The organism is Sphingobacterium litopenaei (assembly GCF_014692495.1).
Taxonomy (GTDB): domain Bacteria; phylum Bacteroidota; class Bacteroidia; order Sphingobacteriales; family Sphingobacteriaceae; genus Sphingobacterium; species Sphingobacterium litopenaei.
In genome coordinates this window covers 1-102,978 of the sequence record NZ_JACOIJ010000012.1, presented here as the reverse complement: position 1 = coordinate 102,978, position 102,978 = coordinate 1, and the positions used below count along the sequence as shown (strand labels likewise).

Annotated in this window: 93 protein-coding genes and 1 pseudogene; 46 read left to right on the top strand and 48 right to left on the bottom strand. The window is 36.0% G+C overall.

Annotated features, from left to right (window positions below; translation table 11 throughout):
• Positions 1 to 94 (top strand): annotated as a pseudogene (locus H8B04_RS08415) (IS200/IS605 family transposase); the annotation flags it as partial.
• 90 nt (positions 95 to 184) lie between these two features.
• On the opposite strand, the gene H8B04_RS08410 reads toward H8B04_RS08415, so the two are convergent.
• The 3 genes from H8B04_RS08410 to H8B04_RS08400 are packed head-to-tail and all read right to left on the bottom strand — an operon-like array spanning position 185 to position 3,135.
• Positions 185 to 589 (bottom strand): acyl-CoA thioesterase, encoded by a 405-nt coding sequence (locus H8B04_RS08410; protein WP_165291847.1) that lies wholly within the window; start codon positions 587 to 589, stop codon positions 185 to 187.
• Between the two features lie 32 nt (positions 590 to 621).
• Positions 622 to 2,427: a MutS-related protein gene (locus H8B04_RS08405; RefSeq protein WP_190302061.1), complete on the bottom strand. Its 1,806-nt coding sequence runs from the start codon at positions 2,425 to 2,427 to the stop codon at positions 622 to 624.
• Positions 2,428 to 2,478: 51 nt separating this feature from the next.
• On the bottom strand, positions 2,479 to 3,135 hold the full coding sequence (locus H8B04_RS08400) for a protein-L-isoaspartate(D-aspartate) O-methyltransferase (RefSeq protein ID WP_165291845.1): 657 nt from the start codon (positions 3,133 to 3,135) through the stop codon (positions 2,479 to 2,481).
• Positions 3,136 to 3,282: 147 nt separating this feature from the next.
• On the opposite strand from H8B04_RS08400, the gene blaOXA reads away from it, so the two are divergent.
• Both blaOXA and H8B04_RS08390 read left to right on the top strand, forming a co-directional pair.
• On the top strand, positions 3,283 to 4,095 hold the full coding sequence (blaOXA, locus tag H8B04_RS08395) for a class D beta-lactamase (protein WP_190302060.1): 813 nt from the start codon (positions 3,283 to 3,285) through the stop codon (positions 4,093 to 4,095).
• 18 nt (positions 4,096 to 4,113) lie between these two features.
• The gene (locus H8B04_RS08390; RefSeq protein WP_190302059.1) at positions 4,114 to 4,953 is read left to right on the top strand and encodes a DUF4886 domain-containing protein; all 840 of its coding nucleotides are present in this window, start codon (positions 4,114 to 4,116) and stop codon (positions 4,951 to 4,953) included.
• A 33-nt stretch (positions 4,954 to 4,986) separates the two neighbouring features.
• On the opposite strand, the gene priA is transcribed toward H8B04_RS08390, so the two are convergent.
• A complete protein-coding gene (priA, locus tag H8B04_RS08385; protein ID WP_190302058.1) occupies positions 4,987 to 7,464 on the bottom strand; it encodes a replication restart helicase PriA in 2,478 nt (825 codons plus the stop codon).
• 67 nt (positions 7,465 to 7,531) lie between these two features.
• Positions 7,532 to 7,921, bottom strand: coding sequence for a DUF423 domain-containing protein (locus tag H8B04_RS08380; protein ID WP_165291841.1), 390 nt, complete (start codon positions 7,919 to 7,921; stop codon positions 7,532 to 7,534).
• A gap of 134 nt (positions 7,922 to 8,055) precedes the next feature.
• On the opposite strand from H8B04_RS08380, the gene H8B04_RS08375 reads away from it, so the two are divergent.
• The 5 genes from H8B04_RS08375 (at position 8,056) to H8B04_RS08355 (ending at position 14,679) form a co-directional block, all read left to right on the top strand.
• On the top strand, positions 8,056 to 10,683 hold the full coding sequence (locus H8B04_RS08375) for a hypothetical protein (protein ID WP_190302057.1): 2,628 nt from the start codon (positions 8,056 to 8,058) through the stop codon (positions 10,681 to 10,683).
• Between the two features lie 48 nt (positions 10,684 to 10,731).
• Positions 10,732 to 11,745 (top strand): DHH family phosphoesterase, encoded by a 1,014-nt coding sequence (locus tag H8B04_RS08370; RefSeq protein WP_165291839.1) that lies wholly within the window; start codon positions 10,732 to 10,734, stop codon positions 11,743 to 11,745.
• A 15-nt stretch (positions 11,746 to 11,760) separates the two neighbouring features.
• A complete protein-coding gene (locus tag H8B04_RS08365; RefSeq protein ID WP_190302056.1) occupies positions 11,761 to 12,744 on the top strand; it encodes an FKBP-type peptidyl-prolyl cis-trans isomerase in 984 nt (327 codons plus the stop codon).
• A gap of 133 nt (positions 12,745 to 12,877) precedes the next feature.
• A complete protein-coding gene (locus H8B04_RS08360; protein WP_165291837.1) occupies positions 12,878 to 13,660 on the top strand; it encodes a TatD family hydrolase in 783 nt (260 codons plus the stop codon).
• A 2-nt stretch (positions 13,661 to 13,662) separates the two neighbouring features.
• Positions 13,663 to 14,679: an asparaginase gene (locus tag H8B04_RS08355; protein WP_165291836.1), complete on the top strand. Its 1,017-nt coding sequence runs from the start codon at positions 13,663 to 13,665 to the stop codon at positions 14,677 to 14,679.
• Positions 14,680 to 14,804: 125 nt separating this feature from the next.
• Here H8B04_RS08355 and H8B04_RS08350 read toward each other — a convergent pair whose 3' ends face one another.
• From H8B04_RS08350 to H8B04_RS08335, 4 genes are all read right to left on the bottom strand, one after another.
• Positions 14,805 to 15,377, bottom strand: coding sequence for a hypothetical protein (locus H8B04_RS08350; protein WP_190302055.1), 573 nt, complete (start codon positions 15,375 to 15,377; stop codon positions 14,805 to 14,807).
• Between the two features lie 30 nt (positions 15,378 to 15,407).
• A complete protein-coding gene (locus H8B04_RS08345; RefSeq protein WP_190302054.1) occupies positions 15,408 to 16,259 on the bottom strand; it encodes a hypothetical protein in 852 nt (283 codons plus the stop codon).
• A gap of 88 nt (positions 16,260 to 16,347) precedes the next feature.
• On the bottom strand, positions 16,348 to 18,654 hold the full coding sequence (locus H8B04_RS08340) for a glycoside hydrolase family 95 protein (RefSeq protein ID WP_190302053.1): 2,307 nt from the start codon (positions 18,652 to 18,654) through the stop codon (positions 16,348 to 16,350).
• A gap of 20 nt (positions 18,655 to 18,674) precedes the next feature.
• Entirely contained in the window at positions 18,675 to 20,546 is a 1,872-nt protein-coding gene (locus tag H8B04_RS08335; RefSeq protein WP_190302052.1) for an alpha-L-fucosidase, read from the bottom strand.
• Positions 20,547 to 20,827: 281 nt separating this feature from the next.
• Between H8B04_RS08335 and H8B04_RS08330 the strand changes: the two genes are divergently transcribed.
• The gene (locus tag H8B04_RS08330; RefSeq protein ID WP_165290592.1) at positions 20,828 to 22,000 is read left to right on the top strand and encodes a trans-sulfuration enzyme family protein; all 1,173 of its coding nucleotides are present in this window, start codon (positions 20,828 to 20,830) and stop codon (positions 21,998 to 22,000) included.
• Positions 22,001 to 22,042: 42 nt separating this feature from the next.
• On the opposite strand, the gene H8B04_RS08325 is transcribed toward H8B04_RS08330, so the two are convergent.
• A complete protein-coding gene (locus H8B04_RS08325) occupies positions 22,043 to 22,603 on the bottom strand; it encodes a hypothetical protein (protein ID WP_165290591.1) in 561 nt (186 codons plus the stop codon).
• 165 nt (positions 22,604 to 22,768) lie between these two features.
• Here H8B04_RS08325 and H8B04_RS08320 point away from each other — a divergent pair, with 165 nt between their 5' ends.
• Positions 22,769 to 23,695 carry a lysylphosphatidylglycerol synthase transmembrane domain-containing protein gene (locus tag H8B04_RS08320; RefSeq protein WP_165290590.1) on the top strand — a complete coding sequence of 309 codons (927 nt, stop codon included), beginning with the start codon at positions 22,769 to 22,771 and terminating at the stop codon, positions 23,693 to 23,695.
• Positions 23,696 to 23,701: 6 nt separating this feature from the next.
• Entirely contained in the window at positions 23,702 to 24,412 is a 711-nt protein-coding gene (locus H8B04_RS08315) for an SDR family NAD(P)-dependent oxidoreductase (protein ID WP_190302051.1), read from the top strand.
• Positions 24,413 to 24,455: 43 nt separating this feature from the next.
• On the opposite strand, the gene H8B04_RS08310 is transcribed toward H8B04_RS08315, so the two are convergent.
• The 4 genes from H8B04_RS08310 to H8B04_RS08295 are packed head-to-tail and all read right to left on the bottom strand — an operon-like array spanning position 24,456 to position 27,131.
• Complete coding sequence (locus H8B04_RS08310; RefSeq protein ID WP_190302050.1) at positions 24,456 to 25,817, bottom strand: alpha/beta hydrolase family protein; 1,362 nt, start codon at positions 25,815 to 25,817, stop codon at positions 24,456 to 24,458.
• A 2-nt stretch (positions 25,818 to 25,819) separates the two neighbouring features.
• A complete protein-coding gene (locus H8B04_RS08305; RefSeq protein ID WP_190302049.1) occupies positions 25,820 to 26,401 on the bottom strand; it encodes a hypothetical protein in 582 nt (193 codons plus the stop codon).
• Positions 26,402 to 26,407: 6 nt separating this feature from the next.
• A complete protein-coding gene (locus tag H8B04_RS08300) occupies positions 26,408 to 26,869 on the bottom strand; it encodes a hypothetical protein (protein WP_190302048.1) in 462 nt (153 codons plus the stop codon).
• Positions 26,859 to 27,131 carry a DUF2089 family protein gene (locus tag H8B04_RS08295; protein WP_190302047.1) on the bottom strand — a complete coding sequence of 91 codons (273 nt, stop codon included), beginning with the start codon at positions 27,129 to 27,131 and terminating at the stop codon, positions 26,859 to 26,861. The genes H8B04_RS08300 and H8B04_RS08295 overlap by 11 nt, the downstream gene beginning before the upstream one ends.
• A gap of 160 nt (positions 27,132 to 27,291) precedes the next feature.
• On the opposite strand from H8B04_RS08295, the gene H8B04_RS08290 reads away from it, so the two are divergent.
• The gene (locus H8B04_RS08290; RefSeq protein WP_190302046.1) at positions 27,292 to 28,029 is read left to right on the top strand and encodes a lysophospholipid acyltransferase family protein; all 738 of its coding nucleotides are present in this window, start codon (positions 27,292 to 27,294) and stop codon (positions 28,027 to 28,029) included.
• Here the strand turns inward: H8B04_RS08290 and H8B04_RS08285 are convergent.
• Both H8B04_RS08285 and H8B04_RS08280 read right to left on the bottom strand, forming a co-directional pair.
• Positions 28,026 to 29,156, bottom strand: coding sequence for a glycosyltransferase family 2 protein (locus H8B04_RS08285; protein ID WP_317170649.1), 1,131 nt, complete (start codon positions 29,154 to 29,156; stop codon positions 28,026 to 28,028). The two genes, H8B04_RS08290 and H8B04_RS08285, sit on opposite strands and share 4 nt — an antisense overlap.
• The gene (locus H8B04_RS08280; RefSeq protein WP_223815332.1) at positions 29,140 to 30,117 is read right to left on the bottom strand and encodes a lysylphosphatidylglycerol synthase domain-containing protein; all 978 of its coding nucleotides are present in this window, start codon (positions 30,115 to 30,117) and stop codon (positions 29,140 to 29,142) included. Before H8B04_RS08280 ends, H8B04_RS08285 begins: the two co-directional genes overlap by 17 nt.
• Positions 30,118 to 30,206: 89 nt before the next feature.
• Between H8B04_RS08280 and ruvC the strand changes: the two genes are divergently transcribed.
• Positions 30,207 to 30,770 (top strand): crossover junction endodeoxyribonuclease RuvC, encoded by a 564-nt coding sequence (ruvC, locus tag H8B04_RS08275; RefSeq protein ID WP_190302045.1) that lies wholly within the window; start codon positions 30,207 to 30,209, stop codon positions 30,768 to 30,770.
• Here ruvC and H8B04_RS08270 read toward each other — a convergent pair.
• Complete coding sequence (locus H8B04_RS08270; RefSeq protein WP_165290582.1) at positions 30,767 to 31,810, bottom strand: hypothetical protein; 1,044 nt, start codon at positions 31,808 to 31,810, stop codon at positions 30,767 to 30,769. The genes ruvC and H8B04_RS08270 overlap by 4 nt on opposite strands.
• Before the next feature lie 311 nt (positions 31,811 to 32,121).
• On the opposite strand from H8B04_RS08270, the gene H8B04_RS08265 reads away from it, so the two are divergent.
• From H8B04_RS08265 to H8B04_RS08245, 5 genes are all read left to right on the top strand, one after another.
• Positions 32,122 to 32,592 (top strand): Lrp/AsnC ligand binding domain-containing protein, encoded by a 471-nt coding sequence (locus H8B04_RS08265; RefSeq protein WP_165290581.1) that lies wholly within the window; start codon positions 32,122 to 32,124, stop codon positions 32,590 to 32,592.
• A 110-nt stretch (positions 32,593 to 32,702) separates the two neighbouring features.
• Positions 32,703 to 34,583, top strand: coding sequence for a DNA mismatch repair endonuclease MutL (gene mutL / locus H8B04_RS08260; protein ID WP_190302044.1), 1,881 nt, complete (start codon positions 32,703 to 32,705; stop codon positions 34,581 to 34,583).
• Between the two features lie 14 nt (positions 34,584 to 34,597).
• Entirely contained in the window at positions 34,598 to 35,311 is a 714-nt protein-coding gene (locus tag H8B04_RS08255) for a rhomboid family intramembrane serine protease (RefSeq protein ID WP_190302043.1), read from the top strand.
• Positions 35,312 to 35,618: 307 nt separating this feature from the next.
• Entirely contained in the window at positions 35,619 to 36,182 is a 564-nt protein-coding gene (locus H8B04_RS08250) for a DUF6576 domain-containing protein (protein WP_190302042.1), read from the top strand.
• On the top strand, positions 36,182 to 37,297 hold the full coding sequence (locus H8B04_RS08245; RefSeq protein WP_165290578.1) for an endonuclease/exonuclease/phosphatase family protein: 1,116 nt from the start codon (positions 36,182 to 36,184) through the stop codon (positions 37,295 to 37,297). The genes H8B04_RS08250 and H8B04_RS08245 overlap by 1 nt, the downstream gene beginning before the upstream one ends.
• On the opposite strand, the gene H8B04_RS08240 is transcribed toward H8B04_RS08245, so the two are convergent.
• Complete coding sequence (locus H8B04_RS08240; RefSeq protein WP_190302041.1) at positions 37,294 to 38,910, bottom strand: S41 family peptidase; 1,617 nt, start codon at positions 38,908 to 38,910, stop codon at positions 37,294 to 37,296. The two genes, H8B04_RS08245 and H8B04_RS08240, sit on opposite strands and share 4 nt — an antisense overlap.
• A 136-nt stretch (positions 38,911 to 39,046) precedes the next feature.
• Between H8B04_RS08240 and H8B04_RS08235 the strand changes: the two genes are divergently transcribed.
• Entirely contained in the window at positions 39,047 to 39,616 is a 570-nt protein-coding gene (locus tag H8B04_RS08235) for a hypothetical protein (protein WP_190302040.1), read from the top strand.
• Here the strand turns inward: H8B04_RS08235 and H8B04_RS08230 are convergent, their stop codons facing one another.
• Entirely contained in the window at positions 39,617 to 40,108 is a 492-nt protein-coding gene (locus H8B04_RS08230) for a hypothetical protein (protein ID WP_165290575.1), read from the bottom strand. It lies immediately after the preceding gene.
• A gap of 138 nt (positions 40,109 to 40,246) precedes the next feature.
• Here H8B04_RS08230 and fumC point away from each other — a divergent pair, with 138 nt between their 5' ends.
• The 3 genes from fumC to H8B04_RS08215 all read left to right on the top strand — a co-directional run bounded on the left by fumC (position 40,247) and on the right by H8B04_RS08215 (position 43,193).
• Positions 40,247 to 41,644 (top strand): class II fumarate hydratase, encoded by a 1,398-nt coding sequence (fumC, locus tag H8B04_RS08225; protein ID WP_190302039.1) that lies wholly within the window; start codon positions 40,247 to 40,249, stop codon positions 41,642 to 41,644.
• Positions 41,645 to 41,709: 65 nt separating this feature from the next.
• Positions 41,710 to 42,183: a fumarate hydratase gene (locus H8B04_RS08220; protein ID WP_223815331.1), complete on the top strand. Its 474-nt coding sequence runs from the start codon at positions 41,710 to 41,712 to the stop codon at positions 42,181 to 42,183.
• A gap of 59 nt (positions 42,184 to 42,242) precedes the next feature.
• Entirely contained in the window at positions 42,243 to 43,193 is a 951-nt protein-coding gene (locus H8B04_RS08215; RefSeq protein WP_165290573.1) for a hypothetical protein, read from the top strand.
• Positions 43,194 to 43,318: 125 nt separating this feature from the next.
• On the opposite strand, the gene H8B04_RS08210 is transcribed toward H8B04_RS08215, so the two are convergent.
• Entirely contained in the window at positions 43,319 to 44,425 is a 1,107-nt protein-coding gene (locus H8B04_RS08210; protein ID WP_190302038.1) for a toxic anion resistance protein, read from the bottom strand.
• Positions 44,426 to 44,428: 3 nt separating this feature from the next.
• A complete protein-coding gene (locus H8B04_RS08205) occupies positions 44,429 to 45,205 on the bottom strand; it encodes a hypothetical protein (RefSeq protein ID WP_165290572.1) in 777 nt (258 codons plus the stop codon).
• A 123-nt stretch (positions 45,206 to 45,328) separates the two neighbouring features.
• Here H8B04_RS08205 and H8B04_RS08200 point away from each other — a divergent pair, with 123 nt between their 5' ends.
• Positions 45,329 to 46,342: an acyltransferase gene (locus H8B04_RS08200; RefSeq protein WP_190302037.1), complete on the top strand. Its 1,014-nt coding sequence runs from the start codon at positions 45,329 to 45,331 to the stop codon at positions 46,340 to 46,342.
• 60 nt (positions 46,343 to 46,402) lie between these two features.
• Here H8B04_RS08200 and H8B04_RS08195 read toward each other — a convergent pair whose 3' ends face one another.
• Positions 46,403 to 46,777, bottom strand: coding sequence for a DUF3127 domain-containing protein (locus H8B04_RS08195; protein WP_165290570.1), 375 nt, complete (start codon positions 46,775 to 46,777; stop codon positions 46,403 to 46,405).
• A 69-nt stretch (positions 46,778 to 46,846) separates the two neighbouring features.
• On the opposite strand from H8B04_RS08195, the gene H8B04_RS08190 reads away from it, so the two are divergent.
• The 8 genes from H8B04_RS08190 (at position 46,847) to H8B04_RS08155 (ending at position 53,905) form a co-directional block, all read left to right on the top strand.
• Complete coding sequence (locus H8B04_RS08190; RefSeq protein ID WP_165290569.1) at positions 46,847 to 48,028, top strand: THUMP domain-containing class I SAM-dependent RNA methyltransferase; 1,182 nt, start codon at positions 46,847 to 46,849, stop codon at positions 48,026 to 48,028.
• Entirely contained in the window at positions 48,012 to 48,659 is a 648-nt protein-coding gene (locus H8B04_RS08185) for an HD domain-containing protein (RefSeq protein ID WP_165290568.1), read from the top strand. Before H8B04_RS08190 ends, H8B04_RS08185 begins: the two co-directional genes overlap by 17 nt.
• 44 nt (positions 48,660 to 48,703) lie before the next feature.
• Positions 48,704 to 49,534 (top strand): phosphodiester glycosidase family protein, encoded by an 831-nt coding sequence (locus H8B04_RS08180; RefSeq protein ID WP_165290567.1) that lies wholly within the window; start codon positions 48,704 to 48,706, stop codon positions 49,532 to 49,534.
• A gap of 14 nt (positions 49,535 to 49,548) precedes the next feature.
• On the top strand, positions 49,549 to 50,310 hold the full coding sequence (locus tag H8B04_RS08175) for a glycerophosphodiester phosphodiesterase family protein (protein WP_190302036.1): 762 nt from the start codon (positions 49,549 to 49,551) through the stop codon (positions 50,308 to 50,310).
• A gap of 2 nt (positions 50,311 to 50,312) precedes the next feature.
• A complete protein-coding gene (locus tag H8B04_RS08170; RefSeq protein WP_190302035.1) occupies positions 50,313 to 51,146 on the top strand; it encodes an endonuclease/exonuclease/phosphatase family protein in 834 nt (277 codons plus the stop codon).
• Positions 51,147 to 51,182: 36 nt separating this feature from the next.
• On the top strand, positions 51,183 to 51,953 hold the full coding sequence (locus tag H8B04_RS08165; RefSeq protein WP_190302034.1) for a DUF4197 domain-containing protein: 771 nt from the start codon (positions 51,183 to 51,185) through the stop codon (positions 51,951 to 51,953).
• Positions 51,954 to 52,061: 108 nt separating this feature from the next.
• Complete coding sequence (gene pepT, locus H8B04_RS08160) at positions 52,062 to 53,324, top strand: peptidase T (RefSeq protein ID WP_165290563.1); 1,263 nt, start codon at positions 52,062 to 52,064, stop codon at positions 53,322 to 53,324.
• A 17-nt stretch (positions 53,325 to 53,341) separates the two neighbouring features.
• Positions 53,342 to 53,905, top strand: coding sequence for a nitroreductase family protein (locus tag H8B04_RS08155; RefSeq protein WP_165290562.1), 564 nt, complete (start codon positions 53,342 to 53,344; stop codon positions 53,903 to 53,905).
• A 609-nt stretch (positions 53,906 to 54,514) separates the two neighbouring features.
• Here H8B04_RS08155 and H8B04_RS08150 read toward each other — a convergent pair.
• The 16 genes from H8B04_RS08150 to H8B04_RS08075 form a co-directional block, all read right to left on the bottom strand.
• Entirely contained in the window at positions 54,515 to 55,165 is a 651-nt protein-coding gene (locus H8B04_RS08150; protein ID WP_190302033.1) for a hypothetical protein, read from the bottom strand.
• Complete coding sequence (locus H8B04_RS08145) at positions 55,155 to 55,703, bottom strand: RNA polymerase sigma factor (protein WP_190302032.1); 549 nt, start codon at positions 55,701 to 55,703, stop codon at positions 55,155 to 55,157. The genes H8B04_RS08150 and H8B04_RS08145 overlap by 11 nt, the downstream gene beginning before the upstream one ends.
• Before the next feature lie 48 nt (positions 55,704 to 55,751).
• Positions 55,752 to 57,005 carry a YeiH family protein gene (locus tag H8B04_RS08140; RefSeq protein WP_165290558.1) on the bottom strand — a complete coding sequence of 418 codons (1,254 nt, stop codon included), beginning with the start codon at positions 57,003 to 57,005 and terminating at the stop codon, positions 55,752 to 55,754.
• A 14-nt stretch (positions 57,006 to 57,019) separates the two neighbouring features.
• Positions 57,020 to 57,940 (bottom strand): TIGR01777 family oxidoreductase, encoded by a 921-nt coding sequence (locus tag H8B04_RS08135; RefSeq protein ID WP_190302031.1) that lies wholly within the window; start codon positions 57,938 to 57,940, stop codon positions 57,020 to 57,022.
• The gene (locus H8B04_RS08130; RefSeq protein ID WP_190302030.1) at positions 57,940 to 59,373 is read right to left on the bottom strand and encodes a phytoene desaturase family protein; all 1,434 of its coding nucleotides are present in this window, start codon (positions 59,371 to 59,373) and stop codon (positions 57,940 to 57,942) included. The genes H8B04_RS08135 and H8B04_RS08130 overlap by 1 nt, the downstream gene beginning before the upstream one ends.
• An 18-nt stretch (positions 59,374 to 59,391) precedes the next feature.
• Positions 59,392 to 60,225, bottom strand: coding sequence for a hypothetical protein (locus H8B04_RS08125; protein WP_190302029.1), 834 nt, complete (start codon positions 60,223 to 60,225; stop codon positions 59,392 to 59,394).
• A 12-nt stretch (positions 60,226 to 60,237) separates the two neighbouring features.
• Positions 60,238 to 61,572 (bottom strand): RagB/SusD family nutrient uptake outer membrane protein, encoded by a 1,335-nt coding sequence (locus tag H8B04_RS08120; protein WP_190302028.1) that lies wholly within the window; start codon positions 61,570 to 61,572, stop codon positions 60,238 to 60,240.
• A 2-nt stretch (positions 61,573 to 61,574) separates the two neighbouring features.
• Entirely contained in the window at positions 61,575 to 64,601 is a 3,027-nt protein-coding gene (locus tag H8B04_RS08115) for a SusC/RagA family TonB-linked outer membrane protein (protein WP_190302027.1), read from the bottom strand.
• A gap of 255 nt (positions 64,602 to 64,856) precedes the next feature.
• On the bottom strand, positions 64,857 to 65,762 hold the full coding sequence (locus H8B04_RS08110; RefSeq protein WP_190302026.1) for a sulfite exporter TauE/SafE family protein: 906 nt from the start codon (positions 65,760 to 65,762) through the stop codon (positions 64,857 to 64,859).
• A gap of 36 nt (positions 65,763 to 65,798) precedes the next feature.
• On the bottom strand, positions 65,799 to 68,393 hold the full coding sequence (locus tag H8B04_RS08105; RefSeq protein ID WP_190302025.1) for a TonB-dependent receptor: 2,595 nt from the start codon (positions 68,391 to 68,393) through the stop codon (positions 65,799 to 65,801).
• Positions 68,394 to 68,897: 504 nt separating this feature from the next.
• A complete protein-coding gene (locus tag H8B04_RS08100) occupies positions 68,898 to 70,682 on the bottom strand; it encodes an acyl-CoA dehydrogenase family protein (RefSeq protein ID WP_190302024.1) in 1,785 nt (594 codons plus the stop codon).
• 213 nt (positions 70,683 to 70,895) lie between these two features.
• Positions 70,896 to 71,084 carry a four helix bundle protein gene (locus H8B04_RS17055; protein WP_206366797.1) on the bottom strand — a complete coding sequence of 63 codons (189 nt, stop codon included), beginning with the start codon at positions 71,082 to 71,084 and terminating at the stop codon, positions 70,896 to 70,898.
• A gap of 46 nt (positions 71,085 to 71,130) precedes the next feature.
• Positions 71,131 to 72,306, bottom strand: a complete 1,176-nt coding sequence (locus H8B04_RS08090) for an acetyl-CoA C-acyltransferase (protein WP_190302023.1) — start codon at positions 72,304 to 72,306, stop codon at positions 71,131 to 71,133.
• A gap of 68 nt (positions 72,307 to 72,374) precedes the next feature.
• A complete protein-coding gene (locus H8B04_RS08085) occupies positions 72,375 to 72,701 on the bottom strand; it encodes a four helix bundle protein (protein ID WP_190302022.1) in 327 nt (108 codons plus the stop codon).
• 37 nt (positions 72,702 to 72,738) lie between these two features.
• On the bottom strand, positions 72,739 to 75,165 hold the full coding sequence (locus H8B04_RS08080) for a 3-hydroxyacyl-CoA dehydrogenase/enoyl-CoA hydratase family protein (RefSeq protein ID WP_190302021.1): 2,427 nt from the start codon (positions 75,163 to 75,165) through the stop codon (positions 72,739 to 72,741).
• Positions 75,166 to 75,180: 15 nt separating this feature from the next.
• On the bottom strand, positions 75,181 to 75,630 hold the full coding sequence (locus tag H8B04_RS08075) for a MarR family winged helix-turn-helix transcriptional regulator (RefSeq protein WP_190302020.1): 450 nt from the start codon (positions 75,628 to 75,630) through the stop codon (positions 75,181 to 75,183).
• A 285-nt stretch (positions 75,631 to 75,915) separates the two neighbouring features.
• Here H8B04_RS08075 and H8B04_RS08070 point away from each other — a divergent pair, with 285 nt between their 5' ends.
• The gene (locus H8B04_RS08070) at positions 75,916 to 76,878 is read left to right on the top strand and encodes an isopenicillin N synthase family dioxygenase (RefSeq protein WP_165290545.1); all 963 of its coding nucleotides are present in this window, start codon (positions 75,916 to 75,918) and stop codon (positions 76,876 to 76,878) included.
• Between the two features lie 43 nt (positions 76,879 to 76,921).
• Here H8B04_RS08070 and H8B04_RS08065 read toward each other — a convergent pair whose 3' ends face one another.
• On the bottom strand, positions 76,922 to 77,278 hold the full coding sequence (locus tag H8B04_RS08065; protein ID WP_165290544.1) for an MmcQ/YjbR family DNA-binding protein: 357 nt from the start codon (positions 77,276 to 77,278) through the stop codon (positions 76,922 to 76,924).
• A gap of 5 nt (positions 77,279 to 77,283) precedes the next feature.
• Positions 77,284 to 77,850: a thioredoxin family protein gene (locus tag H8B04_RS08060; protein ID WP_165290543.1), complete on the bottom strand. Its 567-nt coding sequence runs from the start codon at positions 77,848 to 77,850 to the stop codon at positions 77,284 to 77,286.
• 132 nt (positions 77,851 to 77,982) lie between these two features.
• Here H8B04_RS08060 and H8B04_RS08055 point away from each other — a divergent pair, with 132 nt between their 5' ends.
• The 3 genes from H8B04_RS08055 (at position 77,983) to dnaK (ending at position 83,626) form a co-directional block, all read left to right on the top strand.
• A complete protein-coding gene (locus H8B04_RS08055) occupies positions 77,983 to 80,685 on the top strand; it encodes a TonB-dependent receptor (protein ID WP_190302019.1) in 2,703 nt (900 codons plus the stop codon).
• A complete protein-coding gene (locus H8B04_RS08050; protein WP_223815330.1) occupies positions 80,678 to 81,577 on the top strand; it encodes a GLPGLI family protein in 900 nt (299 codons plus the stop codon). The genes H8B04_RS08055 and H8B04_RS08050 overlap by 8 nt, the downstream gene beginning before the upstream one ends.
• Before the next feature lie 144 nt (positions 81,578 to 81,721).
• Positions 81,722 to 83,626, top strand: coding sequence for a molecular chaperone DnaK (dnaK, locus tag H8B04_RS08045; protein ID WP_165290541.1), 1,905 nt, complete (start codon positions 81,722 to 81,724; stop codon positions 83,624 to 83,626).
• Between the two features lie 79 nt (positions 83,627 to 83,705).
• Here dnaK and H8B04_RS08040 read toward each other — a convergent pair whose 3' ends face one another.
• The 4 genes from H8B04_RS08040 to H8B04_RS08025 form a co-directional block, all read right to left on the bottom strand.
• Positions 83,706 to 83,921, bottom strand: coding sequence for a hypothetical protein (locus H8B04_RS08040; protein ID WP_165290540.1), 216 nt, complete (start codon positions 83,919 to 83,921; stop codon positions 83,706 to 83,708).
• 113 nt (positions 83,922 to 84,034) lie between these two features.
• Positions 84,035 to 84,721 carry a TIGR02117 family protein gene (locus tag H8B04_RS08035; protein WP_190302018.1) on the bottom strand — a complete coding sequence of 229 codons (687 nt, stop codon included), beginning with the start codon at positions 84,719 to 84,721 and terminating at the stop codon, positions 84,035 to 84,037.
• A gap of 75 nt (positions 84,722 to 84,796) precedes the next feature.
• Entirely contained in the window at positions 84,797 to 85,708 is a 912-nt protein-coding gene (locus tag H8B04_RS08030; protein ID WP_190302017.1) for a nucleotidyltransferase family protein, read from the bottom strand.
• A 36-nt stretch (positions 85,709 to 85,744) separates the two neighbouring features.
• Positions 85,745 to 87,292 carry a helicase HerA-like domain-containing protein gene (locus H8B04_RS08025; protein ID WP_165290537.1) on the bottom strand — a complete coding sequence of 516 codons (1,548 nt, stop codon included), beginning with the start codon at positions 87,290 to 87,292 and terminating at the stop codon, positions 85,745 to 85,747.
• Positions 87,293 to 87,484: 192 nt separating this feature from the next.
• Between H8B04_RS08025 and H8B04_RS08020 the strand changes: the two genes are divergently transcribed.
• From H8B04_RS08020 to H8B04_RS08010, 3 genes are all read left to right on the top strand, one after another.
• Positions 87,485 to 87,844 carry a hypothetical protein gene (locus tag H8B04_RS08020; protein ID WP_190302016.1) on the top strand — a complete coding sequence of 120 codons (360 nt, stop codon included), beginning with the start codon at positions 87,485 to 87,487 and terminating at the stop codon, positions 87,842 to 87,844.
• A 125-nt stretch (positions 87,845 to 87,969) separates the two neighbouring features.
• Positions 87,970 to 89,538: a SulP family inorganic anion transporter gene (locus H8B04_RS08015; protein ID WP_165290535.1), complete on the top strand. Its 1,569-nt coding sequence runs from the start codon at positions 87,970 to 87,972 to the stop codon at positions 89,536 to 89,538.
• 76 nt (positions 89,539 to 89,614) lie between these two features.
• Entirely contained in the window at positions 89,615 to 90,262 is a 648-nt protein-coding gene (locus H8B04_RS08010) for a carbonic anhydrase (RefSeq protein ID WP_165290534.1), read from the top strand.
• Between the two features lie 77 nt (positions 90,263 to 90,339).
• Here H8B04_RS08010 and H8B04_RS08005 read toward each other — a convergent pair whose 3' ends face one another.
• Both H8B04_RS08005 and H8B04_RS08000 read right to left on the bottom strand, forming a co-directional pair.
• Positions 90,340 to 92,622 carry a M56 family metallopeptidase gene (locus H8B04_RS08005; RefSeq protein ID WP_190302015.1) on the bottom strand — a complete coding sequence of 761 codons (2,283 nt, stop codon included), beginning with the start codon at positions 92,620 to 92,622 and terminating at the stop codon, positions 90,340 to 90,342.
• 4 nt (positions 92,623 to 92,626) lie between these two features.
• Positions 92,627 to 92,998: a BlaI/MecI/CopY family transcriptional regulator gene (locus tag H8B04_RS08000; RefSeq protein ID WP_190302014.1), complete on the bottom strand. Its 372-nt coding sequence runs from the start codon at positions 92,996 to 92,998 to the stop codon at positions 92,627 to 92,629.
• A gap of 217 nt (positions 92,999 to 93,215) precedes the next feature.
• Here H8B04_RS08000 and H8B04_RS07995 point away from each other — a divergent pair, with 217 nt between their 5' ends.
• Positions 93,216 to 94,502: a citrate synthase gene (locus H8B04_RS07995; RefSeq protein WP_190302013.1), complete on the top strand. Its 1,287-nt coding sequence runs from the start codon at positions 93,216 to 93,218 to the stop codon at positions 94,500 to 94,502.
• 77 nt (positions 94,503 to 94,579) lie between these two features.
• On the opposite strand, the gene H8B04_RS07990 is transcribed toward H8B04_RS07995, so the two are convergent.
• Positions 94,580 to 95,008 (bottom strand): RNA-binding S4 domain-containing protein, encoded by a 429-nt coding sequence (locus H8B04_RS07990; protein ID WP_223815329.1) that lies wholly within the window; start codon positions 95,006 to 95,008, stop codon positions 94,580 to 94,582.
• 87 nt (positions 95,009 to 95,095) lie between these two features.
• On the opposite strand from H8B04_RS07990, the gene H8B04_RS07985 reads away from it, so the two are divergent.
• The 5 genes from H8B04_RS07985 to brnQ all read left to right on the top strand — a co-directional run bounded on the left by H8B04_RS07985 (position 95,096) and on the right by brnQ (position 99,213).
• A complete protein-coding gene (locus H8B04_RS07985) occupies positions 95,096 to 95,917 on the top strand; it encodes a 2,3,4,5-tetrahydropyridine-2,6-dicarboxylate N-succinyltransferase (protein WP_165290530.1) in 822 nt (273 codons plus the stop codon).
• Between the two features lie 16 nt (positions 95,918 to 95,933).
• A complete protein-coding gene (locus tag H8B04_RS07980) occupies positions 95,934 to 96,515 on the top strand; it encodes an L-threonylcarbamoyladenylate synthase (RefSeq protein ID WP_190302012.1) in 582 nt (193 codons plus the stop codon).
• Between the two features lie 7 nt (positions 96,516 to 96,522).
• Entirely contained in the window at positions 96,523 to 97,002 is a 480-nt protein-coding gene (locus H8B04_RS07975; RefSeq protein ID WP_190302011.1) for a DUF4920 domain-containing protein, read from the top strand.
• A gap of 66 nt (positions 97,003 to 97,068) precedes the next feature.
• Positions 97,069 to 97,908: a dihydropteroate synthase gene (folP, locus tag H8B04_RS07970; RefSeq protein ID WP_190302010.1), complete on the top strand. Its 840-nt coding sequence runs from the start codon at positions 97,069 to 97,071 to the stop codon at positions 97,906 to 97,908.
• A gap of 9 nt (positions 97,909 to 97,917) precedes the next feature.
• Positions 97,918 to 99,213, top strand: a complete 1,296-nt coding sequence (brnQ, locus tag H8B04_RS07965) for a branched-chain amino acid transport system II carrier protein (protein WP_190302009.1) — start codon at positions 97,918 to 97,920, stop codon at positions 99,211 to 99,213.
• Positions 99,214 to 99,319: 106 nt separating this feature from the next.
• On the opposite strand, the gene metG is transcribed toward brnQ, so the two are convergent.
• A complete protein-coding gene (gene metG, locus H8B04_RS07960) occupies positions 99,320 to 101,389 on the bottom strand; it encodes a methionine--tRNA ligase (protein WP_165290525.1) in 2,070 nt (689 codons plus the stop codon).
• Between the two features lie 148 nt (positions 101,390 to 101,537).
• Here metG and H8B04_RS07955 point away from each other — a divergent pair, with 148 nt between their 5' ends.
• Together H8B04_RS07955 and H8B04_RS07950 are read left to right on the top strand one after the other, a co-directional pair.
• Positions 101,538 to 102,437: a S66 peptidase family protein gene (locus H8B04_RS07955; protein ID WP_165290524.1), complete on the top strand. Its 900-nt coding sequence runs from the start codon at positions 101,538 to 101,540 to the stop codon at positions 102,435 to 102,437.
• 107 nt (positions 102,438 to 102,544) lie between these two features.
• Positions 102,545 to 102,871 (top strand): DoxX family protein, encoded by a 327-nt coding sequence (locus tag H8B04_RS07950; protein ID WP_190302008.1) that lies wholly within the window; start codon positions 102,545 to 102,547, stop codon positions 102,869 to 102,871.
• Positions 102,872 to 102,978: the final 107 nt, after the last annotated feature.

Here is a 102,978-nt window from a genome sequence, read left to right as displayed (position 1 = left end):
AGAACATACTTTCTGCTCTGATGGTTATTTTGTTTGTTCAATAGGTGAAGCATCTCCTGATACTATTCGTGAGTATATTCTCAATCAGGGTTAGTCGCTTACATCCCACAGGCTAAAGACCTGTGGGGTTTACGCTCCGTTTTATAAAAATAAGGCGGTCAATAATTATTTGACCGCCTTATTTTTATGCTGTAACATCTAATCCTTCTAACACTGGAATAGGTTTCTTCTCATCATCGAGTGCAACAAAAGTAAACATCCCTTGAATAGCAAGTTCTCTTCCATCCTCATACATGTGCTCTAAGTAGATCTCAACTTTAACTTTTAAACTTGTACGTCCTACACTTTCTACTCTTGCAATAGCCTCTATAATACTTCCTGAAGGAATCGCTTTTTCAAAATTAATTTTATCTGAAGACACGGTAACTAAACGTTTACGACAAAAACGTGTAGCTGCCATAAACGAAACCTCATCCATAATCGCCATAGCTTTCCCCCCAAATAAGGTGTCGTGGTGATTCGTCAAAAACGGGAATACAGTAGTACATACTCGCGTCTCTGCCTGATCTATTCTTTCTTCTAAAGTCATTTTTTATTTTTATTTGCACAAAAGTACAATTTCTAAACTTTTTGCACGTCCACGCCTATACCTTTAAGCAAAAGAGAGGCATTAAAAATCGTACATTTTCCATTTTTCAACTTATAATCAAATAACATTTCACCATCGTGAACCTGAATATCAAAATGGAAATTTTTCAATTTTCCCACATATTCTTCTTCTAAAGAAGCCAATTGCAAGTCATGCGTAGCGACAATACCTTTTCCATCAATCGCTAAGATTTTACGGATTATAGCTTTAGAACCTAAATATTTATCCACAGAATTTGTACCTCTCAACATTTCATCTATTAATACATATGTATCTGGATCGGGAGCCAATTTCTCTAAGATAAATTTCATACGATCTAGTTCTGCCTTAAATGTTGATGTACTTTCATTTAAACTATCCTTAATACGCATGTAACTCACCAAGCTATAAATTGGCAATGAAAATTGCGCTGCACAAACCACTGCTCCGGCATAAGCCAAAACGGCATTGATACCTATTGTACGCAAAAACGTACTTTTACCCGCCATATTTGATCCTGTAATTAAAGCCAACTGGTGATCTCGTGCATCATATGTATTAGCAATTGCTACTTCATGACTAATTAAAGGATGATTGATTGCTGTGGCTTGGATTCTATCTGTCTGAGGATTATCCAAAATTGTAGGCGTCGCCCAAGTAGCATTATTACTTTTTAAAATTGCTAAACTAATTAAAGCTTCAAACTCAGCGATAATATCGAAAGCCTTAAGCACGTTACCTTCATAGTTTTTCTTCCAATCTACTATGGCTAAGACTTGTTTGAAATCCCAAAGCAAGAGCATATTCAGAATGGAACCTATCAAAATATTATTGCGCGCATCCAACTTATCTACCAAACTACCCAAATGTTTAAAAGCTGTGGATAAATTCTCTTGTTTATCGGTCTTCAGTTCTGATTGTAGCCTTTGATTTAAAGAAGCTGCAAATTGCTCCTCTTCTACCATCTTTACCGCATCCGAATAAGCGATCAACGTCACTCCAATTTTGTCGATGCGACTGGAGAAATAAGAAACTTTACCTCCTAATGCTATTGACCACATCAAATGAACAATTGCCAGGAGTAGCATATAATTCCACAGTGGTATTACGAATAACGATATGAATACTCCTAATAGAAATAGAAAAGGAGCTATTTTCACATAAATACGCATAAATGAAGAACCAAACTGTAAAGCCTGGTCTTCCATATAACGCGTTAAGAAGGTTTTGATATTAACTTTTTGTCCGAGATTAAACAACAATTTGGTTTGCAAAAGCTGTGTCCATTCTTTTTTTGATGAAAGTTCAGCACTAGCTTCTTGTCTTTCCAAAATAGCTTTTTTTGAAGAAGGCCTTAAAAACCAGGAGGCCAGCAAAGACAGACCATCATTCGTTGCCGTCCGATTTACTAAAGCAAATAAGGATTTTGGACCAAAAATATCTAGATCCGAACTGTAAGCATGTTTTCCATCTTCATATTCCGCTCCATCTACATACATATTTTCTGCACCTGCCTCTATGTGCACTTCATTCTCATTCACCTGAAGAAAAGCTTTCTTCTCATCACGCACTTTTTCCAACTTACTTTGACGCAACACCAAATACGCAAAGCCTAAAACTATCGCAAAAACTGCCAGCAATAAAATCCAAATATTATTGAGCTGAAATATCTGGAATAAGGCAGTAGCACCAATCAAAATTAGTGCTAAGCGCATAAGACTATTGCGGTTGATACTTTTCTCTAGAACGATAAGTTCTTGTTTCGTCTGTTGAATATTTTGTTCGTAGAATGCCTTCATTAGGGCTAAATATAGGCAAAAGCCACAGAAGAATTCAAATGCAGAGAGAATTTACCAGGCTTTGTCACCTACCAAAGGAACAAAGCGGAATGTATCCAATTCAATGCGTTCGAAATCATTTTCTCCAATACGCAGTATGGTCACCATCTTCTGCGACTTTTCATCCCCCACAGGAATGACTAATAAACCACCAAGCTTCAGTTGCTTCAGCATGATTTCGGGCACAAAAGGAGCTCCTGCAGTCACGATGATTTTATCATATGGGGCATGTTCCGGAATGCCCTTAGAGCCATCCCCTAAGAAAAAATTAGGTTTGTATCCCATATAAGGCAAAACTTGAATCGTACGCTGGTACAAATTTTCTTGACGTTCGATGGTATAAACTTCAGCCCCCAACTCCATTAAAATACAAGTTTGATAACCTGACCCTGTACCAATTTCAAGAACTTTATCACCCTTTTTTACATGTAATAATTCAGATTGATAAGCCACAGTATAAGGCTGTGAAATCGTCTGGCCATCTCCTATGGGAAAGGCTATGTCTTTGTACGCTTGATTCCAAAATGTCTCGTCAAAAAAGAAGTGACGAGGTACTTTTGCGATAGCTTCGAGTACACGTTTATCTTGTATACCTCTACTTTCTAGATGCTTCACCAGCTTATTCCTTGCGCCCTTCTCTCTATAATTATCTATGAATTTATATGCCATCGTCCTTCAAAAATACCATTGTTTAACCATATTATTAAAGAATAAATACAATTAATTCGAAGCCAATAGGTTTAGATTTTTGATTCATATTTTTTGGGTTTCTAGCTTTTAATAGGTAATTTCATAAATTTATAAAATCTTATGATCATGCGCTATTTTCTACCATTAGTTTTGTTACTTTTTTTCGGATGTGATTTCCAAGCAAACAATATCAAACGCAGTGATGAGTTTAAAGGCGAAATAGAAAAATTCTTAGCAGAACAAGATCTAAAAGGAACAATTTTGGTTTTTGATGCTAAAAATAAAACATACTATTCCAATAATTTTCAATTAGCAGAAAAAGGATATTTACCTGCCAGCACTTTCAAAATCGTAAATTCTATTATTGCTTTAGAAACCAATGTTCTGAAGGATGAAAACGATTCTATGCGCTGGGATGGACAAAAAAGAGCTTTTGAAACATGGGAAAAAAACATGACTGTTCGGGAAGCTTTCCATGCCTCTTGTTTACCCTGCTATCAAGAAGTGGCACGACATATCGGAGTGAAACGCATGAAATCTTATCTAAACAAATTGCATTACAGCAATATGGATGTGAATGAAAGCACCATTGATAATTTTTGGATTGAAGGTAAATCTCGCATTACCCCTTTTGAACAAATCGAATTTCTGCAGCGACTTTACACTAAGAAACTTCCTATTCTGAATTCTACATATGACAAAATGATTCGCATTTTCGAAAAAGAAAATACCGAAACTTACAAATACTTTGCTAAAACAGGTTGGTCACAAGACAATGACCACAACAACGGTTGGTTTGTAGGCATCGTAGACAAAAAACCTTCCATATACTATTTTGCGCTTAATGTAGAACCTGAGGATCAAAAAAACACGAGGAAATTTGCCGCAGGAAGAGAAATAGTCACCAATGAAGTCTTAAAACTCTTACAGATCTTATAAACAGCATACATTTACACTATGAAAAAAATTCTTTCCCTTTTATTTGCTCTTGCCTTTTTAACATTTGACAGTTCGGCTCAAGAAAAAGTTCTTAAAATCTTGGCTATTGGAAATAGTTTTTCCGAAGATGGTATAGAAAATTATCTACATGATTTAGCAAAAGCCGATGGACAACAAATTATCATTGGCAATATGTATATTGGCGGTGCTTCCATAGAGTTGCATGTAAAAAATTCTAGACAAGACAAGGCTTCTTATTCCTATCGAAAGGTAGGTCTAGACGGCAAAAAGGTAACAACAAAAGATGTGAGTATTTCCCAAGCTATCGCAGACGAAAATTGGGATTATATTAGTCTGCAGCAAGCAAGTCCTTATTCTGGACAATATGATGTTATAATGAAAGACTTGCCAGAACTTATAACTTATGTAAAATCCTTGAAAAAGCTACATACAAAGTTATTGTATCACCAAACTTGGGCTTATCAACACGATTCTAAGCATGCAGGTTTTGCAAACTACGACAACAGTCAATCCAAAATGTATTCAGGAATTGTAGACGCATCCAAGAAAATTAACAAAATAAAGGATTTTGTGATGGTAATTCCTGCAGGTACAGCTATTCAAAATGCGCGTACTTCTTCTCAAGGCGACACCTACACACGTGACGGTTACCATTTAGAATTAAATTATGGTCGCTTCACTGCTGCTTGTACTTGGTACGAAAAGTTATTTGGAAAAGATGTACGTAAAAACAGCTATAAACCAGAAAAAGTTACGGATCTACAAGCTCAAATTGCTAAACAAGCAGCACACAAAGCCGTAAAGAAACCTTTTAAAATTTCAAAAGTTAACTTATAACAGAAAGAGCGAGTTTAAACTCGCTCTTTCTGTTTAATAGGGGTCTACATCAATTACCGTTCGTACTTTAGCATTATGCTTATCCAATTCAAAATGTAATAGAGCTGTACGAATAAGTTCTTTAACTTTATTGATGCTGATATTTGTGCGTTCAATTTTAAGTGTGATCGTCTGAATATAATGATTCCTGACTCGAGACACTAAAGGAGGCTCTGGGCCTAAGATTCTATTTCCTAACGAAGCACGTAATAGATTCGCGAGTTTTTGTGCTGAATCTAAAGTCTGCTGCTGATTTGGATGCTTTACATCTATTTTAATAATCCGATAGAAGGGCGGATATGAAAAGTTTTTTCGCTCGGTCACTTCCTGCATAAACATACCGCTATAATCGTGATGGACGACCTGCTCGATAACACGATGATTCGGAGTATAGGTTTGGATTATAACTTTACCTTGGTCTTGACGACGACCAGCTCGACCTGCTACTTGAGAGAATAAAGAAAATGCTCTTTCGTACGCACGGAATTCAGGGAAATTGATAATTGTATCTGCATTTAATATCCCAATCAAACTCACCCGACCAAAATCCAATCCTTTAGCAACCATCTGCGTACCGATAAGCACATCGTATTCATGGTCATCAAAAGCTGAAATTATTCGGTCAAATCCATATTTTCCTTTTGTCGAATCCAAATCCAATCGTCCAATACGCAAGTCAGGCATCAAGATTTCCAGCTCCTCTTCTACCCTCTCCGTACCAAAACCTTTGCTTTCCATATGCGGCATTCCACAAGCGGGGCAGACATTCACCGTGTTCTCCGAATGTCCGCAATAGTGACAATGCAAAAGATTGGAAGACTTGTGATAGGTCAAACTCACATCACAATTGACACATTTGGCCACATAACCGCATGTACTGCACTGCACAAAAGGGGTGTGTCCACGTCGATTTTGAAATAAGATAACCTGTTCTTTTTTGGCAACAGCCTCTTCAATTCCTTTCAACAAGCTGGCACTGAAATACGAGTGCATTTCTTGTTTTCGGGTAGCTTCCGAAATATTGACAATTTCTATTACTGGTAATTGGGCTTCCCCAAAGCGTTGCAACAATTCCACTAGACCATATTTATTGGCTTTGGCATTGTAATAACTTTCCACCGAAGGTGTAGCAGACCCCAACAATACTTTGGCATGATGTAAATGCGCTAAGTAAATAGCTGTATCGCGCGCATGATAACGCGGAGCTGGGTCATATTGCTTATATGAATTTTCATGTTCTTCGTCAACAATAATTAATCTCAAATCCCGAAATGGCAAAAACACCGAGGAACGTGCGCCTACTACTATCTTAAATTCATTTTTAATGACCTTATGCCACACTTCTGCACGCTCATTGTCATTAAATTTGGAGTGATATACACCCAAATCATTTCCAAAATGCAATTTTAGTCTTTCAGTAATTTGTGTGGTTAAAGCAATCTCTGGTAATAAATACAAGGCATTCTTGCCCGAAGCCAATGCCTGCTCTATCATTCGTATATAAATCTGTGTTTTGCCCGAAGCTGTTACTCCATGCAACAAAACCACATCTTTTTGTTCAAAGTGCTTATTGATATCGTCAAAAGCTTTTTGCTGAATTTCACTAAAAGTAAATTCTTTTGTCAGCAGTACATCCATACCTTGAAAACGGCTTACTACTTTTTCTTTGACCTCAAAGACTCCCTTATCAATTAAAGAAGTAATAGCTCCTGTTCCGCATCCTGTTGATTCCATTAAATCCTGACGGGAAATATCCCCCTGCTTTTTGGTCAATTGTAAAAATCCCAAAACAGCATCCTGTTGCTTTGGCGCTCTATTTAAGCTATCCAATAAGATTCTTTTGCCTTCATCATCATTATAAATTGATGCTAAACGCAAAAAAGCTTTGGTTTTCGGTTTATAACGTTCTTTGATTTCTTCCGAAATTTGGATAAATCCTTTTTCAAACAAAGATTTCAATAAGGGGAAAACGGATTTCTGACCCAGAATCTTAGATACGTCACCAACAGATAATTCGCCAGCAACATCCAGCGCATCTAAGACTAAAAATGCTTTATCCGAAAGTTCAGAACGGTCTAATTCTTCATTATCTACTGCAATAATCTTCGTTTCAGAAGCCATTTTCAACGCAGCGGGCAATGCTGCTTGCATCACTTCGCCCAAATGACACATATAATAATCCGCTATCCAATCCCACAACTTCAATTGTCCCTCATCTACAATAGCATAGTCATCCACCACATCCAAAATATATTTAGCTTCATATTTCTCAGGCGGTTCTGTTGATATATGTTTGACAATAGCAGAATACACTTTATTTCGCCCAAATTGCACAATAACACGTATTCCTATTCCTATTTTATCATTCAATTCAAAAGGAACACGATAAGTATACGTTTTGGCAATAGCCAACGGCAAGATGACTTCTACAAAATAAGTTTTTCGTTCTGCAAATAAATCTGGACTCGACATATGCACAAATGTAACGAAAAAGCCCCTGATAGCATTTATCAGAGGCTTAATATTTTAGTTCATAATATTATGCTCTATTCTTCAAAGCTGCAATAAATAATCCTACCCATCCAATAATGAAGCATAAGCCTCCTAATGGTGTAATAGGGCCAAGAATGGAGATTTTTGTAATACCTAACAGTTCTCGTACACTTAACAGATAAAGTGATCCTGAAAACAACAAAATCCCTATCGTAAAAAAGATAAAGGAAACACGAATAGACTGACTTTTGGCACGAGAAAAAGTCGATAAAAACAATAAAGCAAAAGTATGGTAAAAATGATATTGATTCGCAGTTTTCCACGTATCAATATGGTATTCGCTAATTTTACCTTCTAAACCGTGTGCACCAAAAGCTCCTAAAATCACAGCTATTACTCCAAAAAATGAGGCTGTTAGAATGATTTGTTTATTCATTAATAGCTATACAAAAAAATATTTTCAGTTAATACAGGCATAAATGTACAAAAAATACAGACTAAAACACCACAGAAATAATGTTTTTGTCTCTTTCGTTTCTTTTCAAAATTGGAAATAATTAGGTTTGTAAAATGAGGAATACGATTATTGTTACGGTGCTGTTATTTATTGGGGTGATCGCTGCTTCCATCTATTATTTTCGTGATATTAATAAAGAACAACATAACACGCTAAAACCTTTAAAATATTTACCAGAGAACACTTTTTTAATTGCTTCTATCAAAAATGACGAAGTAACGGATAATATTTTCAAAGACTTTGATTTGTTCGATGCTCTTATTGGCAAAAAAGAAATAGAACTGATAAAAAAATACAAAAACCAGATTCTTCGCCATGAAGCATTGTACGAATTTATCGAAAATCAGGATGTGTTTATTTCTTTTCACCCAGAAGCAGATTCCTTAAACACATTATTTATAATTCCAACCTCAACAAATATTGAAGAAAGTGATTTCACTTCACTCCTAAATGAATATAGTAAAACATACAAAATTGCTTCAATAGATACTTTAGGTCATAAGATCATATCATTTAGTTTTGGCAATCCAGATACTACATTGTACACCACGTACTATGAGCATTTAATTTTTGCTTCGTATTCAAAAAGCACCTTACTTTCTATTTTGGATAAAAGCAAACCTAAATTATCCGAAAATCAGATTGATTACTTTATCAAAAATAATTCGCGTAATACCCCTTTAAGTGTTTATTTTCCCCATCAGCAATATCCAAATGTTATTAAGCATTTCCAACAGAGACAAAAAGGAATTTTTGCGGATCAATTTGCTGGATTAGAGGGCCAATCCGCTTGGAATATTAATTTTAAGCAAGATGCTTTAATGCTTACGGGCGAAAGTGAAGTGGATAAATCTAGAGGGAACTATATAGCCTTGTTCCGTAATCAGTCTAAAAAAACACAGCGATTATACAATTACTTCCCCGCCAATACAGCGGTATTCATGGAATATAGCATCAGCAATTACCCTAAGTTTTCGACAGATCTTCACGAATATTTCGAAGCGCGTGAGGAAACAAAAAAAATTCAAACGGCATTAGAATCTTTACAAGATAGTAGTTCTTCACTAAGTAAATTGCCATCAGTTTTGCAGCACGATTTTGCTTTAGTTGAGCAAACTAATCAAACACATATTGCTTTTATAGCTGTAAGTGACACTGCGGCTTGGATAGAAGTGGCGAATAGATTATTGGAAGACTCGAATGATAATATTTACCGTTTTAGAAACGCGAACATTCCTTACGCGTTATATGGTGAAGCTTTCAAAAACATGTCACGTCCTTATGTAGCACGTGTAGATGATGTTTTGGTGCTATCTAATTCCAGCAATGAATTACGTCAATATTTAAGTGATTTTCGTCGAAAAGACTTGTTGACAGGAACTTTAGGTTTCAAAAATTTCGAAAAATTACAAGGAAATGAAGCGAATGTTACGCTCTTTGTGCACAATAAAAATGCTTTTTCAAAAATTTTATATTCGTTACCTAGACATTATCAAGCAAATTTTAGAGATAAGGAAAACTACGGGTTCAAAGACTTTTATTCTTGGTCATTACAGTTATCGGGTAATGCAGGAAGCTTTTCGTCTCAAATCTATGCTTTGTACAAAAGCAAAAATGCGCTAGGAAGCACAGCAGAATGGACTTACCAGCTAAATGATAAAGCTATCACTGCACCTTATGTTTTCGAACAATCGGATACCAGTCAAATGATCTTGATTCAGGAATTAGATCATACGCTTCACGCGATACATCCTTCAGGCAATAAATTGTGGTCTGCCGTTATATCTGGACGAATAGTCGGTGAAATGCAACAATTAACAGACCGCAGCATTATATTTGTAACGGACAAAAATAGATTGTATCGTATCGATACTTTTGGAAAAACATTAAAGGGATTTTCTACTGGAATCGCAGAGGAACCCATAGCAGCCCCGCTCTTGGCCAAAGTACAAAACAAATATGTGCTGCTGGTACCTACACGTAATAGGATTCTTGCATATAGCCAAGAAGGAAATCGTGTAGATGATTGGAACAACCCAGATATACAAGGAAATATTTTAGGAGGTATCCAAAATGTAGGCTCAGATTTTGTAATCGCTACTTCTTACGGGCGCATTTATCTATTGAATAATAATGGATCCTTAAAGAAAGAAATTGACCTACCTGGGGATATAGAATTTAAAACGCCTATTGGAGTGATAGATTTAGGTAATAATTCGTTTGAATTTCTTGCTTATGACAATAAATCTATTCTTTATAGAATTGGATTAGATAAAATACAATCAGAAGTAAAAATAGAACGCCACGAAGAGAAGTATTATGGCGCATTTGCAAACATAAATAGCTCTTCAGTTCCAGAATTTATTTTGATTTCCGATAACAAAATTAGTGGCTATGAGCATAGCTCATTCAAACCTCTTTTCGAATATCATTTCACGAAAAGTATTGATGATAAGCCTCAGTTTTTCAAAAATGCTAAATCAAATGATCATCTAATAGGTGTTGCCTCCAAAGCAACCAATCTGCTGTATCTTTTTGGTGACAATGGCACAATAGTCGAAGGTTTTCCTGTTGAAGGACAACCTCTTTTCTACTATGGAAAGATAAATTACAACAGTGAAACGTATCTTTTGTGCATGCGCAGAGACAAAAAATTGTATGCTTTCAAGCATCAAAAATAATTTGAGGTAGACACTAATTATTTGTACGTTTGTATTCTTAATAAAAATATGTTACAAGGAGAAGATAATTTACAATTACTAACCAAACCTAGACGAATTGCCATTACTACTCACCACAAACCAGATGGTGATGCATTAGGGTCTTCATTAGGCTTATACCATTGGCTTAAACAGAATAATCATGATGTATCTGTGGTGGTATCCTCAGATTTTCCAACATTTTTGGACTGGATGCCTGGTCGTCAAGAGGTAATTGCTTATCCTGAAAAACCAGAACTTGCTAAACAGTTAATCGAAGAAGCAGAAATTATCTTCTGTCTAGATTATAGTGCTTTATCGCGCACCAATATTTTAGAACCAGTGATTGCGAATGCAAAGGGTCAAAAATGGATGGTAGACCATCATTTAGATCCTGAAGAGTTCGCGCAATTAACGTACTGGGATTCTAATGCAGCTGCAACGGCACAACTGATTTATACTTTCATTGCGGAGGTTTGTCAGGGGTCCGCTCAGATTGATGCTGATATTGCGACCTGTCTTTATGCAGGTATTATGACAGATACAGGCTCTTTTCGTTTTAGATCGACAACTTCGGCTGTACACCATATTATTGCAAGTTTAATTGATGCTGGTGCACGCAATTGGGAAATTCACGAACATATTTACAACAGTTCCACAGAGCGTAGACTTAAATTTTTAGGCTACTGTCTTTTAAATTGTTTAGAAGTTATTCCTGAATACAACACAGCGCTATTTGCGATTTCAAAAGAAGATTTAGCACAGTTTGAAATTACAACAGGGGATACTGAAGGGTTAGTAAATTATGCCCTTTCAATCAAAGGAATTCGTCTTGCTGCATTATTTGTTGACAGAACCGAATTAATTAAACTATCTTTGCGTTCGATCGGTGAAGTACCTTGTAATGAGATATGTAAAAAATATTTTAATGGAGGAGGTCACTTAAATGCATCTGGAGGAAGTTCTTCGGATGAATTAGCATCTGTTGTGAATAAATTTAAATCAATTTTACCTGAATATTCAGAATTATTAATAAGTAAATAAGTATTAATCAATAAAATGAAAAAATCAATATTTTTATTAGCTGCTGCAGTAGGATTATTCGCTACTTCATGTCAGAATTTTAAGAAAGCGGAAGGCGGTCTTGAATACAAAATCGTAAAAGACGAAGGTGCTGTTAAAGCTACAGATGGTGACCACTTATTTGTGGACATGATCGTGACTTCAGACAGAAATGACTCTTTGATTCAAAGCACATACGATATCGGTTTACCTCAATACGTAAACGTAGTTCCTGACACTATTGCTGGAAACTACAAAGGTAGCTATTCTTCTATGTTCAAATATTTAGGTGAAGGTGATAGCGCTGTATTCCGTCTAAACTTAGATACTATGGCTGCTAAATCTGGCCAACCAAAACTTCCAATTGGTGACAAATTCTTAACTTTTACTATCAAAGTTAGAAAACACTTCAAAAAAGCAGAATTACCTGATTCAATCGCTCACGTAGAATTAGATAAATATTACAGAGAGTTGATCGCTAACTTAGAAAAAGCTGAAGCTGGTAAAATCGAAAGCTATGTAAAAGACAACAAATTAGAGCCTAAGAAAACAGCTTCTGATTTACAATATGTAATTAAAGAAGAAGGTAAAGGTGCTAAGCCAGCAATCGGTGATACTGTAAAAGTTAACTACGTAGGTAAATTGACTCACGGTAAAGTATTCGATACTTCAATCAAAGAAGAAGCAGACAAAGCGAAACTTCCAGTTAACCCAATGCGCACATTTGAACCTATCAAATTTAAATTAGGTGTGGATCCAGTTATCCCTGCTTGGGTTGAAGGTCTTCAATTATTAAGCAAAGGCGGTAAAGCAACATTAATTATTCCTTCAAAATTAGCGTACGGTTCGAATGGTCAGCCTCAAGGTGGTATCCCTCCTTATGCGCCACTTATTTTCGATGTAGAATTAGTTGACATTATCAAAGGAACAGCACCAAAAACAGATTCTACAGCTACACCTGCTCCTGCTCCAACAAGATAATAAAATGCAATATATCTCTTGATATATTATCATAATTAAAATAAAAACACGGTTTTGTTATCAAAATCGTGTTTTTTCTTTTGTAAGCAATTCTTTTTTAACATTTTATTACTTTTACAGCATTATTTTAGCCATGACAATTCCAAATACTATTCTTACAGACACCCATACACATATCTATTATCATATAGGAACAGATAAAATGGAGGAGCAAATCGAAAGATGTATTGCAAACAATATTCATCGATTATTTCTTCCTAATGTAGAATCTGAATCGATTCCCCAAGTGATGGCCACTGTTAATGCATATCCTAATATGTGTTTTCCCATGTTAGGCCTACACCCTTGCAGTGTAAAAGAAAATTATAAAGAAGAGTTACAAAAAATAGAACAGGCTATTGCTAATACTAAGATTTACGCAATTGGTGAGATTGGTATAGATCTCTACTGGGACAAAAGCACATTAGCATGGCAACAAGATGCTTTTCGCACGCAAATCAATTGGGCAAAATCTTTAGGTTTACCCATTGACATCCACTGTCGTGAAGCTTTCGATGAGATATTCGAAATCTTGGAAGAAATGAACGACGAGAAGCTTTATGGTATTTTTCATTGCTTTACAGGAACTTTGGAGCAAGCTCATCGTGCAATCAACCTCGGATTTAAGTTAGGAATTGGTGGTGTAGTTACTTTCAAAAAAGCAGGTTTAGACCTTGTAGTCAAGGAATTGAACCTACAAGATATCGTATTGGAAACCGATGCACCCTATCTTGCACCAACTCCTTACAGAGGCAAAGAAAATGAAAGTTCTTACTTAATTCATGTAGCCCAAAAGGTAGCAGATTTACAAGAAACAAGCATTGAAGAAATTGCTAAAATTACTACTCAAAATTCTATAGACATATTTGGCATCTAGTCATGAATATATTTATCATATATACAGGAGGTACTATTGGAATGGTTCAAGATGAATCTGGCACCTTCGTACCTTTTGATTTCGAACTCATCAAGCGTAATCTTCCAGATCTAAGCCGTTTGGATTACCATCTGACGATTCATTCTTTTAATCCGATTATAGACTCATCCAATATGACGCCTGAAATTTGGGTTGAAATGGCACAGATTATTAAAGACAACTATGATAATTATGATGGCTTTGTAATTCTTCACGGATCAGACACGATGGCTTTTTCAGCTTCTATTTTGAGTTTCTTATTAGAAGGACTACAAAAACCAGTCATTTTTTCTGGTTCACAGTTACCTATTGGCGAAATACGTACGGATGCGCGTGAAAATATGATGACTGCTTTAGAAATTGCTAGTGCAAAGCACAATGGCAAATCTATCGTGCAAGAAGTTTGTATTCTATTTGACAATAAACTTTTCCGTGGTAACCGTTCTTTTAAGTACAATTCTGCCAAATTTGAAGCATTCCGTTCGCCAAATTATCCTGTATTAGCTGAAGCTGGAATTCATTTGAAATACAATTTCGATGCTTTGATGAATAATTCGGATAAAGAATTTATTTGCCACAATCACGTAGATAATAAAGTGGCTGTTCTCAAATTATTTCCAGGTATCAGTCCTGCAACTATTAAGTCTATTTTAGATTCGGATGTAAGGTCCATTGTTATGGAAACGTTTGGTTCAGGCAATACAACTACGGATAAATGGTTTTTAGATTTATTAGCTGATGCAATTAAATCAGGAAAAAATATCCTTAACATATCACAATGTAAAGTAGGTTCAGTTGAATTAGGCAGATACGAAACCAGTCAAGGATTGAAAAGCATAGGTGTTTTGAATGGTTATGATATGACCTTCGAGGCAGCAGTTACCAAGCTCATGTATTTACAAGGAGAACTAGCAGATCAAGATGCTGTGGCTTATTGGATTGAAAAAGATATTCGTGGAGAATTAACAGTAAACGACTAAAAAGATATAGCCACACTAAATAATGTGGCTATTTTAAACCAAATATATATACAGCAACTACATTCTTTCAGTAAGGGAGCATACGTAATACATAAAACTCCTCATTGGTTAATCATATATACAGACTAAAAACTAACCTCATTTTCACCGTCCCAATTTTCATTTTTAGTGATTTGAAAAGCAACATTATTTGGCGCGCCCTCCAATAAATTTCCTCTAAAATCCAATTGGATGTTATTTTTAAGAGAACTACTCAATTCAAATGATTGTAACACTCCTGCATCACCTATAACATTTAAAATGTAGTTAACTGGTTTATTTTCATTTAGCAGTCCCATAAATTGATTGAATATAACCTGTTTATTCGATTGAAAATCATCTTCTATTTCAATCGCGGACTGATCCAGAATTGGATTTAATAAGCCAGTTGCAAAAGGACTATAAAAGAAGGGTTCATGTAATTGGTTAAGAACAATTTTCTTTACAGCTGATAAATCCTGGTCTGTAAACTCAACTTTAACTTGACTGTACAAACGTTGTAGCACAATATTGACCGACATATTACCCGAGACTTCTAAAGTACCCTTATAGCCAAATATTTCTGCATCCTTATTTGAGAATGGATTAGATATATAAATATCTGATGCTTTTCCAATATCCGGAGCAATTATTAAATCATCATTCGAACTATTTATCACAAAAAACACATCATATTCGCCTTCAGGTAGTTATAGTTGCAAATCAAGATTTGTAAGATCATCGTTAACTCCTTGAAATCCCTGTCCATTCTCCTTATTATATAAATAATAATATAACTTATTAATCGTGAATTCATCTGTAGATGTTGGAGAAATGCCTACTAAATGAAGATTATCAATGCGTAGTGTTCCCGATTTACTACTGTAAGCACTACCCCCATCTCGAATGCCCTCTTTAGGGTTGATTCGTATCCACAATTCTGTTCCCTGTATTTCTAGGTCTTCTAAAAGGTAGGTAAATGAATTTTTGCCATTTCCGGCTAGGTTGCCAAATTGATTTTGCATAGCAAGAATATGGTACGTATCCCCTTCGTCAAAGCTATAATACAAATCAAAGTCCTTTGGCCCCATAGCAGAACCAGTCATATCAAAACCGAGTCTACTGAGTGAAAGCACATCTTTTATAGGAAATTTTAAGAGTATTTCGCTCGGTCCTACAAAATTAGCTGCTCTTCCTGCCGTATATCCTTCAAACGCAAATCCAGCTCCATAGTTGATTTCCTTACCATTATTATAAGTAATTGAGGGATTTGCAGATTTAGAATACTTGACATCGGGCACCAAAGTTTCGTTATTGAAACTCCAGAAATAAATAAACCCTTCGCTATAATTTTCGGGGACTGAATTTGCTGCGCGAAATTGATTTTTCAACGAAGCAGTCTTCAAAAAACTCGTTGAGCTTTTGAAATTCGTAAATGTAAAGTTTACAGGATAGACTAATTCATTTTCCTCATCAACGTAAATATCCTTTTTACATGAAATAGCTAAAATAAAGATGAAAATAAATGAAAGTCTACACCCCAATTGAAATAGACTTTTCATAAAAATGGTTATTTAAAATGTTATGAAATAAATAGTTAGTAATTATAACTAAATACATATAATTAATTTAAAATAACAAAATTTAATTTTATAGAATTTTATTTTCATTAACACCATTAACCCGAACCTGAATTTTCTGACCTTTAGGACCTTTCACCGCATACTTGATGATTGTATTATCCTCCCATCTAATATCTACGGTCATATTACCTCTTACACGAAGTCCTTTTACTTCTCCTTTTTTCCAGGCAGCGGGAAGAGCAGGCAAAAGATGAATGAATCCTTCATGACTCTGCACCAACATCTCAGCAATACCCGCTGACCCACCAAAATTGCCATCAATTTGAAAGGGTGGATGTGCACAGAATAAGTTAGGATAGGTTCCAGCTGATATTTTACCTTGATCATTAATCGCAGGTTTTAATAGCTGACGTAAGATTTCTAAGGCATGGTCTCCATCATGAAGACGTGCCCAAAACAATATTTTCCAAGCTCGTGACCAACCAGTTCCACCATCGCCACGTACTTCCAACGTTCTTCTGGCAGCGGAAGCCCATTCTGGGGTAGTTATTGGTGATATAAAAGGTGCTGGATATAATCCATATAAATGAGACACATGGCGATGTTGTGGTTCAATTTCTTCATAGTCTTCCAACCATTCCATTACCCTTCCATCTTTGCTCACTACAACCGCTGGTGGCAGCAAATTCAGATCATTCTTTAATGCCGAAGCAAACTGATCCTTTTTCTGAAGAATAGAATCAGCAGAAATTACCGAAATATATAATTCTCGTACAATCTGATTGTCAATTGTGGGACCCATGACTACAGATGCAACTTTTCCATTTGGTAATCTAAATCCATTTTCAGGAGATACAGAAGGTGATGTCACCCAATATTTTGTTTTTGGATCCTGAACCAAAGTATTTTTATAGAATAACGCAGCATCTTTAAGAATTGGATACACTTCATTCAAATAAGCTTTATCTTTTGTGAACAAATAATGCTCCCACAGATGATTACACAACCAACCTGAAGCCGTACTCGCTCCCCATGATGCATGTTCTCCCGGAGCGCTATAGCCCCATACATTTGTCATCATATATACTACCCATCCTGGTGCATTATAATAAGCCTTTGCAGTCTTTTCTCCTTCTTTGGCCACTCTTTTAATAAGATTTATGAAAGGCTTATGATATTCAGACAAATTATTTACTTCTACTCCCCAATGATTCATTTGCGCATTTACATTAAGGTGGTAATCTCCATTCCACGGTGTTTGGATTTGATGCGCCCATAACCCCTGTAAATTCGGAGGTAATGCTTTATCCGAATCTCGAGCTGTACTCGAAATAGTCAAATAACGACCAAACTGATAATACAATACCGCTAAATTATTATCCTTTGCAGGATTTTGAAAAAAATTAGCCAATCTTTTATCTGTTGGAAGGTGGCTTTGAACAGTATCATTTTCTATATTCAATTTTACGCGATCAAAAACTTCCTTATACTTACGAAGGTGTTGTTTCTTCAAGGTGGCGTAATCTAATTTTTCAGATAATTGATTTTCCACATATTGTGTAGGATGGTGTTCATAATAATCTGTAGATGCTGTATAGTAAATTACTATTTCTTGTGCTCCTTTCACAATAATTTGATTATCGTAATTCGTTATCTTTCCGTCTTTATTTACCACTAAGAATTTCGTAGCGTATCGAAGTCCTTCCCCTCCGTAGCCATTAGGAAGATTACCTTCAACTAAAATGGTATTGCCTTTTACTGTATGCGTCTTTACATTTTCATCTCTGTAAAAATGTAAGGCTATATCAATAGCGAATTTTTTATTCGAAGAAAATCTCATTGCTCCGATATTTTTATCTTGTGAAACAAAATACTCTCTGAAATAAGAAGTATCTTGGTTAGAATAATGAGAACTAGCTATACCTGTTTCCAAATCCAATTCCCTACGGTATTGAGTGTAAGTTGCATTATTTAGAAAATGGATATTCAAATAGCCTAAATTTTGAAAACAGCCGTAAGGTACTTTAGCTCCATTGCCATGTCCGGATCCCGCACCTACACAAACAAAATTTTGATTAACTAATTTCTCCGCCTCATCATTCTTTCCTTGAAATAATAATTCTTGAATGCTGCTAACTTTTTTATAGGCATTATAATTATTGGGATCCTGAGGACTTCCTGACCACATGGAAATTTCATTCAAAACAATATTTTCTTCTTGAACGCCTCCATTAGGCATCATACCTATCCAGCCATTTCCTAATGGAAGAGTTTCCTCCCAGATTTTAGCGGGTTTGTCATACCACAATTTAAGATCTTGTGCGTAAGAGGTTAAACAGCATACGCACATCAAAATAGTAAGGATGTTTTTCATAGTTTATTTAGTAGGTTCGGCTATTTATATACGTTAAAATCCCCAAAGGTAAATCCTGTTGACATATCTTTCGCAACGAATTTTAAATATTTACTAGATATAATCTTATCGAATTCAATTATTTGCTCAATAGGATTCGATAAAACATTCGCAAATTCACCCTCCTGGACTTTTGTCCAATTCACTTTATCTTGACTTTCAAAAATATCATACTTTAGCACTATTCCTTCTTTTATTCCATCTTGTCTTGGAAAATATCCCAATGCTACTATAGGCTCTGTAAGCTCTACAATAAGGTCTGCTGATTTAACTGTTGTGTAGGCAGAGGTAGAATTAACTGCCAAATTAGAATTCAAAATTTTGTGTGTTGCCCTTATCAACGTTTGACTAGAGATCACATTAGAATCAAAAGCAAATGGCTCATCATATTCCTTAAACAAGGCAAAATCACTCAAAGTCGGGGCTACTGGCGCATACAATTTGACCTTCAATTTAGTTGCTTTTATTGCTGTTCCTAATTTAATTAAGCGGTTAGCACCTATGCTCGTCGCTGAAGCAATCTTTTCCCAGTTTCCATCGTTCCACTTTTCTACTACAACCGAATCTAAACGCTGTCCTAGTTTAATATTTTCTCGAATACGAATTAAATCAAACTCCTTTTCCCCATTTAAAGTAATTATAATTTCAGGATTCAGCACCTTATCCTTTGGTGCATAATAACTGTATCTATCATCATCAAAAATATTCTTCAATGCAAACTCAGCACTTTTCCCGCGTAAATGTTTAGTTGTAGCTTTAGCGTCTTTAGCTAGATTATGCGCAAATGTTTTTTGAAGTTTTTCTCCAAAATATTTCAGCGATTTTACATCGTTAGGGTGTAAAATTCCTTCTGGCATAGGTGCCAATCCTAAATTCATATTTGCTCCACGCCCTACCGATTTGAGATAAATATCAAAAAGTTGATTAGGGGTTTTCACCTTAGTATCTTGATTTTTATGGTAAAACCAGCCTGGTCTTTGAGGCACATCACATTCTGCAGGTATCCAATACTTACCATTTCGATCTCCAGTAGGCAAATTAGATGCATCGGTACTCGCCCCTGGCATCGGCTTCACACCTTCAATAGTACCTTTCGGTGTGATAGTTGCCCATGAGGTTTCGGCTGCATGTCCGTGTTCATTTCCCACCCAACGCATATCTGGTCCTACATCCGAAAATATAGAAGCCATAGGCTGTAGTTTTCTAATGATGGGCCAAGTCTTTTCTTCCCACTCATAATATGTTGCGGAATTAATAGTACGTTTTTCATTACTTCCTCCATAATATCCATCTCCCCCATTCGCGCCATCATGCCAAGAAGTAAATAGCTCCCCATAATTGCTCATGAGTTCAGTGAGCTGCTCGCGATAAGCATCCGTATAAGCGGGAGTGCCATAGCGCAAATCATTGCGATCCCAGGCGGAAAGATAAGTACCGAAAGCCATTCCATTTTTATGTGATGCTTCCATAAATTCCTTCACCATATCTCCTTTACCTTCTTTCCAAGGAGATTGACTAATATTATAAGTATTCGTTTTAGTTGGCCATAAGCAAAAACCATCATGATGCTTAGCCACGCTAATTAACCCTTTAAACCCTGCTGAAGCTGCTGCCTTTGCTATCTGATTAGCATCAAATTGTGAAGGATTAAAAATTTTAGGATCTGCATCTCCAAATCCCCATTCTTTATCCTGAAAAGTAGTTGGAGTATAGTGAATCAGACAGTATGTTTCCATTTCATGCCATTTTAATTGGCGCTCAGAAGGTAAAACGCCATAAGGTTTTGGAGCTTCTTGGGCGTGCAAACTACATACAACCAAAGTATTCGCTATTAAAAAGGATATCGTCTTCATGGGTTTATAATGTTATCAATGATTATTTAGGCTATCATCATAAAATATTAAGCCAAATTAAAGCTTTAGGACTAAACAATTCTAAACTAACTTATCACAAAAGTAAACTATTTTACCTGCAATAACTTATAAACACCTCATAAGAGATAACATAATAAAAAACAAAACAGTATATCCTTAGCAATCCTAAAACGAATTAGATGAATCTTTTATAAAATTTTAAAAAATCACGACTTGATTAATAGATATTCAAACAACAATTCCTTAACTTTACCGCCATTATGAAAAAAGATCAATCCAGAATAATACGTGAGCAAGCCCCACGTTCAGCTACTCGAGAGCATTCTGTACCATTATATTTAACTTCAAGTTTCATTTTTGAAAGTGCAGAACAAGGTCGTGCGATATTCGCCGAAGAAGAAGAAGGAATGGTATATTCTCGCTACGCGAATCCTAACACGACAGAATTTATCAACCGTGTATGCACATTGGAAAATGCAGAAGCGGGATTAGCATTCTCCTCTGGTATGGCTGCTGTATTTGCATCTTTTGCTGCATTTATTGAATCTGGTGATCATATCGTTTCTAGCCGTGCGATTTTCGGTTCTACCCATCAGTTGTTGACACAACAATTCCCTAAATGGGGCGTTTCATTCACGTATGTGAATTCTGCCAATATTGAGGAGTGGGAACAAGCGATTCAGCCGAATACTAAAATTGTATTCTTAGAATCACCTTCAAATCCAGGTTTAGAACTTTACGATTTGGAAAAATTGGGCGCTTTGAAACAAAAATATCCTAACGTAATCTTCTCCATTGACAACTGTTTTGCTACACCATATCTGCAAAAACCTTTGCAATACGGATTTGATTTATCGATTCATTCAGCTACGAAATATATGGATGGTCAAGGTCGTGTGTTAGGTGGTATTATCGTGGGTTCTCAGGAATTGATCAACAAATTAATGTTCTTTATTCGTCATACTGGTCCATCTATGTCTCCTTTCAATGCTTGGATTTTGTCCAAAAGTTTAGAGACATTAGGTTTACGTATGGATAGACATTGTTCGAATGCGTTAGCTTTAGCTCAAACTTTGGAACATCATGATGAAATCGCTGACGTAAAATATCCTTTCTTGGCTTCACATCCACAATATGAGTTGGCTAAAAAGCAAATGAAAGCAGGTGGTGGAATCGTAACTTTTGAAGTAAAAGGAGGAAAAGATCGTGCGTTTCGGTTTATAGATGAATTAGAAATGATTCGTTATACTTCGAACTTGGGGGATTCTAGAACTATTGCCACACATCCAGCTACTACTACCCATGCTAAACTTACAGAAGATGAAAGAAATAGCCTTGGCATTAAACCCGGAACTATTCGTTTATCTGTAGGCTTAGAAGATCAAGAAGATATTATCAATGATATCTTGCAAGCTTTGAAAAAAACTAAATAGCATAAAAAAACTCCGATGAATATCGGAGTTTTTTTATGTACCTTAATTTGCTTGTCTTGTAAAGTTAAAAATCAAATAACCAGTACCATTATCTAAATCTACCGGCATTTTCATTGTCAATGTTTGACCATCTGCAAATGAAAGACCTAATCTATATCCTGTAGTTACATTCGAAGCTTTATCTCCTGCATACAATTTCTTAAATTGGAATTCAGGGTTTGAACCATTTTTTGGATCAAAAATAGACCAAATAATCGTACGAACCGCTCCGTTTGCACATAATGTCCCCGATGCATTGAACGAAATACTACCTCTATAATTCCCTGTTGGAAGATTCCAAACACTACCGATGAAACAATCTACTGGAGCTTCGTCAAAAATATTTTTAATCGTATAAGACTGAGGAATATCTTGACGTGTTACGGAATTTAACACCCAAGTACCTTTCACACCGTTACGCCATTGGGAAGCTGAAGGACCTGAAGCAGTTGTGGAACTAGTTGAACCTGTGCTATAACCACCGTCTTTGCGTTGAGCACCGCAACTAGATAATAAAGCTATCACTACAAAAAGTGACATCAAAGAAAGAATATGTTTACGCATAACTATTGTTGTTTATTTCTAAGTAAGAGTTAGTAACACAAAGATATATTAATCTTTGATACATAACTGGCGATATAAACCAAAAATCATACCATAAGTAATTTTATTATTGCACAGAATCAATCTGCAGGAGAATGTTTACTTTTGCAAAATACATTATAATAAATGAAGAAAAACAAAGCTCTTGAGATTACCAAAAACATCTTCAAAGTCATTGTCACATTTGGAGCTTTGTATTGGGTTACCCGCAAGATTGATTTTGTAGAATTAAAAAATGCTTTAATCGACTGCAATTGGGGATTTTTATTTTTAGCATTTTGTAGCTATGCCATTTCTCAATTAATAGCTTCCTCCCGTTTAAATTCTTTTTTCAAAGCCATTAAACTTTTTTTGACCGAACGTTATAATTTTAGATTGTACCAATTGGGTCTACTTTACAATTTCTTCCTTCCGGGAGGTATTGGAGGCGATGGCTATAAAGTTTATTTTTTGAAAAAAGAACATCATGTCAAAGGAAGAAAAGTGCTTAGTGCAGTCTTTTTTGACCGACTAAGTGGACTTTGGGCATTGGCAGTTATCATATGTGCCTTAGTTATTTTCATGCCGAGATTGGCTATACCCAATTACCTTACTATTTCTGCAGCAATAATTGGTACAGCTAGCTATTACTTTATTCTGCACACTTTTTTCAAAGATTTTGCGAAGAAATTCATTTCTACTCACATCAAAGCTATAGGCGTACAAAGTTTTCAAGTTATCGCTGCTATTTTAATATTGTATTCTTTGAATTTTCAATACAAATTCTCTCCTTACCTACTAATATTCCTTGTATCATCTTTAGTTTCCATAGTACCATCTATTGGAGGAGGAGTCGGTTTACGAGAATTAGTAATGTTGTATGGCGCAACTTATCTGCAAATTAACGAGCATACGGCAGTCTTATTAAGTCTATTTTTCTACATTATATCTTTATTAATGGCTACATCAGGAATCTATTATATATTTAGACCTGAAAGATTAGGAGCAAAAAAATTACCCTCCGTTGCCGAGGTGGAAGAAGAAATTATTACGGAAAAAATCGAAGAAAACTAAATTATCATGGCAAATATTATTATCACAGGAGCGAGTAGCGGTATTGGATTTGAAACAGTGTTGGATTTGACCGCAAATAAAGAAAATAATGTAATTGCATTAGCGAGATCTGCCGATAAATTAAGAAGACTACATGAAATCGCTTCTGATTTAAATTTTGATGGAGGCAAACTGTACCCTGCGCAATTTGACATCGTGTATGATAATTATCCCGATTCTTTAGTGCCTTTTATCAAATCAAAATTTGACCAGGTAGATATTTTGATTAACAATGCAGGAGCTATAGTTAACAAACCTTTCTTAGATACTTCTGCGGAAGAATTTGCTCACATGCTACAAAGTAATGTCCTGGGACATGTTAAAATGATTAAACATGTGGCACCTCTAATGACTGAAGGGGGACATATTGTTAATATTAGTAGTATGGGAGGTTTTCAAGGTTCTGTAAAATTTGCAGGACTAAGTGCTTATTCTGCAAGTAAAGGTGCATTAGCTGTATTGACAGAATGCTTGGCTGAAGAATTTAAAGACCGCAACATAAAAGTAAACTGCCTTGCTTTAGGCTCTTCACAAACGGAAATGTTTGAAGCAGCCTTTCCTGGATTAGAAGCTGGAACATTAGCATTTGAAATGGGACGCTATGTCGCTGAATTTGCTCAAAACGGAAGTAAATTTTATAACGGAAAGATATTACCAGTGTCGAACATGACGCCTTAAAAAAAAAGAAGCTTAATCAATTTTGATTAGGCTTCTTTTTCTTTTACAGCCCTTTTATCCAGGATGCAATATCTTTTAAAACCTGCTCATTTATAGTTTCCTCTAATTGCCCATATTCTACAACTCTTCCACTTTTAGCCTTCTGAAATAAATGATTCATACCATCATATTCTTTAAGAACAGTTTTTGAATTCCTCGGTAAATGGTCATGATATCCCCTCAAATTTAAAGTAGAAGGCACTTGCACGTCTAATGTTCCAAACGCACCGAAAACAGGTATATAAATTTTCTTAATAAAATCTGTTGGATCTATCCGAACAAAATATCTATAGGCTGGTGTAAGCATCATCAACATTTCCTTACGGATCGCCTCATTCTGTGATGACTCCTCCATGATATTCATATTCTTTTTCAATTGTGAAAATGCTTCATCGGTATTCAGTTCACTTTTTACTACGTCAAAATTCTTCTTATTAATTTCTTTAGCCATTGCCAATTGAAATTCGGACATACCTTCTGCTTTGCCCACACTGTACAATTGCTCAATCATCAAATCTCGAATCGGAACTGTTGGAGCTGCCAAAGTCACTATAAAAGAAACATTTGGAATGCCTTGTCCTGCCAAAAGATTTGCCACCAACCCGCCTTCGCTATGCCCAAGTATGCCAATTTTATTGATGTCAACATTTTTCTGTTTCTTCAAAAATTCCAATGCCGAAATAGCATCTTTACTGAAATCATCAATCGTACTCGCTTCAAATGATCCCCCACTTTTTCCTGCTCCGCGATCATCGTATCGTAAAACGATTATCCCATTCCGCGTTAAATAATCTGCCAATACTTTGAAAGGTTTATGTCCAAACATGGTTTCATCACGATCCTGTTGTCCAGATCCTGTCAATAGAATTACCGCAGGATATTTACCTTGTTCTTTCGGAAATGTAAGCGTACCTGCTAATTGAATGTTAGCATATTTATTGGGAAAGACAACATCTATTGTATCATATGAATAGGGAGGCTTGGGTGTTTGATAGGGAAGAACTTTTTTGGTCAGTACGTCCTTCGCTGTACGCGCTAATATCACAGGAATTTTCATTCCGCTTTGGTAGAATTGACCTTGTAATTTATCTTGACTTGCAATAAGTAAACTCAATTTTATCCCTTGCGAATTGTTTAAGAAGACAGAATCCCCTTCTACGTGGATTTGAAAAGGAATACCAAAAGCTCCTTGATCTGGACTATCCGCCTTGGCTGTCCATTGCCCATTTTCATGTGCTATATGCACTACAAAAGTTAATTTTTGGACGCCAAAATCCAGATTCCCCGACCAACTTCCCATTAATTCCTGCGAAAAACCCATACAGGATTGAAACAACAAAACCAACAATAAACCTATGTATTTCATATTTAAATAAAAGGATTAAGAAATTGTATAAGTGTGTTCCAAATGGATACCAAAACGATAATTACAAACACGTCTACCTTACTTTTACTATTCATTGCAATTATCATTCCGACTATCAAAAGATAAAAGAAATAGACAATAAGTGACAATGTCAGAATCCCAAAAATTCCTATGGTGAACATATGCAACTTCGAAAGTTTTGGAGCAGCAAATCCTTTATCTAATATTTCCAATTCTATAGCGATAAGTGCATTTTGAACAACAGGTAGAGCCGTCAAGAAAAGTAAGACATAAATGGCCATATGCGCAATTAACACCACATTAAACACGTCAATAAATCGTGTTTTATTGTACCGAAGGCGACCAAATACAAATAATACTAGCGAATTGGAAACCAAAATAAGTGTTAAATTAAAAATTGCAATATACCAGGTTTGGTGGTAATTATTGATAACCTTCAACGAACCAAAAATCAGAAGATTGGAGTAACTCGAAATCAAGGCTGCTATAAAACCAAAACCAACACCTAGCCAAAAAAGCTTTTTCTCCGAATAGATTTCAAAAGGATTTATAAACTTATGCATTAGCTCTTATTTTTTAAGATCTTTTATGACCTGTTTAACAACTTCTGGATTCTGCGTACCCACCATTATACGAGCACCATTTCTCAAAATTAACTGTAAACCGTATTTACCTTTGGTATTGTAAGCCTTCCCTTTTGAACTTACGCGATAACCCCATCCTCCGTAATCTGCAATGGAATATTCGGTCACAAAGACATCACTTATCTGTTCCCATTCCCAAGTTTTCTTTCTAACAAAAGGAAAGAAACGTATCGTGATTCCATGATCATCGATCGTCGTACGCAACCGCACCATCAACATAAGCAATAACACGGTTCCCACAATACCTAGCGCAATAAAAGTAGAAGAATCCCAATTCTTTTCGCCTGAAAAAATGGGCTCAAACTGCATATACAACAAGACTCCAAACAACACCCCTAACCACCAGGTCCAAAAGCTCTGTTTTTCTGAATATATGTTATTTTTCATCTTGTAAATTTTTAAATTTTTCTATCAAATCATCCAGCTTATTTCGTACTGTGGGATAACTTTTACCCATCTTGTTTGCCATTTCTTTTAAACTTCCCGAACTCAACAAAAATTCTAAAATAAACTCTTGTTCTTCCCCGCTCAACTGCATAAACAAAGGCATACTATACTTACCCAACACTTCAGTTTCACAGGTCTCACACCATAATTTTGAAACTTTCAACTTTTCCTCACAACTGGGACAGCGAATTGGTAATTTCATTTTCAAACTATTTAATTACATAAAAATAATTAAAATTTTAACATTATTAAAGCAATACTTAACAATGTTAAAAGAATTCTTCTAAAATAATAACCCTATAAACATTTTTCGACACTCAAAAGCTTATGCTTATATTTGCTAAATTTTATTTTTACAGGAAATGAGAAAGATTCTAGGTTGTATACTTACTCCAATATTTTATATAGGATTTGCTGTATGTTTGTTGATATTTCACCCTATTCAATGGTTATCCTTAAAATTAGGAGGCTATTCAGCACATAAGAAAAGTGTAGATATTCTCAACTTCTTTTTAACACACTGCAATTACCTTTTATTCAACTCTGTCACTTTCATTGACAACAAAAAACTACCCCTTAATACGCCTATTATCTTTGTTGCTAATCATCAAAGCACATATGATATTCCCGCAATGATTTATTTCCTACGTCGTTTTCATGGAAAATTCATCTCTAAAGTTGAACTAGCTACAGCTGGTATTCCAAGTATTTCTTTTAACTTGAAACATGGCGGAGCCGCAAATATTGACCGTAAAGATCCAAAGCAGTCTATAGCTGAAATATTGAAACTGGCAAATAACATGAAGCAAAAAAACTGGTCTGCTTTTATCTTCCCAGAAGGAACTCGTACGCGTAACGGTAAAATGAAAACCTTTAATGTGGGTGGAATTGCGACTTTAATGAAGAAAAATCCAACAGCGTTAATCGTTCCTGTTGCGATCACTGGTTCTTATGAAATGGTGCAATATGGAATGTTTCCTTTAAGACCATTTACCCCGTTGAAATGGGAAGTATTAGATCCTATCCAAACCGAAGGATTAACAATAGAAGAAATTGTGAAGCTAGCTGAAGAAACGATTAGAAATAAGGTAGAAGATTAATTAACCTGTCTACCTTTCCAATCATATTTTCCAATATTACCTGCAATCCCGATATACACCATATAGAAAGTATGTATTACCGTTAAGAAAGGTAAGTATTTCAATAATTCCAATCGCTTGGCAAATGATAAAACAGGCAATAAGAATATAAATTCAATAATCAATTTTAATGCAAAGGCTGTCAAAAGCCACCAATTTAGGCTAGGCAACAACACCACAAAACCTATAAGCGAACATATCAGAGCTAAATTGAACAGCCAAATACAAACACCCAAAAAGATTACTTTTTTGTCCTTGTATTTGGTACTTTTTGAAGCCCAACGTTTGCGTTGACTTATAAATGACGCTAAATCAGGTTTGGCATCGGTATACACAATCGCATCACGGGATTTACAAAAACCTATTTTGTCGGCATATTTTTCAGCTACCTTGTGTAAGAAAAGTTCATCATCACCAGAAGCCAAATTATCAATTCCTTTGAAACCACCCATCTCAAAAAAAACATCTCTACGATAGGCCAAGTTTGCGCCATTACAAGTCGTCGGATTGCCATTTCCAATTCCGGCAGCCCCCAACCCTATCAGATATAGAAATTCTAATGTTTGCAGCTCTTCAAATCTTGATTTTTCTTCAGAATAAGCTACTGGAGATGACACCAAATAACTATCATGCTTATCAAAATAAGCCATAATCGTCCGAATCCAATCTGGTCCCATTCGACAATCCGCATCTGTAGTTACAATAATCTCACCAGAAGCCATTTCTATCGCTTTAGTAATTGCGTATTTTTTGTACGAATTAAGTTTATCTCCCACCTGTAGCTGCAACAACTTAACACCACGATCCGCATAAGTTCTAACGATGTCAGCCGTTTTATCTGTGGAATGATCATCTACAATAATTAATTCCAACTGTGCAGCAGGATAATTTTGCTGAAGAACAGCCTCAATTGTACGCGCGATATTATCTTCTTCGTTACGCGCAGCAATAAGAATGGAAACATGTTTAGAAGAAGTTTGTGGTGATGAAAATAAAGGAATTGCTCCCCACCCTTTACGCAAATAAACAAGAATAAGCACATACAAAAGTGCTCCTATTGTAATGCCAAAATTAAGAATTGTTATCACCAAAATAATTTACATTCAACACAAATACTGATCCTATAATTGCCGGAAGAATCAGATTAACAAACCATATAAAAGAAACAATTGCCATTACAGCAATATCTTGCGTAGTAATATATCCGTATAAATTACTTGCCACAAAGCTACGTACGCTAAAATCAAAAATATCCATCGTAGGCAGTGCAGATTGCACAAAGAACAGGATAAAAATCATCATCACCATAGGTAGCAAAGATAATTCGGGTAATATTACGACCATCAAAATCACATACTGCGAAGTAAAAATGATGAAACGGATTAAAGACAATAACAATACATTCCCCAATTGGTTGGTCGTTACATCGCGCAATACATCAAAGAAAGATTGTATTCTTTTCAAAAAACGTACTTTCCCAACCAAATAATCTATCCAATGTACATTAAAATACAAAAGAACAAAAGCTAAACCATAAATTATAGCCAGCACCCAAATTCCAAATTGTACCGAGGAAGGAGTATCCAAAAATGTAGAAACAAACCAAGCAATTCCCAAAGCACCAAACACACTGGTCAACACCAATTGTGCAAATAACCCCACCCCCATTAATACGGCTCCTCTGGCTCTATTGTCTGGTTTCAATAACAATATTCTACCACCATATTCACCAATGCGATTAGGAGTAAAGATGGCCCAAGTCAATCCACAAAAAACCGATTTGGTAGCTGTCCAAAAACTTATTTTTTGCACATCACGAATAATATATTGCCACTTTACAATTTCAAAAAACCAGTTGCAAAACATTAACACCAGGACTATCGCGACTGTTCCGAAGATCAGGTTATCATCTAAACTATTTATGAGATCCTTGAATTCTAGTAGATTTTTTTGATTGCTGACTTTAGAATAAATAAACCAAAATGCCAAACCAACAATTGTCAATTTGATTCCATAGTCGAGATATTTCTTATGCGTTTTTGTCAGCATAGTAGTTTTGGTCGCACAATTTTAACAATAATTTTATGTAAAACAATCTTAATAGGCAAAAAGCCTAAGCAATTACTTATTTTTGCTATATGTTAAAACAAAAAGCCAAAGAACGTCTCATTCTAGGCATCGACCCCGGTACTGTGGTGTTGGGATACGGTGTAGTGAAGGAAACGGGTAAAAAAGTAGCACTCCAAACGTTAGGAGTCGTGAAGATGGGACACTTGGATGACCATGGCTTAAAGTTGCAACGTATCTTCAAAAAAGTCTTAGCACTCATAGACGAATACAACCCCGACTGTGTGGCATTAGAAGCTCCATTTTACGGCAAAAACATTCAAGTGATGCTCAAATTGGGACGTGCTCAAGGCGTAGCTATGGCTGCTGCACTAAGTCGCGACATTCCTATTTTTGAATATTCTCCTCGGAAGATAAAACAATCCGTAACTGGTAATGGTAATGCAAGCAAAGAACAAGTAGCTGCTATGCTTCAAACGCTTCTTGGATTCAAAGAAACTCCTGAATTTTTAGATGCTACCGATGGACTAGCTGTTGCGGTCTGTCATTCATTTCAGCAAAACACTAGTGCTGGATCAAAAAGTTATTCCGGATGGTCAGCCTTTGTCAAAGACAATGAAGACCGAATCGGCTAAATCTGCACAGAACGAATTACATTTTTCACATTCAACTCCACTATATCTGTCATGGTCTTACAGCGATAATATTGATCGTTATTATATATTTTCGCATATCCTTCTTTCAATTGACGAATATTCTCAGGTGTGGATAATTCCTGCCCACGAGAAGCATCGCGCAAATCTTTGATGCGATGGCGCTCACTGCGTACACGGTGAACGATGGAAGACCTTTCCTCTTGCTGATATTGCAGCACCGTCTTATCATTCAAATGTTCCATGCACAGCTTAACATAGGGAAAACATTCCTTGAAAAACTGCGGCATATAAACTTTCGGATTTCCTTCATAAAATTGCTGATCAAAATCAATAGCACGGATACGAAATTGAAAATCATCAAAATCTGGAGTTATTTGCATCACGAAATTATAAGATCGCATATCCCCTAATAAAGCAATAGTACATCGTTCATTGAATTTTACGAATTCTTTCGCTATACGCGTTTGGTTATAGTCAGGATGATCCATTCGTGTCTTACTAAACACATCTCCTGGAATCCCAACAATATGTTCTTCTACCAAAGTTTCAAAATCATACAAATAATTTACTTGATTAGGCGATAATATTTCCTCCAATTCTAAACCATAAATACGGGAAGCATCCGCTTGTTTGATATAAAAATAATCATATACATCATTCAACCTATTGATAATTCGAATTCGAAAAGGACGTGTATTGCCAAAAGCACAATATTCAATACGATCAATAATTTTGTGCTGCACAATACGTGTATTTCCTGAGGCCTTTAATTTCGCATAGATAATTTTCAATCCATCATATAATTGGTCTTGAATATAAGGGGGATATAACGGTGTTTCCCAAAAAGTATCATTTCCAAATTTATCCATGACAGGAACAGTTTCCTGAAAATTCAGTAAATCAAAATAAGATATAGGCAACTTAGCATCCCGTTGATACATTTTCAAATACTTAGCCAATCCTTGCCCTACTGGATATATTGGTTTTTTTCGAGAAATTACTACATCTTCAATTTCCATTTCGTCTACCTCTGTTTAAATAATATTATTAAAGCTAACAAATTTAAAAACAATGTCATATTATAAAAATATGTTAATTTTAATTTGCATTCCTTCAAAATAACCAAATAATATATCAAATTTTGTTATTATTTTTGCAAAAGATTCAAAGAGATTAGATCTATAAAAAGATGGAATAGTGCAGAAAGAAAAATTTAACTCTTTGCATAGGATTATCTAATTATAAATCTATAAACCTGAGCTTTAGCTCAATAAAAAAGTATCTCAATTATCGTGATATAGATTGCGGTTGTTGGAAAAAAATCACATTTATGGAAAAAAATTATTCTAATTACGATTTAGACAATCTTGATGTACAGATCCTTTCCATTCTTATGGAAGATGCATCAATTCCATACACTGAAATTGCGAAAAAGTTGATTGTCTCGGGGGGAACAATTCACGTACGCATGAAGAAAATGGAAGAGTTGGGGATTATTCATGGATCCAATTTGATCATTAATCCTCAAAAAGTTGGATTTGATATCACAGCTTTTTTAGGCATCTATCTAGAAAAAGGTTCCCAATATTCGGATGCTGTAGCACAACTTAAAAATATAAAAGAAGTCGTAGAATTACACTATTGTACTGGTCAATATAGTATGTTTGCTAAAATCATCTGCCGTGATACAACACATTTGCGTAAAGTATTGAATGAAGATATTCAAGGTTTAAAAGGTATACAACGTACCGAAACAATCATCTCTTTAGAAGAAAGTATCAAACGTCAAATTACCCTATAGTAATTGATTCTTAAATATTTAGAAAAGGCAGCTTGCGCTGCCTTTTTTTTGCCATATAATCTATCCCGCAGCAATCGTTAGCCATATTATTTTTTGTAACTTTGCCTCGTATGTCGGATATTATTCAATTACTTCCTGATGCGGTTGCCAATCAAATTGCAGCTGGAGAAGTGGTACAAAGACCTGCTTCTGCAGTCAAAGAACTGATTGAGAACGCTATTGACGCAGGTGCGGACCGTATAAAACTTATTGTCAAAGAAGCTGGAAAAACACTTATTCAAGTCATTGATAACGGCTGTGGCATGAGTGTAACTGATGCTAGACTTTGTTTTGAACGTCACGCTACTAGCAAAATTCGCAAAGCTGAAGATTTATTTGCTATCCGATCAATGGGATTTCGTGGTGAAGCTATGGCTTCTATCGCGGCCATTGCACAAGTAGAGCTTAAAACACGTCGTGTAGAAGACGAATTAGGAACTGTAGTGCAAATCGAAGGTTCGAAAGTTGTAAATCAATTTCCCGAAGCTCTTCCTGCTGGAACTAATATTTCCATAAAAAACCTTTTTTATAATATCCCGGCGCGCAGAAATTTTCTGAAAAGTAATTCTGTGGAGATGCGCCATATTATTGAGGAATTCCAACGTATTGCGTTAGCACATCCTGAGATATTCTTCAGCTTACATAGTGAAAACAATGAATTGTTTCACTTAACTCCTGGAACACTAAAACAACGTATTGTTCATCTTTTTGGGAATAATTATAACCAAAAACTTGTGCCTGTTGAAGAAGAAACAACCATTATCGATTTAAAGGGTTTTATTGGCAAACCAGAATATGCGAAGAAAACGCGCGGAGAACAGTTTTTCTTTGTGAACAAACGTTTTATTCGCGATCCGTATTTGAATCATGCGGTGATGAATGCTTATGAGGAAATTCTTCCTGCAGAGACATTCCCGATGTATGTATTATTTATTGATATTGATCCTTCAAAAATCGACATCAATGTACATCCCACTAAGACGGAGATCAAGTACGAGGATGATAAAGCAATCTATGCGATTATTCGTTCGGCAGTAAAAAGGTCTTTAGGACGTTATAATATTACACCTTCTTTGGATTTTGATCAAGAAACTAGTTTTAGTGGAATGATCTCATCAAAGCCTCTAGAAGAAATTCAGGCACCTACTATTACTTTCAATCCCAATTTCAATCCTTTTGAGAATGAAATTGGCACTTTACGCCCTTCAAGCAATTCGCGATCGAATGATTACAGTTCAAGATTTGAACGTGAAGCTATTCCAAAAAATTGGGATACATTGTATCAAATTACTGAGAATGAATCGCCCGTACAATTGCCATTAATTGATACGGAAGAAGAAAGTCCAGAAGCAGCTGAAGTAGTAATTCCAAAGGCAGAAAATAAAAAAAGCTTCTTCCAAATACACAATAGATATATTGTTTCGCAAATTCATTCTGGAATTATGTTGATAGATCAACAGGCGGCGCATGAAAGAATTTTGTTCGAACATTATAAAGAACAATTGGAAAATAATCAGGGTAGCAGTCAACAAAGTTTGTTCCCTACTACTATTGATTTGTCACCTGCGGATTTCGAATTGATGAACGATATTCTTCCTGAATTGCAAACTTTAGGCTTTCAATTAAGACCTTTCGGAAAAACTACTTATATTGTAGATGGAATTCCTGCAGATTTAGGAAATAACATCAACGAAAAGCAGATTATTGAGCAGCTTTTGGAAGATTATAAACACAATCGCACTGAACTAAAAGTAAATAAAAGAGATAATCTTGCCAAATCACTTGCGAAAAGTTCAGCTATCAAAGCAGGTACAGCTTTAGATAATGAAGCTATTGCCGAATTGATTGATAAACTATTTGCTTGCGAAAGTCCTAATATCTCCGTTCATGGAAAACCAACCATTATCACGCTGACTTTGACAGAATTAATGGAGAAATTTGACAAAATTTAATTTTAGAACATTTGATGAATAATATATTAAGCAATCTCTCACCCGTTGTAAAAAACATATTGATATTAAATATCATATGTTTTGTTGGGACCATTATATTTCCTGCAGCAGATCGATTATTAGGTGTATACTATCCAGACTCACCGTTTTTTGAAGTGTGGCAGCCTATTACCTATATGTTTATGCATGGTGGATTTTCTCACCTTTTTTTCAACATGTTTGCCCTAGTAATGTTTGGTCCTATAATCGAACGTATGTTTGGTTCTAAACGGTTTTTAAATTATTATATTATTACTGCATTAGGCGCGCTAGTTCTTCAATATGGTGTTCAGGCTATTGAAGTTTATCAAATTTTTGGTTCTCCATTCGCAGCTAAAGTAATTAATTTGAATTTAGCTGCCAATACAATATCATCAAACTTGCCTTTTACAGGGGATCAATTATCTACCTTAGGCTCTATTTATGGCACGCCTATGGTTGGAGCTTCAGGAGCAATATTCGGTTTGTTATTAGCATTTGCATATTTCTATCCGAATATGCCGTTATATTTTATGTTTATCCCTGTTCCAATCAAAGCAAAATACTTTGTGGGCGGTTATATTTTAATAGAAATTTATCTAGGTTTTAATAATTCTGGTTCTTCTATTGCACACTTAGCACACGTTGGTGGGGCATTATTTGGCTATTTGATGATTAAAATGTGGGGATATAAAAAGGGTTATTATTAATAGAATAAATATGAAAGAGAATGTCCTAAAATCGTTTATTAGAGACACTTATAAGACTACTTCCATAATTCCTTATGTGATTACTGGACAAGTTGTTTTATTCATTCTCATCCATATATTCGACTTATTGACTTTTTCGGAGACGACTTCGGTCGACTTATACCGCCTATTAACTCAAAAAGTCATTCTTCCGGGTAATATACAGCTCTTTATTACCCAACCCTGGTCAATTCTGACTCATCCTTTTATTTATACAGGTTTATGGAATCTCTTGTTTGATTGTCTGTGGCTGTATTGGATCGGAAATTTGTTTTTAAACTTCCTAAATACCCGACAATTTAATACTGTTTTTTTAGGAGGAATAAGTGTAGGCGCAGTATTATTTTTAGTAGTAAACTTAATTCCTTTTTTCCAAAATGAAAATACAGATTGGAGTACAAGTGCTTTTGGTTTAGCAGCTGTAATGGGAGGCCTGGTGGTACTAGTGCCAAATTCAGAAGTGCGTCTTTTATTGCTTGGCAATATCAAACTTAAATGGATTGTTAGCATTTATTTAGGACTTCAATTTGCATTCCTTATGGTGACCAATAAACCAGCGGCAATCAGTTATATTTTGGTAATAGGTCTAGGGATTATATTTACTAAACAATTGCAACAAGGCAAGGATTGGAGTATAATTTTAAAAAAGAAAAATAACAAATTAAAGGTTGTAAAAAGAAGCTATACATATACATCAAAAACCACGGAAAAGGAATATCCGGATCAACAGCAAATTGACCAAATATTAGATAAAATTTCGCTCAAAGGCTACGAGAGTTTGACCTCTAGAGAAAAAGAAATGCTTTTTAGGGCAAGTAAAAAAGAAGATTAATGGCAAACCCATCGTTTTTACGCAAGAAAAAACTAGGTTACTTTAGCAAAACTGTTTTTATGGCCAATATTTTGGCTGTATTGGCTTTGCTATTGAGCTACTGTGCTTCTTTTATTGATCCGCGTGATTTTTGGATTATAGCATTTTTTGGATTGGCTTATGCTCCTATTCTGCTTATCAATGGTGGCTTTATCATTTATTGGTTATTACGCAAGAAAAGAAATGCCTTGCTTAGTTTAAGCGCCATTCTGATCGGATGGTCCTTCTTGAATAACCATATTAATTTTAAAAATAAAAACGACAAAATCTTAGTAAAGACGGATACAACAATTCGTGTCATGAGCTTTAACGTACATCTCTTTCAACAATATGATAATAAGAAAAATAAGTTTAGAGATGAAACAGTAGAGTTTATTCGCACTATAAATCCCGATGTGGTTTGTTTTCAAGAATTTTACAGCCGTATACGCGGTTCCAAACAATTTACCAAAGCTCTTCAGGAAGAAGGCGAGTTTGAAGATTTTTATTTTGAACCCTTTGAAAAGAATGATTATGAAGGCTATGGTCAGGCCATCTTTTCTAAATATCCTATAATTCACTACGGCACTATTGAAGAAAATAGTTTTGGTGTCAACCGTATCATTTTTGCGGATGTAAAGCGCGAGACGGATACACTTCGTATTTACAATGTCCATTTACGCTCCTTTGCCTTGCAAGAAGAAGACAAAGATTTCATCCAAAAATCTCCTTCAGAACAGGTTAAAGATGAAGAGCAAACAAAAAAACTGGGTCGTAAACTAAAAAGAGCGTTTACGAGTCGAAGTAATCAAGCCAGAACACTTGTTAAACATATTTCAAAATGTCCTTATCCGTATGTAGTAATGGGGGATTTCAATGATACACCTATGTCCTATAGTGTTAACCTATTGAGTAAAAATATGAATAATGCTTTTGCAGAGAAGGGATTTGGTTGGGGCGTTACCTATTTTGGAATACTTCCTATTTTCCAAATAGACTACATCATGAGTGACAAAAGAATCAAAATCGACGACTACGGTATTCTGAAAGAAAGATTGTCAGACCATTACCCAATTTGGGCTGATTTAATCTACTAAGAAGCCGTTCGAGCAGGAATTGGCCGTAGAAATTGAAGTCCAATATCTACATAATTGTCGTATCTATTTTTCACTTTGAAATACGCTTCTCTACCAAAATAATACCGCCCAACTATTGCCTCAATATCCGATTGAATAAGTTTTAACAAATCTTGTTTTTTACGGTCGCTAATAGCCACACCGCGTTGTTTTAAATATTGAATAAAAGTATTATACTCTTCTGATGGAAGTCTATAGCCCTGCAGGAAATTTTCTATAGAATAAGCTGGTAATTTTTTAGTAAATCGCTCGTAAACGAATTGTTCGATATAACTCGACTTAATAATTTCTTGATACAATAAGCTGGTAGCATTAGAATCTATATTAATCGTGACATCAGGTTTAATACCACCGCCACTAAATAATTCACGACCTGCCAATGTTTTGAAAATCTCATTACTATTGTAGGTAGTATCCAAGGCCCACAAACCGCGATACATGGATACATAATCCACCATATTTGACCAGTTAGCGGTATATTTACGTTGAATCGACCGTCCCAAAGGAGTATAATAACGCGATATACTTAAATTGATGCGTGAACCATCTAAGAAATCAAATTGTTCTTGTACAATTCCCTTGCCATACGATCTGCGGCCTACAATAGTCGCTCTATCCCAATCTTGCAAAGCACCAGCCACAATTTCCGAGGCCGACGCTGAAGACTCATTGATAAGAACAACCAGTTTGCCATTTGCAAAGCTTCCGTTTCCTTCCGAAAAATATTCTCGTTTCGTTTCATGCGCACCTTGGGTGTACACCAATAAATTTTTATTCGCAAAAAATTCACTCGCCACCTTTATTGCAATGTGAAAATATCCACCTCCATTGTCTCTTAAATCTAAAATCAAATTGGTAGCCCCCTGCTTCTTCAATTCCGTTATTGCGGTTTTGAATTCATCGGCTGTTTTCAATCCGAACCTCCGAATCTTGATATACCCAACCTGAGGTTCTAAAATATAAGAAGCATCTATAGAACTAACATTGATTTGATCACGTTTTACTTTGATCAATTGATTCATCAACGAATTGTTTCTATTGACGTACAAATTAACAATAGACCCTTTCTTTCCACGCATCAAGCGATCTACAACTTTTTGTCCTATATTTCTGCCGGATACATACGTTGTATCAATACGTATGATACGATCTCCCACTTTCACACCTGATTTTTCAGCAGGGCCATTGCTTACCAAGCCTACTACAAGCAACGTGTCATTTAAATTGAAAAAATCCAATCCTATTCCTTCAAAGGTTCCTTCTAACACTTCATTTTGATTTTTGGTTTCATTAGGAACTAAATAAGAAGAATAGGGATCTAAGTGTGAAATAATATGATTGATAGCTCCATTTTGCAAAGAATCCAAATTTATGCTATCCACATAAGAATTAGCTAGCAAATCAAGAACTTGTTGTATTTTATACGAATTGTCGGAGAATCCAATGGGTACAAGGGATACGCCCGGATTATTATTCTGCTGTGCAACGTAATTTTGCCCCAGAATAAGACCCAAAATAAGAGTAGCAGCATATGTCGCAGCTACAAACAGATTCCTTCCAGTACCTTTTTGCATGAAATGTGCGCGTGTGCAAAAATAAGAGTTAATTCAATTTATTGTATGGATATTTCAATATTTATTAAAACAAATTGTATTCCAAATTCTTTATTATCAATAAATAAATACTAATATTTGAATAAGATTAAAAATAATGCACGAGATAGAGCCTTTTTACAATTGGAGACATGACTATATTGCAGCGGATGATGAAAAGTCGCCATTCTACGGTACTGTATATAATGAGTTTGAATTTGACAAACAAGTATATAATTACCTCTTACATCCACAGTGGGACGAATTTGGTTCACAGACATTATACCTCAAAATAATATTTGTGGATTATGACAAAGGTTTTGCTGTAATTGAGCTGATAGGCGAATGGAATGATGCCATCTATAATGACATTATGCTGCTCAAAAGAGAGATTATAGACATGATGATTGGAGAAGGCATTACCAAATACATTCTAATTGGCGAAAATGTATTGAATTTTCATAGCTCTGACGACTCTTACTACGAAGAATGGTTCCAAGATATTGAGGATGGATGGATAGCAGGTTTACATTTCCGCGAACACGTACTCGAAGAGTTTCAATCTCAAAACATTGATTATTACATCAATCTAGGAGGTTTTCTGAATGAAATTCCTTGGCGAACGCTAAAGCCACGCCAATTGTTTCATTACATCGAAGAGCATTTACAAAAAAGATTAGGCCTGTAATTATTGTGATATTTTATTATCGAAATCTTTACGCGAATAAAGTCCTGGTGTAGCATGATCTACTTCTTGAAAATCTAGATAGACATAGTTTACATCAGGAATTTCTGTCAAGGAGTAAACAATCTCAGCCATAAATCCATAATTACCACTAGAACCTAGCTGCTGTAAGTAAGATACATCTGCTATTTTCACAAAAAGAGTATCACCAGAGTGCTTTTGTAACTGAAGATTAGCCGTAGAATAACGGGTATTTAACGTATCTAACACTCCTTTTAGAGACAGAGAGGCTGGAGCTTCCTTTTGAACCATCGAATCACCTAATGCATCATAGGTCCAAAGAATAGAATTGGAAATTCTATCTTTCGATTCAGGGGTGTCTGCAATGGAATCTTGCACTTCTTCTGACGAAGTATTATCTCCAACACAGGAAAGATTAAAATTTATAACAGTAAGTAGAGAAAATAGGACAAAAGGGCTAAATAATCTTTTCATGGCAAAAAGTTCTTGATTTATATAACATTTAAATATACAATTTTTGAAATAAAACAGACATTTGCTCCTATAATCAAAGTTCCTATTCTATATATAATTCAGTAACTTTGTCACACATAAAAACAAAACTTTACTATCATGTCATTCAGAATAGAAAAAGATACAATGGGTGAAGTTCAAGTACCTGCAGACAAATACTGGGGTGCACAAACTGAACGTTCACGTAATAACTTTAAAATCGGACCTTCAGGCTCCATGCCAAAAGAAATCATTGAAGGTTTTGCTTATTTGAAAAAAGCTGCTGCTTATGCTAACCACGAATTAGGAGTATTACCTATCGAAAAACGTGATGCTATCGCTGCAGTTTGTGACGAAATCTTAGCGGGTAAATTGGATAGCGAATTCCCATTAGTAATCTGGCAAACAGGTTCGGGTACGCAATCAAACATGAACGTAAACGAAGTAATCGCTAACCGTGCGCAAGTATTGGCTGGTGGTAAAATCGGCGAAGGTGAACCTGTATTGAAAGCGAATGACGATGTAAATAAATCGCAATCTTCTAACGATACATTTCCTACTGGCATGCACATCGCTGCTTACAAAGCTGTAGTTGAAGTAACTATTCCAGGTGTGGAAAAATTACGTGATACTTTACAACGTAAATCACAAGAATTTATGAACGTTGTAAAAATCGGTCGTACGCACTTAATGGACGCAACTCCATTGACTTTAGGTCAAGAATTATCAGGTTATGTAGCACAATTGAATTACGGTATCAAAGCCGTTAAAAATACATTAGCACATTTATCAGAAGTTGCATTGGGTGGTACTGCTGTAGGTACAGGTTTGAACACTCCAAAAGGTTACGATGTTACTGTAGCTAAATATATTGCAGAATTTACTGGTCTTCCATTTGTAACTGCTCCAAATAAATTCGAAGCTTTAGCTTCTCACGATGCTATCGTGGAAACACACGGTGCATTGAAACAATTGGCTGTATCATTGAACAAAATTGCTAACGACATCCGTATGTTAGCTTCAGGCCCACGTTCAGGTATCGGCGAAATCTTAATTCCTGAAAACGAACCAGGTTCTTCTATCATGCCTGGTAAAGTTAACCCTACACAATGTGAAGCATTGACAATGGTTGCTGCACAAGTAATGGGTAATGATGTCGCTATCACTATTGGTGGTACACAAGGTCACTACGAATTGAATGTATTCAAACCTGTAATGGCTGCGAACTTTTTACAATCTGCACGCTTAATCGGTGATGCATGTGTATCTTTCGAAGAGCACTGTGCTTCTGGTATCGAACCAAATTACGCGCGTATCAAAGAATTAGTAGATAACTCTTTGATGTTGGTAACAGCATTGAACACTAAAATTGGTTACTACAAAGCTGCTGAAATCGCGCAAACAGCTCATAAAAACAACTCTACGTTGAAAGAAACAGCTATTGCATTAGGTTATGTGACTGCTGAACAGTTCGACGAATGGGTGAAACCAGAAGATATGGTTGGAAGTTTAAAATAAGTTTAGTGATTAAAACTTCGAAAACATATCATTTTTATAATACATACCTATCTATCCTGATAGGTATGTTTTTATTGACAATATCTTGCCAGCGCCAATCGGATATGCAAACTGAAGGCGTGAAAGAATTGCAAGGTGTGTGGGTGCAAGATAGTGTTGACAATCAAGATCAACTTTTATCTTATACTTTACACGAATTCACATTCCGATGTGATTCAATTTATGCAGTAATGAATGTCCACGCTAAAACCAAAACGATTCCTGATTCATGCTATAAAAATGGGAATTGGAAAGAATACGGTAAAGGTGTTTATGTACAACGTGGAGACAGCCTTATTGTTGAAGGTATTTATACCAAAGCGAATTGGAAACAAAAAGGTTCTGGCTGCTATAAGCAAGGACAATATTTGCCTCGATTTAAGATAATTTCTGTTTCAGCAGATACCATTGTTCTACAGAATAAATTTGATTCCAAACCTATTACACTCCGCAAAACACAAGATATTACCTGCGTACCTAAAAAACGTTGGGAAATGTAAAATTTAAATTAAAAATGCCAAATAATATTGGCATTTTTAGTTTAAATTTTTAACCCAATATGAAAAGACTCTTATTCCTTATTGCGACAATACTATTCAATTTTTGTTACGCACAAACCGATAGTACAAAAATCGTCAATCTAATATCTTATATTCCAAAAGGAGAAACTTTAAATTATTCAGTCTTAAAAACCTCAATTGATTCTAGTAGTACTAAAGATGCAAAAACTACTGAAAATTCCTTCAATTTTAAAATTACTGTAAAAGACTCTACAGATTCAAACTATATTATCAGCTATTATCGAACTTTAGATGTATTTGCGACACCTCAGTTGAGTAACTTAGAAGAAAGTATACAACAAAAGCTTATAGAGTTATCCACCATTCAATTCGATTATGAGACGGATGAATTAGGAATATTTAAGCGCATTATCAATGAGGTGATACTTTCTGAAAAAATTTCGGCTGACTTCGAAGCATTATTAAATATTCTAAGCGCAGAAACGAATGATGAAAAAACATTAGAATTTATAAAGGAGTTTATAGGTTCCATCGATCCTACCACACTTATTTCTGCATACGCCCAAGATGTGCAAGCATTGCATTTTGCCTTAGGTGGATCTTTCAATATTCAAGACACTATTCCATTTGAAGAAGAGATGGTAGCTCCTTTACTGAATACTCCTATTGCCCTGAATGGTGTATTATACTGTGATGAATACGATGAAGAGAATAATTACTTCTCTTTAATTGAAGAAAAAACAATAGAAGGCGATTTTATGGAAAAAGTATTTGATTTTTTCAAGAAATATGAAAATAAAGAAAAACCTATTGATGAAAATGAATTAAAAGGTTTTAATATGGACATTTACTTACATAATACCTATCAATACAATTCATTGTACGGAGTTGCTACTTATATCGAACTTTACAGAGAGGTTACTGTAGACGGAAAAGGCGAAAGTTTCAAGAGAATTGATATTTATGAAATCTCTTTGGTGGAGGAATAATTAGATTTCTCTTATCATAAGAATGACAAAACCTAACAACGTCATATCGACCGAAGGGAGATATCCAAAAAACAAGCGAAAAGAACTTTGTATTAACTAGAAAGAGCCGCTAAAAGCGGCTCTTTCTAGTTAATTAATCTATTCTCATCCGAAGATTTCAGCAATTGCTGTTTCAATTCATTTTCGGACTGTAGTAATTCTTGCTCGACAACTTTTCGTTTTTCCCGACCATCACGTTGAATTTGGATAACCTGTTCGATAGTCTGGATAATATCGTTGTTTGCTTTTTTGATAGTCTCAATATCGACAATACCACGCTCGGTTTCACGAGCTACACTAATGGTAGATTCCTTAAGCATTTCCGAATTTTTGCGAAGTAATTCATTTGTAGCATCTGTAACTGCTTTTTGAGCTTCCAAAGCACGTTGCGAATGCGCAATGCCCAATGTCAACACCATTTGGTTTTTCCAAAGGGGCAAAGTATTCACAATACTGGATTGGATTTTCTCCATCAAGGATGAACTGTTGCTTTGAATCATGCGAATCTGTGGCGCTGTTTGCAATACGACCATACGCGTCAATTTCAAATCGTGCACTTTACGCTCAAAACGCACCACATGTTGTTCCATGTCTTTGTACGCTTGAATTTTGTGTTGGTCTCCAGATTCTTCCGCTTCTCGTTTTAATTGTGGCAACGTAACATTATGTACTTCCTGTAGCTTCTCCTCTCCTGCTGCTATATGCAAAGAAAGTTCTTTAAAGTAATTTTGATTCTCTTGAAAAAGCTTATCGAAGATATTTACATCCTTCAAAAGGTTTTTGTAATGGCCTTCTAACTTTAATTCGATTTGATGAATATTTTTCTCAACCGAAGCATATTCTGTACGCAGACGCTGAACCTTCTTCTTCAAGTTGTCGAAGAAAGGAATCAATGGCTTTTTATTTAATTTTTCATCAAAAGACTTAATATCCGTACGCAGATTCAACAAAATATCTTCCGCCCCACCCATATCTTTTGTACGTACCTGTTTCAATATTTCATTTGAAAAATTGCTAACTTTTGTTTGACTGGCCACACCAAATTGAATAATATCAGTGGTCGACTGCAGATTGATTTTGTCTTTATATTGTTGGATTAAAGCCTTCTCTTCAGGTGTAAAATTCACTTGCATATCTTGAGAGCTTTTCCCCGGTGTATTTTCATCATAAGTTGTCAAGTCTATTGTACTCATAGTTTAGTCATTAAGTAGTTTTTTATTTTTAAGCGTTTGAATATAGACATCAGACTCTGCCGAAACGTCCAGCAAACGATATTTAATCAAATTCGTAACATCCAACTCTATTGCGGATGAAGCTTGTACCAATACAGTTTCCAGTTTATTTTTGGACTCTAAGGTTATAGCATTATTTAATCGTGTTTGTTGTAAATCATAATATTCACGTAAAACATTGACAACCGTACCGTGTCTTACCAAGAATTTTTCGGCTTCCATAATATCACGTTGTTCCAGCAGATGAAATAACCGCACAATCTTCTCAATATGAGCTTGCAAATTTCTATTTTGAATCTCCTTCTTATAAAACATCAGTTTTGTAACAAAAGATTGTGGCGTTTCCACTTCTGCCTGCGCCAATTCCAATCGGCGCTGATGCGCAATATTGTTAACCCAACTCAACTGTCTTACTTCCGATAATTCGATGCGTTGCAAATAATCTTTCGACTGACTAAGCAACAAGCCATTTCCCGCAATATAAGAAGCTATATAACCACATACCGTTGCCAACATACCCGAAGACATGGCACCAGCAAAGTAGTAGAACGAGTAAAACAATCCAAACTGTATAAATAACAATATCCAAGCAAGCGCATACCAAGAACGCACCTTACTTTTGGAGGCCTGCGACATCATCACAAGCGGATGAATCGGTGGAACAAACAATAAAATAGACAAAAATGTCCATTTTAGTTGTCCAAATTCCCATCGTTTACTTTTCTTTGTCGCAAAACCCATTTTTTATATAAATAAAATTGTCTCTTCTAATATACTTATTTTTCAAGCTTTATGCGGAAATTTATTCCCCAGCATTACAACAAAACGTTCAATTCCTATTCCAATAATAGATATTTTTACATAATGGCTACAAAAAACAACTATATCAGCTACTTACGTGTCATTGCGACAGTATTTGTCATATTGATTCATGCCAGTACAGGTTTTTTGAATCGCTTTGATGCGGATGATTTTAATTGGAACTATGCGAATTGGATTAATTCAGCAACACGTTGTTCTGTTGCTATTTTTGTGATGTTGTCTGGTGCATTGCTGTTACTCAAGGACGAAGACACTTGGTCTTTTTATAAAAAGCGTATCACCAAATTGCTGTATCCATTTTTATTTTGGACAATAATATATCTGATTTATTATTTCTATCGATATACAAATTTCAATGCCCTATCCACAGAAAGGATTATGAGCATAGCTCAAGACAAAATTTTACATGGTGCCAATGCGCATTTGTGGTATCTATACATGATCATTGGTTTGTATTTAGCTATTCCTTATCTCCGTAAAATCATTACCCAAGTCAGCATTCGGGAGATTGAAATTTTTCTAGTATTGTGGTTTGCTTCGATGATTCTAATGAATAAATTCTACTATCCAAATTTTCCCAAATTTGATTTAACTTTCTTTTCAGGATACTTGGGCTATTTGGTATTGGGGTATTATTTATCTATTAAATCGTTCAATTGGAGTAAATGGATACCTTTGATAGGTTATATAGCTATATCCGTATTTACAGCATATATGACGTATACTTGGAGTTTATCGGCTAATAAATATAATCCGCACTGGTATTATTACGTATTTCCAAATACAGCACTTGCTGCTGGTTTATTATTTATTTTGTTCCAGAAAATAGTGAATAAGGAGTCTGAACTCCCAACATGGATAAAAATTATTGACGAATACAGTTTCGGAATTTATTTAGTACATATCCTTCCACTTAATTATATACATCCATTCCTCTCAAAGCACATGAGTACATTGTGGGTTATTCCTTTAGCCACATTACTGACTTTAATTACTTCGATTGGGATTATTTATGTATTGCGGAAAATTCCTTACGGGAAATATGTGAGTGGGTAACAAAAAAAGCTATCTCTCTCGAGATAGCTTTTAAAGTATATAGTATACGGTTTTTATCTATTAGAAAGGTAAATCATCGTCATCAGCACCTGATGAAGTGATATCTACTGGTGCTGGCATATCATTGTATGAAGGTGCAGAAGCAGCAGCAGTATTAGCTAATTTAGTTACTCTCCAAGCCACTAATGAGTTGAAATAAGTTGTTACACCTTGTGCATTTGTCCAAGGACGACCACGTAAATTGAAAGAAACTTCAATCTCTTCGCCTACAGCCAAATTGTCAAAAATATTAACTCTATCTTGTGTCGCTTCAAAACGAATATATTCCACAAATTGTGGGTTTTCTGCGTATGCAACGATCAAATCTCTCTTTTTAAAAGACTCAGTAACCTGTTGTACAGCACCTACTTCGTGAACTTTTCCTCTGATTTCCATATCATTAATTGTATTAAACCGTAAAATTACACATTTTTTCCATCGAAGATTAATTAACTTTGCACAAATATGAAAGAAGTTTTCAACACAGCAAGCAAAGTGATAATAACTTGTAACAAAAGATTATCACCATTCCTTCAAGAAGAAATTACAGAATTAGGATACGAAATAAAGAGAGTTTTTAACACTGGAGTAGAACTACAAGCATCTATCAATGAATGCATTCGCTTAAATTTAAATTTGCGTACGGCGAGTCAGGTTTTATACGAATTAGCTTCATTTAGAGCACGTGATGCTAAAGAATTATACAATGCTTTAGTCAAGATTGAATGGGAAAATATTATACCTTTTGACGGCTACTTTTCTGTAACATCCAACGTTCATAACGAAACGATTACAACACCACTTTTCGCTAATGTAAAAGTAAAAGATGCGATCGTGGATAGAATCAAAGATAAAAAAGGTGTACGTCCCGATTCAGGACCAGATCTGTCCAAAGCAGTGATTCATTTACACTGGATCGAAGAACGTGCAGAAATTTTCTTAGATACTTCTGGTGAAACCTTAGCAAAACACGGCTACCGCAAACATCCTGGTAAAGCACCTATGTTGGAAGCATTAGCTTCATCAACTATTTTGGCCACAAAATGGGATGGAAAAACTCCTTTTATTAATCCAATGTGCGGTTCGGGTACTTTGGCAATTGAAGCAGCTTTGATGGCGCAAAAGAGAATGCCAGGGTTACAACGCATGAACTATTCATTCATGCACTTTATCGGATATAATGAAGAAGTATTCTTCCAAGAAAGAAGATTGCTGAAAGAAAAAACTGTTAAAAACAATATACCAACTATTATTGCTTCGGATATTTCAGCACAAGCAATTGAAATTGCAAAAATGAATGCACAGACTGCAGGTGTAGAACATTTGATCGATTTCGAAGTATGTGATTTTGCTGAAACTACCGTGCCTGAAGGACCTGGAGTTATCATGTTCAATCCAGAATATGGGGAGCGTTTGGGCACGCATACGAAGCTCGAAATCACTTACAAACGTGTGGGTGACTTTATGAAACAGGAGTGTAAAGGCTACCGCGGTTATGTTTTTACAGGGAATCCAGACCTTGCAAAGAAAATTGGTTTAAAAGCTTCTAGGAGATTTGAATTTTTTAATGGTAAATTAGACTGCAGATTATTACAATACGAACTTTACGACGGAACAAAAGAAAAATCACATGCAACAAATAATTGATCTAACCGTAGCATTTGTACAGGACAGGCTTAAATTTGCAGAATCAGGCCACGATTGGTGGCATATTCAGCGGGTCTGGAACAACACAAAATTAATTTTACAGCATGAAGAAGCAAATCATTTGGTTTGTGAGCTAGCCGCCTTGTTACATGACATTGCTGATAGCAAATTTCATGATGGCGATGAAACGATAGGTCCACGTGTGGCCGGTGAATTTTTAACATCCATCGGTGTGGAAAATGAAGTAGTTGAGCATGTACAACAGATTATTCTTAACATGTCCTTCAAAGCCTCTTTGGGGGAAGTCACTTTCCATTCCAAAGAACTTGAAGTAGCGCAAGATGCAGATCGCTTAGATGCAATTGGCGCTATCGGAATTGCTCGTGCATTTAATTACGGAGGATACAAAAATCGTGAGATTTATGACCCGAATGTAAAACCGAAAAAACATATGAGTAAAGAAGAATATAAAAACACTTCTGCTCCTACAATTAATCATTTCTATGAAAAACTGTTATTACTAAAAGATAAAATGAATACGTCAACGGCGAAGTCTATTGCAGAACATAGACATCAGTTCATGGAAGACTTTTTGCAACAATTTCATGATGAATGGAATGGTATTCGTTAATCATGCATTAAATTAATAGAAGATATTTAAATTAGGCAGTAATTATGAAAAATAGTACTGCCTTTTTATTTACCTTATTATTTCCTTTTATAGCTTTTAGTCAAATTAGACTTCCCCAGGATTCATTAGCATTTATCCAGCAGAAATGGCAGACACAAAAAGTAGCCAAAGGAGTAATCTGGAAAAACCTCTCCACCACAGCGGTATTCAACTCTACACAAATCATAAACATAATTGAAATTGATCTTAAACAGAATCAGAAGAAATTAGGGATTAAAGCTTTGCCAAAAAGCCGCGAATTGACCAGTTCCCTAGCCAAACAAGTAAAAGCATTTGTAGCCATAAATGGAGGCTTTTTTGACATGAAAAATGGTGGAGCTGTGGATTATATCAAAGTGGAAAATAAGGTTATTAACACAACGATTAATCCAAGCGACAGAGCGAATGCTTTTTTAGCTTTCGATAAAAAAGCCACGAAAATTACTTCAGATTCTACCATTATTGGTTCTTATCCCAATATTATACTAGCCGGTCCCTCACTTTTGACACAAAATTCAAGAGCACAACTTTCCAAAAATGCATTCAATGACAATAGACATCCTCGCACTGCGATTGGACTGAAAGGCAATAAATTGATTCTTATTACCGTTGATGGACGTAGAAGTCAATCACAAGGAATGAATTTACATGAACTGGCACATATAATGAAATGGTATGGTTGTCAAGACGCCATGAATCTTGATGGCGGCGGCAGTACGGCCATGTATATCATCAACCAACCCTATAATGGTATTGTGAATTATCCTTCGGACAACAATAAATTCGATCACGAAGGCGAAAGAAAAGTCTCGAACATAATCTACTTAACTAACTAAACCTTTATACAACCATGAAAAACATCACTTTAGCTTGCATGCTTTTTGCAATTTCTCTTACTTCCTATGCCCAAAAAACGAAAATAATAGCTCATCGTGGTGCTTGGAAAACGACTAATGCACCACAAAACTCTATTGCAGCACTGAAACATGCCATTGAGATGAAAGCTTGGGGTAGTGAATTTGACGTATCACTTACAAAAGATAATATCCTTATTGTCAACCACAACAATGATTATCAGGGTATAAATGTAGCTACGAATGATTATGCTACGCTAAGTCAGAAAAAATTGTCTAATGGTGAAAAATTACCCACTGCAGAAGAATATATGCAGGAGGGTTTAAAACAAAAAAGAACTAAAATGATCTTTGAGATAAAACCCAATGTATTAGGAAAAGAACGCTCTATAGAAGCTGCAGAACATTCTTATAATTTGGTAAAAAGATTGAAAGGTCTGAAAAAAACAGTTTTCATTTCATTCAGTTATGATGCCTGTCTTCATCTCAAAAAATTAGATAAAAAAGTACGTGTACAGTATTTGGGCAGTGATAAGAGCCCGATTGATTTATACAATGATGGATTTAGTGAAATGGATTTTAATTCTGGAGTTTTTAAGAATAGACCACAATATTTTAAAGATGCCAAAGACCGCAAAATGAAAATCAATGTGTGGACTGTAAATTCAGAAGAAGAAATGCGTTATTTCATCGATAACAAAGTGGATTATATTACAACTGACGAACCTGAGCTTTTGCAAAAAATATTAAATAACTAATTATGAAAAAAATTATAATCTTAACCTTACTTTTTTGGTGCGCACTATCTGTTTTCGCACAATCCATACATGTAGCTACCTACAACATCCGTCAACGGAATCAAGTAGATTCGGGCAACATGTGGATTGACAGAAAAGAAAAAGTCTGTAACCTTATCAAATACCATGATTTTGATATTTTTGGTGTACAAGAAGCATTTAAGGATCAAATGGATGACATGCAAAAACTTTTACCCAAATATGCTTCGATTGGAGTAGGTCGAGATGATGGCAAAGATAAAGGCGAACATTCTGCTATCTGGTATAAAAAAGAACGCTTCAAAGTCATTAAAAGCGGAACATTCTGGCTTTCACCAACTGACACAGAAAAACCTAACAAAGGATGGGACGCGGCATTACCACGCATCTGTACTTGGGGTGTTTTCGAAGACAAAACTAATGGCAAGCAATTTATTATGATGAATACGCATTTCGATCATGTCGGAAGAATTGCGCGATCTGAAAGCGCTAAATTGATGCTTCAAAAAGCCAAAGAATTAGCTTCAAATCTCCCACTTATCATTTCAGGAGATTTGAACGTGAATGAAAAAGACGAAGCTTATTTTACTTTAGCCAACTCTCCTTCGATTCAAGACACGTACGAACTTTCTCCTATCGTCTATGAACCTAACTCTTCATTCAATGGTTGGGGAAAAAGTCTAGAAAAGAAAAGTCGTATTGATCATATTTTCGTTTCGAAGCCTTTCAATATATTGAGATATGGTATACTGACCGATACTTACCTTGGTAAATATCCTTCAGATCACTTTCCTGTTTCGGTACACATGGAGTGGTAAGAACTTTTTGTATTTTTGCGCTTCAATCGTTTAAATATGAAAACAATCAAATACTTGGCATTAGGCATTGCTACACTTCCGTTATTTACAGGATGCGAGACAATGAGCCAAATCGCAAGCACATTGCCTCAAACGGCTCCTGGTACAACGACTTCTACAACAGGTTCTAATTCAAGAACTATAACACAAGCAGAAGCTACTACCGGGATTAAACAAGCATTAAGTAACGGATTACAAAATAGTATCAATACACTTTCTGCGAACAATGGGTTTTACGGCGATGCTATAGTCAAAATTTTGATGCCTCAAGAGGCACAAAAAGTTGAACAAGCCTTGCGTTCTGTAGGAATGGGCAAATTGGTTGACAATTTCGTATTGAGCTTAAATAGAGCTGCAGAATCAGCTGTAAAAGAAGCAGCCCCAGTTTTCGTGAATTCGCTATCACAAATGACTGTAACTGATGCTTTCAATATTTTATTGGGTTCCCAACAAGATGCTGCAACAACTTTCTTTAAAAGAACGGCGTCTGCTACGTTGACTCAAAAATTCAGTCCTATTGTTGAATCCGCTTTAGGGAAAAACAATGTAAGTAGCTATTGGACACAGTTAACTTCTGCCTACAATGCACTCCCTATCGCAAAAGAAAAAGTTCAAACTGATTTAAATGCTTATGTAACCCAAAAAGCTATCGATGGACTTTTCACTAAAATAGCAGGTGAAGAATTAAAAATTAGACAAAATATCGGCGGAGCAAGAAATTCAAGTGTACTAGAATCAGTGTTTGGATGGGTCGATAAACAAAAATAATAACTATGGGGAAGTCACTCTTCCCCGTTTCTCTTTTCAACATCTTTACAATAAACATACCTTAAAACTTGTGGGGTTTACTACATTTGTAGTGCAAAAAATGTTAAAATGGATAATTCTTTTATAAATAATCTATCAAATCTTTCTGTTGCTGAACGTTTTATGCGTTATGTACAGATCGACACGCAGTCCGATCCCAATTCTGTAACTTTCCCTTCTACAGCCAAACAACTCAATTTGAGTAAAGTGTTGTTAGAAGAATTGAAAGCTATCGGTGCGCAGGATGTCGAATTGGATGAAAATGGCTATGTATATGCTACTATTCCTTCTAATACAACGAAAGATGTTCCCGCGATTTGTTTTTGTTCGCACGTAGATACATCGCCAGATTGTTCGGGTACAGATGTAAAACCTATTGTTCATAGCAATTACCAAGGTCAAGATTTAGTTTTGCCAGATGATAATGCTGTAGTGATTCGTTTTGCTGAACACAAAGATTTAGCCGACCAAATCGGAAATGATATTATCACCGCTTCGGGTACAACATTATTAGGTGCTGATGACAAAGCTGGTGTAGCGGAGATCATGGAAGCTGCGAAATTGTTAATCGAACATCCAGAAATCAAACACGGAGATATCAAAATATTATTTACACCTGATGAAGAAATTGGTCGTGGTGTAGATTTTGTGAATTTAGAACGCTTAGGCGCTAAATTTGCCTATACAATGGACGGTGAAAAAGCAGGAACTATCGAAGATGAAACATTCTCTGCTGATGCTGCTACTATAACTATCCATGGCGTATCAGTTCACCCTGGATTTGCCAAAGGCAAAATGCAATCGGCTATTAAAATTGCTTCTAAAATTGTGGATTCACTCCCTACAGACCGTTTATCACCAGAAAGCACATCGGGTAAACAAGGTTTTGTTCATCCCACAGGAATCTCTGGTTCTGTAGAAAAAACAACTATCTCCTTTATTGTGAGAGATCATGACACTGCAAATTTGGAAAAACATGAAGCTGAATTAGAAGCTGTTGCGAAAGCAGTGGTTGCTCAATACCCTGGAGTTACTTATACGTTCGATACGAAAGAACAATACCGCAACATGAAAGAAGTATTGGATCAATATCCACAAATCATGGAGATAGGTTTAGAAGCTATCGAGCGTGCAGGTATGAAAGCTGAACGTCGCAGTATTCGTGGCGGTACTGATGGTTCAAGATTATCTTTCATGGGACTTCCATGTCCCAATATTTTCGCTGGTGGCCATGCCTTCCACGGAAAAATGGAATGGGTAAGTAAACAAGATATGGAGAAAGCCGTGAAAACTATTCTTCACATCGCTACACTTTGGGAAGAAAAAGCGTAATTAATTAAATCAATTTTATGTCAAACGAAGTTTTAAAAGCAATTCAATACCGTAGAACGGTCAACCAAAACAGTTTTACGGATCAAGATATTTCAAAAGAAGATCTTTTGACGATTTTAGAAGCAGCGAATGCTGCTCCTACGCACAAACGTACACAACCATGGCGTTTTGTGGTATTCCAAAAAGATGGTTTACAACGTTTAGGATCCGAATTAGCACGTATCTATAAAAACATTACACCTGCAGAAAAATATTCTGAAGTAGCAGAGCAAAATATGGCGAAAAAAGCTACACAATCAAATGTTGCTATCGCAATTATTGTAAACTATACAGGTGATTTACCAGAATGGGAAGAATTAGCAGCTACAGCTTGTGCCGTTCAAAATATTTGGTTAGCAGCTCATTCTTTAAATATTGGGGGATATTGGGCAACACCAGGATTAATCAACCATTTAGGTGAATTCTTAAAATTAGAAGAAAACCAAAAATGTATTGGTCTATTCTATTTAGGACACCACAATGCTGAACCTCGCGAACCAGTTCGCTCTCCTATAGAGGATAAAATCCGTTGGGAAGAGTAGTCAAGGTATTTATAACAAAAAAGTCCTTTCTGATAATTCACAGAAAGGACTTTTTTGTTAAAACCTATAACCTACACCAATTCTAATATCTGAAGCAGAGAATACATCTAGAGATGGTATATCTAACTTTGGTCGATAATTCGCAAAGATTGAAATAGGTTTAGAAAGATTGTAAGTAAAACCTCCAATCCCAGTTAATATTGTTGCCTTTCCATCCAAACCTTTCTTTTGATAAAAATGAACTCCTGAGCCAGCTCCAAGATTGAATTTTAATCTATCGGCAATTAAGTTGAGATTTGATTGATAATCTATTCCTATTAATTGAGTATGGTTTTTAATGCAACGTAAGCTCCTATATATTGATTTCTTTTAAATTGAAAATCATAAGAAATTCCCCATACACCTAATTCATTGTACTGTACTAAATTCTCCCTCCCAAATTCAGTAATAAAAGAAATTCGATGTCTTTGTACTTAAGCAGCAGAAATTAAGGACATTATCAGCCCTATAACTAATAAAGAATTTTTTTATTCATAATTTAAGTTAACAAACTATGAATATATTAAAACAAATACAATTACTCAAACATACTCATTCCAATATAGAATGTTATTTAATATTCAACTTGTTATAAACAATATAAAAATTTGCGATCTGTCCCTTCCAATTGAATTTATTTTGAATAATATCTTCCAGCCACATCTTATTTTCCTTATCTATTCCCGAGATATTTAATTCCGAAACTTTTCCAGCTTGAACGACAAACGATATTTGAGCCGAGCTTTCAATTTTATTTTCGGGATGCAAATTCTGTAATAGATATAATTCAAAATTATCCCAACCTTCAACGGGTTCTACATTATTGCCATCTGACTGCTGAATAGTATACTCCCAAGCAGCATCATCCATCAATTCCACCTCTGTTAAGGCAGATGCTTTTTGTTGAGGCAAATAGCGCATTAAAATCAACGTACAAACCGTTAAAAACAACACGCCCGATGCCATCGCTATAGCTAATCGTTGCCAACTATAAAAACGCTTATCACGTTCGGAAGCCTGAACTTCTACACGCTCCGCCAGTCGTTGTTGCAATAGACTTAATTGCTTGACATCTACTCCTTGCTGTAATTTGTATCCATCTATCGCATCCTGCAAAAATGGGTCATCCAATGCTTCTCGCTCCAGCGCATGCATTTCATCACGGCTCATCAAGCCATGTACATAATTATGAATACGAGACAGTTGGTAATTATTTTCCATTTTTCTTATTCTCCATACAGATTTTCAGATTACGCTTCCCATTTTGAATCGCGCTTTTGACTTTATTCAAGTCAAAGCCCGTCTGTTCTGCGATATCCTTATAACATTTTTGTTCCAAATAAAATAAACGAACACATTGTTCCTGCTCAAAATTCAGGGTCTGCATACAACCTTCGAGTTTCTCAAAATCTTTCTCCTCCCACCTGTCCTCATTCAATGCACTTAACTTCTGCTCGCTTTCGAAAAGATTTTCTTCTATATCCACCTGCGGACGACGTTTGTCTCTACGCAATTGCATCAAACAATAATTTTTGGTGTACACATGCAGCCAACTTTTAAAATTATCCACCTCGTGTGTACGCAACTTAAGAATAAGCTCTTCAAAAATCTGCATCACAGCATCTTGACTTTGCTCCGCATCCTGTAAATACTTGAAACACACACCATACAGCAACGACATATAAGGAGCATACAACTTGCCCAATACATCCAGACCACCTGTAGCCTTATATTGTAATAGAAGCTCCTTTTCGTTCATTCACTTTATTTGCTTTAATGATGCTTTAAGATACGGTTTTCCATAAAATTATTGGAATAATATCAATGCAATCCCTAAAGTGACCAAAATATTAAAGGTCTGCGCAATCAAAAATGCATATAAAGGTTTTTTATTACTGTGTTGGAAAAGGTCTTTAAAATTGGTTTCCAAGCCAATGGAAGTAAATGCTAAAACAAACCACAAACTCTGTAAGCTTTTCAAGCTTTCCTTAACCAAATTATTTGTTTCAGGAGAAATAACGAAAGAGAAAAGCAAAGAAGCAAAGACAAATCCGATAACAAATTTTGGAAAACGCTCCCAAATGATTTTCAATGTAGGTTTTTCTTTTTTGGTTTCATCGTCTACGGATTTAGCATAAGTCCAATAAATGCTAATTGCAAAGGCAGCTATACCTAACAATACATTTTGTGAGAACTTAACAATAGTACTGATTTTTAACGCTTCTTCACCCACTAGTGAACCAGAAGCTACCACAGCTCCTGTTGTATCGATAGAACCACCCAACCAAGCGCCTGTAACTTCTTGTGATAACCCCATCCATTCAGCTAAGTATGGCATAAAAATCATCATTGGAATGGCGGTAATTAACACCAAAGAGATGACGTAGGACAATTTTTTGCTGTCACCTTTGATGGCTCCAGATGTCGCGATTGCTGCCGAAACGCCACAAATCGAAACCGCACTTGCCAGCATTAAGGACATTTCTTTATCGATCTTCAACTTTTTACAAATCCAAAAAGCAAAATACCATACGGAAATCACCACTACTAAAGCTTGTATTAAACCCAGCGAGCCTGCTTTAAGTATGTCCCCAAAAATTACTGTAGTTCCTAACAGGACTAAACCTATTTTCACATACAATTCAGTGCTTAATGCATTTTTGAACCATTCTGGTAAGGTGAAAGTATTGCTAATCAACAAACCAATCCCTAACGCAAAAATTACGGCTTCGAGGTTATATTCTTTTACGGTTGCATTTCCTGCCAAAATCAAGGCAAAAATGGTCAATACAAAAACCGACGGAAAAACGATAAGCAAGGATTTAATTGATTTGTTCAGTAACAATGCGCCCAAAATCGCTGTAATATAAACGGTAATAAATTGGCTTCCAATTTTTGTTAAATTCGATACGGAAAGCACTTTAGAAGTCAATTCTGAAGTGGATTCCCAGCTGAAACTTGGCTTTGGAATGATGAAGCCCAATAAGGCTACCAGGACTAAGCCCAATCCCAAAATCACCACGACCCAATCTTCAGTAAATGCTATTCTTTTTGTTGACATAATTTATTGTATTGTTATTTTTTAGTTAGATGTTCAAATGCTTTTTGAGTATTTGGATAATTAAATATAAAGCCTTCTTGCAAAGTACGCGTAGTCGAAACAGCGTTCGTCAGTAACAACATATCACTTTCTACACCTTTGAAATAAGCTCCAAGTTTAGCGAAAAGAGCAGGCAAAGGCATCCCAATAGGCATTCCTGCCGCTTTCCGCAAATTTTTCATAAATTCTTTATTCGACTCTGGCTCGGGAGCGCATGCATGATACAATGCAGATGGAGATTCAAGATTGATAATCCACATGACCAGACGAACTAAATCCAGTTCGTGAATCCAGGCTATTTGCTGATTTCCATCGCCTACTTTTCCTCCTAACCCGAGTTTTGCCAGCGGCAGTAGTTCCTTGAACATACCGAATTTTGTAGATAAAACTGGACTCAATCGTAAGATTACTTTCTTTGTGGCAGGCGTATTAGCTTCAACAAAAGTCTTTTCCCATTCTTGAGTAAGATGGGCTAAAAAAGTTTTTCCAAAGGATGTGGATTCTTCATTATTTAATCCTTCTACACCTTCGAAAAGGGATATGCCAGAAAAATTGATCCATAACCGAGGTGGAGAACCTAAAGTAGCAATAGCTTCACCCAAAATTCGTGTAGGCACAATGCGGGATTCTAACAAAATCTTTTTATTATCATCCGTGAAGCGACATTGGATAGATTTTCCACTCAGATTGATTAGAGTATCAATACCTTCCATCTCTTGTACCCAGTTACCAAGGCTTTCACCATCCCATTTGATATATTGGATATTAGGGTGAGAAGATTTTAGCTCCCTTCTACTAAAAATTATCACCTGATAATCCAAATGAATCAAAATCAAGGTCAGCAATTTGCCTATATTCCCCGTTCCTCCTGCTAATACAATTCTTTTCTGCGCCATTATAAACTTACTGAAATATTAAAATGGTCTTTCAAAGCCAATCGAGCCGCATGAAAACCACACATGCCATGCACCCCACCACCTGGAGGCGTAGCGGACGAACAGAGGTAAACTGATTTGTTGGATGTTCGGTGCGGATTCAATGAAAGCGTAGGACGCGTATATAATTGCGAAATATCCATGATGCCGCCATTGATATCGCCTCCTATATAATTGGGGTTATATTCTTCCAGCTTTGCAGGACTAAATGTATGTTTCCCTAAGATGGTGTCTTTGAATCCTGGCGCAAACCGCTCGATTTGATTCTCTATTATTTCGGTATAATCCACTGTTGAACTATTGGGCACGTGACAATATGCCCACCCCGTATGTTTCCCTTCTGGCGCCCTAGTTTTGTCAAATTGACTTTGTTGCGTAAAAAGTACGAAGGGTTTATCCGAAACTCTTCCACGATGACCATCATATTCTGAGAGTGCAATATCATTGAATGTTCCGCCGATATGTACAGTTGCTGCCTGACGTGCGCGCAAGTCGGTAAATGGGGTTTCTTCAGAAAGTGCCCAATCTATTTTGAATACCCCCATCCCTTGCTTGTATCGATGCAATTGTTTGGTATACAATGACGACAAACCCAATCCTTCAATATCTAATAATTGTTTTGGTGTAAGATCCAATAATAATACTTTATGCTCGGGCAAATCGAACTTGTTCTTCAACCAGAAACCAGTCTGAATCTTTCCTCCTAAGGATAAATAATAAGACTCTAAAGCATTCGCAATAGCTTGTGAACCTCCTTTGGGAATAGCCCAACCATACCGATGTCCTACTCCCAACAAAACTAAACCTATTGCTGAAGTGGTTAAATTATCCAAGGGCTGTATACCGTGAGCTGCCATTCCCGCCCATAAGGCTTTTGCTTTTTCAGTTTTAAAGTGCTTTGCCAACCACGAAGCAGGTTGTATCGCATGCAAACCAAAAGCAGCAAGATTCAATGGGTATTTGGGAAATCCAAATGGTCCCATAGTATCCTTCGCTAGCCTTTCCCAATTCTTAGCGACTGGCTCTATCAAACTTCTGTAGTATTCGCCATCTTCTCCTAGTTCTTCAATGGTTTGTTCCAAACTGCGATGTAAAACAGTTCCTTCATCACCCAATAAAGGATGCGCAGCTTCGAATTTTGCATATTCAAAAGACAAACCGTATACTTCCAAAGGAATAGAACACATAAAGGGTGATGCCATAGCCATCGGATGTATAGCCGAGCAGACATCATGTTTAAATCCTGACAGTGTCAGTTCCTTCGTCCGCATTCCCCCACCTATGGTACCCGCTCCTTCTACAATTAACGTAGAAAGACCTTGCTGCTGCAAAGTAATTGCAGCAGCAAAACCATTCGGTCCAGAACCAACTATTATTGCGTCGTATTTTGCCAAGGTTTAATTACTATGGAACTAATTTAGTGGTAAAAAACCAAAATTCTCTATGATTGGATCTCCTTTTTCTTTAACCCAGTTCACATATTTTGAAAAATATGCATTTTCTTTTTCAGATATGGTGACTGTTAGTAGACCCGAAGGCAATTCAATTTTATCCTTTTTAAGTCTTTCTATTAGTACCTTACGGTCTGAATAAAAGTTTTCATCACTGTCTATAGTACCATTATTGTTTAAATCTATTGGCAAAACAGTTATTCCATACTTTATCTTTCCTGTGTTAATATCATAAATATTAGAAGGATCTAAAAAGGTGATGGCTAAGGTGTCTTTGGTAACAAGATCTATTAACAAACTGTCATTTTCTATTTTATCATAGTCATTGACAAGCGTTTTAATATCCTCCTTTAAAAAACTAGAAAATGAAACCGCTGCACAAGCGCTACGAGTTAATACATTGAAATTAGAATTTGGTTTAAATCCGGCATCTCCCTTGTCTTTAAAAAATATACTTTTAAGTTCATCCACGCGAATACCTTTTTCCAATAGTGTTTTAATATCGGGGTGCTTTGTGTTAACAACAGGTAAATAAACAATCTTAGCTAAGCCAATTTGTTTATAACCTTCCTTTGCAGCGGGAAGCACTTTTGGTGTAGCAGTGGCTGTAATATCGGCCTTTGGATTTCTAGATGTAGCCTCAAATAATTTATCAAATCCTTCTTCTTGTAACGGTTCATTAAATTGTTCAAATAAAGGCAATAAAAATCTTGTACCCGTAACAGTATATTTTCCTTGTGCGAATGCAGTTGAAACTATTCCAAATGCAATTATTAAAGTTTTTAAACTTTTCATATTTATATAATTTTATTTGTATCCTTCATTTTGTTCAATTTCTTTATCAACAAAGATTAATTGTTGCGGAATAGGGAGTAATAATTTGTAATCTTTTGTTATACCTAATGTAGATTTAGCCTTATTGGTTCTTATTAAATCAAACCATCGTTTTCCTTCAAATGCAAATTCTAATCTACGTTCTAATTGTATTTGTCTCTCTAATTCTTCTTCATTTGCATAATCAGAAACTTCCGAAACATTTGCTCTTGCACGTACCTTTTTCAGGTCATTATTTGCATCAGCTAATTTTTTAAGCTTAACATTAGCTTCAGCTCTATTGAGAAATATTTCTGCAAGTCGGAAGACATAAACTTGATCAATCCCCGTAGCAGGTTTAAAATCCATATTACCATAGTAAATATCCTGATCTAATAGTAGTAAGTTCCTGCGATCACCACCTACAAGAGGATTATTAAGAAGATTTATCAGATCATCCGTCGGTAAAAATTCTCTTCTTCCTCCTAAAGATCCAGGAAGCCAATTAATCGCATAGTTATTGCGGTTATTGATAGTATAGTCAATTTCAAAAATTGATTCAGCAGTATTTTTTGATAAGTAAAAATCCGAATAGCTTTTATTCAATTGATATATGGTAGTTTCTTCAATCACCTTATTTGCATTATTTACCGCTTCTTGCCATCTTTCCAGATACAAATAAAGTGTACTTCTAAAAGCCCATACTGCCCCTTTAGATGCTCTCGACTTAACGGTAGTAAGTTCTAAATACTGCTCTGCTTTCTCTAGATCCGATAATATCTGTTCATATACCGCAGCTTTATCCGAACGAGCAATTCCTAATCCATCTTCTATAGAGCCTGTGGGTTTCACTACTATAGGAACACCTCCCCACAATCGTACAAGATCAAAATAATTCAATGCACGTATAAAATACGCTTCGCCAAGTATGCGAGCTCTTTCCGCATCTGTAAACGCTTGATCCTGTATGTCAGGCACCTTAGAGATTATATGGTTTGCTCCATTAATCGTGCTATAGATGGCATTCCATAAACTTTCAACTCTTGAATTAGAAGTAAAGACTTCAAAAACATCAAACTCCCGATTACTAGGACTGTTACCAACCCATCTTAAATTATCACCTGAAAGATTGGTAATAAATCGAAAAGAAACACCATGGTAACTATCAGAAGCCAATTTGTTATAAACCCCATTCAACGCGGCTGCGGCTCCTTTTCCATTAGTTATCGATTGTTCATCACTTACAGCCAATTCAGGTTCTACCTCAAGAAAATTGGCACAAGATGAAAACAAAAATAATATTGTGATTATGATTAGATTTTTTTGCATTACTATAATGTTAAGTTAACACCTAATTGAAAAGTTCTAGGTTGAGGAGCAATAGCTTGATCGTAACCAATTTGGTTTTGATCAGCTCCTGTAGTGTTTACTTCCGGATCTACTCCTGAGTATTTAGTAAAAGTTAAAAGATTCGTAGCTGCCAAATAAAGTCTTAAGTTTTTAATGTGAGCACGCTCTAACACTTTTCCTTTAAAATGATATCCTAAGGAAACATTGCGTAGACGCAAATAGGAACCGTCTTCCATAAAGCGACTTGGAATAATGCTTGCATTGTTTCCCGAAGCAGTCATTCTAGGTACATCGGTAATATCTCCAGGTTTTTGCCATCTATTTAACTGTTCTTCCAACATAGCAAAAGCATCATTTCTAGAGCCACCATGCCCCATACGATACCTTGTATTATTCCACATTTTGTTACCTACAGAAAAATAAAATAAAGATTTGATATCCAACTTGTCCCAAAGGAAGAAGTCATTATTAAAGCCTCCTGTGAATTTTGGCCATGCATTTCCGATAATTTGTAAATCAGCATCAGTAGCTAAACCATCATTATTTAAATCTTCGAAAAGTACCTCACCGTTTTCTGGATTTACACCGATCTGCTTATGTGCATAAAAAGAATATAAAGGATTGCCTTCTTTGAGTATTGTTCTATTCAATAGAATAGTAGAGTTTAACTTCTCAATAAGATTAATATTTCTAGAAATATTAAGATTTGTGTTCCATTTAAAATTTGCTTTGTCAACCAATTTTCCATTAAAAGCAAACTCAAAGCCCTTATTGCTCATTTCCCCAACATTTGATAGTTGTGAGCTAAAACCTAATTTAGAAGATATAGGATTGGACAATAATAAGTCTTTAGTATACTTATCGTAATAATTGAACTCGATATTAAAATTGTTTTTGATGAATCCTATCTCAAATCCAGCATTAAACTGCGAAGTTGTTTCCCATTTCAAATTAGGATTTGCCAATTGAGAAGGAAATATACCAGAAGCATTTAAGTAATTATAGCCACCCGACCACAATCCTCGAGAGGAGAAATCGTTTATACCATTTTGATTTCCTGTAATACCGTAACTTGCCTTTAATTTTAAATCGCTTAACCATTGAATATCTGCTAAGAAGGATTCTTGGGAAATTCTCCAAGCTCCACCAATTGATGGAAAATAAGCCCATCTATTTTCCTTTCCAAAACGTGAAGATCCATCTGCACGAATACTTGCATCTAATATATATTTGTCAGCGTAAATATATGTTCCCTTCCCAAAAAAGGATACTAAAGCTGACGCTGTTGACCTAGAAGTACCATATTGAGTTGCAGAAGATGCAATTTTTGTAAATTCGTCGGATGGAAATCCAATCCCCGTGACACTCGTCAGGTCATGAGACTCCTTTTGCAACGTATTTCCGATTACCAAAGATAATTGGTTGTTATCATTGATAGTTGTGAGATAGGACAGTGTCTGCTCATTTATCAAAGAAGTTAATCGTGATGTGGCAGAGGTAGCCTCCCCATTAGGTTGACCTAAAAACATTTTACTATTGTAGTAGTTGTTTTCATAGTTTTCGTTGAAATCAATACTCCAACTTGTTTTGAAAATTAAATTTTTCAAAATTGAATATGAACCATATACGTTACTAATAACCCTTGAACCTTCCGCTTTAAAGTTTGATTCATTAATAGTTGCTAAGGGGTTTTCAAAGAACACTGGACGGTTATAATTACCATCGCTTGTAAATATTGGATAATAAGATGGAGTATATAATGCCCCATTTACTGTTCCATTAGGCACATTTCCGTTGGCACTCATATTCCGAATCGTTCGTACCAAACTTGTACTTGTACCAACCTTCACTTTTTCCGTGATCTTGTTATCTAGATTTATTTTAATGTTATACCTTTTAAACCAATCAGGCTTAACAATAGCTTCTTGATTGGCAAAGCTACCACCTAAATAATACTGCGTTTTTTCATTGCCCCCACTAAGCGATAAATCAACATTTTCACTTTCTGCGGTTTGAAATATAAGCCCAATTCTATCATAAGTAGTGAGATCTTCTGGATTTCCTTTACCTCCATCGCTTACGGGACGAAATGGTCTTTTACTAAAATCCTTTCCATCATTTATCCATGTTTCATTTTGGAGTATTGCTTCCTGTTCTGCAGTTAACGTTTTCCATTTTTTCGGCGCATTTGAATATGATTTTGAAAGACTAAATCCAATATTATTTTTCCCAGCCTTACCTCTTTTTGTAGTAATAATTACCACACCATTTGCTCCTCTTGCACCATAAATAGCCGTAGCACTAGCATCTTTTAATATTTCTATTGATTCAATATCGGAAGGGTTAATATCCGCTAAAGGAGAAGTCTCTTGTCCCCCTGTTCCTATAGTTTGGAGACTTGTATTATTGATGAATACCCCATCAACGACATATAAGGGATTATTGCTAGCATTAATAGAAGTTGAACCCCTAACACGTAAAAATATACCTGTTCCAGGCACCGATGAATTAGCAGAAACTAAAACACCCGACGCTTGTCCTTGTAAAAGTTGGTCCACTCCAGAACTCTGAATATCCTCTAAAGCTTGACCACTCACTTTAGCAACGGAACCTACCACGTCCTTTTTCTTCTGCGTTCCATACCCTACTACTACCACCTCATCTAATCCATTAGATTTTGGTTTTAGTTCTACTACTGCAGGTGATGTTTTGAATACAAAGATTTGCGATTCGTAGCCTACATAAGATATCGTTGCAGTGAATGGTAATTTCTGCCCTGTAACAAATTGAAATTTTCCCTGGCGATCTGTTTTTACACTATGTGTTACAGCTTCCAACTGAATAGTCGCGCCTTCGATGGGTTCTTTAGTATCTGCATCGATTACGGTTCCTACTAAAGAAGCATTGATAATAGGTTTTGTTTCTTGCGCTTTTATCGGATTCCAAAAGCCCGACGATATAGACAATAATATAGCTAGGGCGTATAAAAATACACTCTTATTTTTCATTTTAAGTAAGATTAAAGTTATTTACAACAAGCAGCTTTTATAGATATCAAAACGCTTGCATGAATGACCGTTGATAAAGCCTCTAGAGTTGTGCCCACCTCCCGAGAACTTTAATATATGTAGATTAAACTAATTAGGCGTGCATTCGCATTTTGTAACAGATAGTATAAAGAATGATTAAATCTTTACTAACGCTGTTCCCTAGTTTAGAATTTGCTTTGTTTTTCATGTTGATAAGGTTGTGATAGTAAAGAATTATTTTAAAAATATATTAATCAAGCTCCATATAGAAGTTAGGACCACCAACGTTCCTACGAGTATTAATAAGGTCTTAGGATTTACTTTTGAAGCTACATAAGCCCCAATTGGCGCTGCCAGGACTCCTCCGATTACCAATCCCAAAACAATATCTAAATGCTGAACTCCAAGAACGAAAATGAAAACTATAGTAGCAAAGTATGTTACGAAAAATTCTGCTGTGTTTACTGTACCTATAGTTTTGCGTGGATTATGCCCTTGACTCAAAAGGTTAGAAGTAACAATCGGTCCCCAGCCACCGCCACCTATTGCATCCAACAATCCACCAAATAGTGCAAGTACTGGCGCATATTTTCTTTTAGGTTTGCCTTCCACATTTTTGCGAATAGCTTTATAAATTAAATAGCCTCCCAAGAAAACAAGATAAACAGATATATAAGGTTTTATTACTGCGCCATCAATTAAATCCGACAGCAAATACGCCCCCAAAGATGCACCCAAAACCCCTGTAAAAACTATCTTGAAGAAAAGCTTCTTGTCTAAATTATTAAATCTGATATGAGACAATCCAGATACTCCTGTAGTGAAAATCTCCGAAGTATGCACACTTGCAGATGCTAATTTTGGTGATATTCCAAGACTGAGTAATAAAGTTGTACAGCTCACGCCATAGGCCATACCTAAAGCTCCATCTATCAGCTGTGCAAAGAATCCTGCAAGAATAAATAAGAAGAATGTGCTGTCGAAATTTACCGTATTATTCTGTACTGCCTGAACAAGCATATATCCAAAATAAGCGATAATAACTACTTTCAATAATAATATCAATCCTACTATAGGCGATAGTATTTTCTTCTTCACCAAAGGTGTCGGAACGTCAATAGCTTGAACTTTATTACTCATGTCTTAGCATATTAATTGAGTGAATTAACCGAATTATTATCTCCAATTGTAACGTAAAGTCACACCATATGAACGTGGATCACCCACTACACCACCATATTGACCGAAGTTGCCGGGAGCAGCTAGTAATTGCTCGTAATAATCTATATTTGTTATGTTTCTGCTCCAAGCAATAACTGAGAGACCATTACTTGCACGGAACCCTAAACGCGCATTAACCAAGGTATATGCATCAATATTTAAATATTGTGATGGCGACGGACTAGATGAGAATTTCGAACGATAAAATGCATCTACGCCTAAGAAGTAGTTACCTTGAAGCCCCAATAAATCCCCTTTTACCGTAAATTCTGGAGCGATAGTCCAAGAATATTTAGAAAGACCTGGCAATTCACCTCCTGAAACATCTTTGAAGGCTTGTGCTCCACCTACTTCTTCCAATGGAACTGGTGCATTCGTGAATGAATCGTATTTACCATCGGTATAAGCAAAAGCAGCATTTACACGTAGATATTTACTTGCACGGATACTACCGTCTAATTCCAAACCTTTTACGCTTACTTTTTCAGCATTTGCCAAATAACCCCTATTTACGCCTGGGTCTGGTGTTTGTACTTGTGTTTGGTAATCTTTAATATTTGTTTGGAAAATTGTCAAGTTTAAGAAAGCATTACCCGTAGGGTTGGTTTTCACCCCAAATTCGTAGTGATTTACAGATTCAGGTTTTACTTCTGCTAATTCTGTTGCCACTTTTCCATCAATCACGGGCAAACCTCCCACGTTGATACCAATAGGTTTGTAAGATTTGGAATAAGTCACGAAAACATTGTAGTTCGGATTGAATTTATATTGTAATGACAATTGTCCCGATAAATTACCAGCATCTGCATCTATATCAAATTGTTGATTTGAATAGATACTATTTACTGCAGCTAATTGTGCTTCTGTATATTGAATATTATTTTCGATATATTTCTTACGATCGTAATCTGCTACTTTCTTATCATAATTATAGCGTAAACCTGGTAATACGTGAATTTTATCTGTTATTGCCCAATCAATCTGTCCAAATACTGCTAAACTTGTACTTTTGATTCCGTAATTTGTTCGGATACCTACTTTGTCAATTAATCCAGTAGCCCATTGAGTAGCGGAAGCATTATTCTGTTGGAAACGCCATAGCGCATCTCCAGCTTCTTCAGTATGTACAGGATCAGTTCTTAGATCTTGCCATAAACCAAATACACCAATTACACCACTGATTTTTTCGTTGATATTACCTGAATAGCGGAATTCTTGAGACCATTGATCGTGTGTAGAATTACCAGATGAAATGGTATATACTGGAATTCCTAAATAATCACGGTCATTTAATGGTACCCAATTCCAATAGCGCCAAGCTGAAGTGGAAGTCAATGTACCGTTACCTATTTTGTAATCGAAGTTTAAAGAAACCCCACCTAATTCATTATCTGCCTTTGAGCGTGTATCTAAATCAACTTTACGTTCAAAAGCGCTCTTATAAGGAATTTCATACCCTAAATCTTCAATGATCTTATTGAATTGTCTGTATTCCGAACGTTGGTTTTGTACTACTCCAGCCACAGCCCATCCATAACCATCAGGTTTTTGAATAGTTCTATCACCCGTCAACGTAACCTTCAAATTTTCAGAAGGTGTGTATAACAATTGTCCACGAAGACCTAAGTTATTGATATCATTGATTTGACGGTCATAGTGCACATTGTATAATAGACCATCACGTTGTGTTCCTGAAAAAGAAACTCTTGCCGCCAATTTATCTTTCACAATTGGACCTGTGATCGAAGCTTTACCTTGCACATAACCGTAGTTACCATAGCTCACTTCAAAGTTAGCTCCTGGAACAAATGATGGAAGACGTGAGGTAATATTAAATGCACCCGAAGTGGTATTCTTTCCGAATAAAGTACCTTGAGGGCCACGCAACACCTCGATTTGCTCGATATCAATAAAATCCAATGCGGTAGCTGCTGGACGTGCTAAATACACACCATCTAAGTAAAAACCTACACCAGGATCAATTCCATCGTTTGTTAATCCATAAGTAGAGCCCAAACCACGTATATTTAAGGTCGTATTACGTGCATTAGAAGCATATAATTGGACAGAAGGAATAACTTCTTTAATACGGTTAACATTGAAAGCACCTGCATCTTCAATAACACTAGCTCGTACTAGAGATACGGGAATCGGAATATCCTGAATTTGTTCTGTACGACGGCGGGAAGTTACGAAAACTTGCTCCAAGGAATTTACGCTTTGTTTTAATTCAATGACAGCAGGTGAAGTTTCTATAACTAATTTTTGGGTTTCGTATCCCAAATATGATACGATAACCGTAAATGGTAATTTTTGACCAGTTACAAATTGAAATTTACCATCTCTATCTGTTTTAACTTGGTGAGTTACTGCATCCAACTGTACGGTAACACCTGCAATAGGCTCTTTGGTGTCAGCATCGATAATTGTACCGATTAAAGAAGCATTGATAATAGGTTTAGGATCTTTTTGTTGTGCTTGCACTGCTCCAGCAGTACCTAGCAATAAAGATAATCCAAAAGATATGCTATAAATAGCTTTATAATTCATAATTTTAAATCGTTTAGTAGTGAATATTACAAGTGACAACGCCAATTGAAAACTTGTTCATTATTAACAAAATCAAGGGGAAGCCTCACACTTCCCCTATCTATATACATAAGGGAAAAGAAACTATCTACGCATTCGCATCCTTCCTTGATAAAGATTTTGTTTAAATTCTATTATCCTCACTACCAATTCTTTGTATTGTTCTTTATAAAATTGTGTCATTTTTTAAATTTTTATTTATGGTTGATTAATAGCTTATTGTTAAGTACTTACATACATGACGATGCAAATATAAAAACAAAAAATAAAAAGTCTACTAATTTTATAGATTTTATATACATTATTAAGTAAACAACTCAATTTCAAATACTTATTTTAATAAATTAACATTAATAAAATTTTAGTATCAATAATTTATAGTTTAAATTCTCTTAATGGGCATAAAAAAAGCCCGCTTCTTAGCGGGCCTCTATAATTAATCAACTTAAATAAAACTATTTATTCTTAAAAACAGTACTTATTTTCTTCTATCAATTTACGTGCAATACGTTGACGTGCTTCTTTCACATTGAAAGGTTGAGCTTTGGTAAAACGGCGTATACCCACTAACATCATATTTAGTTCATCACCTTCGCCGAATGAATATAATGCTTCTTTTGCTGCTACATTGACTTTATCAATAGTAGTATACAAATACACACGAGCCATATCGGTAGCAAGTGAAGACGCTTCTTCGCCTTTCGTGTAATACAATTTTTCAGCACGCAATAACACCGATTCTGCAACATAAACGTAGCCAATCACGTCAGCAATATTCATTAAGATCTCTTGCTCTTTCGCTAAAGACATCATTAATTTTTGCACCGCAGCACCAGCTACTAGCAAACCTGCTTTTTTCAAGTTTGCAATGATTTTTTTCTCTGCCGCAAATGGTTTATCATCTTCTTCACCAAAGTCAGGAATAGACATCAATTCACTAGCTACTGCTTGCGCAGGGCCCATTAAGTCTAATTCACCTTTCATCGCACGTTTCAACAACATATCCACAACCAACAAACGGTTAACTTCGTTCGTACCTTCAAAAATACGATTGATACGTGAATCGCGATAGGCTCTTTCCATCGGTGCTTCTGCAGAATAACCCATTCCACCATAGATTTGTACACCTTCATCTACCACGTAATCCAACATCTCAGAACACCAAACTTTGATAATCGCACATTCGATAGCAAATTGTTCTACGGATTTTAATTTAGCTTTTGCTTCATCCATACCACCAGCTACTAAAGCATCATATGCATCATCAATATTTTGTCCAGCACGATAAGCCGCCGATTCTGTCGCGAACAAACGCGTAGCCATTTCAGCTAATTTATAGCGAATAGCGCCGAATTTTGAAATAGGCAAATTGAATTGTACACGCTCATTTGCATAGTTCACAGCTCTCGAAATAACCGAACGAGCCGAACCAATAGTCGCAGCACCTAATTTGATACGACCAATATTTAAGATATTTACAGCGATTTTAAATCCATTTTCACGCTCCGAAAGCATATTTTCAACCGGAACAGGACAATCGTTGAAGAAAATCTGACGTGTAGAAGAACCTTTGATACCTAATTTGTGTTCCTCTGGATTCATCGTTATACCACCGAAATCTTTCTCTACGATGAAAGCTGTAAGATTTTTATCATCATCGATTTTTGCAAAGACGATAAAAATATCTGCAAATCCACCATTAGTGATCCACATTTTTTGACCGTTAATCAAATAATGTGTTCCTTCAGCATTTAATTTTGCCGAAGTACGTCCCGAATTAGCATCAGAACCAGAATTTGGCTCTGTCAAACAATATGCAGCTTTCCATTCCCCAGTTCCCAATTTCGGAATGTATTTCGCTTTTTGCTCCGGGTTACCGTAATATAAAATTGGCAACGTACCAATACCGGTGTGCGCTGATAATGCAACGGCAAAAGAGAAACCTCCACCTACAGCATCCGCTACTAGCATAGAAGTATTGAAGCTTTTACCAAAACCGCCGTACTCATCTGGAATCGACACACCCAACATACCCAATTCACCAGATTTGTCTAGTAAACTTTGCATCAGACCTTCTTCCTGTGCATCAATGGCATCCAACTTGTTTAATACCTCTGTATCTAAGAAATCTAAACAGGTTTGACGAATCATCTGTGCTTCTTCATCAAATTCTTCTGGAATAAAAATATCTGTATATGGAGTTTCTTTAATAACAAACTCTCCCCCTTTGATTGTTGTATTGTTGCTCATATTTTATAATGGTTAAGGAGAAAAGATAAAGGAATAAGGACTTATATCTTAGATTCTAAATTTTTGATAAGTTGCGATATCCCCTTTTCTATTTCTATTACCTTCGTTATCAGAAGGTCAACTTGATTACTATTTAATAAACCTAATTCTTTTTATAATATTAATTGTGTTTCTAATTCAAAACAGGAACCTAAAGCTATTTTTAAAAAGTGACTAAATTACTCTATTTGAAGAACGAGACGAATCTTCAGCTATATTCGATGGAATAGATACACTGCATCCTTTTATTTGACTTGTCAAACCGAACTTTTCATCATTCGACATCTCACCTACAACTAAGTAAATATCTTTAGTCAGTTGTATAGCCTTAAGCCAAATCGTAAGTTTCCTAAAATTGTGCATCCGAAATTCATCTTTACTCTTTTTTCCTTTCGTCCTTGCTCTTACCCTAGTCTAATAATTCAAAAATTCCTGCTGCGCCTTGACCTGTTCCCACACACATAGTTACCATGCCATATTTTCCTCCGCGACGTTTCAACTCATTCAACACCTGAACAGTCAATTTCGCACCAGTACAGCCCAGAGGATGCCCCAAAGCTATCGCGCCTCCGTTAACGTTAATTTTGGATTCATCCAAACCTAACTCACGGATTACGGCTAAAGATTGTGAAGCAAAAGCTTCGTTCAATTCGAACAAATCTATATCCTCTTTTTTCAAACCAGCCATTTCCAAAGCTTTTGGAATCGCTGCAATAGGACCAATTCCCATGATACGTGGGGGTACACCTGCTACCGCATAAGAAATCAATTTTGCAATTGGCTTTAACCCCAATTCTTTTACTTTACGTTCAGACATTACCAACACAAAGGCTGCTCCATCCGAAGTTTGCGAAGAGTTACCAGCTGTAACGACTCCATCTGCCGCAAATACAGGTCTTAGCTTCGCCAAAGCTTCTAATGAAGAATCCGCACGAGGACCTTCATCTGAATCAACAACATATTCACGAGACGCCATTTTTCCATCTTTGATGTAGTTTTCTTTGATTTTAATAGGAACGATCTCATCTTTGAAGACCCCACTCTTTATAGCATTTACAGCTTTTTGGTGTGATTTTAAGGCAAAAGCATCTTGGTCTTCACGTGAAACCTTGAAGTCATGAGCTACAGCTTCCGCTGTTAAGCCCATTCCCCAATACCAATCGGGATGGAATTTCGCTACTTTTGGATTTGGAACAATTTTCCAACCTCCAAACGGCATTCCTGACATCACCTCAGCACCACCAGCGATAATAATATCCGCCATGCCGGTTTTAATCTTAGCTGTAGCTGTGGCAATGGTGTCTAATCCTGATGCACAGTAACGATTAACTGTCACGCCAGGTACTTTGTCCGTATCCAATCCCATTAAGGAAATGAAACGCGCCATATTCATACCTTGTTCTGCCTCTGGCATCGCATTACCGACAATTACATCGTCAATTTCATCTTTATTTAAATTGGGCACTGATGCCACTAAATGTTTTATAACTTCTGCTGCTAAATCGTCTGCACGCATAAACCGAAAACCACCTCTCGGCGCCTTCCCTACTGCGGTACGATATCCTGCTACTATATATGCTTCCATTTGTTTGTGTTTTAGTAGTGCGTAATGTGTATTGCGTATTGAGATTACTTTATTGATTTCATTAAATTTTAAAGCATCTTTTGTACAGCTTCTACTTCATCACATAGTTTATTCTTAATCGAATCATCTATATACTTCAATCTATTAAGCAGTTCTAATTGTGTCTCCAATTCATACGCCGAACCGTTTGCCATTCCCAAAAACTGAATAAATTCACCTTTTGTGTTTCGTCCTGCACCTTCAGCAATGTTAGAACAAATTGAAACAGCACATCTTCTAATTTGGCTTAAAAGACCAAACTTTTCCGTGATAGGTAGGTTTTCAGTACTCAGATATACTGAGGTGGCTAAATCCATAGCCTTTTGCCAAACAACCAATTCGCGAAACTTATGCATACTCAATTCTCACTACTTAATACTCAATACTCCAAGACTAATTCCTCAAAGGCTTACCCTTAGTTAACATATGCTGTATACGCTCTAATGTTTTGCGTTCGGCACATAATTCTAAGAAAGCTTTGCGTTCTAAGTCGAGTAAGTATTGTTCCGAAACTTCCGTTGGTGCAGAGAGGTCGCCCCCACACATTACATAACCTAGTTTTTCGGATATTTTCTTGTCGTGATCTGAAATGTATTTACCAGCACGCATTGAGTCAGCTCCCACATAAACAATTCCCAAACCTTGGTTACCTAATACTTTGATATCCGTACGTGGAATCGGCTGTACATAACCCGCATCTGCCAATTCAATCGCTTTTGCTTTTGCGTCTGCTAATAAACGTGAACGATTCATCGTAATCGCATGTTTACCTTTTTGCAAATAACCTAACTCGAAAGCTTCTACAGCCGAAGTTGACACTTTCGCTTGACCAATAGTCAAGAATCGATCTTTTAACGTATTTTGTACAATCTGATCATCTTTGTATTCATCCGAAGCGCGTAAAGCAAATTCTTTCGAACCGCCACCGCCGGGAATTACACCAACCCCAAATTCAACTAAACCCATATACGTTTCCGCGTGTAACTGCACAAAATCAGCGTGCATAGAGAACTCACAACCACCACCTAAAGTTAATTGAAATGGAGCTGCAACTACAGGAATTGATGAATACCGAAGACGCATCGCTGTATTTTGGAACATACGAACCGCCATATTCAACTCATCGTAATCTTGTTCTACCGCCATCATAAATATCATCCCGATATTCGCTCCTGCGGAGAAATTTTTACCATCATTGGAAATCACCAATCCACGATATTCTTTTTCCGCTAGATCAATTGCTTTGTTAATACCCTGAATCACATCACCACCAATAGTATTCATCTTGGTATGGAATTCACAGTTAATGATTCCATCACCCAGATCAATAATGGAAACACCCGAATTTTTCCAAATCGTTTTAGAATCACGAATATGGTCTAATACAATTAATTCTTCCGTCCCCGGAATTGGTTTATACGATTTGCTTGCTATATCATAATAATGGCGAACACCATTTTCTACCTTATAAAAACTTTCAGCACCTGAGGCTAACATATCATGCACCCACTGTGCTACTTCACCCGTTTGACCTGGAAGGCGCTTTTCTTCTGCTTGAATTTTAGCTAAAGTTTCACGTACACCTAATGCATCCCAAACTTCAAATGGGCCTATTTCCCAGCCGAAACCTGCACGCATGGCATCATCAATACGGAAAAAGTCATCCGTAATTTCAGGAACACGCTTAGAAACATATTCAAACAATGGATAGTGCATCGCGCGGAAAAGCGTAGCCGCTTTGTCTGTTCCTTGCTCATATACTTTCATACGCTTGCGAATATCTTCAACCAATTTAGTCGCTTCTAGTGTTGAAGATTTCACTTTTTGCTGCGAGCCAAATTCCAAAGTTTTTAAGTTCAAAGACAAAATTTCAGAACTACCATCCGTAGCTTTTACCTTTTCATAAAAACCTTTTTTCGTTTTTTCTCCCAGCCATTTATTTTCCACCATTTTGGTAATGTAAGCAGGCAATTTGAAAACACCTTTGGCTTCATCATTTGGTGCATTCTGATCCACCCCATTCGCTACATTGACTAAAGTATCTAAACCTACAACATCCGCTGTACGGAAAGTAGCAGATTTTGGATGTCCCATAGCTGGACCTGTGTATTTATCGACTTCTTCGACTGTTAAATCCAATTGATCAACCAAATGTGTCAAAGCTAACATCGAATACACACCTATCCTATTACCTATAAATGCTGGTGTATCCTTGCATAATACCACCGTTTTACCCAACATCTTATCGCCAAACTCCATTAGGAAATCGACTACCTCTTTCTTGGTATCTGCAGTTGGAATAATCTCTAGCAATTGCAGATATCGCGGAGGATTAAAAAAGTGTGTACCACAAAAATGAGCCTTAAAGTCTTCTGAACGTCCTTCATTCATCATATGAATAGGAATACCCGAAGTGTTTGAAGTGATCAGGGTACCTTGCTTGCGATATTTTTCTACCTGATCAAACACTGATTTCTTTATATCTAATCGTTCGACTACTACTTCGATAATCCAGTCTACTTGTGAAATTTTGGACATATCATCCTCAAAATTCCCAGTTTGTATTCGCTTAGCGAAGGATTTGCTAAATAGAGGCGCTGGATTAGATTTAATGGCAGTCTCGAGTGAGGTATTGACGATACGATTGCGTACCGCAGCACTTTCGAGTGTCAGCCCTTTTGCTTCTTCGGCGGGTAGTAATTCTCTCGGAGCAATATCCAAGAGCAACACTTCTACACCAATATTAGCAAAGTGGCATGCGATACGTGAGCCCATCACCCCCGAACCTAACACAGCTACTTTTTTAATACTTCTCTTCATAAGTTTATATAGTTATCATTTTTCTTCTAATGTGACTTGCGGCTCGTACTTATTTGCCAAATCATTTATTTTAACAAGCATATTCGCCAGAAGTTGTCTTTCTTTTTCTGAGAATTCTGCATCTAAAAATTCATTGAAGCCTTTTACAACATCTTTTGCTATTTTTCTTTTTTCAACCCCTAATGGCGTTAAAAATACTTTCACAGAACGTTTATCTACATCGCTTGCTTCACGGTAGATAAATCCTAAACTCTCCAAATTCGCCAGTACACGAGACAATGAAGTTGTCTTCACACCTGTAGAATTTGCAATCTGTGACACAGGAGTTCCTTCTCTATGGATATTAATCAAAATATATCCTGCGGCCTGTGTAAACCCATACTGTGTAGCTATTGTATTGTACTTATTTGCTACAGTTTGCCATGCGGCTTTCAAAAAATAGTCAATCGTTTTGTTCTGGCTCATAGTCGATTTGGATAAATGGTACACCTAAGTTTATTATGCAAGCATAACAAATCTATACATTAGAATTCAATAATTCAAGAATAAAGTTGCATTTTTAATAAAAAAGTGTCTGAAAAGAATCAAGCACTTAATTGGTTAATGATATAATTATAGTAAATTTCAAATGTGGAAAACTTTTAAACACTGATTATCTATAATTTACGCCAAATATATAATAGGTTATAAACATAATCAATACGCATTCTGTTAATAATCCATTAACTTTGCAAAAACAAACACAAAACTATGGCACTAGTAAATATTCCTCGACTAGACTTGCAACATTATACGCAAGGTACAGCCGAACAGCGCGCTCAATTTGTACAAGATATTGGTAAAGCTTTCAATGAAACGGGTTTCGTTACCATTGCAAATCATGGACTTAGCCCAGAATTAATTGATGAGCTTTATAAAGTTGTGAAAGAATTCTTTGATCTTCCACAAGAAATAAAGGATCAATACGAATACCCAGAATTGGCTGGTCAACGTGGCTACACGAGCAAAGGAAGAGAAAAAGCGAAAGACGCTAAGGTACCAGATTTAAAAGAATTCTGGCAAAGAGGACAAACTATTGTTGGTGAAGAGTATTCCAAAGCTGATTTTCCAGACAATCCACAAGTGGCAGAATTACCTCGTTTTAACGAAATCACTGCCGAGATTTATAAAAAATTAGAAGATGCAGGACGCAATTTACTAAAAGCGATTGCTTCATACCTAGATTTAGAAGAAGATTACTTTGAAAAATTTGTTATCAACGGTAATTCTATTCTAAGAGCTATTCACTATTTCCCAATTGAAGATCCTGATGCACTTGCTCCAGATGCTGTACGTGCTGGCGCGCACGAGGACATCAACTTGATTACATTATTAATTGGTGCTAGTGCCGATGGTTTGGAAGTCTTGACTAAAGATGGAGATTGGTTCCCTATCAAAGCTAAAGGAGAAGACATCGTAATCAATGTGGGAGATATGTTACAACGCTTAACAAACAATAAGTTGAAATCAACAACGCATAGAGTGGTTAACCCTCCTCGTGAATTGATGAAAACTTCACGTTATTCAATCCCATTCTTCTTACATCCTAAAGCAAGCATGAGCTTAGCTTGTTTGGATTCATGTATTTCTGAAGAATATCCAAAAGCTTATGAAGATTACACAGCTGGTCAATACTTAGACGAAAGATTAAGAGAAATTGGCTTGAAAATGTAACAAAGACAAGAGCGGCAATCCTAAGATTACCGCTCTTATTATTTTATATGCTATCTCGAACACTTTTTGGAAGAGATTTCACCACTAATTCATAACTGTGATCTATCAATTCCTGGAGTTGCTTATCATGCAGTTCTCTCCCGATATAAACCGTATTCCAATGTTTTTTATTCATGTGGTAGCCCGGTATTACGGTCTGCTCATATTTTTCTCTTAGTTCTACGGCATATTCTGGATCACATTTTACATTGAAGCTCAAATCTTGAACTTGATCAAGACCAACTAACAAAAATATTTTACCACCAATTTTAAAAACTAGCGTATCAGGTCCAAAAGGCATTTCTTCTGTCACCGAAGGCGCTAGACCTAAACAATATTCTCTTAGCTCTTCAATATGCATTGATTTTAAGATTGTTGTACTAAAGATAATAATTTTACAATATCATTTTGTATTTCAACACCTTTATCCGCGTTGTACCATTTTTGAAGCAATTCTTTTATCCCATCGAATTCTAGGCCTTCGGATTTCCATTGTAAAAATACCTCTTGCAACTTTTCGGGACGAGGACCCCAAACAGCAATATCTTCATTCTTCTCATTTCTGATAACTAATTTTGGAATTGACTTACCTCCATTCGTTAAATAATTATCAATCAAAAACGGCTCTTCATCACGCAAATGAATTTCAACTTTGATATTTGGATTAATTTCCGCGATATTAATCAACTGAGGTACGGAATGTGCCGCATCGCCACACCATGGCTCTGTAATAATAATCCAAGTTTGCGGTTCTTTTATCGCTGCAATCACCGCTTTAGTATCGTCTGATGGCTCGAATTTATTCAACCAACGGTTGGTTCTTGACCAATTTAGTTTTGCATAATTATAATAGTTCGGATCTTGATAAACAGGATATTTCTCAGGATGTAAAATGATTTGTTCGAAATAATTTAAGTAATCTTCAAAGTTCATATAGCTATGTAATTTTATAATCTCCGCAAAAGTACCTCATTATTAATAAATTTTTGTCATTATATTGTTGCATCTCGATTAAACCTTTTACAACTCTTTATATCTAATTTTGGCAACCAAGAACCATTGTGAATGAAAAGTACTTTTTTATTTTTTTTAGGAATATTAATTTCAAACCTTGCCTTAGCGCAATCCAATTTAAACGGACGGATTCTCGACAAGGCAGATAATACACCACTTACCAACGCTACGATAATTTTATTAAATCAAGATTCTATTTTAAAATATCATACGCGAGCAAATGAAAACGGAAATTTCGAGTTCAAGAAAATTAATCAAGAGGATTACATACTAATTGTATCCTACCCCCAATTCGAATTGTATTCCCAACCCGTCAAACTGAATAAGAATACCACTTTAGAAAATATTCTTTTGAGCTCTCAAGCCAACCTGATAGAAGAAGTGGTGGTAACTGGAAAAATCCCGATCCGTATTAAAGGAGATACCATAGAATATGATGCTGGAAGTTTCGAAACTGAAAAAAATGCCAAGCTAGAAGATTTATTAAGAAGACTTCCGGGGCTAACTGTTTCAGGTGATGGAGCAATTACAGCACATGGCAAATCTGTTTCCAAAGTATTAATTGATGGCGAGGAATTTTTCGGATACGATCCTAAAATTGCCATTCGTAATATTCGTGCGGACGCAGTAGATAAAGTACAAGTTTATGAACGTAAATCCGAGCAAGCTGAATTGACAGGTATTGACGATGGACAACGTTTCCAAACGGTCAATGTCCTTCTTAAAGAAGAAGCTCGTGTAGGAATTTTCGGCAATGTCGAAGGTCATGTGGGCACCGAAGAGTTGTATACGGCAAATCTTTTTGCTGCCAAATTCAACCGAACTGAACGGATTGGTATCACAGCCAACACCAATAATATGGGCGCTTCCTCTGGTGGTCGTGAAGGAAGCCTTCGCATGAATAGCCAGATTACAGGTGAGCCAAAAAACACTTCAGTGGGCGCGAACTACGAAAATCAACTTTTTAATAAAAAGGTAAATGTCAACGCGAATTATAACTTCAATGATGCCAGCAATAGAAATGAGCGTGAGAGTTATAATAAAGAAATAGTTTCAGCGGATAAAATCCAAGAAACAAACAGTACATCCAACAACGAAAATGCGAATCAGTCCCACAATATACGATCACAATTTAGATGGAGAATTGATTCGACTTCCAATATGGAGGTGCATGTAAATGCAAACAAATCCCAAAATACAGGATTTAGTGGCTCCAAAAGCCTTATGCTTAATAATGAAACCGATTCTGTTCGAGATTACAATAGCACAAATAGTAATTTTGGAGATGACCTCTCGAACGAAATTCGCATTAATTACCGCAAACGCTTAAATAAGAATGGTCGTTCAATAAACTTGAATCTAAACAATGAAATAAGTCAATCAAATCAAGAAAGCGATGTTTTTCAACGCACTTACTTGTATGAGACTAATAGAGAAACTATTGTCGATCAGAATCGTTTTACGGACAATAACAGAAATAATTTTTCTACGCAGCTTCAATTCTCTGACAGAATAACGCAACAATTACATTTTACTTTAGGCTATAATTTTGGCTACAACAACAACACGAATAAAGTTGATGCATTTAATAATACAGCTACAGGCAGAACACTAGATGAACAATATTCACAAAACTTAATAAACAAAACCAGCAACCAAAGCGTAGTAGCGAACTTAAATTACAATGCAGAGAAATTTAATTTTTCCTTATCCAATAGGACAAATTATAGGGATCAATCGCTAAATGATTCTTACCATGATATCGATTTGGACAGAACGTTTTGGGATAATGATTTAAATATTAATGGTAATTACAAAATATCAAACCGTAAGAACATTAATGCTTCCTATCAAAATAACTTTGATGTACCGTCATTCTCTCAATTGCAACCTACACAGCCACAAACTTCGCCTATTTTTGTGCAAGAAGGTAATCCGAATTTGAAACGCGCTGTAAACAACAGTTTCAGATTGAATTATAATACTATGAGTTTATTAAAAGGCACCAGTTGGAACATTAATTCATCCATAGCTTTTAAAAATAACCCAATTGTAAATAAACGTACGGTAACGGATACTTTGACTACTAGCACTTATGTGAATGTAATGGGCAAAACAAGTTGGAATGCAAGCTTGAATACAAACTATGGCAAACCTATCTTTGATCGCAAAGTACAATTCAACATTTTCTCTGGAGCTAACTATACGAATGGCTTTACTTACACCAGATATTCTCAGGATGGTTCAAGAGACAATCAAGGTCAATATGAATTAAATAACACCCAAAATGCTTCCATCCTTACAGGATTCAGCTTCAATGAACAAGATTCTAAAGGTTTGGATTACGACTTCAATTGGCGCGTAAATGCTAATAACCAACGAAACAGCCTTCAGCAGGATTTAAATTACACCAATTTGAGTACAGGAGGTAGCGCCTTCTTAAAATATTTTTTACCAAAACAATTTAATATTACGACACATATTAATTACAGCATAGAAGGTCCAACAAAATTGTACAAAGAAAGTATTCAACAATTTTATACCAATGTAGAATTGAGTAAAAAGCTATTAAAAAATCAAAGTTTAGTAGCTAGCATAAAAGCATTTGATATTTTCAAAACCTACAATACGACGAATAGAAATGTATCGGACACACAATTTTCGGAATCTACTCAACTTATGTTGACGCGATATGTATTATTTGGATTGAAATGGGATTTTAACAAAAATTTAGGAAAGAAAAGCAATGACTAAAATTATAACAACGCTCATATTACTATTAAGCATCTCATACACCCAAGCACAATACGCCTATTTTGGCACCAGAGGAAAAATTGCTTTTGATAAAGTAACCTTTACCAAAGCACGCATGCGTAGTATGACACAAAATGTTGATCCATCAATGATGATGAGATTCGGTGGCGGTGGTGGTGGATTCAGCTTGGATAATATGCCAGAATCAACCACTCAAAAGATGCTTCTTTATTTTGATGAAAACAGTACCGTTTTGACAATAGATCCTTTTGCTGAAGAAAGTAGTGCTTCAAATAATTCGGGAAACAGAATGAATATAAGAGGTGGAGCTGGTGGTGGTGCCAGAGGAGGAAATTTTGGTGGAGGTCGTGGAGGTGCTATGCAGATGAATGTAGTAGGTGGTGCTCCTCGCGGAAGGGTCAACAATAATTCAAAAGTATTTTATCAAGATCTAAAAAAAGGAACTAGCAATGTACAATTGGAAATTGACGAAAAATATATTATTTCGGACAGCTTAAACAATATCACTTGGCGATTCACAGACGAGTATAGAGAAATTGCAGGTTTTGAATGTAGACGTGTCAATGGATCTACTCCGGATTCATTATACTTAGTAGCCTTTTACACGGACCAAATTCCTGTATCAGCAGGACCTGCCTTGAGTAGTGGATTACCAGGAATGATATTAGGTTTGGCTATTCCAGAAATGCATATTCAGTATTGGGCAACAAAAGTAGATTATACCAATGATACCACTCCTAACGATTGGAAAGACAAAAAGGCAAGTGCGATAACGTTGGACGATTTTGTCAAAAGTTTTGGCAGAATTTTTCAACGTGGACGTGACAGTAATACGGCAAGAAGACAGATTCAAGAACAATTAATTTACTAATCGAAGACAATTTGTCACATGAATGTGGCATTTTTAAGACATTTTGTGATATTATATTACATTTTTGAGGCAGAATAGTTGTTGGCACAAGGGTTGTTATATACTTATCAAATTTTAAAATTAGTAAAAAACAATATTCATAATATGTCTAAAATAATAGGAATCGACTTAGGAACTACGAACTCATGTGTTGCTGTAATGGAGGGTAACGAGCCAGTAGTAATTGCTAACAACGAAGGTAAACGTACTACTCCTTCTATCGTAGCATTTGTAGATGGTGGTGAACGTAAAGTAGGTGATCCTGCAAAACGTCAAGCAATCACTAACCCACACAAAACGATTTATTCTATCAAACGTTTCATGGGTACTTCTTTTGACGAAGCTCAAAAAGAAATCTCACATGTTCCATACAAAGTAGTAAAAGGTGACAACAATACTCCTCGTGTGGAGATTGATGACCGTAAATATACACCTCAAGAAATCTCAGCTATGACGCTTCAGAAAATGAAGAAAACTGCTGAAGATTATTTAGGTCAAGAAGTAACTCGTGCGGTAATCACTGTGCCTGCTTACTTTAACGATGCGCAACGTCAGGCAACGAAAGAAGCTGGTGAAATCGCAGGTTTGAAAGTAGAACGTATTATCAACGAACCTACTGCTGCTGCCTTAGCTTACGGTCTTGACAAAGCAAACAAAGATATGAAAATCGTAGTGTTCGACTGTGGTGGTGGTACACATGACGTTTCTGTTCTTGAATTAGGAGACGGTGTATTCGAAGTAAAATCAACTGACGGTGATACGCACTTGGGTGGTGATGACTTTGATAATACAATCATTAACTGGTTGAACGATGAGTTCAAAGCAGAAAACAATGGTTTCGATTTGAAAAATGACGCTATGGCGTTACAACGTTTGAAAGAAGCTGCTGAAAAAGCTAAAATCGAACTTTCAAGCACTACTTCAACAGAAATCAACTTACCATACATTACTGCTGATGCTACAGGTCCTAAACACTTAGTACGTACATTATCTCGTGCTAAATTTGAGACTTTAGTAGCTGATTTAGTAAAACGTACTATCGACCCTTGTCGTACAGCATTGAAAAATGCGGGTTACAGCACTTCGGATATCGATGAAATTATCTTAGTAGGTGGTTCTACTCGTATCCCTGCTATCGTAGAAGCAGTAAAAGAATTCTTCGGTAAAGAGCCTTCAAAAGGTGTTAACCCTGACGAAGTTGTTGCTTTAGGTGCTGCTATCCAAGGTGGTGTATTGACAGGTGAAGTAAAAGATGTATTGTTATTAGACGTTACTCCACTTTCTTTAGGTATCGAAACTATGGGTGGTGTATTCACTAAATTGATCGAAGCGAATACAACTATTCCTACTAAGAAATCAGAAGTATTCTCTACAGCATCTGACAACCAACCTTCAGTAGAAATTCACGTATTGCAAGGTGAACGTCCAATGGCCTCACAAAACCGTACTTTAGGTCGTTTCCAATTGGCGGATATTCCTCCTGCCCCTCGCGGTATTCCTCAAATCGAAGTTATCTTTGATATTGATGCAAATGGTATCATCAAAGTATCTGCTAAAGATAAAGCTACTGGTAAAGAGCAAAATATCCGTATCGAAGCTTCTTCAGGTTTATCAGACGAAGAAATTCAAAAAATGAAACAAGAAGCAGAAGCGAATGCTGAAGCGGATAAAAAATTAAAAGAAGAAGCAGATAAAATCAATGCTGCTGATGCATTAGTATTCTCAACTGAAAAACAATTGAAAGAATACGGTGATAAAATCTCAGCGGACAAAAAAGCGCCTATCGAAGCTGGTTTAGAGAAATTAAAAGCAGCTTACGCAGCTCGTAATTTCGCTGACATCGATACGGCTTCTGCAGAATTACAAAATGCTTGGAATGCTGCTTCTGAAGAAATGTACGCTGCTTCACAACAAGGTGGTGCACAACCACAAGGTGATGCTGGTCAATCTCAATCAGACAACCAAGGTGGTGACGATGTACAAGATGTAGAATTCGAAGAGGTTAAATAATCCTCACCTATAATACATAAAAATCCCCTCAGAAATTCTGAGGGGATTTTTTATTCGATTAGCAAATAAATCTCAAAAATCAGGCTTCAACCTTTAACATGAAGGTACTATCATTTAAAGCCAATTTAACACCAATCTCATCAAATTGAATTGAAAATTCGCCTTCTATATTCCTAGCGATTTCAACAACTTTTATATCGCACAGAGATTCCTGAACATAATTTACAGCTGTAATTAATAAAACAGTTGCAATAATAATGCGTCCTAAACGTCCAAAAAGAGGATAAAAGTTCATATGGTTTGGTTTATTCCCCAAATATAATTCATAAAACCTTTATAATTAAAATATTAGAGATAAAACTCTTGTTACATTATGACAAATATTTTTTACAAAATGTAATAAATATCTTACTTTCCATACCCATACCACCTTAATATCCCTTTATCGAAAACCGTCCAAATTCCTGAAGGAAGATTTGCTTTTTTCAAAGCATTATTGGTCCAGGTATTGCACGAATAAAGCATACTATATGAGCCTAAAGCTTCATAGAAGGCATCTGTATTTCCATATTGTGCGGTAGTCTGAATTAAAATCGGCTCTTTATCATCTTTCGTTTCCAAACTTTCTAATACATAGTGCATAAGAATTTTGTATTGCTCTTCATCAATTTCAATTTTATAACAAAGATTATTTTCTATCATTTCAGGATGATAGGTCACATGTAATGCCGTCTCCCCTATTCCCACCATAGCCACAAAAGCCGTTTTGAAAGTTAAATCCTTCCATTCAGGCGTATTCAAATAAAAACCTTTATCACCCCAACCTAATCCTACCCAAGCATAATTTGTTTCCTTACTTTTGTTATTCTCTGTGGGAAATATAGTTCTCCAATCCACGATATCTGTTTGTACGGGTAAAACAAGATCTGTATGCACATCATTCGACAGCAAATAAATAGTATACTTAGTTTGTGAATCTGAAATTTCTTTCTTCAAAGCTGGAATTCTAGACAAAATCGCATCCAATGCAAAATACAATAGAATAAAGAGAAGAAGCGCAGCAATGAAATACAGCAACATTTTGATAAATCTCATAATTTAAGTCATAAAAAAAGTGCAAAATAAAAATTTTGCACTTCATATATTTATTATCTAATAAACATCAATAGTCTAGAAAAGTTTTTCAGGATATGCACCTTGTGCCACTAAAGCAGAGATACTCTCTTGTACAATTGGCTTATCTTCGGGATAAGTAACTCCAAACCATTTAGATGAAGTAGGAATCACTTTGAAATCTGCCATTCCATGTTTTACCATATAATCTGGAATAGAAGGAATAAAGAATTCAGCTTTAGGATTTTCCGCATTTTCTTCCACGAAAGCCGGGAATAAATCTAAACACACATCAAAAACTTTAGGTGTAAAACCCCAAAAATTCATGGATACGCGCGTTTGCGGGTCCAATTCATATTCTACGTCATTTTCATTGAATACGATTTTACGACCAGCACCTTCACCTTTATAATAGATATTTGTACGTTCTGTTACCGAGGCCATATTACCCGCTGCACTTACTTCACAAACACCACGCGATACATAACCATAGTCAGACATTGTGTTACCTACAGCAAAACCCATCAGCGCCATATGTTTATCTGTGACTTCTTCATTTAAGAATTTTGCCATTTTGATGAAAGAATCCGTACCATAGAAATCATCCGCATTGATAACACAAAAAGCCCCTTCAACCTTATCTTTAGCGCTCATAACCGCATGTGCAGTTCCCCATGGTTTTGAACGTTCAATAACGCGATCTACACCGAATTTAGTCAAATCGAAATCCTGAAAAGCATAATCAACTTCGATTTTTCCTTCAAGTTTAGCATCAAATTTAGAACGCATTACGTCCTCAAATTCTTTACGTATTATAAATACTACTTTTCCAAATCCTGCTTGGATAGCATCATAAATCGAATAATCGACTATCGTTTCACCGTGAGGACCAAATTCATCAACTTGCTTTAAAGATCCATAACGACTTGCCATCCCTGCTGCAAGAACTAATAAAGTAGGTTTTCCCATATTGCTTTAGTAAATAATTAATTTTTCGCAAATATACTATTTCTTTTTTAAGAAAGCATTCAATATTCCAGTTGCAATTTTACCTAATAATTTGACACCTTCGCGTGCTAATGTACGGCTGGCTTGCGTTTGAGCTGCCTCTAATGGTGTTTGTCTTCTTGAAGAAGTAGCTCGCGGTTTTTGTGCTTGTTTTGCCGCTTCTTGACTTGCCTTTTCTTTAGCAGCCAACTGTTCATCCAGAGCCTCTTTCTCCTCGATAATTTCGGCTGCTGATCTTCTTTCTATTCTTTCTTGATATTTCTGAAAGAAATCGGATTGTTTGATCACTTGATCGTAAGTCTGTCCCGAACATGGTCCCATCACTGCTCTTGCTGGCACGAGGTGAGTAGCGACTACTTCTGTAGGAATACCTTTGTCATTTAAAACGGTGACCAATGCCTGCCCTGTTCCTAAGGAGGTAAGCACCTTATCTATCTCATAGAATTGAGAAGTAGGATATGTTTTTACGGTTTTTCTTAGATTCTCAGCATCATTTGGCGTAAAAGCACGTAAAGCATGCTGCACTCTATTCCCCAACTGGCTCAATACACTTTCGGAAACGTCGGTCGCAGCCTGCGTACAAAAAAATACACCAACACCTTTGGAACGAATCAATCGAATAATCTGCTCAATCTGCGATAAAAAAGCCTTAGAAGCTCCATTAAACAATAAATGTGCTTCATCCAAAAAGAAAACCAATTTAGGTTTATCCAAATCTCCTACTTCGGGCAGCTTTTTGAATAACTGCGCTAGTAAGCTCAACAAAAATGTAGAATATAATAAAGGTTGGTCCTGAATATCCGAAATATTCAATAAAGTGATAACACCCTTTCCATCTACTTTTCCAAATAAATCCTGAATTTCAAATTCCTTTTCTCCAAAAATATGTGACACACCTTGCTGTTCTATAGCTACTATTTTTCGTAGTATTGCACCTGAACTTGCTGAACTTATTTTGCCATAATCATCCTTTATTTCTGCTGCGCCCGCTCCTTCGGATAAATAGGACAACAGTTTCTTTAAGTCATTAAAATCGACTAAAGGCATAGTTTTGTCTTGTGCATATTTAAATATTACACTCAGAACGCCTGTTTGTGTATCATTTAAATCTAAAATCCTAGCCAGCATGACAGGTCCAAAATCTTCGACAGTCAATCGCATCGATGCGCCCAACTTACCTGTCAAAGAAAATATTTCGATAGGAAAACTAGAAGGCACAAAAGGAATACCTACAGCGTTGCCTCTTTCAATCAATGCATCATTTGTTTTTCCTTCTTCTGCTAACCCAGACAAATCTCCTTTGACATCCAACATGAATACAGGAACCCCCTTGTCAGAGAGCTGCTCTGCTATCAATTGTAAGGTTCTGGTTTTTCCAGTACCTGTAGCACCTGCGATGAGTCCATGGCGATTCATCATTTTGAGTGCTAAATTCACTTTGGCGTCAGTGACAACTTCACCGTTCAAAATACCTGAACCTAATTGTATAAATTCACCTTTGGGTTGATAGGAAGTTGTTATCTTTTCGATGAAGTTTTGTTTCATATGCTTTGTCTTAGTATTATTTAAAGTAAATATACAAAATAGGTTATATCATTTTTAAAGATGAACAAATCATTAGAATTAAATTATTAAAAAATCAATTATTTAAAATTTTATAATGTTTTTGTCACAATTTCACAACAAAATTCTATTTCCTCTTGTTAATTTGGCTATAAAAGTTATTTTTGTGTCAGTATGAGAAGTAAATTTTCGATGTTTAATAAAGCAAAAAGGATAATAGCTGCTAAGCTATGTTTTTTTGTCTTCTTTTCGAAAATGCTCATTTCTGCTACACCAATGTTTATAGATGTGCTTGACAAAGGCACGGTATTACAAATTGTCATGCAATTGGAATTAGAGACAGGCGCTAAAAACACCAACTCCAATAATGAAGATTTGCATGAACATGGTGTAAAGATATTCAAACCGGATGCAATTGATTTAAGTTTTAATCCTACTGTTGAAAACTCAAGTAAACAGCGCGATTATTTAAAAGACGAAAAATCTATTTGCAGTTTTCATCCTAGAGTTCCTACCCCGCCTCCTAACTGTTAATCTTTATCCAAAATTTTTATTGGGTGATGTATTCGCTATTTTTTTATTGTACTTGAAACCAAGTACAGTATGATTTTCGTGTGTGTCAACTCATGTATTTAGATAATTATTAAACAATTTATAATATGTTAGGAACTCGTACGTCCGCTTTTCTTAAATTATCGAAAAGGGATTTAAAATATGATTTTCCAGCATCAATTGTAGTTTTCCTTGTTGCTTTGCCTTTATGTTTGGGTATTGCCATGGCCTCAGGAGCACCTTTGTTTGCTGGAGTATTGACAGGTGTCATTGGTGGAATTGTTGTAGGTGCTATTTCGGGGTCACCATTGAGTGTCTCTGGTCCAGCGGCAGGTTTGACTGTCATCGTTTTTGGTGCTATACAAAAATTAGGCGCATATGAAACCTTCTTGTTAGCAGTGATGTTAGCAGGTGTTATTCAATTAATATTAGGTGTGGTGAAAGCAGGTATGATTGGAAATTATTTCCCATCCTCTGTAATTTTAGGTATGCTTGCTGCTATTGGTATCACCATTATTTTGAAACAATTACCGTTAGCCTTCGGTATGACCGAAAGTCACGCATTTGAAATGGACAATGGTGGCGGGGTCGCAGCCTATGCGGACACTATTTTCTCAAGTATTAATTTAGGAGCTACCATCATTTGTGCCTTGTCTCTTTTAGTACTTATCTTCTGGCCATCCATTAAATATTTGAACAAAATGCCAGCACCGCTAGTTGTTGTACTTATCGGTGTAGGATTAGGATACGCCTTCCAAGGAACAAGTATGGCTTTAATTCCAAGTCATTTTGTATCTATTCCTTCTGTTTCTTCACTGGCTGAATTTACAGGTTTATTTGTACTTCCAGATTTTTCTCAAATTTTAAACAAAGAAGTTTGGGTAGTAGCTTTTACCTTAGCCATCATTGCTAGTTTAGAGACTTTATTAAGTTTGGAAGCGGTAGATAAATTGGATCCATTTAAAAGAAATTCGCCAACCAATCGCGAATTAATAGCACAAGGTGTGGGTAATATGACTTCAGGTTTCTTAGGAGGTTTGCCTATGACTTCAGTTATCGTACGTTCATCAGCAAACGTGAATTCAGGGGGCCGTACAAGACAATCGTCAATTCTACACGGCTTTTGGCTATTAGTTGCTTTATTAGCGATTCCTTCGATTATCAACTTAATTCCATTAGCGTGTTTGGCTGCTATTCTATTGCATACAGGTTATAAATTGGCTAAGCCAGCTTTATTTCAACAAATGTTCCGCAAAGGCTTAGATCAATTTATTCCATTTGCGACTACAGTAGTTGCGATAGTTTTCACGGATCTATTGATGGGTGTAGGTATAGGTATATTGGTTGCAACATTTTATATCCTTCGTGCCAATATGCAAAATGCATATAAGTTTGAAATTACAGAAGAACAAACAGCAGTATTGACATTAGCTGAAGAGGTTTCATTTTTGAATAAAGTGCCAATTCAACAAAAACTATACAGTCTACCTCGTTCCGTAGAGAAAGTGGTTATAGACGGCAAGAATAGTAAGTTCATCGATAAAGATGTGTTAGAAGTTTTAAAAGACTTTGAACAAAATGCCATGAGCAAAGGTTTAGACATAGAATTACAAGATGTATCGTACAAACGAAAGTCTGTACGTACAAAGAAGGCTAAACTTCAAAGAATAGTTTAAAAATTATAGTATTAATTATCACAAAAACTTTAACTTGGTCTCCTAGTTTAGAGACTCACAAAATAAATTTAACAAAATGGGTAACAAAGACTTAGAATTAGGATTTGAGAAAATATTAGAAGGTAACAGAGAGTGGGTTGATTTCGTAAAACAAGACGAATCAGGAAGATTTCAACAGTTAGCGAAAGGTCAAAGCCCTGAAGTACTTTGGATTGGATGTGCGGATAGTAGAGTTCCGGCAAATGAAATCACAGGTAAAAAACCAGGTGAAGTATTTGTACACCGTAATATTGCTAACATGGTAATCCACTCTGACATGAGTATGTTATCTGTATTGGATTATGCGGTTAATGTATTGAAAGTAAAACACGTAATCATTGCAGGTCATTACGGTTGTGGCGGTGTAGCTGCTTCTTTGAGCCGTCAACAATTTGGTGTAATTGACAACTGGTTGTGCCACATTAAAGATGTCTATCGTCTTCACGCTGCTGAAATTGATGCTATCGAAAATCACGAGGATAAAGTAAATCGTCTTATTGAATTAAATGTTAAAGAGCAGGTTTTCAACCTTTGTACTACTTCTATCGTACAAAATGCTTGGAAGGACCGTGACGATTTAGCTGTACACGGTATGGTGATCAACATTGGTACGGGTGAATTAACTGACTTAGGCTGTACTTTTACAAGTAACGAAGATCTGGGTGAAGTATTCGCTTATAAATAAGATTTAATATCTCATATTAAATCTTAAAACAAATAGCACTCAAGTTGAGTGCTATTTGTCTTTAATAAATACTTATTTTATTTTTTATAACCTGTAACTGTTATATCCTTTATAGCTCCCTTAGTATTAACTTTAACAGAGTCACTTTCCTTTGATTTGTAACCAGTTATCACAACCTCTTTGTTTTTATTTTTCTTGGTAACAATTTTAATAACACCATTCTTAGCGTTATCACCAAATTCAGCTATGTAGCTACTTCCTTTAAAAACCGATACGGACTCTATATCATTAGAATTTAAAGAATTTATATCAAAATCTAAGTTCTGAGCTTTATCATCGATGACAAAAAGTGGTCGCTCTTCTTTAGGTATTTCATTTATTGATTTTTTCCCCTCTAGTCTTATACCTGGACTTCGCGTATTGGTGTTTGAGTCATCATCATTTTTTAAAAAAATCCCTATTTCATCATTTGACCTTTCTTTTATGCGCGCCGATGAATTGTGTTTTGTAGTGATTGTAATCACACCATCCTTACCATTATCTCCATACAAAGCAATAGCACTTTGATCTTTCAATACAGAAATAGATTCTATATCATCTGGCTTTATGCTCGATAAATCAAAACCCTTTCCTTTTTCTACTCCATCAACGACATATAAGGCTTTTTCTCTTTGTTCTTTTAATTTTTCTTCACCTTGAGCTGAGATTGCGTGTATTACACCGTCATAATCTTCCCAGTTAGATACTAACGAACTGTATTTTCCCTTCATAACCGATCTTGACATCATTTGTGTTAATTGCTTTAAGTTCTCATCAGCAATTGCTAAAAATTCACTTTTAGAGAGAATCTTACCGTCGTAATCGTATATAAATTTCTTTGTTTTATCAATTTCAGACTTGCCTTTCAGTCTTCTGACATCTACTTGAGTTTGAACACTTTTCTTCTTTTTATCTGATTCATATTCATAGAAAGGAGATAACTTCTTCAAGGCTTCATAATCTGCAGATTGACCTTTTATTATCCGTTTTTTACCATTTTCTTCTACTGTAAAAGTTAGGCCTCGTTCGTTGCCCTCGTTCACCATCTTTTGCAACTGCTCTACCGGATAATTTTTCGCAATCCAATCACGCGAAGTAATCACAAAATATCCTTCTACGTTCTCCTTACCGATCTTCTTCTGGATATACTCTTTATCCGTATAAATATCTACTGCATAAATGTCGGATCTAGGGAAATCATAAAAGTCATCTAGCGAGACCAACTTTTCATCAATTTCGAAATATAGATTCTTACCTCTTAATTCTTCTCTGTTAAAAGTTGAAGGAGCTAACGGATAATCCGCATTATAAATTTTTTGACTGGTATCGACGGAGATAATATCCGTACCAATCGTATTCTTTAATAATTCACCAACTTCACCTTGCATTTTTACTTTTAAACTCTCGTCTAACACGGTGGTGTTTTGTGATTTCTCCACTATTTTTTCAATATTCTTTTCTGCTTTACTTACCGTAAAGGACGCTCCTGCGATCAACAAGACAGGAAGTAAGAAAGCATACTTGCTCAATTCCAATTTGGAAGAGCGTTTTTTGTTCATCATCATAATGCGCTTTTTTAGGGTTTTAAAATTAAATTGGTTACTAATACCCACCGCAGCACCTTGCTTGGTGACATGTAGTAACGAATATTGATAGGTTTGCTTGTCTACCCCTTTATTTAGCACCTGTTGATCAGTCAGGAATTCTAAATTTTGACGTACAGCTTTGCGCATCAGCCATACGAAGGGATTGTACCAACAAAACACCAATATTATTTCGAACAACAAAATATCTACTGTGTGATGGCCTCTCACATGTACAATTTCGTGTGCGAAAATATCTTGCAACTCGATTTCTCGATGTTGCTCTTTATGAATATATATTTTATTGAAGAATGAAAAAGGAACTACTGGAAATAAGACGTTACGGAATAAATAGGAATGCCATGTAGCATCTTTAGAATTTAAGTGAATACGAAGCAAACTAAATAGTTGAACCAAAAATTTTAGCACAAAAACAATTGCTACCGTACTGAACACAGCAATAATAATATCCAATAGTGATATTCCAGAACTTGCAGAATTATTCAAAAAAACAGGAGTAATAAATTCAGGCAGAAATGCTGTATCAATTACTTCACTTTTAGTAAACCAAGTTTTAATATCTATAAATTGATATACAAAAGCATATATACTGGCTATTATAAAATAAATCCTATTTAGTACATAAAAAGTCAACCCTTTCAGAAGGAAGTGGTACCCGAAATAAATTAAAGCCAATAAAAGGTTTACTTGAAGTATGTAGGTTAGTAGATTTTCCATTGCATCAGGATTTATTATGCTTGATCATTTCCATCAGCTCTTCCAATTCTTTTTCACTCAATTTTTCTTCTTTAATAAAGAAGGAAACCATTTCCTTGTAAGAATTTTTAAAATAGTCACCCACAAAAAAATTCATAAACTTTGCACGATACTCTTCTAACGTAATGATAGGCTCATATCGTTTAGCATTCGCGTATTTTACAGCTTTTACGTAACCTTTTCGTTCTAAATTCTTAATTGTAGAAGCTAGTGTAGTATAAGGAACTTGTTCTTCGGGCTTCATATTATCTAAGATTTCTTTTACAAAACCGCCCTTTAATTGCCAAACAGACAACATTGCTTCTTCTTCTTGTATAGTAAGTTTCTCTAATTTCATCGTAGTACATTTTCAATCACAATACTAATCTACGAATATCTCGTAGAATAACAAATTTTTCGTAAATTATTTCTCAGGTTTTTGACAGAATTAGATAATCAGATAGTTAGACTTATGAAAATTTTTAATTTATGACTGATAAATGTCATTTAAACTTGTTTTAAGTTTAGTTTTTCTTATCGAATTTTATACTTTTGTGTATACAAGAAAATTGATTATGTCGGAAACAGCATCTATAAATTTAAATGGCAAGACGCTTGAGTTATCTGTAATCACAGGAACTGAGAACGAAAAAGCTATTGATATTTCAAAATTAAGAGACCAATCAGGATATATTACATTAGACCCGGGATTCAAAAATACGGGTGCTACTAAAAGTGCTATTACATTTTTGGATGGCGAAAAAGGTATTCTAAAATACCGCGGCTATAAAATTGAGGAATTAGCAGAAAAATCAACTTTCTTAGAAGTTGCTTATTTATTGATTTATGGCGAATTACCTTCTAAACAAGTTTTAGAAAAATTCAGATCTGACATCAAAGGTCAAATGATGGTTCACGAAGATATGAAAAACTTCTTCGCTGGATTCCCATCAAAATCTCACCCAATGGGTCAGCTTTCATGTTTAGTCGGTGCTTTATCAGCATTCTATCCAGAATCTTTAAATCCAAATCAAAACGAAGAAGAGGAATACCAAACTATCGTAAACTTGATCGGTAAAATGCCGACAATTGTTTCATGGATTCAAAAGAAATCATTAGGTCATCCAGTTGTATACCCTAAAAAAGATTTGGGTTATATCGACAACTTCATGAACATGATTTTTGGTGAAGTAAACTGTGATAAAATCTTTGATGACGCTGTATTGGATGCAATGCGCGTATTGTTAATATTACACGCAGATCACGAGCAGAACTGTTCAGCTTCTACAGTACGTATCGTTGGTTCGTCAAATGCTAACTTATATGCTTCTATCTCAGCAGGTATCAATGCTTTGTGGGGTCCTCTTCACGGTGGTGCTAACCAAGCTGTAATTGAGATGTTGGAAGATATCAAAAAAGACGGTGGGGATGTAGAGAAATACTTAGCTAAAGCTAAAGACAAAAACGATCCATTCCGTTTGATGGGCTTTGGTCACCGTGTGTACAAAAACTTCGATCCACGTGCTAAAATCATCAAAAAAGCAGCTGACGAAGTATTAGAAAAATTAGGAGTACAAGATCCAGTATTGGATATTGCTAAAGGTTTAGAACAAGCTGCATTATCTGATCAATACTTTATCGATAGAAAATTATATCCAAACGTTGACTTCTACTCAGGTATTATCTACCGTGCATTAGGTTTCAACGCAGAAATGTTTACGGTATTATTTGCGTTAGGTCGTCTTCCGGGATGGATCGCACAATGGAAAGAAATGCGTGACAACAAAGAGCCTATCGGCCGTCCACGTCAAGTATATACTGGCGAAGTGGATCGTGAATACGTAGACTTAGAAAATAGATAATCTATTATCCTTATAAAAAAGCAAAATCCTCAAATAACTTTGAGGATTTTGCTTTTTTATGTTTCCAATGTCTTAAACTAATCTTCTTCCTGATCCCACCATTCACTGGCCTTTAGATCATCTATTTCACGACGATCACGTTTGGTTGGACGTCCTGTTCCTCTATCACGCTTTAAGATTGGAGCTTGGAACACCGATTTAAAACCATAGGTTTCCTCTACTGGAGTATGATCTTCATAATATTGAACAGCTGTTTTGGCATCTACTCTTCTTTCCAACAATCCTGTCACTAAGATTACTTTTCGTTCAATTCCTTTTTGAATAGCGTAGATCTCTCCTACTTTGACAACATAAGAAGGTTTTATATTTTGTCCATTCAGCTTCACACGTCCGGCTTTGCAAGCTTCCGTAGCCAAGCTACGAGTTTTGAAGATACGAATAGCCCACAAATATTTATCAATACGTAATTTTTCCGATTCACTTGCCATATCCAAAAATACTAACATTCTTTCAAAATAATGACTTCTACACGCTATTGATTTGCAGAAAAATGAGCATATTTGTAGTTAATATTTAGAGATTTATATAAGAAAATGGAAATTCAAAAACTTCAAAAATTAATCGAAGAAGCTTGGGAAGATAGACAATTATTAGGCAATAAAGAATACTTTGAGGCTGTACAGTCCATCATTATGAAATTGGATAATGGTGAATTACGTGTAGCTGAACCGCTTGGAAATCGCTGGCACGTAAATGACTGGATAAAAAAAGCAGTTATTCTTTATTTCCCTATTCGTGATATGAAAGTGATCGAAAATGCGCCTTTCGTTTACCACGATAAAATGAAATTAAAAACCAACTATAAAGAATTGGGGGTACGTGTAGTACCTGGTGCTTCTGCTCGTTATGGAGCTTATTTGGCTAAAGGTGTAATTATGATGCCTTCCTACGTAAATATTGGTGCATTTGTTGACGAAGGTACCATGGTGGATACATGGGCTACAGTTGGATCATGTGCACAAATTGGTAAAAACGTACACTTATCAGGCGGTGTTGGAATTGGTGGTGTATTGGAACCAGTCCAAGCTTCTCCAGTTATCATTGAAGACAACGTATTCGTAGGTTCTCGTGCTATTGTGGTTGAAGGTGTTCGTGTTGAAACTGAAGCAGTATTAGGTGCTAACGTCGTATTAACAGCTTCTACTAAGATTATCGACGTTTCAGGTCCAGAGCCAAAAGAATACAAAGGATATGTGCCAGCTCGTTCGGTAGTAATACCTGGTTCTTACACTAAGAAATTCCCTGCTGGCGAATATCAAGTACCATGTGCCTTGATCATTGGTCAACGTAAAGAATCAACAGACAAGAAAACTTCATTAAACGACGCTTTGCGCGAGCATAACGTTGCTGTTTAATAACAAATTAATAGATATGGCGAATACATTTGTGGATAGAGAGGATATTAATCAGGCTTTAGAAACATTAAAAAACGGCGGACTCATTTTGTATCCCACGGATACCATTTGGGGAATCGGCTGTGATGCTACTAATGCAGAAGCGGTGGAAAAGGTATTTGCTTTGAAAGGAAGAGATAAAAGCAAAAGTATGCTTATCCTGCTGCACAACGACAATCAGTTGGCAAGCTATGTAAAGGATATTCCAGATGTAGCTTATGAATTAATCGAAGCAACGGATAGACCAATGACTATCATTTATTCAGGTGCTAAGAATCTAGCTGAAAATGCAATTGCAGAAGATGGTAGTATAGGCATACGTATTGTAGATCATCCTTTCTGCCAACAATTGTTGCAGCGATTTAGAAAACCTATCATTTCTACTTCAGCCAATCTTAGTGGACAACCATCCGCTGCGAATTTCGATGAAATCGCGGGTGAAATTAAAGAAGGTGTAGACTATGTTGTTAAATTTGGGCAACAAGATACCGCAAAAGGCAAACCTTCAATTATCATGAAGTTGGATCCATCTGGAAAATTTGAATTTATACGTAAATAATAATACCATGAAAAAGTTAATTAGCCTTTGTGCATGCTTAATCGCATTAACTACAGTTGCTTTTGCACAAGAAAATATCAAACCCGCTAAAGCAGGTGTGCAATATGGCAAAGCTATCAACAACAAAAATGCGATTTCAGTACAAAAATTGGAAAACACCCTAAAATCTAAAAAAGAATACACGGGTAAAATAGAGGGTGAAGTGATAGGTGTTTGTAAAAAGAAAGGATGTTTTCTAACATTAAAGCGTGAAGGTCAAGAAGAGCCAATTATGGTTCGCTTCAAAGATTACGGATATTTTGTTCCTACTGATATTGTAGGCAAAACTGTAGTATTAGAAGGCAAAGCTAAAGTGAAAGAGCTTTCTGTAAAACAATTGCAACATAATGCAGAAGATGCTGGCAAAAGTGCAGAAGAAATTGCTAAGATTACGCAACCTAAAACAGACATCAACATTGTGGCTGATGGCGTATTAGTAGTGAAATAATATTTTCAAATACCAGAACCAAAAGGCTGTAGTGAAAATTACAGCCTTTTTTATATTTTTACAGTTATGAAGATGCTAAAGCCTTCCCCATGCCAATCTATCAATATCAAAGGCTCGTTGATGACGTTTGAGAAACCTATAATCATGGGAATTCTTAATATTACTCCTGACTCTTTCTTTGATGGTGGAAAACACAATTCCTTAGAGAATGCTATTGATCACGCTTCTCATATGATAAATGATGGTGTCGATATTATTGATGTAGGTGCTTATTCATCCCGCCCAGGAGCACCAATGATATCTTCACAAGAGGAAATAGACAGAGCTATTCCTATTATTGAAGCTCTTGTAGAAGAATTCCCTCAAATTCCACTTTCTATTGACACCTTCAGAGCGGATGTCGCAAAAGCTTCTATTAAGTCAGGCGCACATATTATCAATGATATTTCAGGAGGACTTTTGGACGAAGATATGTTTAAGACCGTAGCTGAATTAAAAGTACCGTATATTCTAATGCATATGCGAGGCACACCTGAGACCATGCAACAACTAACTGACTATGATGATGTAGTAAATGATGTGGCCGTAGATTTAGGAGATAAGATTTCAAAATTAAGAGAATTGGGTGTAAAAGATATTATTCTTGATCCCGGATTTGGCTTCGCCAAAACTATAGAACAAAATTATGAATTGCTACTGCGTGTAAATGAATTGCATTATCACGGTCTACCAATATTGGGCGGTATTTCTCGAAAATCAATGATTTATAAAAAATTAGGCGTTACGCCTCAAGAATCGTTAAATGCCACTACAGCTTTAAACACCTTATTATTGGAGAGAGGTGTGCAAATTCTTCGTGTGCACGACGTGAAAGAAGCTAAACAACTTACCCACCTATTATTCTAACCCTACCTAATGAAGAAGAACCAAGACATTATTACTATTGGATTTGCCCTATTTGCAATGTTCTTTGGAGCAGGCAATTTATTACTACCTCCCTTTATTGGATTACAAATTGGCGATCATGTTTGGATTACCATATTGGCTTTTGGCTTAACAGGGATACTATTGCCTTTTTTAGGAATTCTTTCTATCGTTAAATCTGGCAATTCTTTACAAGACTTAGGTAACAAAGTGCATCCAAAATTAGCTCCTATTTTAGGATTTATAATTATGCTATGTATTGGTCCATTGATCGCTATCCCAAGAACTGCAGCCACAACTTACGAAGTAGGGCTTCTTCCAAATTTTCCAAATTTTAATCCTATAGTTTCTTCTATACTTTTTTTCGGGATCACTTGGGCGTTGACTATTGTTCCGTCAAAAGTAGTGGATATCATTGGAAATATTCTTACCCCGGCCCTTCTTATATTACTACTTTTACTGATTGCAGTTGGAATATTTAATCCACTAGGAGAATATTCCAGTAGCTCATTAACGGCTTTAGATTCTTTTTCACTAGGATTTACCGAAGGTTATCAAACATTGGATGTATTAGCTTCGGTGATTTTCGCTGGAATAATTATCCATGCAGCAAAAGCCAAAGGCTATAACAGCGTACAAGAGAAAAGTTCGGTAGTCATATCTTCAGGGGCCCTATCAGCTATCTGTCTGTTTATAATATACGGAGGATTAGTATATTTAGGGGCGACCTCGAATATTGCGGATGCGAGCATCAGTCGATCGGCCTTATTGATTCATATTGCTAAAAGCACTTTAGGAGATTATGGTATGATCGCTATTTCTATCAGTATCGCTTTGGCATGCCTTACCACTTCTATTGCTTTAACTTCAGCTGTAGGTTCTTTTTTCTCAGATTTATCTGGGGGAAAATTGAGTTATAAATTGTTGGTAACTCTTTGTTGTGTGGTTTCTGCTGCTTTAGCTGTGACCGGAGTTGACAACATCATTAAATTTGCTTACCCTCCACTTGCATTTGTTTATCCTATTGTCATCACTTTAGTATTATATATCATACTATTTGGAAGCTTTGTAAAGACTAAACAACCTTACATAGGGGCATTAATTGGTGCTACATTAATTGCTATTATTGGAGTTTTAAAAATATTGGGATTATTAAGTCCGGAATGGATTTCACGATTTAATCTCCTACCATTTTTTGATATAGACTTAGGCTGGATATTACCTTCCTTCATTGGATTCATTATAGGCTTGCTAATGAGTAAAGCCAAAAAGCTGGCAACGCTTTAAAAATTGATTGGGTATTTGTCAAAAACAACAGAAATAAATTAGTATCCATAAAAAGAGCAAAGGCGTAAACATCTTTGCTCTTTCCACTATATATCTTAGTCCAAGACTATCTTACCGTACTACCTGATTTAATACCCGAAGTAGGATTTACAAAGTCTAATCTACCATCCGCATCTTCAGCCATCAAAATCATACCTTGAGACTGAATACCTTTGATTTCGCGAGGCTCTAGGTTTACTAAAATTGAAACTTGTTTGCCAACGATATCTTCTGGTGCAAAGAATTCAGCAATACCCGAAACTACCGTACGTTGGTCAATACCCGTATCGATTTTCAACTTCAACAATTTCTTTGTTTTCGCCACTTTCTCCGCTTCTAAAATTGTTCCAACACGGATATCCAATTTCATGAAGTCATCAAAAGAAATATTTGGTTTTGCAGGAGAAACAGAAGTGTTCGCAATCGCATTCGCTGCTTTCGCCTCTGCTAATTTTTGCAATTGTGCTTCAACTTGTTCGTCTGTGATTTTTTCGAACAACATTTGAACTTCACCCAATTGAGCATTTGTAGAGATAAGATCTTTCGTACCTGCTTTATCCCAATTTTGCTGTGGAAGTTCTAGCATTTCGAACAATTTAGCTGAAGTCTTAGGCAAAAAGGGCTGCGCCAGAATAGCCAAATTTGCTACGATTTGAGTCGCGACATTTAATACTGTTTTAACACGCTCTTCATCAGTTTTGTAAACTTTCCAAGGCTCTTCGTCAGCCAAATATTTATTACCCAAACGTGCTGCATTCATAAAGTGAGAAAGCGCTTCACGGAAACGGTAGTTACCGATAGATTGCTCAATTAATCCAGGATATTTTGCCAATTCGTCGAAAACAGCATTATCTGTGTCATTAAATTCTGAACCTTTCACTACTTTACCGTCAAAGTATTTGTGTGAAAGAACCATTACACGATTTACAAAGTTTCCTAAAATCGCAACCAATTCATTATTAACACGTGCTTGGAAATCTTTCCATGTAAACTCCGAATCTGATGTTTCAGGAAGGATTGAAGTCAACACATAACGTAGTTCATCTTGCTTATCTGGGAATTCTTCCAAATATTCGTGCAACCACACGGCGTGGTTACGTGAAGTAGAAAGTTTGTCACCTTCTAAATTTAAGAATTCGTTTGCTGGTACATTTTCTGGCAAGATATATTCACCATGCGCATGTAATATCGCCGGAAAAATAATACAGTGGAATACGATATTATCTTTCCCGATAAAGTGAATCAACGTCGAATCGTCCTCCGAATTCGCTTGTTTCTTCCAATAATCTTCCCAGTTTTTGCCATTGTCAATAGCCCATTGTTTAGTCGCTGAAATATAACCTATTGGCGCATCTAACCACACATACAACTTTTTACCTTTTGCTTCTTCTAAAGGAACATCAACTCCCCAATCCAAATCACGTGTCATTGAACGAGGTTGCAAGCCTGATTTCAACCAAGAAGAGCATTGACCAAATACATTGGATTTCAATTCATTCTTTTTACCCTCGATTAACCATTCTTCCAACCAAGGTTGATATTTATCCAATGGCAGATACCAGTGTTTTGTTTCTTTAAGAATAGGTGTTTTGCCACTCAAAGTAGATTTCGGATTAATCAAATCTGTAGGACTCAATGATGTACCACATTTTTCGCATTGGTCACCATAGGCGCCTTCATTCTGACAGTGAGGACATGTACCAGTAATATATCTATCCGCTAAGAATTGGTTAAATTCTTCGTCGTAATATTGCTCAGAGAACTTTTCAATAAATTCACCTTTTTCATACAAATTCAAGAAAAACTCTTGTGATAATTCATGATGAACAGGCTCTGAAGTACGGTGGTAAATATCAAATGAAATACCAAAGTTTTCGAAAGATTCTTTGATCTGCTTATTGTATTTATCAATTACTTCTCTTGGTGTAACACCTTCTTTTTTAGCACGTATCGTAATGGCAGCACCATGTTCATCCGAACCGCACACATACACCACATCTTTATTGTTCAGACGCAAAAAGCGCACAAAAATATCGCCCGGAATATATGCTCCAGCCAAGTGACCGATATGCAAAGGACCATTTGCATACGGCAAAGCCGAAGTTATCGTATAACGTTTTTTAGACAAATTGCTCAATATATTGTATTTTTAAGGTGAAAACTTTTTAAAAATTAGAGTACAAAGATAATTCAATTTGTCCTTAATAAATAAGGCTTGCTCAAAATATTCTAAAAAGTCTTCAATAATTATTTACATTGAAAAATATACGTTTAAAACATTGAATATGAATACTCCCCAACCATTGAAAAAAGGTGATAAGATAGCCGTTATTTGCCCAGCCAGTTATATTAGTGTAGACTTAACGGAAGCTTATGAGGTACTGAAAAATTGGGGATTAGAACCTATAATTTATTCTTCTGTAACAGCTCAACACCATCAGTTTGCAGGCAGTGACACACTAAGAGCCAAGGATTTTCAAGAAGCATTGGATAATCCTGAAATAAAAGCTATCATAGCAGGTCGCGGAGGATATGGATGTGTACGTATTATTGACCAAATCGATTTTTCATCTTTTGAGAAAAGACCAAAATGGATAGTTGGTTTCAGCGATATTACAGCCATCCATAGTCATATTCAACATAACTTTCAAATACCTACTATCCATGGGCAAATGGTTAAATCTTTTTTGGATGCTAGTGAAGAATCGCTTACTACATTAAGAAATGCACTTTTTGGAGAGAATGTTGATATTTCATATTCCAACTCTATCTATCCCAATCGTAATGGAACATCCAAAGGTATCCTAACGGGAGGAAATTTAGCTTTATTGCAGAGTGTATTGGCTTCTCCTTCTGACGTAGATTATGAAGGTAAAATACTATTCATCGAAGATGTAGGTGAATCACATTACAATATTGATCGAATGCTTTGGACTTTAAAAAGAGCGGGAAAATTGGATAAATTAGCGGGGTTAATTGTGGGTGGTTTTACCGATTTAAAAGATTCAGACCCAGCTTTTGGACAACGTTTTGAGGATATCATTATGGATAAAGTTCGCGAGTATGAATATCCTATTGCTTTCGGATTTCCTGCAGGACATATGGAGGATAATAGAGCTTTGATTTTGGGTAAAGAAGTACAACTTACAGTAGAAGAAGAAAAAATTACACTGACATATTTATAATAAAAATCATATCTAACTATGAGTAGATCCATCACCCACATTCGCAAAGATGTAGGATTATTAATTATAAGAGTCGCTATCGGAGGTTCTATGCTGGCTTTCATGGAATGCCTAAAATAGTTAAAGACCCCGAAAATTGGGAAAAATTAGGAACAGCCATGCACAAAATAGGTATAACTTTTATGACTTCTTTTTGGGGATTTGCAGCAATGGCAGCGGAAAGTGTAGGAGCAGCTTTAATCATTCTTGGCTTATTCACACGTCCCACAGCTTGCGTATTAGCTTTCACTATGCTTATTGTTTCTATTTCGCACTTAGCAAATGGCGATGGAATTATTAAAGCTTCACATCCGATGGAATTAATGTTAGTTTTCATAGCATTGGCTATTGCCGGAGCAGGGAAATATAGCGTTGGTGAACTACCCATTTGCTAAAGACAAATGGGCTTCGGGCTTCACAGACTTGTGCTTTGTTGCCAAAGTCTTATTTGAGTCTCCGCCCGTGTAATCGCCAGTTCCTGACGATATTATTTTTAATCCTT

Coding starts and splice junctions, on each gene's coding strand:
- H8B04_RS08210 (WP_190302038.1), bottom strand. CDS start 44,425: ATGAGTACAATAGACTTGACAACTTATGATGAAAATACACCGGGGAAA.
- H8B04_RS08170 (WP_190302035.1), top strand. CDS start 50,313: ATGAAAAAAATTATAATCTTAACCTTACTTTTTTGGTGCGCACTATCT.
- H8B04_RS08140 (WP_165290558.1), bottom strand. CDS start 57,005: ATGTCAACAAAAAGAATAGCATTTACTGAAGATTGGGTCGTGGTGATT.
- H8B04_RS08110 (WP_190302026.1), bottom strand. CDS start 65,762: ATGAGTAATAAAGTTCAAGCTATTGACGTTCCGACACCTTTGGTGAAG.
- H8B04_RS08240 (WP_190302041.1), bottom strand. CDS start 38,910: ATGCAAAAAGGTACTGGAAGGAATCTGTTTGTAGCTGCGACATATGCT.
- blaOXA (WP_190302060.1), top strand. CDS start 3,283: ATGCGCTATTTTCTACCATTAGTTTTGTTACTTTTTTTCGGATGTGAT.
- H8B04_RS08270 (WP_165290582.1), bottom strand. CDS start 31,810: ATGGAAATTGAAGATGTAGTAATTTCTCGAAAAAAACCAATATATCCA.
- H8B04_RS08075 (WP_190302020.1), bottom strand. CDS start 75,630: ATGAGCCAGAACAAAACGATTGACTATTTTTTGAAAGCCGCATGGCAA.
- H8B04_RS08235 (WP_190302040.1), top strand. CDS start 39,047: ATGCACGAGATAGAGCCTTTTTACAATTGGAGACATGACTATATTGCA.
- H8B04_RS17055 (WP_206366797.1), bottom strand. CDS start 71,084: ATGCACAATTTTAGGAAACTTACGATTTGGCTTAAGGCTATACAACTG.
- H8B04_RS08360 (WP_165291837.1), top strand. CDS start 12,878: ATGACAATTCCAAATACTATTCTTACAGACACCCATACACATATCTAT.
- H8B04_RS08105 (WP_190302025.1), bottom strand. CDS start 68,393: ATGAATTATAAAGCTATTTATAGCATATCTTTTGGATTATCTTTATTG.
- H8B04_RS08030 (WP_190302017.1), bottom strand. CDS start 85,708: ATGGGAAAACCTACTTTATTAGTTCTTGCAGCAGGGATGGCAAGTCGT.
- H8B04_RS08185 (WP_165290568.1), top strand. CDS start 48,012: ATGCAACAAATAATTGATCTAACCGTAGCATTTGTACAGGACAGGCTT.
- mutL (WP_190302044.1), top strand. CDS start 32,703: ATGTCGGATATTATTCAATTACTTCCTGATGCGGTTGCCAATCAAATT.
- H8B04_RS08125 (WP_190302029.1), bottom strand. CDS start 60,225: ATGAAAAGTTTAAAAACTTTAATAATTGCATTTGGAATAGTTTCAACT.
- H8B04_RS08220 (WP_223815331.1), top strand. CDS start 41,710: ATGTTTTTATTGACAATATCTTGCCAGCGCCAATCGGATATGCAAACT.
- H8B04_RS08215 (WP_165290573.1), top strand. CDS start 42,243: ATGAAAAGACTCTTATTCCTTATTGCGACAATACTATTCAATTTTTGT.
- H8B04_RS08330 (WP_165290592.1), top strand. CDS start 20,828: ATGAAAAAAGATCAATCCAGAATAATACGTGAGCAAGCCCCACGTTCA.
- H8B04_RS08015 (WP_165290535.1), top strand. CDS start 87,970: ATGTTAGGAACTCGTACGTCCGCTTTTCTTAAATTATCGAAAAGGGAT.
- H8B04_RS08335 (WP_190302052.1), bottom strand. CDS start 20,546: ATGAAGACGATATCCTTTTTAATAGCGAATACTTTGGTTGTATGTAGT.
- H8B04_RS07980 (WP_190302012.1), top strand. CDS start 95,934: ATGGCGAATACATTTGTGGATAGAGAGGATATTAATCAGGCTTTAGAA.
- H8B04_RS08060 (WP_165290543.1), bottom strand. CDS start 77,850: ATGAACTTTGAAGATTACTTAAATTATTTCGAACAAATCATTTTACAT.
- pepT (WP_165290563.1), top strand. CDS start 52,062: ATGGATAATTCTTTTATAAATAATCTATCAAATCTTTCTGTTGCTGAA.
- H8B04_RS08035 (WP_190302018.1), bottom strand. CDS start 84,721: ATGAGATTTATCAAAATGTTGCTGTATTTCATTGCTGCGCTTCTTCTC.
- H8B04_RS08205 (WP_165290572.1), bottom strand. CDS start 45,205: ATGGGTTTTGCGACAAAGAAAAGTAAACGATGGGAATTTGGACAACTA.
- H8B04_RS08050 (WP_223815330.1), top strand. CDS start 80,678: ATGACTAAAATTATAACAACGCTCATATTACTATTAAGCATCTCATAC.
- H8B04_RS08295 (WP_190302047.1), bottom strand. CDS start 27,131: ATGAAATTACCAATTCGCTGTCCCAGTTGTGAGGAAAAGTTGAAAGTT.
- H8B04_RS08245 (WP_165290578.1), top strand. CDS start 36,182: ATGGCAAACCCATCGTTTTTACGCAAGAAAAAACTAGGTTACTTTAGC.
- H8B04_RS08020 (WP_190302016.1), top strand. CDS start 87,485: ATGAGAAGTAAATTTTCGATGTTTAATAAAGCAAAAAGGATAATAGCT.
- H8B04_RS08080 (WP_190302021.1), bottom strand. CDS start 75,165: ATGAAGAGAAGTATTAAAAAAGTAGCTGTGTTAGGTTCGGGGGTGATG.
- H8B04_RS08085 (WP_190302022.1), bottom strand. CDS start 72,701: ATGCATAAGTTTCGCGAATTGGTTGTTTGGCAAAAGGCTATGGATTTA.
- H8B04_RS08025 (WP_165290537.1), bottom strand. CDS start 87,292: ATGAAACAAAACTTCATCGAAAAGATAACAACTTCCTATCAACCCAAA.
- H8B04_RS08390 (WP_190302059.1), top strand. CDS start 4,114: ATGAAAAAAATTCTTTCCCTTTTATTTGCTCTTGCCTTTTTAACATTT.
- H8B04_RS08370 (WP_165291839.1), top strand. CDS start 10,732: ATGTTACAAGGAGAAGATAATTTACAATTACTAACCAAACCTAGACGA.
- H8B04_RS08345 (WP_190302054.1), bottom strand. CDS start 16,259: ATGAAAAGTCTATTTCAATTGGGGTGTAGACTTTCATTTATTTTCATC.
- H8B04_RS07950 (WP_190302008.1), top strand. CDS start 102,545: ATGCCTAAAATAGTTAAAGACCCCGAAAATTGGGAAAAATTAGGAACA.
- priA (WP_190302058.1), bottom strand. CDS start 7,464: ATGTCGAGTCCAGATTTATTTGCAGAACGAAAAACTTATTTTGTAGAA.
- H8B04_RS08195 (WP_165290570.1), bottom strand. CDS start 46,777: ATGGAAATCAGAGGAAAAGTTCACGAAGTAGGTGCTGTACAACAGGTT.
- fumC (WP_190302039.1), top strand. CDS start 40,247: ATGTCATTCAGAATAGAAAAAGATACAATGGGTGAAGTTCAAGTACCT.
- H8B04_RS08135 (WP_190302031.1), bottom strand. CDS start 57,940: ATGGCGCAGAAAAGAATTGTATTAGCAGGAGGAACGGGGAATATAGGC.
- H8B04_RS08340 (WP_190302053.1), bottom strand. CDS start 18,654: ATGAAAAACATCCTTACTATTTTGATGTGCGTATGCTGTTTAACCTCT.
- H8B04_RS08230 (WP_165290575.1), bottom strand. CDS start 40,108: ATGAAAAGATTATTTAGCCCTTTTGTCCTATTTTCTCTACTTACTGTT.
- H8B04_RS08375 (WP_190302057.1), top strand. CDS start 8,056: ATGAGGAATACGATTATTGTTACGGTGCTGTTATTTATTGGGGTGATC.
- H8B04_RS08355 (WP_165291836.1), top strand. CDS start 13,663: ATGAATATATTTATCATATATACAGGAGGTACTATTGGAATGGTTCAA.
- H8B04_RS08310 (WP_190302050.1), bottom strand. CDS start 25,817: ATGAAATACATAGGTTTATTGTTGGTTTTGTTGTTTCAATCCTGTATG.
- H8B04_RS08010 (WP_165290534.1), top strand. CDS start 89,615: ATGGGTAACAAAGACTTAGAATTAGGATTTGAGAAAATATTAGAAGGT.
- H8B04_RS08300 (WP_190302048.1), bottom strand. CDS start 26,869: ATGAAAAATAACATATATTCAGAAAAACAGAGCTTTTGGACCTGGTGG.
- H8B04_RS07995 (WP_190302013.1), top strand. CDS start 93,216: ATGTCGGAAACAGCATCTATAAATTTAAATGGCAAGACGCTTGAGTTA.
- H8B04_RS08290 (WP_190302046.1), top strand. CDS start 27,292: ATGAGAAAGATTCTAGGTTGTATACTTACTCCAATATTTTATATAGGA.
- H8B04_RS08155 (WP_165290562.1), top strand. CDS start 53,342: ATGTCAAACGAAGTTTTAAAAGCAATTCAATACCGTAGAACGGTCAAC.
- H8B04_RS08175 (WP_190302036.1), top strand. CDS start 49,549: ATGAAAAACATCACTTTAGCTTGCATGCTTTTTGCAATTTCTCTTACT.
- H8B04_RS08280 (WP_223815332.1), bottom strand. CDS start 30,117: ATGCTGACAAAAACGCATAAGAAATATCTCGACTATGGAATCAAATTG.
- H8B04_RS08320 (WP_165290590.1), top strand. CDS start 22,769: ATGAAGAAAAACAAAGCTCTTGAGATTACCAAAAACATCTTCAAAGTC.
- H8B04_RS08100 (WP_190302024.1), bottom strand. CDS start 70,682: ATGAGCAACAATACAACAATCAAAGGGGGAGAGTTTGTTATTAAAGAA.
- H8B04_RS08065 (WP_165290544.1), bottom strand. CDS start 77,278: ATGCATATTGAAGAGCTAAGAGAATATTGTTTAGGTCTAGCGCCTTCG.
- H8B04_RS07985 (WP_165290530.1), top strand. CDS start 95,096: ATGGAAATTCAAAAACTTCAAAAATTAATCGAAGAAGCTTGGGAAGAT.
- H8B04_RS08365 (WP_190302056.1), top strand. CDS start 11,761: ATGAAAAAATCAATATTTTTATTAGCTGCTGCAGTAGGATTATTCGCT.
- H8B04_RS08165 (WP_190302034.1), top strand. CDS start 51,183: ATGAAAACAATCAAATACTTGGCATTAGGCATTGCTACACTTCCGTTA.
- H8B04_RS08070 (WP_165290545.1), top strand. CDS start 75,916: ATGGCACTAGTAAATATTCCTCGACTAGACTTGCAACATTATACGCAA.
- H8B04_RS07955 (WP_165290524.1), top strand. CDS start 101,538: ATGAATACTCCCCAACCATTGAAAAAAGGTGATAAGATAGCCGTTATT.
- dnaK (WP_165290541.1), top strand. CDS start 81,722: ATGTCTAAAATAATAGGAATCGACTTAGGAACTACGAACTCATGTGTT.
- H8B04_RS08305 (WP_190302049.1), bottom strand. CDS start 26,401: ATGCATAAGTTTATAAATCCTTTTGAAATCTATTCGGAGAAAAAGCTT.
- H8B04_RS08055 (WP_190302019.1), top strand. CDS start 77,983: ATGAAAAGTACTTTTTTATTTTTTTTAGGAATATTAATTTCAAACCTT.
- H8B04_RS08380 (WP_165291841.1), bottom strand. CDS start 7,921: ATGAATAAACAAATCATTCTAACAGCCTCATTTTTTGGAGTAATAGCT.
- H8B04_RS08115 (WP_190302027.1), bottom strand. CDS start 64,601: ATGAAAAATAAGAGTGTATTTTTATACGCCCTAGCTATATTATTGTCT.
- H8B04_RS07975 (WP_190302011.1), top strand. CDS start 96,523: ATGAAAAAGTTAATTAGCCTTTGTGCATGCTTAATCGCATTAACTACA.
- H8B04_RS08410 (WP_165291847.1), bottom strand. CDS start 589: ATGACTTTAGAAGAAAGAATAGATCAGGCAGAGACGCGAGTATGTACT.
- ruvC (WP_190302045.1), top strand. CDS start 30,207: ATGTTAAAACAAAAAGCCAAAGAACGTCTCATTCTAGGCATCGACCCC.
- H8B04_RS08090 (WP_190302023.1), bottom strand. CDS start 72,306: ATGGAAGCATATATAGTAGCAGGATATCGTACCGCAGTAGGGAAGGCG.
- brnQ (WP_190302009.1), top strand. CDS start 97,918: ATGAAGAAGAACCAAGACATTATTACTATTGGATTTGCCCTATTTGCA.
- H8B04_RS08000 (WP_190302014.1), bottom strand. CDS start 92,998: ATGAAATTAGAGAAACTTACTATACAAGAAGAAGAAGCAATGTTGTCT.
- H8B04_RS08120 (WP_190302028.1), bottom strand. CDS start 61,572: ATGCAAAAAAATCTAATCATAATCACAATATTATTTTTGTTTTCATCT.
- H8B04_RS08325 (WP_165290591.1), bottom strand. CDS start 22,603: ATGCGTAAACATATTCTTTCTTTGATGTCACTTTTTGTAGTGATAGCT.
- H8B04_RS08315 (WP_190302051.1), top strand. CDS start 23,702: ATGGCAAATATTATTATCACAGGAGCGAGTAGCGGTATTGGATTTGAA.
- H8B04_RS08190 (WP_165290569.1), top strand. CDS start 46,847: ATGAAAGAAGTTTTCAACACAGCAAGCAAAGTGATAATAACTTGTAAC.
- H8B04_RS08200 (WP_190302037.1), top strand. CDS start 45,329: ATGGCTACAAAAAACAACTATATCAGCTACTTACGTGTCATTGCGACA.
- H8B04_RS08405 (WP_190302061.1), bottom strand. CDS start 2,427: ATGAAGGCATTCTACGAACAAAATATTCAACAGACGAAACAAGAACTT.
- H8B04_RS08265 (WP_165290581.1), top strand. CDS start 32,122: ATGGAAAAAAATTATTCTAATTACGATTTAGACAATCTTGATGTACAG.
- H8B04_RS08400 (WP_165291845.1), bottom strand. CDS start 3,135: ATGGCATATAAATTCATAGATAATTATAGAGAGAAGGGCGCAAGGAAT.
- H8B04_RS08145 (WP_190302032.1), bottom strand. CDS start 55,703: ATGAACGAAAAGGAGCTTCTATTACAATATAAGGCTACAGGTGGTCTG.
- H8B04_RS08150 (WP_190302033.1), bottom strand. CDS start 55,165: ATGGAAAATAATTACCAACTGTCTCGTATTCATAATTATGTACATGGC.
- H8B04_RS08255 (WP_190302043.1), top strand. CDS start 34,598: ATGAATAATATATTAAGCAATCTCTCACCCGTTGTAAAAAACATATTG.
- folP (WP_190302010.1), top strand. CDS start 97,069: ATGAAGATGCTAAAGCCTTCCCCATGCCAATCTATCAATATCAAAGGC.
- H8B04_RS07990 (WP_223815329.1), bottom strand. CDS start 95,008: ATGTTAGTATTTTTGGATATGGCAAGTGAATCGGAAAAATTACGTATT.
- H8B04_RS08040 (WP_165290540.1), bottom strand. CDS start 83,921: ATGAACTTTTATCCTCTTTTTGGACGTTTAGGACGCATTATTATTGCA.
- H8B04_RS08180 (WP_165290567.1), top strand. CDS start 48,704: ATGAAAAATAGTACTGCCTTTTTATTTACCTTATTATTTCCTTTTATA.
- H8B04_RS08005 (WP_190302015.1), bottom strand. CDS start 92,622: ATGGAAAATCTACTAACCTACATACTTCAAGTAAACCTTTTATTGGCT.